At 39.8% G+C, this 96,942-nt stretch carries 101 protein-coding genes, 2 tRNA genes and 2 pseudogenes (1 of these 105 cut by a window edge); 63 read left to right on the plus strand and 42 right to left on the minus strand.

What is annotated here, in order from left to right; genetic code table 11:
- The 14 genes from NAF19_RS20715 to NAF19_RS20780 form a co-directional block, all read left to right on the plus strand.
- A protein-coding gene (locus tag NAF19_RS20715) for a heparinase II/III domain-containing protein (protein WP_252792249.1) crosses the window boundary here: on the plus strand, positions 1 to 1,235 show its 3' portion. It extends 355 nt beyond the left edge of the window; the window shows 1,235 of its 1,590 coding nt (coding positions 356–1,590); the start codon falls outside the window, past its left edge; the stop codon is at positions 1,233 to 1,235.
- A gap of 7 nt (positions 1,236 to 1,242) precedes the next feature.
- The gene (locus NAF19_RS20720; RefSeq protein WP_252792250.1) at positions 1,243 to 2,409 is read left to right on the plus strand and encodes a glycosyltransferase family 4 protein; all 1,167 of its coding nucleotides are present in this window, start codon (positions 1,243 to 1,245) and stop codon (positions 2,407 to 2,409) included.
- The gene (locus NAF19_RS20725; protein WP_252792251.1) at positions 2,409 to 3,344 is read left to right on the plus strand and encodes an NAD-dependent epimerase/dehydratase family protein; all 936 of its coding nucleotides are present in this window, start codon (positions 2,409 to 2,411) and stop codon (positions 3,342 to 3,344) included. Before NAF19_RS20720 ends, NAF19_RS20725 begins: the two co-directional genes overlap by 1 nt.
- Positions 3,345 to 3,348: 4 nt before the next feature.
- Positions 3,349 to 4,323 carry an MraY family glycosyltransferase gene (locus tag NAF19_RS20730; RefSeq protein WP_252792252.1) on the plus strand — a complete coding sequence of 325 codons (975 nt, stop codon included), beginning with the start codon at positions 3,349 to 3,351 and terminating at the stop codon, positions 4,321 to 4,323.
- A gap of 175 nt (positions 4,324 to 4,498) precedes the next feature.
- Positions 4,499 to 6,421: a polysaccharide biosynthesis protein gene (locus tag NAF19_RS20735; protein ID WP_252792253.1), complete on the plus strand. Its 1,923-nt coding sequence runs from the start codon at positions 4,499 to 4,501 to the stop codon at positions 6,419 to 6,421.
- Between the two features lie 193 nt (positions 6,422 to 6,614).
- Positions 6,615 to 6,968, plus strand: coding sequence for a YciI family protein (locus NAF19_RS20740; protein ID WP_252792254.1), 354 nt, complete (start codon positions 6,615 to 6,617; stop codon positions 6,966 to 6,968).
- A gap of 35 nt (positions 6,969 to 7,003) precedes the next feature.
- A complete protein-coding gene (locus tag NAF19_RS20745; RefSeq protein WP_252792255.1) occupies positions 7,004 to 8,230 on the plus strand; it encodes an RNA polymerase sigma factor in 1,227 nt (408 codons plus the stop codon).
- Positions 8,231 to 8,740: 510 nt separating this feature from the next.
- Positions 8,741 to 8,814 (plus strand) — tRNA-Pro (locus tag NAF19_RS20750).
- A gap of 288 nt (positions 8,815 to 9,102) precedes the next feature.
- Positions 9,103 to 10,341 (plus strand): site-specific integrase, encoded by a 1,239-nt coding sequence (locus NAF19_RS20755; RefSeq protein ID WP_252792256.1) that lies wholly within the window; start codon positions 9,103 to 9,105, stop codon positions 10,339 to 10,341.
- 152 nt (positions 10,342 to 10,493) lie between these two features.
- Entirely contained in the window at positions 10,494 to 10,868 is a 375-nt protein-coding gene (locus tag NAF19_RS20760; protein ID WP_252792257.1) for a plasmid mobilization protein, read from the plus strand.
- Positions 10,865 to 11,752, plus strand: coding sequence for a relaxase/mobilization nuclease domain-containing protein (locus NAF19_RS20765; protein ID WP_252792258.1), 888 nt, complete (start codon positions 10,865 to 10,867; stop codon positions 11,750 to 11,752). The genes NAF19_RS20760 and NAF19_RS20765 overlap by 4 nt, the downstream gene beginning before the upstream one ends.
- Positions 11,749 to 12,375: a hypothetical protein gene (locus tag NAF19_RS20770; protein ID WP_252792259.1), complete on the plus strand. Its 627-nt coding sequence runs from the start codon at positions 11,749 to 11,751 to the stop codon at positions 12,373 to 12,375. The genes NAF19_RS20765 and NAF19_RS20770 overlap by 4 nt, the downstream gene beginning before the upstream one ends.
- Positions 12,376 to 13,074: 699 nt before the next feature.
- Entirely contained in the window at positions 13,075 to 13,236 is a 162-nt protein-coding gene (locus NAF19_RS20775; RefSeq protein WP_252792260.1) for a DUF2805 domain-containing protein, read from the plus strand.
- Complete coding sequence (locus NAF19_RS20780; RefSeq protein ID WP_252792261.1) at positions 13,217 to 13,363, plus strand: DUF2805 domain-containing protein; 147 nt, start codon at positions 13,217 to 13,219, stop codon at positions 13,361 to 13,363. The genes NAF19_RS20775 and NAF19_RS20780 overlap by 20 nt, the downstream gene beginning before the upstream one ends.
- A gap of 130 nt (positions 13,364 to 13,493) precedes the next feature.
- Here the strand turns inward: NAF19_RS20780 and NAF19_RS20785 are convergent, their stop codons facing one another.
- The gene (locus NAF19_RS20785) at positions 13,494 to 14,717 is read right to left on the minus strand and encodes an IS4 family transposase (RefSeq protein ID WP_252792262.1); all 1,224 of its coding nucleotides are present in this window, start codon (positions 14,715 to 14,717) and stop codon (positions 13,494 to 13,496) included.
- 386 nt (positions 14,718 to 15,103) lie between these two features.
- Between NAF19_RS20785 and NAF19_RS20790 the strand changes: the two genes are divergently transcribed.
- The 5 genes from NAF19_RS20790 (at position 15,104) to NAF19_RS20810 (ending at position 17,453) form a co-directional block, all read left to right on the plus strand.
- Complete coding sequence (locus tag NAF19_RS20790; protein WP_252792263.1) at positions 15,104 to 15,280, plus strand: hypothetical protein; 177 nt, start codon at positions 15,104 to 15,106, stop codon at positions 15,278 to 15,280.
- Between the two features lie 154 nt (positions 15,281 to 15,434).
- Entirely contained in the window at positions 15,435 to 15,785 is a 351-nt protein-coding gene (locus NAF19_RS20795; RefSeq protein ID WP_252792264.1) for a DoxX family protein, read from the plus strand.
- Positions 15,785 to 16,126: a DoxX family protein gene (locus tag NAF19_RS20800; protein ID WP_256484408.1), complete on the plus strand. Its 342-nt coding sequence runs from the start codon at positions 15,785 to 15,787 to the stop codon at positions 16,124 to 16,126. Before NAF19_RS20795 ends, NAF19_RS20800 begins: the two co-directional genes overlap by 1 nt.
- Before the next feature lie 90 nt (positions 16,127 to 16,216).
- On the plus strand, positions 16,217 to 16,354 hold the full coding sequence (locus tag NAF19_RS20805) for a hypothetical protein (RefSeq protein WP_252792266.1): 138 nt from the start codon (positions 16,217 to 16,219) through the stop codon (positions 16,352 to 16,354).
- 562 nt (positions 16,355 to 16,916) lie between these two features.
- A complete protein-coding gene (locus NAF19_RS20810; RefSeq protein WP_252792267.1) occupies positions 16,917 to 17,453 on the plus strand; it encodes a hypothetical protein in 537 nt (178 codons plus the stop codon).
- Between the two features lie 68 nt (positions 17,454 to 17,521).
- On the opposite strand, the gene NAF19_RS20815 is transcribed toward NAF19_RS20810, so the two are convergent.
- From NAF19_RS20815 to NAF19_RS20825, 3 genes are read right to left on the minus strand one after another with little or no spacing between them, the layout of a single operon-like run.
- A complete protein-coding gene (locus NAF19_RS20815; protein ID WP_370362906.1) occupies positions 17,522 to 17,782 on the minus strand; it encodes a LytR/AlgR family response regulator transcription factor in 261 nt (86 codons plus the stop codon).
- Positions 17,783 to 17,785: 3 nt separating this feature from the next.
- Positions 17,786 to 18,247, minus strand: a complete 462-nt coding sequence (locus NAF19_RS20820; protein WP_252792268.1) for a LytR/AlgR family response regulator transcription factor — start codon at positions 18,245 to 18,247, stop codon at positions 17,786 to 17,788.
- Complete coding sequence (locus tag NAF19_RS20825; RefSeq protein ID WP_252792269.1) at positions 18,244 to 18,804, minus strand: sensor histidine kinase; 561 nt, start codon at positions 18,802 to 18,804, stop codon at positions 18,244 to 18,246. The genes NAF19_RS20820 and NAF19_RS20825 overlap by 4 nt, the downstream gene beginning before the upstream one ends.
- Before the next feature lie 863 nt (positions 18,805 to 19,667).
- Here NAF19_RS20825 and NAF19_RS20830 point away from each other — a divergent pair.
- The 3 genes from NAF19_RS20830 (at position 19,668) to NAF19_RS20835 (ending at position 23,189) form a co-directional block, all read left to right on the plus strand.
- Positions 19,668 to 21,452, plus strand: a complete 1,785-nt coding sequence (locus tag NAF19_RS20830) for a TolB family protein (protein WP_252792270.1) — start codon at positions 19,668 to 19,670, stop codon at positions 21,450 to 21,452.
- 771 nt (positions 21,453 to 22,223) lie between these two features.
- Positions 22,224 to 22,469, plus strand: a complete 246-nt coding sequence (locus NAF19_RS30935) for a hypothetical protein (RefSeq protein WP_502213791.1) — start codon at positions 22,224 to 22,226, stop codon at positions 22,467 to 22,469.
- Positions 22,470 to 22,490: 21 nt separating this feature from the next.
- On the plus strand, positions 22,491 to 23,189 hold the full coding sequence (locus NAF19_RS20835) for a sensor histidine kinase (RefSeq protein WP_252792271.1): 699 nt from the start codon (positions 22,491 to 22,493) through the stop codon (positions 23,187 to 23,189).
- Positions 23,190 to 23,382: 193 nt separating this feature from the next.
- On the opposite strand, the gene NAF19_RS20840 is transcribed toward NAF19_RS20835, so the two are convergent.
- A complete protein-coding gene (locus NAF19_RS20840) occupies positions 23,383 to 23,931 on the minus strand; it encodes a fasciclin domain-containing protein (protein ID WP_252792272.1) in 549 nt (182 codons plus the stop codon).
- 210 nt (positions 23,932 to 24,141) lie between these two features.
- Between NAF19_RS20840 and NAF19_RS20845 the strand changes: the two genes are divergently transcribed.
- Positions 24,142 to 24,888, plus strand: coding sequence for a bacteriorhodopsin (locus tag NAF19_RS20845; RefSeq protein ID WP_252792273.1), 747 nt, complete (start codon positions 24,142 to 24,144; stop codon positions 24,886 to 24,888).
- Between the two features lie 141 nt (positions 24,889 to 25,029).
- Positions 25,030 to 25,962 carry a Brp/Blh family beta-carotene 15,15'-dioxygenase gene (locus NAF19_RS20850; RefSeq protein WP_252792274.1) on the plus strand — a complete coding sequence of 311 codons (933 nt, stop codon included), beginning with the start codon at positions 25,030 to 25,032 and terminating at the stop codon, positions 25,960 to 25,962.
- A gap of 496 nt (positions 25,963 to 26,458) precedes the next feature.
- Here NAF19_RS20850 and NAF19_RS20855 read toward each other — a convergent pair whose 3' ends face one another.
- Positions 26,459 to 27,013 (minus strand): LysR substrate-binding domain-containing protein, encoded by a 555-nt coding sequence (locus NAF19_RS20855; RefSeq protein ID WP_370362901.1) that lies wholly within the window; start codon positions 27,011 to 27,013, stop codon positions 26,459 to 26,461.
- On the minus strand, positions 27,014 to 27,391 hold the full coding sequence (locus NAF19_RS20860; RefSeq protein WP_252792276.1) for a LysR family transcriptional regulator: 378 nt from the start codon (positions 27,389 to 27,391) through the stop codon (positions 27,014 to 27,016).
- Between the two features lie 135 nt (positions 27,392 to 27,526).
- On the opposite strand from NAF19_RS20860, the gene NAF19_RS30820 reads away from it, so the two are divergent.
- Complete coding sequence (locus NAF19_RS30820; RefSeq protein WP_370362907.1) at positions 27,527 to 27,910, plus strand: sodium-dependent bicarbonate transport family permease; 384 nt, start codon at positions 27,527 to 27,529, stop codon at positions 27,908 to 27,910.
- A 116-nt stretch (positions 27,911 to 28,026) separates the two neighbouring features.
- On the opposite strand, the gene NAF19_RS20865 is transcribed toward NAF19_RS30820, so the two are convergent.
- Positions 28,027 to 28,872 carry an IS3 family transposase gene (locus NAF19_RS20865; protein ID WP_252792277.1) on the minus strand — a complete coding sequence of 282 codons (846 nt, stop codon included), beginning with the start codon at positions 28,870 to 28,872 and terminating at the stop codon, positions 28,027 to 28,029.
- A complete protein-coding gene (locus NAF19_RS20870) occupies positions 28,869 to 29,150 on the minus strand; it encodes a transposase (protein ID WP_252792278.1) in 282 nt (93 codons plus the stop codon). The genes NAF19_RS20865 and NAF19_RS20870 overlap by 4 nt, the downstream gene beginning before the upstream one ends.
- Positions 29,151 to 29,302: 152 nt before the next feature.
- On the opposite strand from NAF19_RS20870, the gene istA reads away from it, so the two are divergent.
- The 3 genes from istA (at position 29,303) to NAF19_RS20885 (ending at position 32,256) form a co-directional block, all read left to right on the plus strand.
- Positions 29,303 to 30,667: an IS21 family transposase gene (gene istA / locus NAF19_RS20875; RefSeq protein WP_252792279.1), complete on the plus strand. Its 1,365-nt coding sequence runs from the start codon at positions 29,303 to 29,305 to the stop codon at positions 30,665 to 30,667.
- 14 nt (positions 30,668 to 30,681) lie between these two features.
- Entirely contained in the window at positions 30,682 to 31,413 is a 732-nt protein-coding gene (istB, locus tag NAF19_RS20880) for an IS21-like element helper ATPase IstB (protein ID WP_252792280.1), read from the plus strand.
- A gap of 258 nt (positions 31,414 to 31,671) precedes the next feature.
- Positions 31,672 to 32,256 (plus strand): DUF6671 family protein, encoded by a 585-nt coding sequence (locus tag NAF19_RS20885; RefSeq protein ID WP_252792281.1) that lies wholly within the window; start codon positions 31,672 to 31,674, stop codon positions 32,254 to 32,256.
- A 30-nt stretch (positions 32,257 to 32,286) separates the two neighbouring features.
- Here NAF19_RS20885 and acnA read toward each other — a convergent pair whose 3' ends face one another.
- From acnA to sufB, 15 genes are all read right to left on the minus strand, one after another.
- Complete coding sequence (gene acnA, locus NAF19_RS20890) at positions 32,287 to 35,061, minus strand: aconitate hydratase AcnA (protein ID WP_252792282.1); 2,775 nt, start codon at positions 35,059 to 35,061, stop codon at positions 32,287 to 32,289.
- Between the two features lie 214 nt (positions 35,062 to 35,275).
- On the minus strand, positions 35,276 to 35,707 hold the full coding sequence (locus NAF19_RS20895) for a SufE family protein (RefSeq protein WP_252792283.1): 432 nt from the start codon (positions 35,705 to 35,707) through the stop codon (positions 35,276 to 35,278).
- Entirely contained in the window at positions 35,707 to 36,960 is a 1,254-nt protein-coding gene (locus tag NAF19_RS20900; RefSeq protein WP_252792284.1) for an aminotransferase class V-fold PLP-dependent enzyme, read from the minus strand. Before NAF19_RS20900 ends, NAF19_RS20895 begins: the two co-directional genes overlap by 1 nt.
- Positions 36,961 to 36,978: 18 nt before the next feature.
- Positions 36,979 to 37,239, minus strand: a complete 261-nt coding sequence (locus NAF19_RS20905; RefSeq protein WP_252792285.1) for a hypothetical protein — start codon at positions 37,237 to 37,239, stop codon at positions 36,979 to 36,981.
- Positions 37,240 to 37,424: 185 nt separating this feature from the next.
- Positions 37,425 to 37,655, minus strand: coding sequence for a PSP1 C-terminal domain-containing protein (locus tag NAF19_RS30825; RefSeq protein ID WP_370362902.1), 231 nt, complete (start codon positions 37,653 to 37,655; stop codon positions 37,425 to 37,427).
- Complete coding sequence (locus tag NAF19_RS20910) at positions 37,645 to 38,892, minus strand: NAD(P)/FAD-dependent oxidoreductase (protein WP_252792286.1); 1,248 nt, start codon at positions 38,890 to 38,892, stop codon at positions 37,645 to 37,647. Before NAF19_RS20910 ends, NAF19_RS30825 begins: the two co-directional genes overlap by 11 nt.
- A gap of 128 nt (positions 38,893 to 39,020) precedes the next feature.
- The gene (locus NAF19_RS20915; protein WP_252792287.1) at positions 39,021 to 39,983 is read right to left on the minus strand and encodes a WD40 repeat domain-containing protein; all 963 of its coding nucleotides are present in this window, start codon (positions 39,981 to 39,983) and stop codon (positions 39,021 to 39,023) included.
- On the minus strand, positions 39,980 to 40,330 hold the full coding sequence (locus tag NAF19_RS20920) for a 4Fe-4S binding protein (protein WP_252792288.1): 351 nt from the start codon (positions 40,328 to 40,330) through the stop codon (positions 39,980 to 39,982). Before NAF19_RS20920 ends, NAF19_RS20915 begins: the two co-directional genes overlap by 4 nt.
- A gap of 12 nt (positions 40,331 to 40,342) precedes the next feature.
- Positions 40,343 to 40,807 carry an RrF2 family transcriptional regulator gene (locus tag NAF19_RS20925; protein WP_252792289.1) on the minus strand — a complete coding sequence of 155 codons (465 nt, stop codon included), beginning with the start codon at positions 40,805 to 40,807 and terminating at the stop codon, positions 40,343 to 40,345.
- A 135-nt stretch (positions 40,808 to 40,942) separates the two neighbouring features.
- Complete coding sequence (locus NAF19_RS20930) at positions 40,943 to 41,494, minus strand: BrxA/BrxB family bacilliredoxin (RefSeq protein WP_252792290.1); 552 nt, start codon at positions 41,492 to 41,494, stop codon at positions 40,943 to 40,945.
- A gap of 27 nt (positions 41,495 to 41,521) precedes the next feature.
- A complete protein-coding gene (locus NAF19_RS20935; RefSeq protein WP_252792291.1) occupies positions 41,522 to 41,809 on the minus strand; it encodes a DUF59 domain-containing protein in 288 nt (95 codons plus the stop codon).
- 96 nt (positions 41,810 to 41,905) lie between these two features.
- The gene (locus NAF19_RS20940) at positions 41,906 to 43,006 is read right to left on the minus strand and encodes an Mrp/NBP35 family ATP-binding protein (RefSeq protein ID WP_252792292.1); all 1,101 of its coding nucleotides are present in this window, start codon (positions 43,004 to 43,006) and stop codon (positions 41,906 to 41,908) included.
- Positions 43,007 to 43,014: 8 nt separating this feature from the next.
- A complete protein-coding gene (sufD, locus tag NAF19_RS20945) occupies positions 43,015 to 44,391 on the minus strand; it encodes a Fe-S cluster assembly protein SufD (RefSeq protein ID WP_252792293.1) in 1,377 nt (458 codons plus the stop codon).
- Positions 44,392 to 44,460: 69 nt separating this feature from the next.
- The gene (gene sufC / locus NAF19_RS20950) at positions 44,461 to 45,219 is read right to left on the minus strand and encodes a Fe-S cluster assembly ATPase SufC (RefSeq protein ID WP_252792294.1); all 759 of its coding nucleotides are present in this window, start codon (positions 45,217 to 45,219) and stop codon (positions 44,461 to 44,463) included.
- A 70-nt stretch (positions 45,220 to 45,289) separates the two neighbouring features.
- Positions 45,290 to 46,741 carry a Fe-S cluster assembly protein SufB gene (gene sufB, locus NAF19_RS20955; RefSeq protein WP_252792295.1) on the minus strand — a complete coding sequence of 484 codons (1,452 nt, stop codon included), beginning with the start codon at positions 46,739 to 46,741 and terminating at the stop codon, positions 45,290 to 45,292.
- A 107-nt stretch (positions 46,742 to 46,848) separates the two neighbouring features.
- Here sufB and NAF19_RS20960 point away from each other — a divergent pair, with 107 nt between their 5' ends.
- The gene (locus NAF19_RS20960) at positions 46,849 to 47,010 is read left to right on the plus strand and encodes a hypothetical protein (RefSeq protein ID WP_252792296.1); all 162 of its coding nucleotides are present in this window, start codon (positions 46,849 to 46,851) and stop codon (positions 47,008 to 47,010) included.
- Between the two features lie 80 nt (positions 47,011 to 47,090).
- Here NAF19_RS20960 and NAF19_RS20965 read toward each other — a convergent pair whose 3' ends face one another.
- The gene (locus NAF19_RS20965; RefSeq protein WP_252792297.1) at positions 47,091 to 47,969 is read right to left on the minus strand and encodes an AraC family transcriptional regulator; all 879 of its coding nucleotides are present in this window, start codon (positions 47,967 to 47,969) and stop codon (positions 47,091 to 47,093) included.
- A 229-nt stretch (positions 47,970 to 48,198) separates the two neighbouring features.
- Here NAF19_RS20965 and NAF19_RS20970 point away from each other — a divergent pair, with 229 nt between their 5' ends.
- The 11 genes from NAF19_RS20970 (at position 48,199) to NAF19_RS21020 (ending at position 57,470) form a co-directional block, all read left to right on the plus strand.
- On the plus strand, positions 48,199 to 48,669 hold the full coding sequence (locus tag NAF19_RS20970; protein WP_252792298.1) for a VOC family protein: 471 nt from the start codon (positions 48,199 to 48,201) through the stop codon (positions 48,667 to 48,669).
- Between the two features lie 48 nt (positions 48,670 to 48,717).
- Positions 48,718 to 49,131 (plus strand): DoxX family protein, encoded by a 414-nt coding sequence (locus tag NAF19_RS20975; RefSeq protein ID WP_252792299.1) that lies wholly within the window; start codon positions 48,718 to 48,720, stop codon positions 49,129 to 49,131.
- Positions 49,132 to 49,141: 10 nt separating this feature from the next.
- Positions 49,142 to 50,062 (plus strand): alpha/beta hydrolase, encoded by a 921-nt coding sequence (locus tag NAF19_RS20980; RefSeq protein ID WP_252792300.1) that lies wholly within the window; start codon positions 49,142 to 49,144, stop codon positions 50,060 to 50,062.
- 7 nt (positions 50,063 to 50,069) lie between these two features.
- On the plus strand, positions 50,070 to 51,368 hold the full coding sequence (locus NAF19_RS20985) for an MFS transporter (protein ID WP_252792301.1): 1,299 nt from the start codon (positions 50,070 to 50,072) through the stop codon (positions 51,366 to 51,368).
- Entirely contained in the window at positions 51,365 to 52,321 is a 957-nt protein-coding gene (locus NAF19_RS20990) for a VOC family protein (RefSeq protein ID WP_252792302.1), read from the plus strand. The genes NAF19_RS20985 and NAF19_RS20990 overlap by 4 nt, the downstream gene beginning before the upstream one ends.
- Positions 52,322 to 52,346: 25 nt before the next feature.
- Positions 52,347 to 53,066, plus strand: coding sequence for a PIG-L deacetylase family protein (locus NAF19_RS20995; RefSeq protein WP_252792303.1), 720 nt, complete (start codon positions 52,347 to 52,349; stop codon positions 53,064 to 53,066).
- A 16-nt stretch (positions 53,067 to 53,082) separates the two neighbouring features.
- Positions 53,083 to 53,712 (plus strand): 4-carboxy-4-hydroxy-2-oxoadipate aldolase/oxaloacetate decarboxylase, encoded by a 630-nt coding sequence (locus tag NAF19_RS21000; protein ID WP_252792304.1) that lies wholly within the window; start codon positions 53,083 to 53,085, stop codon positions 53,710 to 53,712.
- A gap of 8 nt (positions 53,713 to 53,720) precedes the next feature.
- Positions 53,721 to 54,485, plus strand: a complete 765-nt coding sequence (locus NAF19_RS21005) for an NAD(P)-dependent oxidoreductase (RefSeq protein ID WP_252792305.1) — start codon at positions 53,721 to 53,723, stop codon at positions 54,483 to 54,485.
- Positions 54,486 to 54,495: 10 nt separating this feature from the next.
- The gene (locus NAF19_RS21010) at positions 54,496 to 55,593 is read left to right on the plus strand and encodes a 4-oxalomesaconate tautomerase (RefSeq protein WP_252792306.1); all 1,098 of its coding nucleotides are present in this window, start codon (positions 54,496 to 54,498) and stop codon (positions 55,591 to 55,593) included.
- A 797-nt stretch (positions 55,594 to 56,390) separates the two neighbouring features.
- Positions 56,391 to 56,843 (plus strand): alpha/beta hydrolase family protein, encoded by a 453-nt coding sequence (locus NAF19_RS21015; RefSeq protein WP_252792307.1) that lies wholly within the window; start codon positions 56,391 to 56,393, stop codon positions 56,841 to 56,843.
- Complete coding sequence (locus NAF19_RS21020) at positions 56,844 to 57,470, plus strand: alpha/beta hydrolase family protein (RefSeq protein WP_252792308.1); 627 nt, start codon at positions 56,844 to 56,846, stop codon at positions 57,468 to 57,470.
- Between the two features lie 421 nt (positions 57,471 to 57,891).
- On the opposite strand, the gene NAF19_RS21025 is transcribed toward NAF19_RS21020, so the two are convergent.
- From NAF19_RS21025 to NAF19_RS21060, 8 genes are all read right to left on the minus strand, one after another.
- On the minus strand, positions 57,892 to 58,221 hold the full coding sequence (locus NAF19_RS21025) for a hypothetical protein (RefSeq protein ID WP_252792309.1): 330 nt from the start codon (positions 58,219 to 58,221) through the stop codon (positions 57,892 to 57,894).
- A gap of 19 nt (positions 58,222 to 58,240) precedes the next feature.
- Positions 58,241 to 58,570, minus strand: coding sequence for a hypothetical protein (locus NAF19_RS21030; RefSeq protein WP_252792310.1), 330 nt, complete (start codon positions 58,568 to 58,570; stop codon positions 58,241 to 58,243).
- Between the two features lie 167 nt (positions 58,571 to 58,737).
- A complete protein-coding gene (locus tag NAF19_RS21035; protein ID WP_252792311.1) occupies positions 58,738 to 61,011 on the minus strand; it encodes a GH92 family glycosyl hydrolase in 2,274 nt (757 codons plus the stop codon).
- A 400-nt stretch (positions 61,012 to 61,411) separates the two neighbouring features.
- The gene (locus NAF19_RS21040; protein WP_252792312.1) at positions 61,412 to 61,738 is read right to left on the minus strand and encodes a hypothetical protein; all 327 of its coding nucleotides are present in this window, start codon (positions 61,736 to 61,738) and stop codon (positions 61,412 to 61,414) included.
- Between the two features lie 283 nt (positions 61,739 to 62,021).
- Positions 62,022 to 62,342 (minus strand): DUF4346 domain-containing protein, encoded by a 321-nt coding sequence (locus NAF19_RS21045; protein ID WP_252792313.1) that lies wholly within the window; start codon positions 62,340 to 62,342, stop codon positions 62,022 to 62,024.
- A gap of 108 nt (positions 62,343 to 62,450) precedes the next feature.
- A complete protein-coding gene (locus NAF19_RS21050) occupies positions 62,451 to 62,741 on the minus strand; it encodes a hypothetical protein (RefSeq protein ID WP_252792314.1) in 291 nt (96 codons plus the stop codon).
- A gap of 74 nt (positions 62,742 to 62,815) precedes the next feature.
- A complete protein-coding gene (locus NAF19_RS21055; protein WP_252792315.1) occupies positions 62,816 to 63,145 on the minus strand; it encodes a beta-N-acetylhexosaminidase family protein in 330 nt (109 codons plus the stop codon).
- 503 nt (positions 63,146 to 63,648) lie between these two features.
- Complete coding sequence (locus NAF19_RS21060; RefSeq protein WP_252792316.1) at positions 63,649 to 64,452, minus strand: NIPSNAP family protein; 804 nt, start codon at positions 64,450 to 64,452, stop codon at positions 63,649 to 63,651.
- A 253-nt stretch (positions 64,453 to 64,705) separates the two neighbouring features.
- Here NAF19_RS21060 and NAF19_RS21065 point away from each other — a divergent pair, with 253 nt between their 5' ends.
- The 3 genes and pseudogenes from NAF19_RS21065 to NAF19_RS30830 all read left to right on the plus strand — a co-directional run bounded on the left by NAF19_RS21065 (position 64,706) and on the right by NAF19_RS30830 (position 67,255).
- The gene (locus tag NAF19_RS21065; RefSeq protein ID WP_305884794.1) at positions 64,706 to 64,885 is read left to right on the plus strand and encodes an SDR family NAD(P)-dependent oxidoreductase; all 180 of its coding nucleotides are present in this window, start codon (positions 64,706 to 64,708) and stop codon (positions 64,883 to 64,885) included.
- Positions 64,886 to 65,454: 569 nt separating this feature from the next.
- A complete protein-coding gene (locus NAF19_RS21070) occupies positions 65,455 to 66,048 on the plus strand; it encodes a DUF6088 family protein (RefSeq protein ID WP_252792317.1) in 594 nt (197 codons plus the stop codon).
- 298 nt (positions 66,049 to 66,346) lie between these two features.
- Positions 66,347 to 67,255, plus strand: a pseudogene (locus NAF19_RS30830) (IS1595 family transposase).
- 2 nt (positions 67,256 to 67,257) lie between these two features.
- Here NAF19_RS30830 and NAF19_RS21085 read toward each other — a convergent pair.
- A complete protein-coding gene (locus tag NAF19_RS21085; RefSeq protein WP_252792319.1) occupies positions 67,258 to 67,557 on the minus strand; it encodes a hypothetical protein in 300 nt (99 codons plus the stop codon).
- A 197-nt stretch (positions 67,558 to 67,754) separates the two neighbouring features.
- On the opposite strand from NAF19_RS21085, the gene NAF19_RS21090 reads away from it, so the two are divergent.
- The 8 genes from NAF19_RS21090 (at position 67,755) to NAF19_RS21125 (ending at position 76,863) form a co-directional block, all read left to right on the plus strand.
- Entirely contained in the window at positions 67,755 to 68,870 is a 1,116-nt protein-coding gene (locus tag NAF19_RS21090) for a sensor histidine kinase (protein WP_252792320.1), read from the plus strand.
- Positions 68,871 to 68,895: 25 nt separating this feature from the next.
- Entirely contained in the window at positions 68,896 to 72,462 is a 3,567-nt protein-coding gene (locus NAF19_RS21095) for a response regulator (RefSeq protein ID WP_252792321.1), read from the plus strand.
- A 9-nt stretch (positions 72,463 to 72,471) separates the two neighbouring features.
- Complete coding sequence (locus tag NAF19_RS21100) at positions 72,472 to 72,849, plus strand: response regulator (RefSeq protein WP_370362908.1); 378 nt, start codon at positions 72,472 to 72,474, stop codon at positions 72,847 to 72,849.
- Between the two features lie 4 nt (positions 72,850 to 72,853).
- Positions 72,854 to 73,672 carry a CheR family methyltransferase gene (locus tag NAF19_RS21105; protein WP_252792323.1) on the plus strand — a complete coding sequence of 273 codons (819 nt, stop codon included), beginning with the start codon at positions 72,854 to 72,856 and terminating at the stop codon, positions 73,670 to 73,672.
- The gene (locus tag NAF19_RS21110) at positions 73,654 to 74,250 is read left to right on the plus strand and encodes a chemotaxis protein CheB (RefSeq protein WP_252792324.1); all 597 of its coding nucleotides are present in this window, start codon (positions 73,654 to 73,656) and stop codon (positions 74,248 to 74,250) included. The genes NAF19_RS21105 and NAF19_RS21110 overlap by 19 nt, the downstream gene beginning before the upstream one ends.
- Positions 74,251 to 74,422: 172 nt before the next feature.
- On the plus strand, positions 74,423 to 74,884 hold the full coding sequence (locus NAF19_RS21115) for a hypothetical protein (protein ID WP_252792325.1): 462 nt from the start codon (positions 74,423 to 74,425) through the stop codon (positions 74,882 to 74,884).
- 112 nt (positions 74,885 to 74,996) lie between these two features.
- Positions 74,997 to 75,389, plus strand: a complete 393-nt coding sequence (locus NAF19_RS21120; protein ID WP_252792326.1) for a hypothetical protein — start codon at positions 74,997 to 74,999, stop codon at positions 75,387 to 75,389.
- A 412-nt stretch (positions 75,390 to 75,801) separates the two neighbouring features.
- The gene (locus tag NAF19_RS21125) at positions 75,802 to 76,863 is read left to right on the plus strand and encodes a type III polyketide synthase (protein ID WP_252792327.1); all 1,062 of its coding nucleotides are present in this window, start codon (positions 75,802 to 75,804) and stop codon (positions 76,861 to 76,863) included.
- A 489-nt stretch (positions 76,864 to 77,352) separates the two neighbouring features.
- On the opposite strand, the gene NAF19_RS21130 is transcribed toward NAF19_RS21125, so the two are convergent.
- Both NAF19_RS21130 and NAF19_RS21135 read right to left on the minus strand, forming a co-directional pair.
- Complete coding sequence (locus NAF19_RS21130; protein ID WP_252792328.1) at positions 77,353 to 77,826, minus strand: ankyrin repeat domain-containing protein; 474 nt, start codon at positions 77,824 to 77,826, stop codon at positions 77,353 to 77,355.
- Positions 77,823 to 79,970: pseudogene (locus NAF19_RS21135) on the minus strand (catalase). Before NAF19_RS21135 ends, NAF19_RS21130 begins: the two are co-directional and overlap by 4 nt.
- Before the next feature lie 564 nt (positions 79,971 to 80,534).
- Here NAF19_RS21135 and NAF19_RS21140 point away from each other — a divergent pair.
- The 3 genes from NAF19_RS21140 (at position 80,535) to NAF19_RS21150 (ending at position 82,188) form a co-directional block, all read left to right on the plus strand.
- Complete coding sequence (locus NAF19_RS21140) at positions 80,535 to 81,224, plus strand: VIT1/CCC1 transporter family protein (protein ID WP_252792329.1); 690 nt, start codon at positions 80,535 to 80,537, stop codon at positions 81,222 to 81,224.
- A 99-nt stretch (positions 81,225 to 81,323) separates the two neighbouring features.
- Positions 81,324 to 81,611, plus strand: a complete 288-nt coding sequence (locus NAF19_RS21145) for an L-dopachrome tautomerase-related protein (RefSeq protein ID WP_252792330.1) — start codon at positions 81,324 to 81,326, stop codon at positions 81,609 to 81,611.
- 193 nt (positions 81,612 to 81,804) lie between these two features.
- Positions 81,805 to 82,188, plus strand: a complete 384-nt coding sequence (locus NAF19_RS21150; protein ID WP_252792331.1) for a DoxX family protein — start codon at positions 81,805 to 81,807, stop codon at positions 82,186 to 82,188.
- A 56-nt stretch (positions 82,189 to 82,244) separates the two neighbouring features.
- Here NAF19_RS21150 and NAF19_RS21155 read toward each other — a convergent pair whose 3' ends face one another.
- From NAF19_RS21155 to NAF19_RS21165, 4 genes are all read right to left on the minus strand, one after another.
- Entirely contained in the window at positions 82,245 to 83,447 is a 1,203-nt protein-coding gene (locus NAF19_RS21155; protein ID WP_252792332.1) for an NAD(P)/FAD-dependent oxidoreductase, read from the minus strand.
- A gap of 486 nt (positions 83,448 to 83,933) precedes the next feature.
- Positions 83,934 to 85,505 carry a PAS domain-containing sensor histidine kinase gene (locus tag NAF19_RS21160; RefSeq protein WP_252792333.1) on the minus strand — a complete coding sequence of 524 codons (1,572 nt, stop codon included), beginning with the start codon at positions 85,503 to 85,505 and terminating at the stop codon, positions 83,934 to 83,936.
- 353 nt (positions 85,506 to 85,858) lie between these two features.
- The gene (locus tag NAF19_RS30835) at positions 85,859 to 86,038 is read right to left on the minus strand and encodes a helix-turn-helix domain-containing protein (RefSeq protein ID WP_370362904.1); all 180 of its coding nucleotides are present in this window, start codon (positions 86,036 to 86,038) and stop codon (positions 85,859 to 85,861) included.
- 211 nt (positions 86,039 to 86,249) lie between these two features.
- Entirely contained in the window at positions 86,250 to 86,849 is a 600-nt protein-coding gene (locus NAF19_RS21165; RefSeq protein WP_252792334.1) for a hypothetical protein, read from the minus strand.
- Between the two features lie 421 nt (positions 86,850 to 87,270).
- Here NAF19_RS21165 and NAF19_RS21170 point away from each other — a divergent pair, with 421 nt between their 5' ends.
- Together NAF19_RS21170 and NAF19_RS21175 are read left to right on the plus strand one after the other, a co-directional pair.
- Entirely contained in the window at positions 87,271 to 87,972 is a 702-nt protein-coding gene (locus NAF19_RS21170) for a DUF3800 domain-containing protein (RefSeq protein WP_252792335.1), read from the plus strand.
- Positions 87,972 to 88,466: a hypothetical protein gene (locus NAF19_RS21175; RefSeq protein WP_252792336.1), complete on the plus strand. Its 495-nt coding sequence runs from the start codon at positions 87,972 to 87,974 to the stop codon at positions 88,464 to 88,466. The genes NAF19_RS21170 and NAF19_RS21175 overlap by 1 nt, the downstream gene beginning before the upstream one ends.
- A gap of 689 nt (positions 88,467 to 89,155) precedes the next feature.
- Here NAF19_RS21175 and NAF19_RS21180 read toward each other — a convergent pair.
- A complete protein-coding gene (locus NAF19_RS21180; protein ID WP_252792337.1) occupies positions 89,156 to 90,088 on the minus strand; it encodes a LysR family transcriptional regulator in 933 nt (310 codons plus the stop codon).
- A 94-nt stretch (positions 90,089 to 90,182) separates the two neighbouring features.
- Between NAF19_RS21180 and NAF19_RS21185 the strand changes: the two genes are divergently transcribed.
- From NAF19_RS21185 to NAF19_RS21210, 7 genes are all read left to right on the plus strand, one after another.
- Positions 90,183 to 91,151 (plus strand): sodium-dependent bicarbonate transport family permease, encoded by a 969-nt coding sequence (locus NAF19_RS21185; protein WP_252792338.1) that lies wholly within the window; start codon positions 90,183 to 90,185, stop codon positions 91,149 to 91,151.
- Positions 91,152 to 91,265: 114 nt separating this feature from the next.
- The gene (locus NAF19_RS21190; protein WP_252792339.1) at positions 91,266 to 92,702 is read left to right on the plus strand and encodes an NADP-dependent isocitrate dehydrogenase; all 1,437 of its coding nucleotides are present in this window, start codon (positions 91,266 to 91,268) and stop codon (positions 92,700 to 92,702) included.
- A 15-nt stretch (positions 92,703 to 92,717) separates the two neighbouring features.
- Complete coding sequence (locus NAF19_RS21195; protein WP_252792340.1) at positions 92,718 to 92,960, plus strand: hypothetical protein; 243 nt, start codon at positions 92,718 to 92,720, stop codon at positions 92,958 to 92,960.
- A gap of 15 nt (positions 92,961 to 92,975) precedes the next feature.
- Positions 92,976 to 93,422 carry a DUF6671 family protein gene (locus NAF19_RS21200; RefSeq protein ID WP_252792341.1) on the plus strand — a complete coding sequence of 149 codons (447 nt, stop codon included), beginning with the start codon at positions 92,976 to 92,978 and terminating at the stop codon, positions 93,420 to 93,422.
- Between the two features lie 19 nt (positions 93,423 to 93,441).
- Entirely contained in the window at positions 93,442 to 93,810 is a 369-nt protein-coding gene (locus NAF19_RS30840) for a DUF6671 family protein (RefSeq protein WP_370362905.1), read from the plus strand.
- A gap of 3 nt (positions 93,811 to 93,813) precedes the next feature.
- Entirely contained in the window at positions 93,814 to 94,785 is a 972-nt protein-coding gene (locus NAF19_RS21205) for an L-threonylcarbamoyladenylate synthase (RefSeq protein ID WP_252792342.1), read from the plus strand.
- Positions 94,782 to 96,134, plus strand: coding sequence for a dihydroorotase (locus NAF19_RS21210; protein WP_252792343.1), 1,353 nt, complete (start codon positions 94,782 to 94,784; stop codon positions 96,132 to 96,134). Before NAF19_RS21205 ends, NAF19_RS21210 begins: the two co-directional genes overlap by 4 nt.
- Before the next feature lie 467 nt (positions 96,135 to 96,601).
- Here NAF19_RS21210 and NAF19_RS21215 read toward each other — a convergent pair.
- Positions 96,602 to 96,677: transfer RNA gene (locus NAF19_RS21215), tRNA-Pro, on the minus strand.
- Positions 96,678 to 96,942 lie beyond the last annotated feature (265 nt).

The raw sequence follows: 96,942 nt of genomic DNA on the forward strand, positions 1-96,942 counted from the left end.
TCGGTTCGTGGTTAAATATAGGTAAACTTAAACTGGAACCATACCCGGTTGCATTGCGCGCAATAAACACTATAAGGTTTTTAAGTACCGAAAAACTTTCTGATCCTTTAATTATCGAAGACCTGTATGGGCAACTTAATTATCTGAACGATAATTTGGAATTCCATTTATTAGGCAATCATTTGCTGGAAAACGCCTTTGCTTTATTTATGGGAAGCAGCGTGTTTAATAATAGCACCTGGGCTGAGACGTCAAAAAGAATTTTGTACGCCGAGCTAAATGAACAAATATTAAATGATGGCGGGCATTTTGAATTGAGCCCCATGTATCATCAAATTATTTTATTTAGAGTACTGGAACTTATTGATTGGTACAGCAAAGTTGAAGATTACGATTGTGATTTTTTGAAATTTGTTACATCGAAAGCTGCTGAAATGTTAAAATGGTTGGAACTTATCACCTTTTCAAACGGCGATATCCCTCATTTTAATGACAGCGCTGACGGTATAGCCTTTACCAGCGCCGAATTATTTGCATTTGCACGGCAATTAAACATTAAACCTAATGAAACGTTACAACTTAACGGTTCCGGGTACAGGAAGTATGTATCACCAAAATACGAATGCGTGGTTGATGCGGGAGATGTTGGGCCGTCTTATCAACCTGGGCATAGCCATTCAGACATGCTGTCATTTGTATTATATAGCAAGGGGATACCAATTATTGTAGATACAGGCACGTCAACTTATCAAATAGGGACTAAAAGAACTTATGAACGCTCTACAAATGCCCATAATACTGTTGAACTTTCTGGATGTAATCAATCGGAAGTTTGGGGTGGCTTCAGGGTGGGCAGGCGGGCCGAAATTGAAATAACTAAAGACACTGAAACAGCACTTACCGCAGGGCATAACGGTTATCGAAAAAAAAATGTGGCTAATCACGAAAGAAATTTTATTTTTGCCGGCGATGTTGTAAGCATCATTGATGTTATAACAGGTGCGGATGAGCTATCCCTAAAGGCTCTATTCCACTTTTATCCAAATTGTAAAGTTGAAATTCAAAATCCTAATAAGGTTTTTGTAAACAACATAGCAACTATTGAATTTACTGGTAAGAATAAACTCGAACTGCAGGAGTACGAACTGGCAAATGGCTATAACAAGTACTTGACCGCTACATGTTTAACAGTTGAGTTTAAAAAGCAATTGCAAACTGAAATAACGTTGTTATAAAATTTAAATGAAAAGAATTCTTTATTTGAGCTTTTATTTTGAACCCGATCTTTGTGCTGGCTCTTTCCGGAATTCGCCTTTAGCTAAAGAACTTGCTAAACAAGCTGATGGTAAGGTAATTATTGATATTATTACCACGCTGCCTAATCGATACAATACATTTGATGTAGGAGCTCCGGCATTTGAGGAACGGGACAATATTACCATCAATCGCGTATTAATCCCGAAACACAAAAGCGGTTTTGCCGATCAGATTAACTCGTTTAAAACGTATTTTTTTGAGGCAGAGAAAATAATAAAAGGTAAAAAATACGATATGGTATTTGCTTCATCGTCCAGGTTGTTTACCGCTTATCTGGGCTATAAAATTGCAAAAAAGCAAAAGATCCCATTGTATCTTGATATTCGGGATATTTTTACTGATACCATGAATGACGTCCTGAAAAACGCTATTCTAAAAACCGGAGTTTTGATGGTTTTAAAAAACATCGAAAAACGTGTGTTCAACTACGCAACTCATATTAATTTAATATCGGGCGGCTTTAGGTCGTATTTTGCCAAGTACAAAAAGCCTGCATATTCGTATTTTTCAAACGGAATCGATCCCGAATTTTTAGATTTAAGCCCAAGCCCCGAAAATAATACCGGCCAGTGCTTGATAACCTATGCCGGAAACATAGGCGAAGGACAGGGATTGCATAAAATTATACCCCAGGCTGCTAAAAGGCTCGGCGATAAGTACAAATTTTTAGTAATTGGTGATGGCGGCGTAAAGCAGAAATTATTAGAAGGATTAAAAGCTGAGAATGTAACCAACGTTGAATTAAAAGAACCTGTTTCGCGAAAAGAGCTGCTCGAAATCTATAAAAAGTCGGACTTTTTATTTTTACATCTGAACGATTATGATGCGTTTAAAAAAGTACTTCCATCAAAAATTTTTGAGCTGGGGGCGTACGATAAACCAATGATAGCTGGGGTAGCAGGTTTCGCTAACCAATTTATAAATGAGAATGTTCCTAATCATATTCTTTTTTTGCCGGGTGATGTGGATGACATGGTTAGCCAGCTAAAGAACTATACCTATACAACGGGCTTTCGCGAAGATTTTCTTCGTAAATTCAAACGGGAACAGATCAATACTGAAATGGCAAAATCTATTTTAGCCTACCTATAATGAGCAAGATATTAATTTCAGGTGCAAATGGCTTTGTAGGTCTCAATCTCAGTAACTATTTGGCGAAGGCCGGTAACGAGATTTACCCATTATCGCGAAATGCCGGTAAGCAAGAAAATAATGTTTTATGGAGTGATCTGGAGAGGATATCTGTATTAAAAATTGATGTTTTTATTCACCTTGCCGGCAAGGCTCATGACTTAAAAAATACTTCGGAGCCTGACGAGTATTTTAAGGTAAATACTGACTTGACTATAAAATTATTTAGCCAGTTTTTAAAAAGCACGGCGTCTGTTTTTATATATTTCAGCAGTGTTAAGGCGGCTGCCGATACGGTCGAAAATATTTTAAGCGAGGATGTCGTCCCGAATCCGAAGACGGTTTATGGCCAATCAAAATTCAAGGCCGAACAATATCTCTTGGCGCAAACACTTCCGCCCGAAAAAAAGTTATATATCTTAAGGCCGTGCATGATTCATGGCCCGGGCAATAAAGGAAATTTAAATTTACTATATAGGTTCGTTAGTAAGGGGATTCCCTACCCCTTTGCTGCATTTGAAAACAAGAGGTCTTTTTTATCAATTTCAAATCTTTGTTTTATAGTTGAAAAATTAGCCGGCGCCGTTAGCCCTGTGGGTGGTATTTACAACATTGCGGATGATGTGCCCTTATCTACTAACGAAGTAATTATAATAATTGCAGAAACCAATCACTTAAAATCCAAATTGTGGAAGATAAATCGCAAACTTATTGAGCAGATTGCTTTTGTTGGCGATAAATTGCGATTGCCAATAAACACAGAACGGCTAAAAAAGCTCACTGAAAATTATGTAGTAAGTAACAGCAAGATAAAAAAGGCACTGGCGATAAGTCATTTGCCCATTTCATCGGCCGACGGACTAAAAAGCACCATCAGCAGTTTCCAGAATCAATAATTTTATGATATATCCTATTCTAACTTTGGTATTTTTTCTGGCAATGTTGGCTTACTTCCGAATAGCTGATCATTATAATATTATAGATCATCCGAATGAAAGAAGCTCACACACTGAAGTAACAATAAGAGGGGGTGGGGTTATTTTTGTATTTGCTGCGTTGATTATCTTGGTTTTATATCCTGAATTTTGGCTGGCAATAACGGGGATTGTAATTATTGGGGCAATAAGTTTTCTGGATGACAGGCTTACTTTATCAAGCCGGTTGAGGTTATTGTTTCACTTGCTAGCAGTAACCTGTATGTTTTGTTATTTAAATATCTTTCAGTTCGAGCCGCTCTATATTATTCCGTTGCTTTACATTATAGTAATTGGTGTAGTTAATATGTACAACTTTATGGATGGTATTAACGGCATAACCGGCACATACAGTTTGGTTGTTTTGGGTGGACTGCTTTACGTTAATCAAAACCACATATTATTTATTAAAAACGAGATGATATGGATACCAATGCTGGCTTGCCTGGTGTTCCTTTTTTACAATTTTCGTAAAAAAGCCAAATGCTTTGCAGGCGATGTGGGAAGTGTAACAATTGCTTTTTGGATAATTTTATTGATACTCCGTTTAATTTTTGTAAGTGGTGATTGGGAGTATATTTTGTTCCTTGTTGTGTATGGCATCGACTCCGTACTAACAATTATTCACCGCATAATATTAAAACAGAATATTTTCAAGGCGCACAGGCTCCATTTTTATCAGTTAATGGTAAATGAATACCGAATGTCGCATTTATGGGTGGCGTTTGGTTATGCTATGTTACAAGCTACAATAATTTGTTTAATTATTTTTAACCACTCATTAACGTCGCCTGTGTTATTTTGTGTAGTGGTTGTTCCGTTATCTATTTTTTATATAATTTTAAAACTGTTACTACTTAAAAATAATCTTAATACATTAAAAATACGACAAAAAATATAAATTTATACTTTTTCATATTTAAGATTAAATGGTTATTTGTGTTTGCATCAGGAGGGCTGCAAGTAAAATTGTTTAGGCAGTTTTTTGACATATATAATGTGTGTTGTAGTAAAATAATTTATTTTTTTTATTAAAATATAATCTTACTTTTATCTTAGCAAATAATAATAGTCTTATGAAGAAATACTCACTATCTAATAAGGTTGTTCCGCGATGGGTCATAATCGTTCTGGATTTTTTTATTGTTGCGGCATCATTCTCGGTCGCGTATTTTATTGTGTACCGTTTCGAGTTTATAAATATATTAAGAGGATATTTCTTAATTTATACGAGTCTATATTGTTTAACGTCGCTGGCTGTGATGTTTATGATGCGGATACACACCGGGTTAATCCGCTACTCGAACACCCGTGATGTGTTACGTATATTCAGCGCAGTATTTTCATGTACATTAATATATTCTGTACTAATTAATATTTGGTTTTTACCGCAATGGCCTATTAGCCGTATAACCATAAATATGGTAATGCTGGTTAACTTTTCGTTATCAAGCACTTTGTTGATATTGTTACGTACTGCCGTTAAAAGTGCATATTTCTATATTAATAATTATTCAAATGCTACTAAAACGGTTGTACTTATTTATGGCTCAGATACCAGCGCAGTTTTAGTGAAGCAAGCTTTGGAGACCAGCGTAAAAACTAACTTTTCTGTTATCGGCTTTGTTGATGACGACCCTAATAAAATAAATAAAGAAATTCATCAGCTTAAAGTTTATGATATTGATAAGCTGGAAAACCTAATAAAAAAGCGTAAGGTAGACAGGCTCATTATTATGAACCATCACCTTGATGAACAAGCCAAGAAAAATGCGCTTGAAAAGTGCCTGGCGCTGGGCATACAGGTGCTTACAGTTCCACCGTCTGACCAATGGATATATGGCAAACTTAACCTTCAGCAGATTAAAGATTTGAAAATAGAGGATTTACTACAGCGTAAGCCTATCCAGATTGACACCACGAGGATTTCGGAAGATTTACAAGGGAAACGCGTGCTGGTAACAGGTGCTGCGGGTTCTATTGGATCGGAGATTGTTCAGCAAGTGCTTGGCTATAAACCAGCGATGATTATTTTGTGTGACCAGGCTGAATCGCCTCTTCACGAACTTCGCCTGCAGGTTGAGGAGAGTTTCCCTGATAGCGATATTAAAATATTTATCGGGGATGTGCGGAATTACTCCAGGATGCGCAAATTGTTTATCGACTACACACCTGAAATAGTATTCCACGCAGCTGCCTATAAACACGTGCCGATGATGGAAGAAAATCCTACCGAGGGCGTATTAACTAATGTTGTAGGCACTAAGTATCTTGCCGATCTGTCAGTTGCTTTCGGCGTTGACAAATTTGTAATGATTTCTACCGATAAGGCCGTAAACCCATCCAATATAATGGGTACGACAAAGCGGATTGCCGAAATATACATTCAATCGCTTAAAAATGATCCTGATAACAATGGAACTACGCGCTTTATCACCACAAGGTTTGGTAACGTGTTAGGATCTAATGGCTCAGTTATACCGAGATTTAAAGCGCAGATACAAAAAGGCGGACCACTGACTGTTACGCATCCGGAAATTACCCGTTATTTTATGACTATCCCTGAAGCCGTTCACCTGGTTTTGGAAGCAGGCACAATGGGTACCGGTGGCGAGATATTTATTTTTGACATGGGCGAACCTGTAAAGATTACCGATCTTGCGTTAAAAATGATTAAACTGGCCGGTTTGCAGCCCGACAGGGATATTAAAGTTGTTTTTACAGGTTTAAGGCCAGGAGAAAAACTTTATGAAGAGCTATTGAACGATGGTGAAAATACGATGCCAACCTATCACGAAAAAATAAAGATTTCGCGGGTTATTGAGTATTCATATGCCCAGGTTCATAATGATATTAACGAATTGCTTGCTTTAAATAAGCAAAACGACATATTGGGCGTGGTTAATAAAATGAAAGAAATTGTACCTGAATTTATTAGCAAAAACTCAGAATACGAAGTGCTTGATAATAAAGACGCCAGTTTAGTTCCTGAAATGTAACTTCGTTTCAGTTTATATCTATACTTCAAGTAGTGAAATATATCAAGGCCTGGCTTTCGCCGGGCTTTTGTATTTGGTGCCTTCGGCAGCGCCTTATACTTTCGAGAAAAACAGATGACAATAGTGTCCAATTTTTAAACTTTCGATTGTTACCAGGTAATTAATATATTTAATACTGTTATTAGTTAAGAAAATGGACGAGTTTATTTTAATTTTCAGGCACCAGGACGGTTCAAAAATTGCTTCGCCGGAGCAAATGCAAACGTGGATGAAACAAACCATGGACTGGATAGGTGGCATTGCATCACAAAACAAATATATTGGTGGTAACGGCTTACCTCTTGATAACGCGAGGGTTGTGCGCCACAACAAGATAGTGACCAATGGCCCGTTTGGGGAAATAAAAGAAACCCTGGGTGGGTATATCATAGTCAAAGCAGAGTCGATTGATGAAGCGGTTGAGTTTGCCAAAGACTGTCCAATTTTACAGGGAGAAGGAAATACCGTGGAGGTAAGGAAAATTGCAAAAGGCGATGGTACACATTGACACAATTGCCGAATTTGGGTGCGAAGCTTTCGTGTATGGAGCAACAAGAGTTAATACCACATTTATTTAGAACCGAGTACCGCAAAGTAGTTTCGGTGCTTTGTAAACGGTTCGGTTTCGCTGAGATTGAGGTAGCAGAAGATATTGCCAGCGAAACTTTTATAACGGCTGCGCAAACCTGGGGCATCAAAGGTATCCCGCCAAACCCCATTGCATGGCTTTATAATGTTGCAAAAAATAAGGCTAAAAATTATCTGCATCGGGAGTTGCTTTTCGACGGTAAGGTCGCCGCTGAAATAAGGAATAACTTAGCCGAAGATTATGAGTTAGAAATTGATTTGTCGCCGCAAAACATCAACGACAGTCAATTACAGATGATGTTTGTCATTTGCCATCCATCAATTGCGCCGGAGGCGCAGGTCGGCCTCTCGTTGCGTATATTGTGTGGTTTCGGTATTGATGAAATTGCCGAAGCCTTCCTGTCAAATAAGGAAACCATAAACAAACGGCTGTTTAGAGCCAAAGAAAAACTACGCGAAGGAAACATAAAAATCGAATTGCCAACTCTGGCTGAAATTGATGAACGCCTTGATGTGGTTTTAACAACAATCTACCTTTTGTTTAACGAGGGCTATTACTCAGTTAATAAAAGCCAAACCATACGGAAGGACTTATGCCTTGAAGCTATGCGTCTTTGCTATATGCTGATTGAAAATAAAAACACCAATAAGCCACATGTGAACGCCCTGATGGCGTTGATGTGCTTCCATACTTCGCGGTTTGAAGCGCGGATAGGCATAAACGGTGAACATATATTATACGAGGAGCAAGACATCAGCCTCTGGAACGCCGATTTAATAAGCAAAGGCGGGTATTTTTTAAATTGCGCAGCAATAGGGGATAGATTAACAAAGTACCACCTGGAGGCCACAATTGCATTTTGGAGCACACAGCAGGCCGATACTAACGAAAAATGGGAAAATGTGCTGCAACTTTATAATCGTTTGTTGCAAATAGAGTATTCGCCTGTAGCAGCGCTGAACCGAACATTCGCATTTTCAAAAGCAATTGGTAAAGATGAAGCCATTATTGTTGCCGAAAAATTAAACCTAATTGACAATCAATTTTATTTTACGTTGCTGGGTGAGCTTTATACCGGTATAAATAAAGTTAAAGCTAAACTGAATTTCGAAAAGGCATTGTTCATAGCAAAAAATCAGCCTGACAAGCAATCCATCCAAAAGAAGATAGACCATTTGTAGCGTAAATTGTCATAAATATGCTATTCTGCTCGCCGGAGCGAATAATTTGTATTTTATACATTTATTTTAATTACATATAATTCCTATATTTGTGTCCTGAATTTGATGAATTAAAAGGGGGTCTTATCACACCCTTATTTACTAAAAAATAATTTTGAAATGCTAGCATCGCGTTGTTTAAAACAATGCACGTTGGTGTTAATCATGTATTATCAATCGCAATTATGCCCCTAATGAAAAATTTTGTATACTGGACTATGGTTTTGCTAGGACTCATTTGCGCCATCTGCATAGCATTTCTTATAATTAACTGGTCGGTTACTACGAAAATTTAGCTCCTTTAATAAATTTTTATTCGACGAAAACTTAGCTTTTGATCGTAACATCCTGAATGTTAATGGCTATAAAAGCAAAATTTAATCGAGTATACAATGCGCATTAAAAAAGATGAAATTTTATTTAAAAAACATTTGCAACAATAAGTATAAAGCTTACCTTTGCGTTCCCTTTCGGGATGTAGCGTAGCCCGGTATCGCGCCACATTTGGGATGTGGAGGCCGCAGGTTCGAATCCTGCCATCCCGACACCAGCGATACCAAACTGAGTCAAAAACCCTCTAAATTTATTAATTTAGAGGGTTTTTTCATTTATTTTAAAAAATTTCATACCAAAGAACCCCAAAGAATACCAAAGTTCTTATGCCCTATTCTGCACCCTGTTTTTTATTCGTAGAATTGACCGATGCGTTTTACGGGCAGTTCCTATTGATTTGCCTGTAAGCTATTTGTAAGTGTTTAATCCGTTTTGAACAAGTCATCAATTTGTACTTGACGGGAAATTATATCAAATGAGTTTAAAAGGAAACAAATCGTATGAAAACAACAAATTCATTCAGCCACAACTTTTTTCTTAAAAAAGACAAGGCAAGTAAGGGAAACGCGCCGCTTTACGTGCGGGTTACTGTTAACAGGAAGTTTGTAGACATTTCTTTAAAGCGGCGGATAAAAATTACTTCGTGGAATCACGAGCTGCAAAAACTTGAAGGGAACGATCAGGAAGCAAAGGATATTCGCAAGAAAATCCGGCAGATGGGTAACGAGATCAATGCTGCTTACGATGTTTTGCGTTACGATAAAGAAATTTTAAGCGCAGATGCCATTAAAGCAAAAATTGAGGGCATAGATGAAGAGAAGACCACGCTTTTGTGGCTGATGAATTATCACAACACCGAGATCAAAAAATTGCTTGAACCCGGTACCATGAAAAACTATTTCAGTACTGAACGCTATATCAAAGAATTTTTGATGAATAAGAAAAGGCGTAAGGATATGTACCTATCTCAACTGGATTACAAATTTATTATTGACTTCGAGATTTACCTAAGACAGCGTGAACCCAATCCCGGCCAAAGGCCATGCGGTAATAATACTGTTATGAAGCATATCGAGCGGCTCCGAAAAATGATAAACATTGCCTTGAAAAATGACTGGATAGTTAAAGACCCCTTTCTCCGCTTTGAACGCCATATCATTAACAAAGACAGGCAGTGTTTGGAATTTGAGGAACTGGAAACCATCAAAAATTTGGAACTGGATAGAGATGGACACCAAATTGTGCGAGATACTTTTATTTTCAGTTGTTACACCGGGTTAGCTTTCGCAGATGTATTCCAATTAAGCGACGATCATTTAGTAACCGATATTGAGGGGGAAAAGTGGATAGAGATGGTCAGGCAGAAAACGGCTAATTTTTCAGGTAAGAAATTTTACGTTCTACTTTTGCCGGAAGCAATTGAATTAATAAAGAAGTACAAAGGCCATCCTATGGCCTCATATACCGGCACCGTATTTCCATTGTTTTCAAATCAGGCCACTAACCGTTATCTAAAAGTAATAAGCAAAAAAGCAAATCTGAATTTTGCTTTAACCTATCATATTGCCAGACACACATTCGCAACAACCGTTACTTTGGAAAACGGAGTGCCAATGGAAAGTGTATCTAAAATGCTTGGCCATTCCAGTATCCGCACAACACAGATATACTCAAAAGTGAAAAAGAAAAAGGTGAGTTCGGATATGAAAATTTTGAGGGAGCGGCTAAAACTGGCATAGTTCAAAAAACTACAAAATCCGATAAAGAGCATTGGTCCCTTATCGTGTCTTTAGTGGGGAGCCAGCTATGTTTTGGTGTTACCAAAACTTGCTGGCCCCATTCATGCTATCGCATTCATGGGGAGATTTTTAAGACAGGAAAGGAATTAAAGATGCTTGAAAAGCCAAAAATAAACAAAGGCGGCAGGCCGCCGAAAGAAGTAAAGCGGTTGCGAACACTTTCCGTTAAGTGTTCCTTTTTTGAGGGGATGCAGATTGAGAACAAAGCTAAACAGGTTGGTTTAAGCGTATCGGAATACTTGCGGGAAATGGGCTTGAAAGGAGCTGTAAAATTCAGGGTTAAAACTTTGAATCGAGAGGTATTACAGTTAACTGGAACACTCAACCACATAGCTGCCAACCTAAACCAGATCGCTAAAAAGCGAAATAGCTTTGATGAATTAAGCGTGCTTGAACGTGCAAGGCTCAACCAGCAAAGCACAAGTCTGCAACAATTAGTTACGGATATTAAGGCCTATTTACAATGATCGGTAAGATAAGCACAGGAAAAAGTTTCCGGGGATGTTTGAACTACCTGCATGAAGGTAGATTACAACAGAGTAAAGCTTTGCAGGAAATAGAACAGGAGAAAAAGCAGGCGCAGGTTATTTGCTATAATCAATGCTTCGGTAATAAAAAGGAATTGATACAGCAGTTCAATGAGGTGCAGTATTTAAACCCGAAGCTATCCAAGCCTGTATTACACGCCTCTTTAAGCTTTGCCCATTCAGACCAGTTAAGTAACCAAGATAAAATTGATATTGGTAAGCAGATGGCTAAAGACTTTGGATTTGAAAATAACCAATATGTGGTTATAGAGCATGGCGACCGGCAGCATCATCATTTACATATTGTGGCTAATAGGGTTGGTTATGATGCCAAAACGGTTTCCGATAGCAACAACTATAAACGGATGGCAAACTTTTGCCGAACTATGGAAAGGAAGCACCAATTGGAACAAGTGCTTAGCCCACGTAGGTTTCTGTCTAAAGAAGAAAGAATGTTGCCACGTCAGGACATCCGTAAAGAAGCTTTAAAAGAGGCTATTGCTAAATTCTTAAAGCAATCCACAACCATGAAAGAATTTCAGAATAAGATTACTGCAAAAGGCTATGAAGTCGAATTGGGCAGGGGTATCGCTTTTACAGATGCACAAGCAGTTAGGTTTAAAGGTAGCCAGGTTGGTTATCCTTTATTGAAAATTGAAAAGCAATTAGCACAAAACAGACAGATGCAACAAGAGGAACTACAAAAGCCAAGCCTGGCTCAACAACTTAGGGAAAGGATTTTAAGATCGCAAAGAGAAGAACAATTGAAAAGACAACAAGAGGATAAACAGGAAATTAAACAATCGGGAGGATTTAGATTATGATAAACGAAACAAATTTTAATTCGGTGATGGAGGATTTCACCAAAGAATTACAAGCAGTAAAAGATGTGGTTAAAGTATTACCTGCAAAGGTTGATGAACTAAACAAAAAAGTAGACGGCTTTAAAAGCAAGATTGAGAACATACAGGTAACAGCCCCTGCGCCGGAATTATTACCAATACACAACATTGTGGCTGATGGTTTTACTACTATAAAAAATGCAGTACAAAGGCAGCTTAATGACCTGTTTACCAAAAACCATATACTGGTATTGCCGGAGGACGGCGGTAAAAGTTTTTTAAAGATTATGGGCAAACGGTTTATGATTTTAACAGGCCTGGCTTTAACAGTTGGCTTTATCTGCTGGTTTGGTTTCCGCTATTGGTATATGAATAACGAGAACACCCGTTACCGTAAATCGTGGTATTGGAATTATATTAAACTGGATAAAAGTGAAAAACAAAATATGGTTAATGATTTGGACAGCTTTAAGGTATCCAGCATCAACAGCTACAGGACGGACAGCATAGAAAGGTATCAAAAAGGACAAGAAACGGAATTGCGCATTAAACAACTTGAAAGGGAAGCGGATAGTTTGAAAGCACTAAAAAATCGGCCTAAGTGATTAAAGACACCCCCATTCGGGCAAAACAGGTTCATCCATGAAGCCCGGCAGTCCGGGGTCATTCCTTCACCCGTTTTGCCTGACACACGGCAAGAGTGAAGCTGCGCAACACACTTGCGCTTCCCGCCAAAAATAAAAACATCTCCATTTCACCGCGACCGGCAAAGTTACTGACCGGCGGACTGAAATGTAAAGGCTATATAAACGAAGCATTTTTTGTTTTGTTTTTAGCGGTGCTTCGGCCTTGACATTGCATCCGCCTTGCCTTTTTGGTGCCTAAGCGTTGAAAATAGGATTGTGTGTGGAACGAACCTAAATCTTTATATGATTAGCATTTACGAGCCTTGAAACTTAAAATTAATAAATTAGCTTAGTTGAATATTTACAAATTGCCACAATGACACGACACGAAACAGAAGATAAACGAATTGTAATTACTCAGTTTTTTTGCTTTTTAATAGCACTACTTGTTTCTTATATATTTCCAGAAAGCAAGACCACTCCTAATTTTAAGGTGGCCGACGCGTTGGTAATGACTGGAACTGTATTACTTGCTATTAAATTAACAATTGCCGAATAATTCACCTTACAATATCTTTTACAGAAACTGGAAAACTTTCACCTGGAACTCTACGAAAAGAAAACCATCCACAGCAAAGCGGATCTCAAAATTCTGGCAGAGGAAATTACACCGGCGAAATGAGTGAAGGTATCGTTTCAAATAGCGTTGATATTGACCGAATTATTGAAATGGCATGGGAAGACCGTACCTCATTTGATGCGATTAAGCTGCAATTTGGCTTTACTGAACAACAAGTCATCAGGCTAATGCGCAGGGAAAATGAAATTGTCCAGTTTTAAATTATGGCGCGAACGGGTTCAGGGACGAATAGCTAAACATAAAAAACTGGTTGACCAGTCTTTTTTTAGATTCAAATGCAGCAGGCAAAAGCAAATAAGCTTCAATAAGATCAGTAAAAGAAAGTGATTGTAAACTCCTTTGTTTCGCAACTCAAGAATCACTGTTGTCCGGTAAAAATAAGAAATAGAACTAAAACGACGTTTCCAATTAATGCAGGGGGATTTGAAACGATTTTTAAAAACAAAGCCCCACAAAATCAGGTTTTAAAGAGCGAGAGTTGATATTCGCTGATTTCGCTGTTATAGCCAATAATTGCCTGTTCAGGGTTTACCAGAAATTTGATCAGATCAATGTAGGTTCCAAGATGTTGCCTGATAAGGCCTGCAACATTGGCGAACGACCATTTGCATTTCTTTAGCTTATCAGCTTTGTCTTTTACTACTTTGACCAGCAAATCTGCAATCAGGGTACACCAAAGCTGTATTTTGATGGCATTTTGATTGTCTCCAAGGAAATTACTGAGTTGAAAGTTTTGCTTGATCCGTCTGAAAGGCAGTTCGATCTGCCATCTTCTTTTGTAAATACCCGCTATTGTTAAGGCAGCAAAGTCTTGATTATTGGTAAGGAATTGGAATTCCTTACCTGTTTCTTTATCGAAGTAAGTTACCAGCCGGCCTTCCTGCAGAGGAACTTTATTTGCTTTATCAGGATTACCCAACAGTATTTTTTTATTACTTCTCACCCCATGGGCGGCCCTCTTTTCACTCACAGGCATTTCTTCCACACATTCCCATCTCGCTCTTTTATTTAACCGGGTTACCCAAGTAACCCCTTTTCTGGTCCATTCAGCCAAGGGTAGATAGCTGTTGTAGCCTTTATCCATAACCAGGATGGATCCTTTAGGCAAATCTAATTTAGGCATTACTATTTTGTCGTTAGTTGAGGCGCTGGTAATGTGAACAAAACAGGGAGCATTGTCCTTAGCCCTGATCAAAACGTGGGCTTTAACGCCGCCTTTCTTTTTCCCATTGGCTTTCGCATTACCACAAGCCTTAAAAACCTCAGAAAACAACGTTATTGTTGTTGAATCAAATAGTTTATTGGAAAGCTTACACTCAGATAGGCTGTCCGGTAAAACACCAAAATGGTAGCGGAACAGTTCGTGGTATAATTCTTCGAAGAAATCAGCGGAACGCCGTTCATTGGTATCTGCCAGTGTACTTCGGCGTGGCGTATGCACTATTCCCAGGTGATTCAATCGATGCGCGTTTACCTGGATACCGGTTATTAACTCCCGAAGCGAGGTACAATGATGAAAACAGCAAAAAAGCATGGTCACCAGATGGTCGTAAGCTTTAAATTTCTTACAATAATGATCGGAATTGTGCTTGCGCGTTAATTGGTCAATTTTAGTACGCGGGATAAATGAAATAAGCTGGTTAAATATCGGCTGTCCGGTAAAAAATGCACTTTTGGGCATAGTTTGCTTTTTGAGTGTGGTAATTCAAAAGTAAACTATGCTGGGGCTTCGGCTCCTGTTTTTTTTAACTTTACCGGACAACAGTGACTCAAGAATCTAAAGATTTAATTTAAATACGTAGTAATTATGAGAAACTTATCTATAACTTGTCGAACCAATAATAAATTTGAAATCCTTTTCTGCAAAGCAAAATGCAATTACAAAACAGACATAAAAAAGCCCTCATCTTTGCCTTACCGGTGGTTTGTGAACTTGATAATGATCTTAATTTTAATAAAAGGTTTTCGGGCAAAACAAAGCCCTTAATTCTTACATTCTGATTCTTTTGTTATTGGCTAGAAAGTAAATAACCATTATCCATTTTGTAAATTAATAAATAAAATCCAATGAGTAAATTTTCTAAAATTGAATTCGCGATACTTACAATGATAATAGCCATCATATTCGTTTCTGAGTATTACTACATAATTCTAAAAGACCACGATCGTGCCATATTTATTGGGCTTTGGCCGCCTACAATGGTAGGATTGCTGATCTATTTTAATACTAAAAAGAAAGACTAACATGAAAAATTTAGATCTGATTATTCTCACGATAATCGTTACGGTATTGTATGTTGGTTTTGCATGGACACTATTTTCTGCGCAAAAGAGACAACAACATTTAAAGGATAAATAGCCTATAATAATATCTATTTTACTTTTCAACAGCTTCTATATGAACACGCTTTCAAATTGTGCCCAAATTATCATCGCGCTTGCCATCGCCTATGTTTGGATCGTCCGTTATGATAATATTGTCAAAGAGTTTAAACAATATGGTATTTCAGACTTGTTAAGAAATTTTGTTGGTGCTGCTAAAATAGCGCTGTCAACGCTTTTGGTTACCGGTATATGGCATCAGGATTTGGTATTGGTACCTGCACTTTTGATGGCTGGACTAATGGCATGCGCCCAAATAGCCCATTTTAAGGTTAAAAATCGCTGGCTCAAGTTTGTCCCCTCATTACTTTTGTTAATTCTGTCTTTGTTTGTAGCCGGAACTCATTCTGGATTAATGAAATTTTAATGCTGCTAAATTCATTAATTGTTATTTCTGCTGTTGCTTTCCTTTTTTATGGATTCTCTTTCTTTCTTAACTCCGGTATGAAAGGAGAGTTTGAACGCTATGGTCTGGATAAATTCAGAAAACTCATCGGTTGCCTACAACTGTTCGGCGGGTTAGGATTATTGGTCGGATTGGTTTTGCAACCAATATTGGTTATTTCATCGGGTGGACTTTCCTTGTTAATGATGATCGGTTTCGCAGTGCGTTTAAAAATGAAAGACAGGTTTTTACTCTGCTTGCCGTCCTTTATGTTTATGATCTTAAATTTCTATATCTGTGTTCAGGCTATAAAACTTCCGTAACGGCTTTCGGAACTTTTATTTTAGTATAATAACACTTCATAAGTATCAATAAGGGGCGATATTATTTTACTTTTATCTGCCATTGTAAATATGGCCTTAAAGTGGGCCTTTCAACATTGCATGGTGATCGATCAAATAAAAAAGGTATTTATACCTATGGATGGTGTGGACCTGATTACCCGACGGGCAATCGATGGCTTTTGGATATGGCAGTTATTTGGGGGCTGAAAAATAAGTTTCGCTAAAAGTATCCAGTATCAACAGCTACAGGACGATCAGTGTAGAAAGGTATCAAAAAGGGCAGGAAACGGAATTGCGCATTAAATAACTTGAAGGGAAGCGGATAGTTTGAAAGCATAAAAAAAACAATCTAATTGATAAAAGCCACCCATTCACGCCCACGATGAATACCTTATTTCACCGCATCCGACAAAGTTACCGACCGGCGGGTAAAAGTTCAAGGCTATATAAACGAAGCACTGTTATTTGTTTTTTATCGGTGCTTCGGCCTTGACCTTTCATCCGCCTTGCGCTTTTGGTGCCGAAGCGTTAAAAATGGTGTGGTGTGGAATGAGCCTAAATCTTTATATGTAGCAGAAAAAAATATTAATTAGCTTGTCCATTTCTCTATCGCAGTTTTAAATGCGGATGGATCCAATAAAAAGACCTTTTATATCTTGAAAATATGTTGAGATATTAGTAAACGAAAGGATAAACGATCAAAATGACAAATCATTATTTTTAATTCCAAAATTAAAATATTAGTTTAGTTTACGAAATAAAAATAATTATGAGCCGCCACGAAGTAGAAGATAAACGAATCGTATATACTCAATTTTTCTGCTTTCTTATTGCATTTCTTATTACGATCATTTCTCCTAAAACTACACAAAATTTTAAAGCAGCGGATTCCTTAGTAATGACTGGGACCGTATTATTGGCCATTAAATTAGCGAGAGACGGCTGGGAGATCGCCGCTGCAGGTTTTACATTGCTAGCAATCGCCTGGGGGGGATACTTTATTCAACATGATATTAGTGGGGAATCTGGAAAAGGGATCTTGGCGTCCAGCTTTTATTTTTTTTTGCCATCAATGCTTATGATCTGTTTTTATCAACCATTCCCCTGGTGGTTGAAGTTGATTACTGTCTCATCTGTTATTGCCCCATTTATTATTTTAGTGATCGAAAGTTCAGGATCAGATGCTGGACAACTTCGTGTTTGGACAGGTATTAATTTTAAATTTCTGCATTTTACGACTTTATGCTGGGGCTCTTTCTTCGTTTATTCACTATTACGAAATAAATATAAATCTAAACGAAATTAAACGGGCTTTCTTTTTCTTATGTCTGTTTCATCTTTATAAAAATTATTTGAACTTAATAATCTAAAAAACTATTGCCACCTATTAATGAATTTGCTAAACTGCTTAAACTTATCTGAAAGAGGTAGCATCGTTTTATTAAGAAAAACAGTGTTTTTTGTAACTGAACTAATTTTTTCAAGCGAAACGATAAAGGAATTGTGTATACGCATAAACCTGCCTTTCGACAATTTATCTTCCATTGCTTTAAGCGTAATTAATGTTAGGATGCTTTTCTCTGATGTATTAAGGTGAATTTTAGCATAATCCTTAAGCCCTTCTATATAAATAATGTCCTAACAAGGAATTTTTACCTTTTGAGAGTTAACTTTTAGGTATATAACAACTTTATCATTTGGCTTAATACTCAAAGAATTTACATTTAACTCTGCCCATTTCAAAGCTTTATTTGCCGCCCTTAAAAATTCCTGATAACCAAATGGTTTCAATAGATAATCGACTGCATCAACCTTATAGCCTTCCAATGCGAACTGGTCAAATGCAGTTGTGAAAACAATAGCTGGTGCATTAATTGTGTTTCTTCCTTTTAAAATACGCGCAAGTTCAATTCCACTTAAATCTGGCATTTGTATATCCAGGAATATTACATCCACATTATTTTCATTAATATAGCGCAAGCTCTCTATTCCGTTCGAAAGGGAAGCACCTAAAATAAGAAAGGGGATTTGCTGAATAAACCGGCATAAAAGGTCAATTGCAGTCGGCTCATCATCAATAGCGATACAATTTAATATCATAATATTAAGGTTAACTTAGCTTCGTATAGCGTTTTATTGATAGGTCCTGTAATTAATGTATATTTTCCCGGATATAGCAACTCTAGTCGTTTGGTTGTGTTCAATAGGCCAATGCCATTGCTTTTATCTTCATTGGATCGTTTAACTTCGTAGTAAGGATTAGTAACCGTCAATACAATACTGTTAGCGCTTTGAAAAACTTTGATAGTTATCGTCCCTTCCGTGATATTGCTGACACCGTGCTTAAAAGCATTTTCGATCAAAGGTAAAAACAGCATTGGGGCTATCATATGCACGTTTATTTGAGTTGGTACATCGTAGTCGATCTTTGTTTTGGTACTTAATCTTAATCTCATTAACTCTATATAATCGCTTATAAAAGCCGTTTCCTTAGTTAAAGGCGTTAATCCGCCTTGTGTATCATACAGTACGTACCTCATCATTTTCGAAAGGTTGGTTATAGCCCTTCTTGCAACATCTCCGTCAGATAGCGTATAGGAATAAATATTATTTAAAGTGTTAAAGAAAAAATGCGGGTTAATTTGTGCCTTAAGCAAGGTGAGTGCTTATTTGATATTCTCCTGCTCTAATTGCTGTCTTAGGCTAACTTCCTCGTGCCATTTTTTTATAAAACTAATCGTTGTGCCAAATCCGATCAATAAAAGCATAACCGTAGGTATATATGTATCGTACGCCAATCCGAAATTATTTTGGCTAATTCGTGTTGGCCTGTTTTTTATTAGTCCGTAAATATTAAAAACGAGGTTAGCATAATTATTTAACAAAGTAGATAACACGATCAAGACACTTACAGAAACGATATACCAAAGTCGCTCTTTTTTTGATAATAATTTTGGTATCAAAAAATAGATGTTTAAGTAAAACACCCCCATAAGCATTCCCAATAATAGAATTTGTTTTAACCAAAACCTTATAGGAAGCGTAATACCCCACGTTAGTGGATGATAAAAAAGCACAACAAATGACAACAACAGCCAACCTATTATATGGCTTAGGAGATTAGCCTGTCTACGTAACATAGTAGTCATAATTAAACTCATTCATGGTTTAACTACAATATTACGGCTAACTGATATAAATATTAATTTTTGTCGGCAATAGGTTAAAATTCCCGATGATTACTTTACTTCTGTCGATAAATGGTTAAATCTTAAATAGTCAATTCTAAAACCTAAGATGGTCGATTATTTTGACTGAATTGTCTATTATATTTTTTTTATTCAAAATTGTGGGGTTCTTTGCAACATATTTGTAAATAGAGGATTTGGGGTTGTAAAACTTTAAATATTACTGCCGGGAAAAACTCAATAAAAACAACTGTACTGTTATTAAACCAATAAACTATGAGAAAAGCATTTTTTAAAGCCGTAATAATACCTTTTGTTGGAGTATTTGCTGCATGTCCCTCTTGAACTTTGCTCAGTCAGTTAAACAGGAAACTAAAAAAGTGATGCTGATGAACCGTATCGGCCCGTCGTCGTCTGAGTTATATGTTGCAAATTCAGATGGTACCGGCGAACACCCGCTTTTGAGCAAATCGGGCTTTGACTATGATGCTTCCTACGCAGCTAACGGGAAATGGATTTCGTTTACTTCTGAACGAAACGGTTTTGGCCAGGCTGACATCTACCGGGTGCATCCCGACGGAACCGGTTTGGAACGTTTGACAGACAGCCCCGCATTAGATGATCAGTCTGCCCTTTCACCTGATGCTTTGAAACTAGCATTCGTTTCTACCCGGATCGCCCATAAATCAAATATTTGGATATTAGATATTAAAACCCGCAAATTGAATAACCTAACAGGGAGGCCAACAATACAGGGCGACTCAACAAAACCGGACGGTTTTTTCCATCCTTCATGGTCCCCGGATGGTAAATGGATCGCTTTTTCATCTGACCGTAACACAGAATGGAGAGGGCACGGAAACGGAACGGGTTGGGAACACATACAGGAATTGAGCATATACATTGTTCATCCGGATGGTAGCGGGCTTCGTCGTATTTCACGACCGGGAATTTGTGACGGCGCGCCCAAATGGTCGCCCGATGGGAAAAGCGTTGTTTTTTACGAAATCCCGGTGGAAGATACCTGGAACGCAAGGAGGCCTAACCTCGCCAAAAAAGCAACGTCGCAAATAATATCCGTTGATTTATTGACGGGCAAAAGAACCGATATAACTTCAGGATCCGGCTTAAAATTGGAACCCCAATTTTTGAAAAATGGCAAAATAGGATATCTTGTGAAAGGTGGTGTAAAGCCAGCTTTGATGTACATTGGCGACACGGTGGTTGTGAAAGGAAACATCCATTCTCCAGCCTGGTCGCCAGGTGGTGAAAAGGTTGTGTTTGAAAAAGTAGATTTTAGCCCCCGGCCGCAAAATCAACCACTTTACAGCTGGGACAAGAATTATCAATATCAGTACACCGATGTGTTTCCAAATTTTTCGAAGAATGGTGAATTAGTTCTTACCGATAAGGCAACAGATTCAGGGATTTCTATAATGGACGCTGATGGATCGAACAAGAAAAGGATATTTACTCCTACCAACGGTGTCGCATTTATGCCCACCTGGTCGCCGGATGGTGAATGGATAGCTTTCGGTTACGGCGGTTTCTCACAATCGCGCAAAACGAGTGCGGCTAAAATAATGATGATAAAAAAAGACGGAACAGGATTAATTGCTTTAACAGACAGTACGCTAAATTCCGGATTTCCCAGTTTCTCTCCTGATGGAAAGAATATTGTCTACCGGGCTTGGGGAGCAAAAAATGATGGCCTCCGCATCTTAAATCTGGAAAACCATACTATAAAACTATTGACTTCGGATTACGATAACCTGCCCTTTTGGTCTCCTGATGGTAAGTTGATTTCTTTTACAAGAAAACATGGTGACAATAATTTCGATATTTATACCATTCGGCCCGACGGAACGGGTTTGCGTCAACTTACTACATCACCAGCAAATGATGCCCACGCGATGTGGACTGATGATAGTAAACACCTTATGTGGAGTAGCGGTATTTATGGTTTCAAAGATGAGGCAGCCCTTTATGATGGTACTTTTCAGCCTTATGGCGCTATTTTTATAATGAATGCCGATGGCACTGATAAAAAACAATTAACAGACAGTCCGTGGGAAGATTCAATGCCTTGTTTTGTACCTCGTGCCGACCGTCATTAAAAAATATATTTAATAAATAAATTTTTGATCAATACTAATGTTGCAGTCTGCCCCTACAAAAAAGCACTCCAATTTATGGAGTTCTATGATAATTTATTTGGCTTTGCTAAATGCTGTTCTACCCTTTGACAGAGTTTAATTAATGGATAGAAAAAGGAACTGATTTAAGTAGACTTTATTGATTTTTACCTCCAATATGAACAATGAAATTGCATCAAACTTTGCAGTTGAATGAATAATAATAGCGATCGATTCTGAATAAAAAGCTTTCCTGAAACACGTATTCTATATAAATTCATTTTCAGTTAAAAAACGGACAAGTCATTGACCATTGTTTACCTGACAGCTGGTTCATGTAAATTGTTTATCAAATTTACAGTATGCTCGTTAATGAATTGCGGCAAAATTTTAGTTCATTTTCTAGGGGCATAACATCAATCAACTTTTACTACTTTTAGCTATTAAATAACGATATAAATTCATTGCCAATATGTTAAGAAAGGATTCGGTTTGTGCTGTTTGTACGAAAAATCGAGGGCTGGTTCATCAATCTGTTTTAAGTCCCGGACAACAGTTCAAGCAGTTTTTTGCTAAACTTTTTGATACCACCGACTGGCCTCCGCGCTGGCATTGCGGTAACTGGACCGATTTTCACAGTTGGCTTTACATCTGTTCCGACCTTGTTATCTGGGCCTCCTATTTCGCTATCCCTGTTCTGTTATTCAGTATAATTCTAAAACGAAAAAAAAACATCCCTTTCCTTAGGATATTTTGGCTTTCATCGCGTTTACCTTACTGTGCGGCATAACTCATCTTATCGATGCAGTCATCTTTTATTGGCCGGCCTATCGCTTAAGTGCACTGATTAGGTTTTTTACCGCTATAGTATCTGTAGCTACTGTATATGCTCTATACAGGGCCATCCCTTTCATAATCGCCTGCGTACGGTTGATCAGTTGGAGCACGAGATTGAGGAGCGTAAACGCGCAGAACAGCAAACAGAGAAGCAGCGTGTAGCAGCTAGCTACCGAGGAACTCATGAACCGCAAAGATGAGTTTATGAGCATTGCAAGCCACGAACTCAAAACGCCCATTACCAGCGTTAAGGCTTCCCTGCAATTGATCGATAAAATGGTGGGAAAGCACCCTCAATTAGAATCCGTGGCGCCGTTTATAAGCAAGGCATCCAAACAGGTAAATAAACTTACAAATATCATCAACGACCTATTGGATGTAACTAAGATACAGGCCGGGAAGCTGCAATTAAATGAGTCATTTTTTAATTTATACCAGCTAATTGTGGATAGTGTAGAACAATGCCAACTTATTGATAACAGGCACAAAATATTGATTAAGGGGAATAATGAGCTTAAAATTTATGCAGACCGCGACCGTATTGAGCAGGTTTTTTGTAACCTCATCAATAATGCCATCAAATATTCACCAAAGGCTGAGGAGGTGCATGTGGGCTTTGAAATCCTGGATGACCAAATAACGGTATCTGTTACCGACTTCGGCATCGGCATCCCGGCTGAAAAAGTCGCTAATATTTTTGACCGCTTTTTCCGAGTGGAGCACACCTCGAAAAATTTTTCCGGCCTGGGATTGGGATTGTACATCTCATCAGAGATCATCAAGCAACATAACGGGGAAATAGGCGTAATTAGCGAAACCGACAAAGGGTCAACGTTTTGGTTTACAGTGAAATTAATAGTAAATAATATCGTAACAACTTAATTTATAAGATAGCAATTGGTTATCCGATGGATCTTTTTTTGCACCCGCTAAATTCTATAACAGCCAACATCAACCGATGGAAAAATACGCCTTTGGTTTGTAGATTTAGTAGCTCTCATTTTACTGAATAAAACAAAAAAAATAAAGCCATCGGTTATTGCAGATGGCTTTACCTTGAATCGGTCACTCAAACTTAGTTTGGCATTAACACCGAGTTTATTACGTGGATCACGCCATTACTCTGCATTACATCTGCAATAGTTACAACTGCCATACCGCCTTTTTCATCGGTCAGTACCACTTTTTTACCTTTTAAGGACGCTGTAATCGTACCACCCTGAACGGTTTTCAACTCAGCTTTGCCATTACCTTTTTTAATCATAGCTACTAATTCTGTTGCGGTTACCTTTCCTGCCACAACATGGTAAGTTAGAATTTTGGTTAAAGCAGCTTTGTTTTCTGGTTTTACCAGGGATCCAACAGTACCTGCAGGTAATTTGTTAAAAGCCTCGTTTGTTGGTGCAAATACAGTGAACGGGCCAGCTGAGGATAAAGTTTCCACAAGGCCAGCAGCTTTAACAGCAGCCACAAGCGTAGTGTGATCTTTGGAGTTAACCGCATTTTCGACAATGTTTTTGGTTGGGTACATTTCGGCGCCACCTACCATTTTGTTTTGAGCATAAGTCTTTGGTGCAATGGCTAAGGTCGCCAACACAAATACTGCAATCAGAATTTTTTTCACGATGATTTAAATTATTTTTTTTTACAAAGAAAGACAAAAAAGTATAATAATGTACTACTTTATTAATATTAGTATAGTATTGTACAATTTTATAATTCCATTACTTTTCATATTGATACATAAAAGAAATCTTTTTTAGTTTTGAAATAAATAGTGATGGACAATCCTCCTGCTATCATTAACTAATTTCACAACTTAAATTTATTTTATATGTATCACAACCTATTAGCGATCGTTCCGATCGCTGCAACTAATTACGTTGCCTTTACTTTTTTCGTCGGCTGCATGGCTATGCTTGCAGCATCCGTTTTTTTCTTTTTCGAAGTTTCCAACACCGATAAAAAGTGGCGGATATCGATCCTTGTTTCCGGACTCATTACCTTCATCGCGGCCGTGCACTATTACTACATGCGGGATTACTTCCTGGCAACCAACCAATCTCCTACTTTTTTCCGTTATGTAGACTGGTTGTTAACGGTTCCGTTAATGTGCGTTGAATTTTACTTAATTACCAAAAAGGCTGGTGCCAAAATTAGCCTGCTATGGAAGCTTATTGTAGCCTCTGTATTCATGCTGGTTACAGGTTACATTGGCGAAGCGATTTACGGTTCTGAAACCCAAAGCTGGGTTTGGGGTTTTGTTAGCAGTATTGGATATTTTTACATCGTTTACCTGATATGGTTTGGCGATGTGGCTAAGCTTGCTAATAATGCCGGGCCTGCCGTTGCAAAAGCAAATAAAACTTTGGCTTGGTTTGTATTGGTTGGCTGGGCTATTTATCCGTTAGGCTACATAGCAGGCACCGCCGGCGGTTTATTTGGAGCACACGTTTTACACGGCTTGTCTCTGGATATTGTTTATAACATTGGCGACGCCATTAACAAAATTGGATTCGGTTTAGTTATTTATACCCTTGTGCAAACCGACAAAGCAGCAAATACCGTAGCTATTGCTTAAGTGCGCTTTTTCAAAGGTTGTCTCAGAAAAAACAGGTATCTACTTAACATATTTGGTACCTATTTTGATTTGGGACAACTTTTGCAATTAAACTAATCCTGACATCATAATTTTGGTCAGCTTGCCATAATTACTTTTCAAATGTTAAAAAGATCACTATTGATAATAGGTTTGTTGATGCTCATTAATCAAACTTATTTTTATCCATTGTCGCTACAGGTTCAAACTTACATTTTTTTAGCTGGAGTAGTTATTTGCGGTATTCCACATGGCGCAGCCGATCTTTTGATCTCAGTAAAAGAAGCCAATGACCGAAAAGTCCCTTTCTCACACTTAAATTTCTTCTCTAAATATTTAGGAAGATTGCTAGCATTTTTGGCTTTACTACTTTTACTACCATTTGTTGGGCTGATAGTATTTATCATTATTGGCTCATTTCATTTCGGCGAAACGGATCTGAACAGACTTGATACCGATTCTATAAAAGGTAGTTTTCTTTCTTTTAGTTATGGCCTTGTTGTGATCAGTGTAATTGTTTTGGGCCATTTCCAGGAGGTTAAAACACTTTTACTATTGTTCCAATCCGGCCAGAATCACGCTCACCTCATCAATTGGGTCGATCGTTATAAAGTTGTAATGCTTTCAATTTCATTAATACTTTTCTTTTCTACTGTTTTTATCTATTTTTTGGGGAATACAGAGAACCCGGAATCAAGCGGAGAATTTTTGGTCGATTTTTCAGTGCTTGTGTTTATAACCTTTAATCTGCCTATGATCTTAGGGCTGACATTTTATTTTATTTTTTGGCACTCCATTTTGTCCATAAAAAACATCGTCGCTTATTTTAATAAGGATAATTACTTCCCTTTTATGGTTATCATCCGCCAGATTTGCTTTTATAGCTTTCTTGCCATTATTGGCATACTTTTATTCGGAATTACAGGATTTATGTTTTTAAATAGCAGTACGATGGTTATTTATATGATATTAGGACTCGCAGTACTCACCGCACCGCATATCAATATCATGCACATCATGTATAAAGGTATACGCATTCGGGGGGAGCAATTCTGAAAATTATTGAAGTAATAACCGATTTTTTTTATTCTCTAAACCGTGAAAAAACCAATAGCGCGAATCAGCTGCTATTGAAAAATTCTTTTAGAAATATTTAGTCATTCCTGAGATACGAACATAATGTGCTTAATTTTATAAATTAAACAAGTTAAAAACAACTGCTATTTTTTATAGAAGTCATATCGGAGTAACTTTCGGCTTGAATTACGAGAAATAGTAAATATGCGTGTGATTGATCAAATTATCTAACAGCACTGATTCAATCAATAATAAAACTCTAATATTATTTCTTGCTAAACTATTTCAAATTGGTTTAAAATTTTACTTTTCAGAATTTACTGAATTGGCTAGTGGATTAGCCACAATATAAAATGCCTAAGACTATTAAATGATATCACGTTGTTAATTTGTTTCGATTTAAATATACGCTACCTTTTGATTTTTTCAGCTTAACATTTGTGGGATACTTCTTACGTGTACCCTTAGAAGTATGCTAATGACTATGCACCAAATTTAACCACGAAAACGAATCGTTTATGATATTGTACTTATTTTCACGTAAATAGGCTAAATAGGCCAAGCTTATCGGCGATAGCTTTTTATTTTCCAGCCAAATGAGTCGCCATTGTGATCTGATTGGAAACCCTTCAGTGGGAAGTATTTTTATTTCCCCTGATTTAATTTCGTTACGAAGCCCGATCAGGGGCATGATGGAATATCCAAGTCCAGCAATAATCGCCTGTTTTACGGCCTCATTTGAAGTCAACTCAATTTTTTTGCTGACGATAATTTTACTTCGGTCAAAGAAACCTTCCATGATGGTACGGGTAGCAGAGCCCTGCTCACGGTAGATCATCGGCAGCTTGCTGAAAATATCCTGTGTATACTGCCCTTGTTCTAACACATGTTCACGGTTACCCACCAAGTAAAGTTTATTTTCCAGCAGGATTTCTTCTTCAACGCTAAGCTTCTCCGGGAGAACGGAGACTAATCCAAAGTCAACTTCATTATCTTCCATGGTTTTCAATACACTTGATTTATTGGTCACTTACATGGTCAGGTCAATCTCCGGGTATTTTTTTAAGAAGCCGGACAGAAAATAGGGCATCACATATTTGCCCGTAGAAACAACCGCTATTTTTAGCCTTCCGGATAAAATACCTTTATAAGCTTCTGTTTTATAATTGATCATTTCGACCTGTTGCAGTATCTCTTCGGCGATTTGTGCGATCTCGTTACCGAATTGCGTTACGTACAATTGCCTTCCCAATACTTCTGTTAAGGGTATTTCAAACTGATCCTGGAAATTTTTAAGCTGGATCGATACTGCAGGTTGCGTTAAAAACAACTGCTGTGCCGCTTTAGTGATGCTCTTTGTTTGTACCACCCTTGTAAAGACTTGTAACTGATGGAGGGTATAATTCATAAGAATAGTTTATGGTAAATATAAAAACTATAAATAAAAATTTATAATCTAGTTAAAATAGGTTTGCATCACCTTAATTATTTAATCTAAGACCATAAAATTACTTTTAGACAATCTCACCAACCCGGCCCTGTTATTTTTTGTGTTGGGTATCCTATCCGTAAGGATAAAAGCGACCTGGAGATCCCACCGGACGCTTCCAGATTCATTTCACTTTACCTGTTATTCTCCATTGGTTTCAAGGGTGGGCAGGAGCTTGAAAAAAGCCATGTCTCCCCTGAGGTATTGTACTCAATATTGCTGGGCGTTTCCACGGCAATCCTGATACCCCTGTATAGCTTTTTTATATTACGAAAGCGGTTGAATGTTGATGACTCGGGGGCCATAGCTGCCGCGTATGGATCGGTGAGCGCGGTTACTTTTGTAACAGCAGGTGTATTTTTAGAAAATCAGCATATTCCATATGGAGGGCACATTAATGTACTCCCCATTGTTAGGACAAAGATGTTAGGTTCTTAACTAAACTAATAATCCTTGTTGTTGTTGTTGTTTGAGGTGTGGGAATGTGGTAAACTCCCTTCAGAGTTTTCCATATTTCCACGCCTTTTCTTTTTTGCTTCTTTTTTCTTTTAACCCTATGCCGCCAAATGTAGATAACTTTCTGCCGGTGTGTGGTAATTTAATGAGTGATGCCTCCTTTCCTGATTATAGAAGTTGATGTACCATTTTATTCCTTTATATAGCGTCAGGCCATCTTCTGCGGGCTGCAAATACACGTGTTCGTATTTCAGGCTGTGCCAGAAACGTTCAATGTAAATGTTATCCAAAGCCCGTCCTTTGCCATCCATTGAGATTTGAATGGTATGCTCCTTGAGCACCTGCTGGAACTCATGGGAAGTAAACTGGCTACCCTGATCGGTATTACAGATCTCCGGCTTCCCATGCAACGCCAGCGTTTCTTTAAGCACCGAGGTGCACCATTCGGCATCCATCGTGTTAGATACGCTCCAGTGCAGGATATACCGGCTTTTGACATCTATAATAGCCATCATGAACATAAAACCCTTTTTCATCGGGATATACGTGATGTCTGTTTGCCACACCTGGTTTATCCGTTCTATTTTAAGCCCCCTAAGCAGGTATGGGTAAATCTTGTGCAATTTATTGCCAATGCTTAGCTTTTTGTTGGGATAGATAGCCATAAGGCCCATCAACCGCATCAGCCGGCGGACCCGCTTTACATTAACCGCATAACCTTCCGTCAGGTATAGATATGCACAAAGCGTGATCGCCCCACTATGAGGATGCTCTAAAAAATAAGCGTCTATAAGACGCATGAACTCCAGATTAAGCACACTTATGCCTTGTGGAACATAATAGAACCCCGAGCGATGAATACTCACCATCTCACACTGTTCCTGGATGCTGCACACACTGTCTTTAGTCACCATATTCCTGCGTTCTGCAATACTGAACCTCACTGTAACTTTTTTTTTAGCCACTCATTCTGCATCTGAAGCTTACCGATCTGTTCGTATAAAAGCGCCTCATTGGTCTCGCTTTGCTTCTCACCACTCTGTTTCTCTGAAAATAATTGAGAACTATGTTCCAAAAAATGCTTCTTCCAGGTTTGTATCTGCGTGGGATGGACTTCATATTGAACGGCCAGTTCTGCTACTGTATGCTGTTCTTTTATCGCTGCTATAGCTACTTTTGCTTTAAATTCTGCACTGAATTTCTTTCTGCTCACTTTTTTCATCGTCAAATAAATTTACGGTTTTTTATACCTTAATTCTTTGACCTAATTTTGGGGAGTATTATATTAAGTACCTTGGTAAGTTCAATCAAACCGGCTTAGGCTTTAGCGAACTGCTGGCCCTGGATAACCGTAAACTTGATGAGATCGCAGGGTTGGCTAAACCCCAGACGGAGGAAACCGATCCACGCAAACTTCACTTTAACAGCCTGATTGGGCTTCATACGCACGAGTTGGCCAAAGAGGGTGTCACCCGTTTACTACTTTGGGAAGAATATATTCAGGACTTTCCGGGAGGGTTTCAGTATTCCAGGTTCTGTGAACTCTTACAGGAACAGCAGAAGCTGAACAGTGCGGTAATGCACTTTGAACACCAGCCTGGCAAACTCCTGCAAGTAGATTTCGCCGGGGCACCGCTCCATTATGTTGACCAGTCTACCGGCGAATTGATCGCCTGCCCTGTGTTTATTGCCGTGCTTCCCTTTAGCGGCTATGGCTATGTAGAGGCCCTGCCTAACGCCAAGTTGCCCCAGGTAGTGAAAGCCCTCAACAATACCCTGGATTACCTTGGCGGGGTGCCATTAGGGGTTAAGTCGGACAACATGAGGCAGTGGGTATCCAAGACCTGCCGGTACGAACCCCTGTTTACCGAGATGCTTCAGCAATGGTCTAACCATAACCATATTGCATTATTCGCTGCCAGGGCCTATAAACCCAAAGATAAACCGGCTGTGGAAGGCCTGGTCAAGATCACCTACATGCGCATTTACGCCAAGTTAAGGAACGAAACGTTCCATAGCCTGGCAGAACTCAATAAGGCCATATGGGCCAAGCTGGACCTGCATCACCAGATCAACTTCCAGAAGAAGACCTTCAGCCGTCAGGAGTTATTCACCGTGCAGGAAAAAGTCTTGTTGCAGCCCCTGCCCGCAACTGCTTATTATATCCGTCACTATACCAAGGCCAAAGTTCAGAAAAGCTACCATGTCCTGATCGGTGAAGACTGGCACTACTACAGCGTGCCGTTCCGCTATATCGGCAAGGAAGTACGGCTCATCTATTGCCAGGACACGGTGGAGATCTATTATAATAACCAGCGCATCGCCCTGCATAAACGGGATTACAGAAACCATAAGTACACGACCACCTTAGAGCACATGCCTGCCAATCATCAGGCCTTTATGGCAACCAGAGGCTTCAGTTCGGCTTATTACCTGCAAAAGGCGACAGAGGTTGGCCCCAACACCCATGCCTTCTTTCAAAAGCTCATGGAAAGCAAACAGGTTATTGAACAGTCTTATACGGCCTGCCTGGGTCTGCTCCGGCTAATCAAGGCTTATGGTCCGGTCCGGATGGAGGCCGCTTGTAAAAGAGGGTTAACCGGCAACAGGTTCCACTATACCGCCATCAAGAACATTCTGGCAAACAATATGGACCTGCTGGAAGAAGAAGTTACCAAAGAATACCGAATCCCCCTTCATGTCAACTTAAGAGGCCCGGAGGCATACAATGAAAACTAAAAACCCATAATCAAATGAACACACAAAACACATTAGACCAGCTGAAATCGCTTAAACTAAGCGGTATGGCTAACCGGTATGAGGCGACACTATTGCTTCCCGTACATGAACTTCAGGACGTACACTCCCTTGTCGGGATGCTCACGCAGGCAGAGGTAGAATACCGTGACCACGCCCGAACGCAAAAGTATCTGAACTACAGTAAGCTCCGGTACCATGCTTTACCCGAGGATATTCTTTGCACGCCTGACCGGGGAATCACCCGGGAACAGGTGCTGCGGTTATCTGATGGAATGTTTATTGCAAAAGGAGAAAACGTCCTGATTACCGGCGCCACGGGCTGTGGTAAAAGCTTTCTGGCTTGTGCCCTGGGACGTAGTTCCTGCCTTCTCGGCTACCGAACCCTATACTACAGCATGAACAAGTTTCTGGAATCACTGGCCCAGGCCAGGCTGGACGGCACCTATCTCAAATGGATCAGGGCTATCTCCGGTAACAAGCTTTTGATATTGGATGACTTCGGGCTAAAGGCATTATCCAACGATTCCAGGATCGCTTTGCTTGATATTCTGGAAGACAGGTATGGAAATGGCTCTACAATCATCACATCACAGCTGCCGGTAGATAACTGGTATAACTTTATTGATGAGCCAACGCTTGCCGATGCGATAATGGACAGATTGGCAGCTTCCGCTCACAGAATTGCTTTAACAGGTAAATCTATGCGGAACAAGAAAAATTACTAAGTTTACTGAATATCATACTGCTTAGTGATGATGTAGCTTTGACTGCTCTTTTACACCTTAAATCGCTGGTCCCTTTTGCAGCGGAATGGTGGTATACTTTCCCCGGAATAATCATTTGCTGCCATCAAATCAACAATTGGTGCAAAATCGGGCATGATTTCCATTAATTCTACTATCGAAATTAATTGAGCTGAATGAGTGGATATGTTTAAAGGAAGAAAATTAGTTATCGCTACAAGGCACCAAAAAGAATCTGTTATGGCACCTGTTTTTGAAAATATGTTAGGTGTAAACTGCTTCGTCACTTCAGACCTGGATACCGATCAGTTGGGTACTTTCTCAGGTGAGGTTGAAAGGCTCGACGATCCTTTAACCACTGCGCGAAACAAATGCCTGATGGCTATGGAACAAACAGGCTGCGATCTGGCGGTAGCCAGCGAGGGTTCATTCGGCCCGCATCCTACGCTGTTTTTTTGTTATGCTGACGAAGAACTGGTGCTTTTTATGGACAAAAAGCGTAAGCTGGAAATTTACAGCACAGAAGTCAGTTTGAAAACAAATTTCAACGGGAAAGAAATCAGCAATGAACAGGAATTGATGGATTTTGCAGAAAGTGTCGGTTTTCCTTCCCATGCAATAATTCTCCGGGACAAAAAAAATAGCACAGCATGTTTGGTAAAGGGTATTACAGACCCGGATTTGCTTTTTACAACTTTTAGGCGGATGTTCAAAGATCATGGCCGTGCTTTTGCAGAGACCGATATGCGGGCGATGTACAATCCTACCCGCATGCAAGTGATATTGATGCTCATAATCAGCAGAGCCTACCACAAACGCATGTAAATTCTCAAATTGTTTGAATTGGAAAAGAGTTTAAGCCTTATCCAAAAATTGTCTTAACACATACTGCAGAATTCCTCCGTGACGATAATATTCTATCTCAATTTTGGAATCCATCCGGGCAATTGCCTGAAATTTAATTTCCTGCCCGTCTTCTTTTTTGGCAATTACCTCAATTGTTTTTAATGGTTTGATATCTTCTGCAATACCTGTTATGGTAAATGTTTCATCGCCCGTAAGCATTAATTTTTCGGCACTATCGCCTGCTTTATATTGCAATGGCAATACACCCATACCTACCAGGTTGCTGCGATGGATACGCTCATAGCTTTCTGCCAGTACAACTTTTACACCCAGCAAAAAAGTGCCTTTAGCAGCCCAATCACGTGAGGAACCACTCCCATATTCTTTACCCGCCAATATCGCTAAGGGGGTTTGCGATTGCTGATATTTTAAAGCGGCATCATACACATATATTTCTTCGCCGGTAGGCAAATATTTGGTAAAGCCACCTTCTTTTGTAGCCAGCTTGTTTTTTATGCGAACATTGGCAAAAGTACCACGAAGCATTACTTCATCATTTCCCCGGCGAGAGCCATAAGAATTGAAATCTTCTCTTTTTACACCTCTGCAGATAAGATATTCGCCTGCGGCTGAAAATTCATTAAACTGACCAGCGGGCGAAATATGATCAGTGGTAATACTATCACCTAAAACCAATAAAGCCCTTGCATCTTTTATATCCTTTAAAGGCGCTGCATCATCAGAAATGTTGTAGAAGAATGGAGCTTCCTTGATGTAAGTAGATTCATCATCCCAGATATATAATTTGTCGTCCGGTACTTCAAGGTTTCGCCATATATCATTGCCTTCAAATATTTCATCATAATTTTTTTCAAAATCTTTAGGCGAAAGTACCTCGTTCATCAGTTCATTAATTTCATCATCTGTAGGCCATATATCTTTTAAATAAACAGGTTGCTGGTTAGGATCAAAACTTATCGGTTCATTCAGCATATCAATATCAACCCTGCCTGCAATGGCGTAGGCTACTACCAGCATCGGCGACATTAAAAAATTCATTCTTATCTGCGGATGGATCCTGGCTTCAAAATTACGGTTGCCTGAGAGTACGGAAGCTACAACCAGATCATGTTCTTCTACTGCCTTAGCAACATAAGTAGGTAAAGGCCCGGAATTGCCAATACAGGAAGTACAACCGTAGCCTACTATATGAAATTGCATTGCTTCCAAGTCGTCCATCAAATCTGCTTTTTCAAGATAATCTGTTACCACCTTTGAACCTGGTGCCAAGGATGTTTTAACCCAGGGTTTGGTTTTCAATCCACGCTCTCTTGCCTTCCTGGCAACCAAACCTGCACCCACCATTACAAATGGATTAGAGGTATTGGTACAGGAGGTAATGGCGGCAATAGCAACCGCACCATCAGAAAGCCTAAAACTTTCCCCGCCAATGGTTACCCACACATTTTTCATTCCATTTACGATTGTTTCTTCAATTTCCGGTTCCGGCCCCAATGTAGATATTGCTTGTTGTATTGGCTGACTGCCTCCTTCTGCCATCCAACTGCTCAATTGTTTTACTTCTTTGTATTTACGGCCATAAGTTCGGTCTAACAGCTCTATAAATTTTGATTTAAAGTTCTTTAATAAAATTTTATCCTGCGGTCTTTTTGGCCCTGCCACTGTAGGTTCCATTGCCGAAAGGTCCAACTCTACAATGTCGGTATAGTTAATCTCTTCGTTACCGGTTCTCCATAGCATATTGGTTCTGCAATAATCTTCAACTAATTTTACCTGTTCTTCAGAGCGGTTGCTTTTACGCATATACTCCAAAGTTTTATCATCAATGGGAAAATAGGTGATGGTACAACCAAATTCCGGCGACATATTGCCAATGGTGGCACGGTCAGGTACTGAAAGGTTATCGAGGCCTGAACCAAAGACTTCTACAAATTTACCCACAACTCCATATTTTCTAAGTAAATCAGCAATAGTTAATACCAAGTCTGTAGCTGTAGAGCCCAATGGAAGTTTCCCGGTAAGTTTTAGTCCGATCACTTCAGGCATAATAAAATAGATAGGCTGTCCAAGAATGGCAGCTTCCGCTTCAATGCCGCCAACACCCCATGCCACTACACCAATTCCATTTACCATGGGCGTATGGCTATCCGTACCCACCAACGTATCCGGAAAAACCTCTCCATTGCGTTCAATTACACCTTTAGAGAGATACTCTAAATTTACCTGGTGACAAATGCCCATTCCTGGGGGAACAACACTAAAATTATTAAATGATTTTTGTGCCCATTTAAGAAATTGATAACGTTCTTTATTGTGCTTATATTCTTCCTCCATATTACGGCTGTAGGCATATTCTGTTCCAAAATAATCTACCTGTACAGAGTGATCAATAATAAGATCAACAGGTATCAATGGATTTATTTCATCAGGATTTTTTCCTTTCCTTGCTATTTCTGCACGCAACGATGCAATGTCCACCACTGCAGGAACGCCGGTAAAATCCTGCATTAATACACGGGCAGGTTTAAAAGGAATATCCTTGTCGGAGGCAATGGGCTTCCAGTTTAGAATGGTTTCTATACTTTCACGGGTGATGGCAAAATCATCAAAATTCCGCAGGACGTTTTCTAATAAAATACGGATGGAAAAAGGCAGTTTACTAATGCCATGCCCTTGTTTTTCAAGTTCTGCAAGGCTATAATATGTGTAGGTTCCGTTTTTTGTGTTTAATAATTTTTTTATTTGATAAGGGTCTTTATTCATGATTGCACTGTTTTATTTTTTGTTACATGATACGAAAGTTTAAAGAATTGCTTTTTCTATTCTATGCCAGGTTTCCTTCTTATATAAAACAGATTTAATTTCTGATTGTTTGTGAATGATTTTATATTCTTCCTGAAACGAAAATCCTTCACAAACACCCCCTATTTTCTTTCTGCGAATGCGATAAAATTATATAGCCTTAGCGTGGGGCATTTCAACCTTTTGCTTTGTACACCACCGCATCAAGTTTCATTTGTTTGATCATGCTTTCCAATCCTCCCGCACGTTTCATCGAAAGCATACTTTTAAATCCTATCTCTTCAATAAAATTAAGCGGCGCTTTAATAATTTCATCAGGCGTATGTCCCGAAAGCACATAAATCATCATTGCGACAAGTCCTTTCGCATAATCCGCATTGGCATCTGCCTGAAAAATAATTTTCCCTTCTTTCAATTCACTGTATAGCCACACATGCGCCTGACATCCTTTTATCATACGGTTATCTGTTTTCAGTGAATCATCTAATGTTTTCAGGTTTTTACCCAAATCAATCAGGTAACCGAATTTGTCAAACAGGTCTTCAAACTCCGAAAATTCTTCCACGAGTTCCTGCTCTGTGCTTTCTATAGTTTTTATCTTTGTCATTATTTGCGTATCCGTTGAATTGATTTCATCATTGCATTTACGAAAACATCAATTTCCTCCTTTGTATTATAAAATGAAAAACTTGCACGCACAGTTCCCGGAATTTGATAGTGTGCCACCAGCGGCTGGGTGCAATGATGCCCTGTTCGCACGGCTATTCCCTGCGCATCCAGGAGCATGCCTATGTCGAGCGGGTGAATGCCATCCACCACAAACGAAATTACACTTGCTTTTTCTTTTGCCGTGCCAATAATTCGCAAATCTTCAATCGCAGAAAGTTTTTCTGTAGCGTATGTAAGCAGTTCATGTTCATAAGCAGCAATGTTTTCAAGACCGAAGGCATTGATGTAATCAAGTGCCACTGCAAGACCAATTCCGCCTTCAATATTGGGGGTGCCCGCCTCAAATCGAAGCGGAGATCCTTCGTACTCTGTTTTATCGAATGAAACTGTTTTAATGGTTCCGCCTCCCACTTGATAGTTCGGTAGTTTTTTCAGCCACGCTTCTTTTCCGTAAAGGATTCCTACTCCTGTTGGCGCATACATTTTATGACCGCTGAAGCAATAAAAATCTGCATCTAAATCTTGCATATCCACTTTCAGGTGGGGGATTGATTGGGCACCATCCACCAGCACTGGAATGTTTTTAGCGTGGGCGATAGAAACAATGTCTTTTACGGGGTTTACCGTGCCGAGTGTATTTGACACATGTACAATGGCAACCAATTTTGTTTTTTCAGAAAGTAGTTTTTTATATTCATCTATCAGCAATTCTCCACTGTCGGTTATCGGGATAACTTTCAGTACCGCATTTTTTTCTTCGCATAACTGTTGCCACGGAAGAATATTACTGTGATGCTCCATCTCACTCACTATAATCTCGTCTCCGGCATTCACAAACTTTTTCCCAAACGCAGTGGCTACAAAATTGATGCTCTCGGTAGTTCCACGTGTAAAAATTATTTCGTGCTCGTGTTTTGCGCCAATGTGTTTTTGAATAGTAACACGGGCATTTTCGTATTCAACAGTGACATCCTGGCTCAAGCGGTGAACCCCGCGATGGATATTGGCATTCTGCCCGGTGTAATATTTTACGATGGCATCAATAACTTGGTTCGGCTTTTGTGTAGTAGCCCCGTTATCAAAATAAATTAGCGGCTTACCATTCATAGTCCGCAAAAGGATTGGAAAGTCTTTTCGGATTTTCTGCACATCGAAAAGTGCTTTTTTTTCTATATGTTTTTTTTGTGTCATTAGTTCAATTTCTTATTTTCATTTTCTTTTTTTATCGAATCTTGTTATATTATATTGACCAACTACATTTACGTAATCCGGCACTTTTAAACAATTATATTCCTTAACTATGGCTGCCTCCTCCATCAAATCTTTCAGAGCCATGCCTTCTTGAATTAGTTTTTGTATTTCTTTAACCCTTTCAATTTTTACGGGTATTAAGTTGCTATCATTTGTATAACTAAACCACATTATTCTTTTTTCTGTATCTGTTTTTTGAAGTCTTGCAGTACCTTTCATGGTTTTTATGCTATTAATATCCTGATCCTTTAATGAAGCCTTATAGTTTTGGGAATCTTTCGTCAAACAGCATTTAAATTCTGTCCATCGCCTATCTTTTTTTTGGGTGGATAAGGTAGGGCTTTGTTTAAAATCGGTTAACCATGTAGAATAACAGAATTCTCTTCCACAAGGGCCAATTCCACCTAAACGACTGGCTTCCTCCAACACACTAATCTGACGCTTACTATTTTTACACCAAACGTTTTAGCAAGTAACAAAATGAGTTCCCTAAAATCTATTCGGCCTTCAGCCGTATAATAGAATGTCGCTTTGGTTTGATCCCCTTGATTAGGGGTCATCTGGGCATAAATAGCATGTGGAAACTGCACGGTAGTGTTCATGTTGTGAATTATTGAATGGTCATCATCTGTCATTTTCTTTTAGTATTAATCTTAATGAAGAGTCTTTTGTGATATAAATCCAGACCCAATTAATGAAAATTATTAATTTATTTCGAACACTTAGTATCAGCATCAGGTGTAAAAACATCCAAATAAACCAAGCAAAATACCCCTTAAATTTAATGAAGGGTAAATCAACCACGGCTTTATTTTTACCTATCGTAGCCATAACACCCAGATTGGTATATTCATATTGTCGCAAAGGTTTATTTTGCAATAAAGACTTAAAATTTTTCGCCAGATTTTTAGCTTGATTTATGGCCACATTAGCAACCTGAGGATGCCCCTTTAAGTAAGCAGGGGTTTCCATATATGCAATGTCGCCTATTGCATATATATTTGAATACCCTTGTGCTAAATTATATCTATCAACTTTAATTCGATTGTTTACAATTTGTTTTTCATCAATGCCGCTGATTATATTTCCGGTAACTCCGGCCGTCCAAATTACATGCTTACTTTTTATGCATTCACCATTATTCAGCGTTACAATTTTACCATCGTAACTTTTTACAATTACATTTGTCTTGACATCCACTCCTAATATTTTTAAATAATTTTCAGAAGCTTTTTTTGCCATATCACTCATGTTACTAAGTGTATACAAGCCTCCTTCCAATAAAATAACTTTCAGATTTTTAAAATCAATTAATGGAAAATCTTTTGGAAGGATATTTTTTTTAATTTCAGCAAATGCGCCGGCTAATTCAACACCCGTCGGCCCTGCACCAACAATAACAATATTCAACAAATATTCTTTTTCACTTTCATCAACAGATAGTAAGTCTTCGAAAGACTGTAGGATTTTGTTTCTTATTTTAATAGCATCATAAGTTGTTTTAAGTCCATAAGCGTATTTTTCTAAATCCATGTTGCCAAAAAAATTCGTTTTACAACCCGTTGCTACCACCAAATAATCGTAATTAAAACTTCCTATTGTTGTGCTAATACTATTTGTTCTTGGTTCAACACTCAACACTTTAGTCATTCTGATTTGAGTGTTTTTTCTATTTTGAAAAATTTTACGAAGTGGAAACGAAATACTACTTGGCTCTAATTGTGAAGTAGCAACTTGATAGAATAACGGTTGAAACTGATGATAGTTGAGTTTGTCAATGAGCAATACCTCAAATAAATCTTGGTCAAGATGTTCAATAAATTGAATACCCGCAAAACCACCGCCTACAATTACTATTTTTTTTCTGTTCATTACCATTTTTTTTTGTTCATTGTGACTCCGGCCTACTTTTTTTTAACTCTCCACCTGCACAAGAGAAAAACAATTTTGCGCCAGTAAGGTTGTTTTCATTACCCACTTACCCATTGTATCGCAGTAAATCAGGTTAAATCCCGCCATTCTTGATTTGTATTTTTGGCGATTTCCCATAGCATGATAGTTTTGTCATCACCGGTTGAAATCAGGTAATTATTAAAATCACTCCATAAAAGTTTATTTACCGAATGAGTATGACCTTCATGTTTAGACTTATCTATCCGTAACAGCAACTCAAAGTTTTCTCCATCCCATATTTTAATTGTTTTATCTCTGCTTCCTGTAGCAAAGAACTTTTTATCAGGACTAAAAACGATGCTGTAAATGGCATAGTTATGGGCAGGAATATGATGGATTAAAGCATAATCGTTTTCAATATCCCATGCATTTAAATATGCATCTCTCGAACCAGATAAAAGGTATTTTCCGTTTGGATGATAGCGCACTGTATTTACCGAAAAATCATCAACATGCCCCTTAAGAATTTTCTTTTCAGCAAAGGTTTCAAAATCAAAAATCCGAATAGATCCATCACCACATCCAATGGCTGCCTCTTTCAAAACAATGTTGAAATCTATACTGCGTATCTTTTTATCACAAAGTTTCAATGCGGTGATTAGTGAGAAATCATTGATTGACCAAACTGAAAGTGTACCGTCGCCAACTAATGCCCAAAAGCATTCTTTTTCCGGAAGATATTGGATATCATAAATGGATTGACGATGAAGCTGTAAAAGCCTTATTTCTTCATTCTTGTTTAGGTCAATAACATGGATGCCCCCTAATGACTGGCCAACAAGCAATAAGTTTCTATCTGGAATATATTTCAATGCCATGGCTTTGGCAGGTAATTTGGCAACAACTTTGTTTTGCCCTTGATCCTTAATATTCCATTCTACTACCAAGTTATCACTACTCCCAGAGTAAAAATGGTGATCATGCGCAGGTTCTAGTGTAAAAATAGCCCCTCCATGCCCAATAAATTGGCGTGCTTTTTCTATTTGTATTTTTGTCAGTACGGTACTCATACGAGATGCATAAACTCTTTTTTGTTTAGTAGCTCTTCTTTTGTCTCTCTATGGTCTGGATCATCCACACAGCAATCTACAGGACAAACTGCGGCACATTGGGGTTCATCATGGAAACCAACACACTCGGTACACTTATCGGGTACTATATAATATACCTCATCTGATAATGCAGCCTGTGTTTCTTCCGTATTAAGGGTATCCCCATCACCTAAATCAATGATACCAATTAATTCAGTACCGTCCGAAAATCTCCAGGCTGTTGCCGGATCATAAATTGCATTATTCGGACATTCAGGCTCGCATGCTCCGCAGTTAATACACTCTTCTGTTATTATTATAGCCATAGTAAAAAAAGTCTAAACTAAATTCCCAACAATAATATTCCGCAAAACAACAGTAACATCATTTTCATTTTTCACCATGTCTTCAAGAGTTACCTTATCCAACAACTTATCAAGCGAAGCCTGCATCATTGACCAGAGCGACCGGATGGAGCAATCAACTGAATTGGTGCATAACGTCAATATTCCTGAATGGCTCTCACAGAATTTTTTATCGAAAAAACTTCCACCCAAAGCTTTCAATGTATCATTTACCGTGATAGCAGCAGCAGGCTTTGCCAGTATATATCCACCCACATGCCCTCTTGTGCTGTTAATCAATCCCTTCATGCGAAGTACTCGGGTTAATTTAGCAACATAGTTTGTAGATAACCCTTCTGCTTCACTGATCTGACGAATACTTAGTCCTTTCTCATCCTTGCAGCGGGTTATCCTTAGCATTATTCTTAAACCATACTCGACTTGGGCTGTTATTTTCATAATTGTATTTTTTATTTAGTTTCTGTATAATTTACTATTTCAGGCAAAGTTCACAAAGAAAAACTTAGCCTATTTGGAGCCATTGCGATTATTTTCTTATAAACAATAAACACAAACTAAATAGACAGACACTATTTATTCTTTATTCTTAGAACGGTCAGTATAACAACCGTATTTACCTTGTGTAACATTTTCAAAATCTTTTGCAGGAATTGATGGTCCTGTATTATTGCACTCTTTGTTAAAAATAGTTGCCAATTCACAGGCAATGCCATCCGCTTTATGTCCTTCAATGTCAGATCGTTGAAAAATGGCCACCGGCTCGCCATTTCTAAAAAGGGCAATGTGGGGCGAGGAAGGCATATAATTTGAAAGATATTTATTCCTGTACCTATCAATCGCATTTTTTTCCATTCCGCCAAAGAGCGTGTAAAGCTCATCCGGAATAATACCATTTTGCAATGCCACCATTACCGCCGGCCTTGCGCTTCCGGCAGAACAACCGCATATAGAGTTTATTACAACAAGTACCGTTTTATCATCACGTCTGTCTAAGGCTTTATCCACATCTTGTGGCGTTAATAATTCTTTGCAGCCTACGGATGTTAGTTCATCTCTCATGGGCTGAACACTAACAGCATCATAAGTTAGTTGCTGTGTAATTTTTGTCACATTAGATACTTCCATTTTTTTGGGTTTTAGTCATTATGTAATTTAAAGCATTCCAAGTTCAAATTTGGCCTCCTCATTCATCATGTCTCTCGACCAGGGCGGTTCCCAGGTTACTTCTACTTTAGAACTGTTCACTCCCTGGATATTCCTGATCTTCGCTTCCACTTCTGGCGGAAGCGTTCCCGCTACCGGACAGGAAGGCGAGGTTAGTGTCATTTTGGTGTGCACATTGGCTTCATCATCAATCTTTATTTCATATATCAATCCTAAATCATAGATATTGGTAGGTATTTCCGGGTCATAACAGGTTTTCAGAACATCTATAACCATTGTTTCTAATGCTATTTTATCTACTATTTCCATATTGTATTTTTATCAATGTAATTATTTTTTGTTTTCCATGCTTTATTTGCCATCGTATGACCTTTACACTTCAACTTTTTCTTTCGATGAGGCCGCACTCAAATTTTTTACACATTCAATTACATTTTGGGCTAAGTCTTTAAACATTTTGCCTTCTATAGTATTTTCATTTAATGCAGCCGGTATTCCAACATCCCCCGCCTCTCGTATTCTTGTTATTAAAGGGATTTGACCTAATAGGGGAACATTCATTTGTTCCGCTAATTTTTTTGCGCCATCTTGTCCAAAAATGTAATCTTTTTTATCAGGATTACCCTCTGGTGTATAATATGCCATATTTTCAATCAAGCCAAGTACAGCTACATTAACCGTATGCATCTGGAACATGCTAATACCCTTTCTTGCATCAGCCAAAGCTACTTCTTGTGGCGTACTGACGATAATAGCTCCTGTAAGAGGGATTTTATCTACCAGGGTCAGGTGAATATCGCCTGTGCCTGGTGGAAGATCCACAAGCAAATAATCTAAACTACCCCAATCTGCATCCTGAAATAATTGAATAAGGGCTTTAGAGACCATAGGTCCTCGCCAGGGAACTGCCTGTGATGCTTCAGCAAAAAAACCAATAGATAAAATTCCCACTCCATGAGATTGGATCGGTTCCATCATATTGCGACCAGATGTATTATCAAAAGTTGGCTTTCTATTCACCAAATTAAACATAAGTGGCATCGATGGCCCATAAATATCTGCGTCCAACAACCCTACCTTTGCGCCTGAAAGGCTTAATGCCACTGCAAGATTAGCAGCAACGGTAGATTTTCCTACACCACCCTTGCCAGAGGCTATAGCAATAATATGTTTGACACCCGGTAATAATGAGCGGAGCTCCGGATTTCTATGCTTAACACCGGGAAGTGCTTGTATATCTATATTTACCTGAATGTGCTCACCTAACGATTGTCTGATAGTATTAATACAGCTATTTTTCACTTGCATTTTACTATGCATGGTGGGGCTACTTATTTTAACGCTAAAGGTGATCGTCTCGCCTTCAATATGAATATCACCCACTAATCCTAACTCAACAATACTTCTCTTGAGGTCTGGCTCAATAACGGTAGCCAGTATTTTTAGAATATCCTCTTTCGTTATTTCGGTCATGTTATTTATCAGTTTAATAGTTCATTAGTAGTTTCCGACAATTGCTTGAATTTATCAAGAAGCATCTGTTCTACCTTTTCCCTTACGGGTTCAATTTTAATTAATTCAGTTATCTCCGTTAAAAAAGCTTGTTTTAAAACTGATATGGCTTCTTTTTTAGAAAGGCCTCTGGAGCGCATATAATATAATGCATCTTCATTCAGTTGTCCAATAGTGGCGCCATGACTGCATTTAACATCATCTGCAAAAATTTCCAACTGAGGCTTGCTATTCATCGAGGCGCCTTTTGATAATACAAGGCTATGATTTTTCTGAAAAGCATTTGTCTGTTGAGCATCTGGCCTTACCATAATCTTACCATTAAATACTCCCTTAGCATTATCCGTAAGGATTCCTTTATACAACTCGTTGCTGTTACAATTAGGATACGCATGATCTACAAAGGTTTGATTATCTATATGCTGCTTATCCATACCGACATAAATACCATAAAAATTGGTATTTGTGCTGCTATCCTTTAAAATAGAGCTTAGGTTGTTCCTTACTAATTTTGCCCCCAGGTCAACTACATAAGAGCTGTAGGTGCTATCCCGCATTTGCTCCACTTCTGTGTTATTGATAAAAAAGGCACTCTCTCCTTCATTTTGAATTTTAAAGTGGTTAACTATTGCGTTCCTTTTTAGAACCACCTGGGTAACCGTATTGGTGAGATAAGTTTGTTGGGGATTATTTAGATGATGATAGGTTTCAATAACCGTAAGCTCACTATTTTCCCCAACTACAATTATTTTTTGTGGGCTAATAACTGTAGTTTCATCCTTTGTAAAAGCTATGTTCAGTATATGAACTGGACGATCCAAAACAACTCCATTGGGCACATCAATAAAAATTCCATCTTGAGCGAAGGCGGTATTTAATACAATGAAGGGATTCCTTTCTTTGGTTGCCCATTTAGACAAATATTCAGAAACTGTTGTTTTTGTCAACTCATCTTCTTGCAAACCAGAGGAAATATCCTGCACTTTTATTTTTTTTGATAATTCATCCTTTGATGAAAAGTCTTTATTGTATTTACCATTCACAAAAACCAGCAAGTATGCATCCAACCCTTCAAAAAGAAAAGGTTTAATATCCGCTGCTGTTATATCAACAAGTTTGGGCTGCCGGTATTGCTGCTCAAGTACTTCAGCAACACTGGTATACTTCCAATCCTCATTTTTCCTATTAGGAAAATCTACGTCATCGCTCAATCGTTGAATAGCCGATTTTTGTATAGCATGCCCTACATAATCCTTCTGTCCGTTTAACGTGTTTTCATACAAACGAAACAGTTCAATAAACTTTGTCCTGCTATCGTTTTTATCTATTGTATTTGGAATTGTCATACTTATATTCTTTACTTTTAAGCTGTTGCTTGCTCTTCTGTTTCATTAGCACATTGACACATTTTTTAATTAAATGATCGCTAATGCTTCTTCTTTGATCCAATCGTATCCTTTTTCTTCCAGCTTCAATGCTAAATTTTTGTCACCTGATTTAACGATTTGTCCATTGTATAGCACATGAACAAAATCGGGGATAATGTAATCAAGTAATCGTTGGTAGTGGGTAATTACTATAAAAGCGTTATCTTTTCTACGTAACTGATTAACACCATTGGCAACTATTTTCAATGCGTCGATATCAAGCCCCGAATCAGTTTCATCCAATACTGCAAGCTTTGGTTCCAATACTGCCATTTGTAAAATTTCATTGCGTTTCTTTTCTCCGCCAGAAAATCCTTGGTTTAGGGAACGGCTCAAAAAATCATCCTCCATCTCAACCATTTTTGCCATCTTTTTGATAAAAGCTATCATCTCCTTTGCGCTCAGTTCTTTCTTCTGTTGATGCTTGCGAACAGCGTTAATGGTATGTTTAAGAAAATTGGCAGTGCTTACACCGGGTATTTCTATCGGATATTGAAATGCCTGAAATATACCTTCCCTGGCACGTTCATCTACTGATAATCCGAGGAGGTCTTTGCCCATATAGGTAACGCTACCCTCTGTAACCTCATAGCCTTCACGTCCTGCCAAAACGTGTGCCAAGGTACTTTTACCACCTCCGTTTGGCCCCATAATGGCATGCACTTCACCCGCATTTATTTGAAGGTTAATACCATTTAATATTTTTTTTCCTTCAATTTCTGCGTGTAAATTTTTTATTGTTAACATGAGTTTTTTTTATTAATTTATCGATCATTAAATATTTATTTTTGAAAAAACTATTAGCTGCAATCTGCATTTACCCAACGCTACCTTCTAAACTTACCGCAAGCAATTTTTGTGCTTCTACTGCAAATTCCATTGGCAATTCTTTAAATACATCCTTGCAATAGCCATTAACAATAAGATTAATGGCATCTTCTTGTTTCAATCCTCTTTGCATACAGTAATATAACTGGTCTTCCCCCACTTTAGAAGTTGTGGCTTCGTGTTCAATTTGAGCTGTCTCATTATCTATTTCGAGATAGGGGAAGGTATTTGCACCACATTTGTCTCCCATTAATAAAGAATCACATTGTGAAAAATTCTTGGCATTTTCGGCGTTTTTTCCTACTTTAACCAACCCTCTATACGAGTTATTGCTCCTGCCTGCAGAGATGCCTTTGGAAATAATAGTGCTGCTGGTGTTTTTACCAATATGCCACATCTTAGTTCCTGTATCGGCTTGTTGTAAATTGTTAGTAACTGCAACAGAATAAAACTCACCCGTTGAGTAGTCGCCTTTTAAAATGCAACTCGGATACTTCCAGGTAATGGCAGAACCTGTTTCAACTTGTGTCCAACTGATTTTCGATCTTACTCCTGCACACAATCCTCTTTTGGTAACGAAGTTATAGATGCCGCCTTTTCCGTCCTTATCGCCAGGATACCAGTTTTGAATGGTGGAATATTTGATTTGAGCATCGTCAAGCGCTATGAGTTCAACCACTGCTGCATGCAATTGGTTTTCATCTCTCATAGGGGCAGTGCATCCTTCCAGATAGCTAACATAACTGCCTGCTTCGGCTACAATCAATGTTCTTTCAAACTGCCCGGAGCCCTCGGCATTGATACGGAAATAAGTAGATAGCTCCATCGGGCACCTAACGCCTTTTGGAATAAAACAAAACGAACCGTCAGTGAACACGGCAGAATTAAGTGCTGCATAAAAATTATCAGTGGAAGGAACCACCATTCCCATATATTTTTTTACTAATTCGGGATGTTCTTTTACTGCATCGCCAAACGAGCAAAAGATGATGCCTAATTTGGATAGCGCTTCTTTAAAAGTGGTGATAACAGATACACTGTCAATTACTATATCAACGGCAACGCCTGTCAGGCGCTTTTGTTCTCCTATTGAAATACCTAATTTCTCAAAAGTTTTCAATAGCTCAGGATCTGCTTCATCCAGGCTGTTGAGTATATTTTTCTTTTTTGGGGCAGCATAATAAATAATATCCTGGTAATTTATTGGTGGATATTTTACATTAGGCCATTTAGGTTCAGTCATTTTTTCCCAATGCCTAAAGGCTTTTAAACGCCAATCAAGCAGCCATTGAGGTTCATCCTTTTTAGAAGATATTAATCGAATGATATCTTCATTTAAGCCTTTTGGAATGAGCTCAGTATCAATATTACTAGTAAAGCCATATTTATAATCACACTTGGTATAATCTTCAAGTGTTGTTGTGGATGCCTCCTTGCTCATATTCTTTAGAATTTTATGGTGGTTTATTCAAACTTTCTGGCACAAAGATAGTTAATTTATACAAAATAGTATAAATCAACTTATACAAAATAGTATAATAACCTAAAGTGACTAAAAGTCTGATGTATTACTTCGCAATTCTTCAGTTATTGGGCGATGAATGGAAGGTTCAGCCATCCATCCAATATTTTTTAGAAAACAAAGACGAATCTGATAAAATACCTGATTTAGTGTTTTTAGATTTAAACATGCCTTACATTGATCCGTAGGTAATGTAAAACGCTGTAGAAACGCCTCGAAAGAAGTCTGACAAGCACAAACACTTGCACAAGTAGAGTTTTGTTGTTTTTTACAAGTTATTGATTCCGTTTCTGTATTCAAGAGGCGTTACCTTCTTGTACTTTTTAAATAATTTCGAAAAATAGTTAGGGTATTCAAATTTTAATAAATAAGCGATCTCCGCAACGGTTAAAGAAGTATGTTTCAAATATTTTTCTGCTTCTCCTACAGCATGTTCATGTACCAATTGTATAGCAGGCTTACGCGTAATACTTTTACAGATACGGTTTAAATGAATTGGGGTTATGTTTAAGTCGTTAGCAAACGCTGTTATTGTCCTGTCATTTTCTGCCGTTTTGATCAGGTGCTGGAATTTTTTAAAATGCAAAAGGTATGCACTGTCCTTTATCCTGGTTCCCGCCCCAACTTCAAACATTCTATAAAATATAACAAACAATTGGCAAAGCAAGGCTTTTACCATAAACTGCTTCTCCTGCCTTTCAGAAAAAAGTTCGTTGTCTATTTGTAAAATAAGATCCTGAATTTGTTTAAACTTTTGTTTCCCTCCGAAGTCGACCATAAATACCGGCTTATTTATAGAAGCTAGGATATGCGTTTGTCCGGGGAAAGCTGCTTCTACAAATGTGTCTGATACTGTTAAAATCCTGCCTTTAATATCTGGGCTATAACTAAGCCCATGCAGCGCCATTGGTGGGATCAAGATAACAAATTGCCCGGTTAACTCCTTTTCATAATTATTGCCCTGAAAAATAGCCTTCCCCGATTCAACACAAAAGATCTGAAACAATCGGTTATGGATATGCGGACGTATTACCCAACCAAACGTTTGACTACGCGTTTTTATCAGCTCCGAAAAAATATAATCTGCTCCATGGTTAGCGTTGAGTTCGCCATAAAGTCCGTTAAAATGAAGTATACTTTTTGACATATAGAAAATGTATGTTTTGTATCTCAAAACTTAGGTTTTTTATTCATTGTCTTTTATCACAATATATAATTTTACTGGATAAATTTAAAGACGCTAATTATAACTTTTTATTGTTTGCTGTTTACAGTGCAGTTCTCCATATTATTCCGTTGAATTAAGACTTTAAATATTCATAAGAAAACTAAAAATGTATTATTTATATCATTATTTATTGGGAACGAGAAAGCGGATGTTATCAATTTTAACAATTGTACTTATTTATTTGTTAAGCGGTGTTGCAAAGGCGCAAGAAAATCCATTGGAATTAAAAATCCACCATGCCACTATTTCAGTAAGAAATGCCGACTCCCTTTCCTTCTGGTATGTGAACACACTTGGATTTAAAGTATTAAAAACCTTAGCCAACGATGAACGCCGTTTGGTAATGGTTGGCATCCCTGGTTTCAGGATCGACCTGCTGCAAATGAAGAATTCTTTCAGGCCTGCTTTTCAAAGCGTGTCAGCCCCAAAGCATACGCTTACGCAGGGCATCAGGCATTTGGTGTTTGAACCGGGCAATTTTGACCAGACTTATGATTATCTCGTTAGCAAGGGCGTTGTTTTTTTCGGGCAAAAGCCTGAAGGTAAACCTGGCACAAACCAAACTATTTACTTTAAGGATCCCGAAGGAAATATCCTCGAATTAATAAAAGAACATTAAAATTGAATAAACCGCCTTCAGTTTACTCAATTAACAAATCAAAATAGGATGAAAAACATTTTAAAACTCAGTTTTTTGCCCATCAACAACGATGTTGCCTTGCTGTTTATCAGAATATGGTTTTGCACCAGCATTTTTGTAAAACACGGTATCGAAAAATTTACGAGGTTCCCACAAATGGTTACCCACTTTCCGGATCCTATTCACGTTGGGCCAACCATTGGTTTATCATTTGCTTTAGTAGCCGACGCGATATGCACCCTGTTTATCATATTTGGATTAGGTACCAGAGTGGCGGCCTTATTTATGATGATTAACCTGTTGATCGTATTTATTCTCCTTCACCAATTTTCCTTTATAAAGGAACACGCCGAACTGGTCTATACCTATTTAGGGTTGTCTGTATTTATCATAATCGCGGGGCCTGGAAAATTTAGCCTCGACAACAAACTATTAAACTGAAATTTATAGCATGTCGAAAAGAATATTTTTTGTAACGATTGCCCAGTTGCTGTTGATCAATTTTTTGATAGCGCAAATCCCTCCTGCGAATACGGATTATATGAAAAGAAAATACTTGGATTTAGCATACGCCAGTGTTTCGCCTGCTGAAAAACTTGATATTTATTTGCCGGATGAAGGTAATGGCCCGTTTCCGGTCATCGTTTCCATACACGGCGGAGCCTTTATGTTTGGCGATAAAGGAGATGTACAGGTAACCCCGATGTTAACTGGAATAAAACGTGGGTATGCGGTAGTTTCTATAAATTATCGGATGAGCGGCGAGGCCATATTCCCAAAAGATATAAACGACGTAAAGGCAGCCATTCGCTGGATAAAAGTAAACGCTACTCAATACCATTTGAACCCGAGGAAAATTGCAGCCTGGGGTGGTTCAGCAGGTGGTAATTTGGCTGCTCTGGCAGGTACCTCCGGCAGGATAAAGGAGTTAGAAGACCTAAGTTTGGGAAACCCGGACCAAACAAGTACCGTTCAGGCGGTAGTTGACTGGTTTGGCCCGATCAATTTCCTGCAGATGGATGAACAATTTAAGCTGAGTGGAAAAGGAAACCCCGACCACAGTGAAGCCAATTCACCGGAATCTAAAATACTTGGGAAGCAAATTACACTGGTTCCTGAATTAGTGCGAGCAGCTAACCCGGCAACTTATATCACGCGCGGCAATCCGCCGTTTTTTATTGAACATGGAAAAGAGGACCAACTGGTTCCAACCCAACAATCTATAAATTTCGCAGCGGATTTAACGCGGGTTCTCGACGATAAAAAAGTTACGCTTACACTTCTTGATGGTACCCGGCACGGCGGCCCGCAATTTGAGATGCCGGAAAACCTGGAGAAAGTCTTTGCATTTTTAGATAAGTACCTAAAATAATCCGCTAATGGCCGCTAATTTCCAATTTATAAGCAATTCAAAGCCAACGTTGTTACAGTTGACCACTGTGTCGATTTGCTTTTTAATGAATATGCTCGACGGTACCAATGTGATGATCATATCTTATACCGCTCCTGCAATCGCAAAGGAATGGACCATTAATCCGCAGTTAATGGGCTTTGTTTTTAGTGCCGGCTTGTTAGGAATGGCAATCGGTGCCATGTTTCTGGCTCCTTATGCGGACAAGATAGGTCGCTATGCCATGGTACTCATTAGTGTTGTGCTGATGGGTGCCACTATTTTTTCAACCGCCTATGTACAAAATGCGGTTCAGCTAATATTGCTTCGTATTTTGAGTGGTTTTGGAATAGGGGCTATGCTGGCAAGCACTGCCACGCTTACTTCGGAATACGCCCCGCCTAAATTAAAAACGTTATGGGTTAGTCTGGTGATGGGAGGGTATCCAATTGGCGCTGTGTTATCCGGTTTGGTAGTCGCTTCGTTTTTACCTGCTTATGGCTGGAGGCTTGTTTTCGAATTAGCAGGCGTCGCCACGCTTATAACAATACCGCTCATCATTTTCTTTTTGGGCGAGTCATTAGATTTTCTTTTTAAAACCCAGCCCCTTAATGCGCTAAAACGGATCAATCTGTTGATGAAGAAAATGCGGATGCCGCTTTTAGCTGAATTACCGGTTTTAACCGCCGACGACAAACAAAAAAATACAGTTTCCTCATTAATGGTACCTCAACTTAAATGGGCAACACTAAAGTTATGGTTGGGTATTTTTATGTGCTTTGCTACACTTTATTTTCTGACAAGCTGGATACCCAAGCTGGCGGCTATTACAGGCATGTCTGTATCGCTGGCAATTTATGCAGGCACTATATTTAATTTAGGTGCGTTTGCCGGAATTGTTACACAGGGATTTTTATCAGCTAAATTCGGCCTCCTGAAAACTATAACCTCATTTTTGTTTTTCACGGCGTTGTTAATGATTTCATTTAGTTTTTTTTCCCGCCCGGCTGGTATTTTAATTATGATCGGTTTAATAGGATTTGGCATACAGGGCGGCTTTGTTGGCCTGTATAGTCTCGCGGCCGATTTATATCCTACAAAAATAAGGGCAACTGGTGTAGGCTGGGCTATCGGTTTAGGCCGTGCAGGCGCCATTATCGGGCCGATTGCCGGTGGGACATTGATAACAGCCGGCATGCATATGTCGGCTACGTTTACTGTATTTTCTGTACCGTTGCTTGTCGGTGCAGCGGCAACATGGTTTAATTCAACAACTGAAAAAGGATGAACGAGGTAATATGGGATATTGCACATTTGGCACATGTTGAACTTTACACGCCCAAACTAGAGGAAAGCACAAAGTTCTTTACGGATATTATGGGAATGTCCGTAAGCGGCAGTGAAAATGATTCCATCTATCTGCGTGCTTATGATGATTATGAGTATCATACTTTGAAACTTACTGCAAATAAATATCCGGGTATCGGGCATTTCGCATGGCGCGCAAGAAGCCCTGAAGCTTTGGCCAGAAGGGTTGAGGCGATACAGGCGTCTGGTTTAGGAATTGGATGGACGGAGGGTGACCTTGGTCACGGGCCGGCGTACCGTTTTAAAACGCCAGACGGTCATTTCGTAGAAATTTACTTCGAAACAGTTAAATATAAAGCCGGAGAAAATGACCGCTCGGCTCTCAAAAATACAGCAAGCAAATTTCCCGGCCGCGGTATGAATGTAAGGCGAATTGACCATTTAAATCTTTTGGCTAAAGATATCCCGGCTTTTCTCGATTTTCAATTAAATACTTTAGGGGGCCGCTTAACAGAAATTATACAATTTGATGAAGGGCCCAAGGCATTGTGGTTTTCGGTAAATTCCAAAAGCTATGAGCTTGCGGTAACTGAAGATCATTCGGGCGCTCGAGGGCGGCTGCACCACCTCACCTTTGCTGCAAACAGCAGGGAAGAAGTACTGCTGGCAGCGGACATAGCGATTGAAAATGGCATTTTTATAGAAACGGGTCCACATAAACACGCGATTCAGCAAACGTTCTTTCTTTATTTATATGAGCCCGGGGGAAACCGGATAGAAATTGCCAATGCTACGGCCAGGCTGATTTTAGACCCCGATTATAAAACCGTTGTATGGACAAAAGAGGAAAGGGCAAGAGGGCAGGCCTGGGGCCTGCAAACTGTGAAAAGCTTCCATTTAAGAGGTACGCCATTTATTGAAGATTTAGAATAAGAAAAGGTGTTAACATTATATTTTTATGAGTAAGAAATTATTAGTAGTTGGCGCGCACTCTGCCGATTTTGTCTGGCGGTCCGCCGGTACCGTTGCAAAGTTTGTTGAGCAGGGTGGCGAAGCCAGGGTTTTGGCCCTGTCTTATGGTGAAAGAGGTGAATCCGGCGAACTTTGGAAAGAAGACCCGGACCGGAGCGAAGAAGATGTAAAAAAAATAAGGCACGAACAGGCATTGAAGGCCGCAGAAATTTTGGGGGCCACATTTGAGAGTTTCGACTGGGGCGATTATCCGATGATACTGACCGATGAACGTATTGCGCAGCTTACCTCCCTTGTACGGGATTTTGAACCCGATGTGATATTAACCCATACAGAAAAAGACCCTTTTAATCCGGACCATCCTTTAGCTTATGTTGCAGTTCAGCGCGCCAGGTTGTTAGCGGCAGGCGCGGGCGTTGCCAGCGCGTTTAAGAATATTATACCGCCGGCCTGGTATTCGTTTGAACCGCACCAGCCGGAGTTGTCATCATTTATGCCGGACACCTTTGTTGATATTTCATCGGTAATGGATAAAAAAATTGCTGCTATGGATTGTATGGGCGCCCAAAATTATTTGAAATCCTATTACACAGAATTGGCATCCCGCAGGGGTAACCATGCACGGAGAATATCAGGAAAGCAAGGGGTAAAGTTTGCAGAGGCGCACCAAAGTATGGTACCAAGGGTATTGGATAACATTTCATAAAAAAGAAAACCAGATCATGACCGTAACAAAGGAGATAATTTCGGCTATAGGTAAATTCTCGTCTGCAACTTTGCATGAAGCAATGGGAAAATTCGGCGACCTTCCTTATGGCATCAAGCCGATCAGCCACAAAATGAAAGTTTGCGGAACTGCATACACCGTAAAAACAATTCCATGCGACAATACGATCCTGCACCGAGCCTATGCCTATGCCAAACCGGGTGATGTTTTGGTGGTCGACTGTTCCGGTTATTATGAAGCCGGGTATTGGGGAGATTTGATGAGCCTCGGGGCAAAAACTAAGGGTTTGGCGGGTTTAGTAATAGATGGTTGTGTTAGGGATGCCGACGATATTGAAGCGATGGGTTTCCCAGTTTTCAGCAGGGGCCTTTGTATAAAAGGAACCGGGAAGCATGGTGATGGGACTTTAAACGAACCCATTATACTTGGAAGCTGCTTTGTAAACCCAGGTGATATTATCGTAGGAGACCGTGACGGCGTTGTAGTAGTTCCACATGAACAAGCACAGGATGTAATTGAAAAGGCCACAGCAAGAGAAATGAAAGAAGCTAATGTGCGCAAGGAACTGCTGGAAGGCAAAACTTCACTGCAGATTTATGGCTGGGATAAAAAATTCGGATTTTAATATTGGACATGAATATAGCAGTTTTGGGTTTAGGCGAGGCAGGCAGTCATTTTGCGAATGGCCTAGCAAAACTTGGTTTTAACGTATTTGGCTGGGACCCAATTCCTAAACGGGTATTGCACAAGTCTGTTAATTTTGCAAAAAGCAACCTGGAAGCAGCCCAAAATGCCGACATCATTTTCAGCGTTAACCTTACTTCGGTTTCTGAAGAAGTAGCCACAGAGGTGCTGCCATGTTTAAACGAGAAAAAAATATATGCAGAATTAAATACCTCTTCTCCTGGCAAGAAGCAGATTATTTACGAAAACCTAAGAACTACAGGTATACAATTTGCCGATGTAGCAATTATGGCCCCTGTACCACCCAAAGGAATTTTTACCCCAATGCTGACCTCCGGACCTGGCGCTATTCCATTAGCTGATATTATGCAGCCATTTGGTCTCTCAATTATACCTGTTGATGGTAATGTCGGACAGGCAGCGCTTTTAAAACTATTGCGATCTATAGTTTACAAGGGAATAGCAGCAGTGATTTGCGAAGCAATGGATGCAGGAATGCTGTTCGGTCAGGAAAAATATATCCGGGAACAGATCTGTTCTATAATCGGCGGGCAGGATGAACTGATTGACCGTTTTGTAGAAGGTAGCCGGACCCACGCTATCCGGCGGATACATGAAATGGATGCCGTGGTAGAAATGTTAATGAATAAAGGAATAAACCCGGTAATGAGCGAAGCAACTAAAGAAAACCTTCAAAAATTAGCCGGGAGCTAAATTTACAAATATGCAAACTGCTATACCTTATATGCAACTCAGGGGCGGTAGCTCCAAAGGGCTGTTTTTTGAAGCACGGGACCTCCCGGACGATCAAGCATTACGTAACAGGGTTTTAATAGCCGCTATGGAAGGTGTCGGGTGTGGCGACCCAAGGCAAATTGACGGCCTGGGAGGCGGGTATTCTTTGACGAGCAAGGTCGCTGTTATTAGTCCCTCGAAATTAAAGGACGCTGACCTTGAATACCTTTTTTTGCAGGTTGAAATTGGTAAGGGCAAAGTTTCGACGGTGCAAACCTGCGGTAATATTCTGGCAGGTGTAGTTCCTTTTGCTATAGAGTCCGGTATGATACCTGCTCAGGACGGCCTTACCACCGCCCGTGTAAATATGCTGAATACAGGGGGTATTTGCGAAATATTGGTGGAGACACCAAATTTTAAGGTTGAGTATGCCGGCAATGCAAAGGTTGACGGTGTACCCGGCACCGCTGCGCCGGTAATCTGCAATTATTTAGAGATCGAAGGTTCTACTTGTGGGTCATTATATCCAACAGGGAACATAATAGACGAAATAAACGGGATAAAATTAACCTGCATAGACAATGGGATGCCGGTAGTCCTTCTGGTTGCCAGTGACTTTGGGATAACTGGGTACGAATCCAATTCTGATTTAGACAGGAACGAAAGCTTAAAAGAACAACTCGAAGACATCAGGTTAAAAATTGGCCCAATTATGAACCTTGGAGACGTTAAATCAAAAACAATACCCAAAATGTGCCTTATATCCGCCCCGCAATCGAATGGGTTAATAAATACGCGGATGTTTATACCGCATGTTTGCCATGAAGCCATTGGGGTACTTGCGGCAATCTCGGTTGCAACTGCCTGTGTTTCTCAGGGTAATGTTGTTCACCGTGTTATAACAGCTCCCGATTCAGATATTAAAAAGTTATCTATCGAGCACCCGTCAGGCGAACTAACTGTAACGTTAGACTATGACTGTAATGCTGATGGTAAAATAACCATCAAACGTTCCGGGGTGATGCGGACGGTCAGGCTACTGAGTAAAGGAGAAGTTTTTATTCCTGATTTGGCTTTTTTATCGTAAAGTTTAGACTTACTGACCGACAACTTTCGAAGGCTGAGCATAGTTATTTTATCGAACTTTGATTATCTTAAACTACTGACGTTAAACTATATAATCCATTTTATTGTATTAATCATCCATGCTCCCTTTTATTCGAAATCCTAAGTTCAACCAATCTCGAACACTTAATATCGGGTTAATTTGATACAAAATATTGGAGTTTACAAGCTTGCTTTAATCAATAAAACCGTGCGTGTTCAAGCTTTGCTTGAAGGTTATTTATGCCTAAAAATGAACTGGTGGTAATTTGCTATCTCGCTGAAGTTATCGGCGCAATTTTCCTTATTCTTGGATAAAGCTCAGGGCTTAACATCGCAGCTGTTGCAATCATTGTTTTATTCGCCTTCCTCATTTCAGGAGCATGGCTCCTTATGATCGGCATCTACGAAGACCGGGCTAAGTGAATAACAATCCTCCACGCTTCCGCACGCCTGCCGCCTGGGCTTAAATTAACGAAAACAAAAAAACTCAAATCTTCCGACTGGATGCTTTTGACCTTAAGAAGTAGCCCCAACAGGACTAAAGTCGAACCGCTTGGCAGAAAGCATCAGGCTTTTATCTTCTATTATTTAGATGATTCAAGCCCAGTCAGGGGACTTTCCAAAAATAGAAAGTTAATTCGGCCTATAGTCGGTGTTTTCACCGCACTATTCAAACATTAAAAAAGGCCTCAAATCTTGCGGGTGGGACTCGGTTTAATTGAATATATTTCTTAAGTTCACGATAATTTATTACCAAAAAAATCTCCTTAAAAATACATGAAGAAGTTGTTCCTGTTACTTTTTATATCCCATAGGTTATTCGCGCAAGGCAATCATACTGACGGGGCAGTCAAGCATGAGTATGTTATAAATAATTTTAAAACCGAAAGTGGTATTGTATTACCACAGGCGCAAATTATTTATGGCACTTACGGTCATCTGAATGCCAAGCATGATAACGTGGTGTTACTGCCCTCGCATTATATGGCCGACTATCACGGTTATGAGTGGCTGATAGGGCCGGGCAAGGCGTTGGATACCAGCAAACTTTTCCTGGTCGCAAGCGAGCTTTTTGGGAACGGGCGATCTTCTTCGCCCAGTAATACGCCCGAACCTTACCATGGCCCGCGTTTCCCGGTAATGACCATACGCGATAATGTGGAAGCGGTGCACCGCCTTTTAACCGAAGAATTAAAAATAACCCATTTACGCGCGCTCATCGGTTTTTAGATGGGGGCACAGCAGGCATTCCAATGGGCAGTGAGTTACCCGCAGTTTTGCGATCATATTGTCGCCACCTCGGGTACTGCTAAGACTTATGGGCATGGCATGGTGCGCTTGGAGGGGCAGATAGCAGCTTTAACAGCCGATGACGCATTCCAGAATGGCGATTATAAAACGGAACCTCAAAAAGGGATAGAGGCCTTTGCAGTGGTATGGACAGGATGGCTCTATTCGCAGGAATGGTGGAGAAAAGAACTGTGGCGCGATCCGGCAAAGCCAAACCTGACCCTCGAACAGGTGCTGAATGATTACAGGAAAAACTTTATCCCCGGTGCCGATGCGAACGACCTGATCTTACAAATGCGCACCTGGGAGCACCATGACGTGGGCGCGACACCGGGTTTTAACGGCGACGTGACCAAAGCGCTAGCCTCTATTAAAACGCCTATCTTGTACATGCCCTCGGCAACTGACCTTTATTTCCCGGTAGGTGATGCGCAATTTGAGGCCGCTTACATACCCGGTGTTGTGTTGTTGCCAATTCCCTCTCTATGGGGGCATACCGCCGGTGCAGGCAGCAGCCCTGCGGATGAGAAATTTTTAAATGATCGCATTAGCAAATTTCTGAAATGAAATAAATCTGGCAATTAACTTCAAGATAAAAGGTCCAAATCTTTCGACTTGAGATTTTTTATTTTCTGGTAGCCCATAGGGGAAGCATTTCGAACTTTTTCATAAGGGATTTAAGGCGATTAGCTCATCCATAAGAATTGATAAACGGAATGTAAATATCTATTAGTGAGATGGTTTGTCGTCATCGCAAATTATTGACCTATTCAACCTTTGAATTTTCTACTTTTTTTGCTTAACATAATGTTAAAAAACGCCCTTCGTAAAATTGTATCTTAAAATTTATCGGCGAAGAGTTTAAGTCAGTTTGATGGTTATACAATTTGTGGATCAATTTTTTTTCAGTCAGGAAAAAGAAAATGCATTACTTTCGGGTCAAAAACCAGCAACAGCGCCGAATTGGCGGCATTAACACCCTCAGCTTTCAATGCGTACCAAGTACAATAAAAGGGCTTTGTGCCTTTTCAGGTATGTGGGCAAATGAAAGGTTGTTTTCAGTTTGCCAGAACTTTAAAAGATCCCTCTGGGTCACATTGTAGTTAATATCCTTGCTATCTAACCTTATTTTAACCCTGTATGAGGTAATGGCTGTTGTGGGATACTCAAACAGGCTAACACGGGTATCAAAACCAACATCGCCGACCTCGTTTTCACCGACCTTGAAAGTTATAGGATATACGAGTTCTGATGCAGCAACAGTAAGACGATTCTGACTATTACTGTTCAAAAAAGTTATGCTGGGTTGATCCATCATCGCCGAGGTAAAAATAGTCTTAGCTGCAAAACATCAAGCGAGAAATCCCATAAGCATATAAGGAAGTTGTCTTTGAGTCTTCATTTGCCCCGTATGGACAGAGGTAACTTTGGATATCAACAGACGGCTGTTTAAAATGGAATATAATTGGTAATGGTATTGCTTTTTTAATGCCGGTCAATGTGACTTCTAATTCGTTAATGCCGGGAGCTATTTTAAAGATCTTCACTTGGCGCACAAATTTCGCATCCGTCCCTTCTATTTCTACTTTTAATTTTCCAACCTGGTACGACTGAGCACTAACAAATCCTGGCATTAAAATGATAATAAATAATAATATTTTCTTCATGGATAGAGTTATAGTTTATACGATCAATAATTCTTTTTTTATTTCCGCACTACGCGCTGTTTATCACTAATTATCACTAAAAGGTTGTAATTGTTTTGACTCGCTGAAATATATAAACTTTACTAATATCACCCTATAAAAGATTCTTCGCTTTTGAACTTAATTAATTATTTAAATTGCATGGAAGGAGGAAACGATCCGCTTCCCCAAGCAGATGGCTTGTTGCTCATTTCCAACTCAAGTATTCCGCCACTTTCAATTTCCGAATGTTCTAGCCAGTCACGGGCAAGGGTTACACCGTTTATCTTTGCCCCTTTAATATATCGATTTATTTTAGATAAATTCTTAGCTTTAATCTTAAAATCTTTACCACTTGATAAATGTAGTATGCTTTCAGCCAATAGAGGTGTATGAATTAGATAATAAGACTGGCCTGCGTTTGGATAAATGCCCAACATATGAAATGCCAGCCACGAGGACATCGCACCGGAGTCATCATTACCCGGAATACCGTTTCTCAAATCGCTATAGTTATCTTGGATAATATTTAAAATCCGTTCAGAACTGAGTTCAGGCTTACCTATCCAGTGATATAGCATAGGTGTTAAAAAAGCCGGTTCATTTCCGACGTTATAAAAATGTTTAAAAAAGAAAGTATCTAATCTTGTTTGAAAAGGCTGTTTCCCGCCACTGAGTTTAATTAAACCGGCCACATCGTGCGGGATTGACAGTGAATACTCCCAAGGATTGGACTCATAGATAAAGCCTGACCACCAATCTTCGCACTGGCCTGAGTTTATGTAGGTTGGGGTGACAGCGATATTACGGTAAGGCGGCACTGTGCATTTTATGGAATCAACCCAATGGCCCTCCTCATTTTTGGGCATAATAAATCCCGTCGCTCCATGATCAGTGTAATAACGCCACAAATTTTTCCAGTTACCAGCCTGTTTCGAAAACCTGTCAAATTCTGCCGTCTTACCCATACCTTTTGCGACGACTGCAATACAGTAATCATCAAAAGCATATTCTACTGTTCTCGTGCCAGCTCGTGGATAGGCAGAAGAAACATAACCCAGGTTTTTATAATCGTACAGTCCACCACGACCTTGTTGTTCTTCATTGCCTCCCGGGGGAACGTCCGCATCTTTAAGCATTGCTTTCAGTGCCAATTCATAGTCAATTCCTTTTAAACCTTTTACATAAGCATCTGCAATCAGAACTTCTGCATTTGAACCGCATTGAGTGCGACCGTTTGAATTGCCGCTGCGTGCATCTGGCATATAGCCCTCATGCTGGTAAATATTCAATAAAGAATTTACAATATTTACCTCCCTATTAGGATCAACCAACGTTAACAATGGGTGAGAAGATCGATAAGTGTCCCAAATGGCATAAAAATCGTCATAATAAGGTAGTGTTGATTTCCAGGAAGGATTTTCACCAGTTCGGTCGACAGGCATTAGCATGCTATGGTACAAGCTTGTATAAAACATTCGCTTGTAGCTTCTTGAGGTCTGTTTGTCAATTTCGATCCTGCTTAACAGTTGCTCCCATTTCATTTGAGTTTGCTTTAACACCGTTTTAAATTTCCATCCCGGTATTTCGTTCGCTATATTTTCGTCTGCCTTATCGGTACTAATAAATGATATACCGATTTTCATCTGAAGTTTACGTGACCTCAATGACTTAAAAGACAATAGTACGCCAGTTTTTTCTCCAGAATCAAACTGAGCTTTTTGGTTGGGGTATAATTTATTTGCCTTCCACGTTTTAAAACCAAAGAATGGCTGGTCAAATATTGCATGGAAATACACTGTATAAACCCCTCCGGCATTCCAGCCCCCTCTAATCCTGTTGTAGCCGCAAACTTCCCGATCTGACAATACTTTTATTTCTGAACCCACAAAGAACTGGGCCTCATGTGCATCTGTGCTAAATCCTTCGTTAAAAAATTCACCTGCATCTAGTTTTACAGCATTGGCACCAATTTTATTATAGGTAAACCTATAGATAGCCACTTTATCTGAGGTAGTTATTTCAGTTAGGATATTACCTTTTTTCAGCAGTACGGAATAGTACCCAAGGGCAGCCACTTCGCTTTGTCCAGTAGAAGTTTGTTTGATCCTATTCAACGCACCGTTAAATGGCATTACCGAAATATTCCCATACTTCGCACCGCCACCAGTACCGCTAACATGCACTTGACTAAAACCGAATATTGGGAGGGATAAGTCAGCATTATAACCATTATTTGCATTTTTTGCATTGTCCGGACCGGGCTTGATCATCCCAAAAGGGCAAGATGGGCCAACGATCACGTTTCCTTGTCCTTCCGTTCCAATAAGCGGATCTACAAATTGATAGTATTTGGTTTGAGCATATACAGCACTTGTAAGTAGGATTAATATACAGGCTGTAGCAAAGGTTTTTTGGGTCAAAATTATTATGGGCCTAATGTTAGGCTTTTAGTTAAAACATTTTTAAAAGTCATATCTGTATGGTACTCCCCAATGTTAGGACAGGGAATGCGTAAAAGTTAGCTATTTGTTTTTAATAAAATACAATTTGTTGTTGTTTGTTTGTCGTGTGGGAATGTGGGAAACTGAAGGAGTTTTCCACATTCCCACACGTTTTCTTCTGTCGAGTAAGCCCAGGAATTTCACCTGAGCTTCTCATAAAACCGTGCTTAAACATCTCCATTTACACGGCTTTTCTTATTTACAAGCAATTCCGGGTGTGAAGCCATGAGACCAGTGAGCGAACAGCTCCGGCTTTGATTTCACTTGGCATCGCAGCCAGTGTAGTGATTTCAGTTTCCGGCCTCGATACGTTTTGAATCTACTTCTTACCCATTTCAGCAATGTGATATTCAGGTGATGAAACAGTGGATGAGTTTAACCAAAGATCCAACCTGTTAAATATATCGGCTAAGTTGTGCTTGATGAGATTTGTCGCTTCTAACAGGCGATCATTGGGTTTATCTAAAAATAAAGAAACCTCAATATTTTGGGTCACGCTGTCCAAAATAAAATCTCGGCATTTCTTCAATTCTTCACGGTTATGGTGAATCAATACCATTTTATGCAGCCCCCTGCGCAATGATTCAAGTTCAACGTGTACCGCTGAGGCATACAACCACAACGGAAAATCGATGCTTTTCTCCAACTTTAAAGTACTGTGGTAACTTTCTACCTTCTTTTCTATTTCTTCACCGAAAACAATTGCCTGATAAGCTTCCTTTGGACCTTATCTCAGTGATATAGTCTTCCAAATAGTTGTATGAAAGACCCTGTATATTAGTTAATTTGGTTTGCATTTTACTACGGATTGTGTAGTGTTATTCAAATATAGTATTAAACATGGAATTTGCAATTGTTATTTTTAATTCGCGAACAGCTACGAAATGCGTAGCGTTATGCAAACGGATAGGCACGTCGGTAATTAAGAATTAAGGCAATTTGGATTTATTTCCGGTCTCAATGATTGTTCCTTTCGGAACAAAATACAAACCGGCAACTTTTACTGATTTCATATCTGCCGGAGTAACCTCGCCGGTTTTGGGGTCACAGGCAACTGTATTGTCATAGTCGGCCAGGGAAGTTTTAAAATACACGGTTCCTTTTTCATTTTTTCGCCGGTCACTAAATCCAAGGTTTTTAAAATGATTAGCGAAGCAGGCGTCAATTTCCGGCTGAACAAATAAAATAGGCGTTGGATAAATGACCTGAAATTCATTTTTTTTATCCTTCCTATTGCGTAAATCATTCAAATTGAAAGGTATCGGGAGCTATAAATAATATTTTCATAGTACAACGAAAAAAAATGCTTCGGAAAACTGACATCTTCATTTATTCTTTCAAAGAAAATAGCACAGGGCCTATACCTGGTGCATGGCGGGAAGCTCCTGGCAAATGATTTTGGCAAACATTTTAAATCCTTCGTTATCATCCGTCCCCAGTAGAAAGTCGAAAGCCGATGCATATTGAGTCCCTTCTCTATCATCAACAAACGAAAGCGCCATTTTTAAGAAAGCTTTATAAACTTTGATTGGAGTAAAAGGCCCTTTTTGATATTCAAATTTTGCTTCGCCGGTAGTTTTATTAAAGGTAAACGCAGACGCATCATTAAAAGCAATTTTAGTTCCGTAAACCTTAAAGAAATCAACCATTTTAGCGATCACCTGCTCACTGACCGACCTGTATTCAGGAACTCCTTTTTTGCCTTTAGTCCCTGCTATTGTTCTTATAATCCCAAGCCAGTTATTAGGTCATTTTCATTTTTACCAAAAGTTGCATTGCAATCATCACTAACCAAACTAACCTGTTCAGCACTACCGGCCTTGATAAGGATGTTTTGCGGAAGAATGAAATCGCCTGGCCTGGTGATAACGCTAACAGGCTCCGGAATGATTGCCGGGTTATTCGAGACTTTTTGAGCAACAGAAAAAAGACTGATAAAACAACAACTTAACAGTAAGGATAATTTTTTCATAAGGGTTTCTAAAGGGTTTATAGAAGGAATATCAGTCTGCAAATTATACTTTTTAAATAATATTAAAAAGTATTGAGGCATAAAATCATGATATATAATTTTATAAATGAAGATAAACCAAAACTTTAAACCCAATTTTTTGTAAAAAACTGTCCTTTATAGATGTTTTCCGTTTTATTAAGTATTCCTGGTTGTGCTGTCAATGTAAGTTTAAAAATATCACCCGTCTAAGCCATAAGGAATTTTTCCAGCAATATTACCGCGTTTAAGGGGTCCAGTTACGGCACAGTATGTCGTTGACTTGAGTTGGAGAGCGCCTCAGCCAACCAAAGCCTGGACTTCGGTTAAAAAGTGGTGAATTCAGCTACAGCCCCATGCAGAGTGTGTTTGGAATTCCCTCGGCTTTGGCATAAACATCTTTTATTTTAATACAATCGCTCTATAGGCAACTTTTTCTTTAGACAATCAATCTGCGGGAGATGCAAGCCATCGGGATTAACAGGGGGTTATCATGTTTAATGAAGTGATCGTGGAATGCAAGCCGTCAACTGGCAAACATAAATTGAACGATTAAAACCTACTTTCTAAAAATCCGAATATTCGGTTGGTCTCAAAAACGTAATATCAGCTTTTGATATGGTGTGCTGATATTCAGGTAACGAAGAAAGTTGTTTCCAATCTGCGCCATCTCCAAACTGTTTCCAATGTTCATCTCGGTCGGCTTTATTATTAAAAGTCGTCATGTACATTAAATTGGGCATTCGGCCGCCTGCTATTACTTCTCCGTAAAAAACAGGGTTAAAATTAAGCTTTGTGAAAATATCTACTTCCTTACCGGCGTTAAACATTTTTACTTTTTGGCGATATAAATAATCTGTAGCGCTTTCGTAGCTACGCAGTTCATAAACTCTTCCAGTAAGTGGGGATGTAAGCAATGGTGTTGAAAATTGGGGTCTGTCTGTAAATGCCTTTAATAAAATAGTTTCTATGCGCTCGTATGGGGCCTCATTATAAGCTGCATTTAGGTAAGTTGCACCATCACTTTTAAGTTGGCCATCATTAAATAATTGTTCATCTATTTTTGAGAAAGCTTCAATTGAAGCAGACGGTATGAAAACATATATCCGCTTATCTGAGGTTGTATCATTATCTAATGCTTTAAAAACACCGACTTTACTTATACCAATTCTATGTAAAGCCGGTAAGTAAGCTGTTTTTAAATATTGTTCAGTTTTATTGATCTGATCCTGGGTTTTTAAATGATATACTTTGATCTCATAATAGTACCTTGTTTTTTTAAACCGGGTTTCCGCTTTTATATTCAGAAAACAAAATGATAGTGTCGCTAATACAGCTAAAGTGATTAGAGTAGTTTTATTGGTTCGCATCTTTATAATGTGTTAAGGTTACAAATTAAAACAATTTACCTAAGTAAATCGAGTCTAAAAGAGATGGAACTTTTAAAAATTACAGTTAAAAATGCTGTGCTTTTTTATTTAGCTTCACATACAACACTTTTGATATAGAACGATTTGCTTGATCAAAACCGGTCAACGGTAACTTTCAATCTGTTTTTAATCGATTATAAATCGGTATATTTCCAGCTCAAAACAATATTAAAAATATAAACGATAAAAAATTATGGCAGGAAAATTAATCGGCAAAGTGGCTATTATTACCGGTGCAAGTGCCGGTATTGGTAAAGCAAGTGCATTGGCTTTAGCTACAGAAGGTGCTACCATCATCCTTACCGCCCGACGAGCCGAAAGACTTGAGCAATTGAACTATTGCTTTTTTTCTGAAAAAAAGACTGTTATTTAGGTTTTAGCTTATTCAAATTTTAGACCCATTAGAAAAAAAATATCAACAAACCGTTCAAGCATAAAGGGATATCCATTAAGTTTTATAAGGACATATTTATTTAAGAGACCGTAAGTACTTGGCCAACTTGGATCATATTAAAAATTAAGTACCTTGGTAAGTTAAATCAAAACGGCTTAAGCTTTAGCGAACTGCTGGCCCTGGACGACCGTAAAGTCGATGAGATCGTAGGGCTGGCCAAACCCCAGGCGGAGGAAACTGATCCGCGCAAACTTCACTTTAACAGCTTGATCGGACTTCATACGCATGAGCTGGCCAAAGAAGGGCAAACGATAATTGGCGCTATTATTATTTTATAATTGGGAGGGATTACAACCTGGATGACGGTGCATTAGCGGAAAACAACATTGTGCAGACCTGTCTTAATAATTTCACCAAATACCAACCCATCTATGAATTAATCCGGGATAAATCATTTGGTTAAACAGAAGCCATTGTGTTACTTTTTTAAAATTATTTGTAACAAAATTCATATTAATTCCGTTACCTTTACTTAAAAATAAGTAACAATGATTTCTGCACACGGACAAATAGAACAAGTCATTAGGCGTCGCCGGAAAGGAGATTTGATATTTCCGACCGATTTCCGCGGCTTAGGTACAGAGGGTGCTATAAAAATGTCTTTAACCAGGCTAAATAAGGAAGGTGTCATTGAGCGGTTGGGGCATGGCATCTACCTGATGCCAAAAACTGACCCTGTTTTTGGTAAAATAGCGCCTGCGCCGGAAGATATAGCATATGCTATTGCTAAAAAGGAGAAGATACAGATTAAACCGGCTGGCGCGTATGCACTGCATAAGTTGGGCTTAACCACGCAGGTGCCAACGAAATTAGTTTATTTAACCAGCGGGACAGCCAAAGAAATTAAGATAGGAAAAACGCTGATCAAGTTTAAAGCTACCACACCGAAAAAGCTGGCAATGAAAGGCCAATACAGCAGCTTAATTGTGCAAGTCCTCGAAGAATTGGGCACGAAGAATATTGACAGCAAAACAGAAATGAGAATAAAAGAATTGCTATTAAAAGAAGACCCAAAGGTGTTAAAAGAAGATCTACAGCTTGCACCTGCTAAAATAAATGACTACTTAATCAAATTGATATAAGCTATGATAGGTTGGTTAAAATTAACGGACGCATAAAGGAAAACAAGTATTGACCAAGCAGCACTTGCCAGTGGTATAGGAACAAAAGCCATTGAAAAAGACTGGTGGGTAACACTAACAACGCCTGCCAAAGGTTTGTCGGCCTTTTGATAAGTGTGTTATTTATCCGAGTTCTTAATGCTTTGTCCTCTTGGATAATTAAATTTATAAGATTATGTATTTAGTTCGCAAAGTATTTTAGCAATTAATATATTGATAATCAATGATTTAATTAGTATATTTAAGCTAAATCAGTTATATGTTTAGCGGAATAAGTATTAACGAATTTAGGGAAAAGTTTAAAACAGAGCAGGATTGTCTCAAGTATATTTTAGACAAGAAGTTAGCTGGCGGCTACTCTTGTTTAAAATGTCAGGGCAATCAATATGGTAAAGGCAGGAAATGGAATTATCTGCGTTGTAAGAAATGCGGTTATGATGCATCGGCAACAGCCGGGACTTTATTTCATAAGTGTAAATTAGGCCTGCTGAAGGCATTTGAGATGGCTTTCCGTGTTTCGGTTCGGAAAAAAGGGATGTCAAGCTGTGAACTGTCTAAAGAATTTGGGTGTCAGCAGCGGAGCGCCTGGCTTTGGAAGGCGAAAATACAGGAAGCGATGAAAAGCAGTGGTAAGCACCCTTTATCGGGCGCTGTAGAGGTAGATGAGTTCTTGCTAGGCGGATTTTCTGAGGGTGAGCGCGGCAGAACCCACGGCAGCAAGGATCTAGTTGTGTTAGCTATTGAGAAGGTGAAGGATAAGAAGGGTAAAATAACGATTGGAAGGGCCTAATGTCGGGTAATAGATGATGCATCAGCTGATAGTCTCAAAAAAATATTTGATGAGCATATCGCGCCACAGGCATCAATAAAAACAGACGGGTGGCGAGGATACTGGCCGCTGGGAAAGGATTGGAGCATAACAAAAGAAAAAAGTGATAAAGGGGCGGGCTTTCCCCAATTACATATTCATATTATGAATATCAAGAGCTGGCTAAGAGGCGTGCATCACAAATGTGAAACACATCGCTTACAACAATATTTGGACGAATACCATTTCCGTTTTAACAGACGAGGTTTTATGAACTCGATTTTTGATAAACTTATTAGCAAAATGACCGAGGCGAAACCCGTAAATTACAAAATGATCAAATGTGAACTAAATACATAATTCTATAAATTTAATTTCCTGCCAATTACCCGTGCCCCAACTAAGGGTAGATAATCTCTATCCTCAGTATTGTAGATTTCCATAATATCGAAATGGTCATCATAAACGCTATCTTGGTTAATCTCAAAAAAATAGCGGAGTATATGGTCAATATCTGTAATGTCTTTTGTCCTTGATGGTTTGTCCCCATAAGCCACAAGCTTTAGCAATACTAACCCCTCCAGACTACAAATTTTCAGGCTTCCGGCCTTACCAAGATCAATTTCTTCGGCAAATGGGTATGCTTCTTTAAAGCCTGGCATGTTGATGGTGAATAATTTCGGATCATATAATTTGATCTCTCTTTTATCATCCTCAATATCACCGAAGGGTAACAGATCAAGTTCTATGCACCATCTGCAAGCGTAATCAATTTATAAACTGGCCGACTTGAAAAATATAAAACTTAAACCCAATTGATTAGCCTACCTTAGCCCTTGCTTTTTTCCATGAATAAGACATGATCCTGATCGTTGACGACAAACCCGAGAATTTAATCGCCTTAAGCAAAACACTTGATAACCGGGGCTTCCAAACAGATACAGCGCTTTCCGGCGAAGAAGCTTTAAGGAAGGTATTGAAGAATATCTATGAACTTATTATTCTGGATGTGCAGATGCCGGGAATGGATGGCTTTGAGGTAGCCGAAGCGATTAGTGGCTATAGCAAAACCGCAGATATACCGATCATTTTTTTATCTGCTGTCAATGTAAGCAAGAAGTTTATCATCAAGGGTTATGCCTCGGGCGGCCGGGATTACCTGGTCAAACCCTTTGATACGGATATCCTGGTCTTAAAGATCCGGACTTTTATCTTACTAAATCAGGTCCAGCAATCATTGCAGACAGAGATCGAGCGGAGCAAGCTGGCAGAGAGCAAGAAGGACGAATTTATCAGTATTGCCAGCCATGAGTTGAAAACGCCGCTAACCTCCGTTAAAGGCTATCTGCAACTGGCGGAAATCTCCCTGAAAAAACAGCGGATCGATCAAGCACAAATGTTCCTGGAACGCTCATCTAAACAGGTGGATAAATTAAATAACCTGGTGGCTGACCTGCTCGACACCACCAAGATCGAATCGGGTAAATTAAACTTCAATTACCAGTATTTTGAGGTAGCACCCTTCCTTGAAAACGCTATTGATAATATCTACCAGTCTTATCCCAACAAAAAAATACAAACTTGTGGGCCGGATTTATCGGGTCTTCGCATATACGGTGATGAGAACCGTTTAGAGCAGGTGCTCCTTAATTACCTGAGCAACGCGATAAAATATGCCCCCCAAAGTGATGAGGTAACGGTGGAAGTTCTGCTGTTACCGGAAAAGCAATTACAAATCAGCGTGACTGATCACGGGATTGGTATTTCCGCTGACAGGAAGCTGCATCTTTTTGAGAAATTTTACCGCGTGGAAGAAACTTCCAACCGTTTCCAAGGCCTCGGTATAGGACTTTTTATCTGTGCAGAGATCATTAAACGCCATCAGGGTACCTATGGCGTGGAAAGCGAAACCGACAAAGGTTCCACCTTTTATTTCTGTATCCCTTTAACGCCGATAATTGCCGAACTGAATTAACCATCAACCTGATAGCCATCGCCCCATGAGAACAACTTTGAGCCGTAACCTACAAATTGGCTTTGGCTTTTCCCTGCTTTTGCTGATCATCAGCTCCATAGCTTCCTATGTCAGTATCCAGAATCTGCTGGAAAGCTCCCACCTGGCAGATCATAGCAGCCAGGTGGTATCCAATCTGGAAAATATCATATCTACTATGAAAGACGCGGAGACCGGCCAGCGTGGATATTTGATTACAGGTCAGGAGGTGTTTTTAGAACCCTACACTGGCTCGCGTGGCAGTGCCATGAACATGGTGGATAAAGTCCAGAATATGACGCGCGATAATGCCAGGCAGCAAGTTAACCTCGACCGGATTAAGGAAAATATTCTTAAAAGACTAGATATCTTACAGCGGTTAATAGATAAAAAGAAGGCCGGAAAGGTCATTACTATTGACGATATGCAGCCCGGAAAACTGGTTATGGATGACTTACGAAAAGCGGTTAACCGGGCAGAAACCGAGGAGGAAGGCTTACTGACTGTAAGGACCGCAACGTTAAATAAATTCAGCACATTTACTCCGCTGACCATTGTGTTCGCCGCGATATTGGCAATTGCCGTTTCCATATTTTCCTATTTTAAAGTGACTGGTGATGTGACGGCAAGAGCCCGTTTACAGCAAGAACTTGAAGATAAGGACGCAGAGACCACAAGGCGTATTGAGATCATTCAGCATATCACCGATCAGATCTCCGACGGCGACTACCGCGTGCGGGTGGACGTCCATGAGAAAGATGGTCTCGGCAGCATTGCCCAGGCACTGAATAAAATGGCTGAATCACTGGAGGAATCTTTTAACCGCTTATCGGATAATGAATGGATGCAAACCGGCACTGCCCGTTTAAACGACCAGATGATCGGCGAAAAAGAGCTGTCAGTGTTATCGGGGGATATCCTAGGCTTTGTGGTAGCCTTTACCGCAAGCCAGGTAGGCGCACTTTATGTGCTGGATAATAATGCCCTGTGGCTGCAAAGTGGTTTTGCCTTACACGGTGCACAGGAAAAGATCGCTATGGGAGAAGGTCTGGTCGGGCAGTCTGCATTAACCAACCAGGAAATATGGCTGAAGGGGATTAATGACAATGACATTACGGTCAGTCACGCAACCGGCAATATTCGGCCGCAGCACATCCTGGTCGTGCCGGTGCGCTACGAAAACCAGGTTAAAGGTATTATTGAACTTGCATCCATCCACCCTTACCCGGAGAGCATGCTGGCGTTCCTGAAAAATGTTTCGGAAAATATTGGCATCACTTTGAACAGCGCCCAAAACCACAAACGCCTGCAGGAACTACTGGAAGAAACTCAGGCACAGTCTGAAGAGTTGCAGGCACAGCACAATGACTTGGAGAACCTGAATACGGAACTGGAAGCGCATACCCAAAAACTGCAAACCTCGGATGAAGAGCTCCGGGTACAGCAGGAAGAACTACAGCAGACGAACCTGGAACTCGAAGAAAGAAACCGGATAATCAATAAGCGTAATCAGGAAATTCAGCATACAGCCGAAAAGCTGGAGCAAAGCACCCGGTATAAATCCGAGTTTATGGCTAATATGTCGCATGAACTGCGCACACCCTTAAACTCGATCCTGTTGCTTTCGCGTTATTTATTTGAAAACAGCGATCAGAACCTCAACCCTGAACAAGTAGAATCTGCCGGAGTCATCCTGAGTTCTGGTAACGGATTGCTTGACCTGATCGATGAATTGCTCGACCTGTCCAAAATAGAGGCAGGCAAAATGGAACTCGAATACCAGCAAATATCTATTGACAAGTTACTGAATAACCTGCGAACCCTTTTTGCGCCGGTAGCTAAAAAGAAGAAACTGGATTTACAAATCGAAAATCAGCTTACCGGGATCATGCAAGTAGAGACTGACCTGATGCGGCTGGAACAGATACTGAAAAACCTGCTTTCCAATGCGCTAAAATTTACCAGTGAAGGCCGGGTAAAATTGGAAATCCGCCAACCGGCAGATGCCGCCGATGTGCTGGAGTTTGCGGTTTCGGATACTGGGATCGGTATAGCCAAAGAAAAACTTGGCCTGGTATTCGATGCCTTCCAGCAGGCAGACGGCTCCACCAAGCGGAAGTTTGGCGGAACGGGTCTCGGACTCTCGATCAGCCGGGAACTGGCCCGCTTGCTGGGTGGAGAAATAACCCTGACCAGTGAACCGGGTGAGGGCAGTGAATTTGTGCTTACGCTGCCACTTGACAGCAAGGCCCGCCTGCCGACAATACAGGCACCATCACGGCAACAGGAAAATGAACCTGCAGAACCAGCTTCACAAAACAAAGTACCAGGCAAATATGTAGTTCCACATATTCCAGAGGACATCGCAGACGACCGGCATAACCTGCAAAGCGGCGATAAAATAACGTTGATTATTGAAGATGATACGGCATTTGCCAAAGCCTTGCTGGGCTTTACGCGCAAAAGGGGATATAAAGGCATTGTGGCCGTTCGTGGTGATCATGGCATCACGCTGGCACAGCAATATCAGCCGGTGGCTATTTTACTGGATATCCAGTTACCTGTTAAGGATGGCTGGGAAGTTATGGAAGAACTGAAAGGTAATAGTGCCACCAGGCACATTCCTGTGCATATCATGTCCTCAGTGGAAGCCAGACGGGAAAGCCGGATGAAGGGCGCGGTCGATTTTATCAACAAGCCGATTGCCATGGAACATATGAAGCAGATGTTCCAGAAACTGGAAGAGGTATGGAACAAAAATTCAAAAAAGGTGCTGATCGTTGAAGAAAATGCCCGTCATGCTCAGGCACTGGCCTATTTCCTGGAAACTTTCAATGTGTCTTCAGTGGTAGCCCAAAGTATTGACGAGAGTGTGGATGCCTTGAAAAAGAAGGAAGTGGATTGCGTAATCATGGACATGGGCATCCCTGATAAAAATGCCTACGCAACGCTGGACACGATTAAACAGAACCCCGGCCTGGAAGACCTGCCAATTATTGTTTTTACCGGCAAGCATTTATCAACAGGGGAGGAAAGCCGTATCCGCCGATACGCCGATACTATCGTGGTAAAAACCGCCCACTCTTACCAACGCATCCTCGATGAAGTCACGCTATTCCTGCACCTTATTGAAGATCAAAAGCAAAACAACGGTAACGGCAGGCGGATGAAATTCGGGCTAACTAATGATGTACTAAAGAATAAAACGGTATTGATCGCGGACGATGATGTACGCAACATCTTTTCCATGACCAAATCACTGGAAAAGCACGGCATGCGGGTGATTTCCGCTACTGACGGCAAGGAAGCACTGGAACAACTGGAACTGCACCCTGAAATTGCTATTGTGCTGATGGATATGATGATGCCAGAAATGGATGGTTATGAAAGCACTGCGCGGATACGGCGACATCCCCGATTTAAGGATTTGCCGATTATTGCCGAAACGGCTAAGGCGATGCTTGGTGACCGGGAGAAATGTATTGCAGCCGGGGCCTCTGATTATATTTCTAAACCGGTTGATATTGATCAGCTGACTTCCCTGTTACAGGTATGGTTATTTAACAAAAAATAATTGGCGAAAGTGGTGGAAAATAAAACAGTACCCATTCTGATCATAGACGACGACAGCCGGAACATTTTTGCGCTGAGCCTGGTCTTGCGAACCAAAGGTTACGCTTGCCTTTCAGCTACGGAAGTAAAAACCGGTATAAACTTGTTACGAGAGAATCCGGACATCGGCATTGTGCTTCTGGATATGATGATGCCTGATCGGGACGGCTATGCGACGGTAGCCGACATCCGGAAAGTTCAGGGCAGGTCGGCCTTGCCCATTGTTGCCGTTACGGCGCAGGCCATGCGCGGTGACCGGGAAAAATGTCTTGCGGCGGGAGCCAATGCTTATGTTTCCAAGCCGATAAATGTGGAGATGCTGCTGGACCTATTAAAACAATATTTATAACGTCATGGAAGCAGCGGTTAGTGACCAGCAGATCAACTTATTGTTAACCGACCTGTTGTATGTTTACGGCTATGATTTTACAGCGTATGCCAAAGCGTCCCTAAAGCGCCGGATCAACCGCCTATATACACTGGACCACTTTCCGAGTTTTGCGGAATTCCGTTACAGGATCCGTTCTGATGAAAATTACTTTAACCGTTTTATTGAACAGCTGACCGTAAACGTGACCGAAATGTTCCGGGACCCGCTTTTTTACCAGGCCCTTAAAACACAGATATTTCCGGTACTGGCTACCTATCCCTTTATACGCATCTGGCATGCGGGCTGTTCTACGGGTGAGGAGGTGTATTCCACAGCCATTTTGCTGAAAGAGGCTAACTTATTACACAAATCGATCTTATACGCCACTGACATCAACGCCGAAGTGGTAAAAAAAGCCGCAGCCGGTATTTTTCCAATCCACCAAATGCAGCAGAATTCGGAAAATTATCAACTGGCGGGTGGAAGAGAAGAGTTCAGCCAATATTATATAGCCGGCTACGATCATGTACTGTTTAATGAAATCCTGAAAAAGCGTATGGTTTTTTCTACGCACAACCTGGTTTCTGAAAGTTCCTTTAACCAGTTCCAGCTTATCCTTTGCCGCAATGTATTGATTTATTTTGAAAAGGATTTACAGGGCAGGGTTTTTGCTTTGTTTGATGAAAGCCTGGATAAACTGGGTTACCTGGCGCTTGGCAGCAAGGAAACGCTCAAGATGTCGCCGATGGTTTCCCGGTTCAGGCAGGTGGACACCGAAAAGATATGGCGGAAAATGCAATAAGCAAGCAATGTGTGGTGATTGGTGGCTCTGCAGGGGGTCTGCCTGGCATTATTTATATTTTAGAACAATTATGTCCGGATTTCCCGACTCCTATCGTGATTGTACTGCACCGTAGAAATGACCGTGATTCTACCCTAACAGCATTACTTAGCCATAAGACAACCTTACTAGTAAAGGAAGCGGAAGATAAGGACGTCATTACGCCGGGAATAGTTTATCTCGCACCGGCTGATTATCATCTACTCATCGAAAAAAATTATTCTTTTTCCTTAGATCATTCTGAAAAAGTGCAATTTTCCAGGCCCAGCATTGATGTTACAATGCAAACTGCGGCAGAGGCCTACGGTTCCGGTTTAATAACGATCCTTTTATCAGGCGCAAATGCCGATGGTACTGCTGGTTTAGAAGCTACTCGTCACAACGGGGGGATTAGCATAGTACAGGATCCCGCAGAAGCATTTGCTCCCTTTATGCCGCAAAGCGCCATTGACCAGCTAGTGACGGACCATACGATGAATATGGCAGGCATTGTCACCTTGTTATATCGTCTCTTGGTTGGTCCGGTTACTCATCAATAAGTCCACTACTATTCGCCAATTTTTTGAAGTAGTATGGCTTCTATTGCCTTAACCTGCTGACGGCAAAAGCCATTGATGGAGAGGGTGCGACCGACATTAAAATACTTTTTGTTCTTTGTAAAGCGTTAACCTTGTAAGCATCAATGTAAGCTAAGCCTTTATAGCCACAAACTTGTTTAACAAAACAGATTACCCCCATAATGTATTTAAGGAATTATATTTTAAGCGCTGTGGGATAGAAACCAAGTACGACACGATTAAAAATCAGTTACAACTGGAAGCTTTCAGCGGGCAAAAGGTTACTACCATTATGCAGGATTTTTATATCACCTTCTTCCTGTCAAACCTACAGGAGATTATAGGAAAGCCATGTGAAAGCCAGCTAATTAGGATCAGCCAAGATAGAAAACACCAGTATAAAATCAATCGAAATATTGCCTTTGGAATGATGAAAAACAGGATTGTAGACTTGTTTATCGTCTCCAATCCTGAAAAGATATTACAACATTTGGAAGTTTTATTTATACAGCATATTGAACCCGTTAGGCCCGGCCGGAAATATGCTCATCAGCGGATAACAGTCAAAGCAAGAAGTAAATATCAGGCACTAACTAATTATAAACGAGCAATATGAGCTTAACTTAATGGCATTGAGAGCGATCCCCCTTAATTTGAAAATTGCCCGGCGGCGGGCTACGCCCGCCCGGAAGAACACCCCCTGTTTTCTTATGGTTTGATGATCTTTGGTGAAAACAGAGGGTGCTTTTAAGATACTAAAAGGCAGTCAGGGAAGTGAGTTTTTCTTTGGTTATGCTTTTTCCAAAACCGAATCATTTAACCAAACCCAGTTTATTTACCTGCTATCAGGTATATTATTGGTGTCAATAATGTATTTGATTAGCCGGTTTATGAATGTATCCATCTCAAAAGGAAATACATTATTAGCAATATTGCTGGTTTTGAATATCTATTGCTTTGCGATAGGCATTAATATCTCACTATTACAAACAACTAAATTCTGGATAATTAAAGAACATCTTTCGCTATTGCAGATATTGCAAAACTTAAAACTGGAAGGTGAAATAGAACTTTACTGGATTATTATTCTCTTAATAGCCTCAAAAACAAACTGCATTTAAAAAGATTGAAAAATAATTCAACTATCGCACAATTAAACCGTGGAGCGGATACTTAAATATTTAGGAAGCGGCAATTGTCTACCTACAAAACCAGGAAAGGATATTTCCTTTATTGATATTTAAACGCGCATGAGAACTTTGCTTTCATGTGCTTTTTTTATCCAAAGTAGCTCTCTTCGTTGTAAGGAGCCGATGCCCGTTCAAACGAAAGACGCCTAAACGGGCGGGGATTTTAATATTAATGAAATGCCGTAAGGATCATAATTTGCAAACACATCCCGCATGTTATGTGCGAAACTTAGCCAATTAATTTTTCATATACAGCTCAAATAAAAAATATTGAGTCACACCCAACAATGACAAAAAATAGAAACTGGCACGTAAATGGATATGTAAATATAAATAAACATATATGCCATTTATTGCAGCAGTTTCAAAAATAGATCTTCCTTACAAAACCGACCAGCAAGAAGTCAAAAAACAGGCCAGGGATATGTTTTTGGTTAATTTCCCGGAAGTAGACCGCCTGATTTTTGCTTTTGATAATACAGAAATCAAATACCGGAATTTATGCAAACCGCTCTCATATTACGCCAGTGCAAATACTTTTGAGGAACGTAATAATGAATATATCAGTACCGCTTTAACATTTTCTGTACAGGCTATTGAAGATTGCGTACAAAAAGCAAAGATCAGTAAAGAAGATATTACCGACATCCTGTTTGTTTCGACAACCGGGCTTGCCACACCGAGCATGGATGCCCTGATTATTAATAAACTAAGATTAAGCCCTAATATTAACCGGATACCGATTTGGGGCCTGGGTTGCGGCGGAGGTGTTTCAGGAATGGCTAAAGCCAATACTTTAGCTATCGCCAACCCTGATGCTGTGGTATTGCTGGTCGCTGTAGAGCTTTGTTCATTGACACTTATAAAAAGTGATTATAGTAAAAGTAATTTTATAGGTTCAAGTTTGTTTTCCGACGGGATAGCTGCCTGCATTATTAAAGGCGATAATCATGGAACTAAAAATGAAATAACCTATCAGGCATCCAGCAGTAAGCTGTATTATGACTCGCTGGAAGTAATGGGCTGGGATTTCCAGGATACCGGTTTCAAAGTTTTGTTCTCCAAAGATATCCCAACTTTTATTAATGAACATATAAAAGAAGATGTCATCGGATTTTTAGCTAAACAAAACCTGGAATTAAAGGATATTAAAAATTTCATTTTCCATCCGGGGGGTAAAAAGGTATTAGATGCTTATAAAGATGCGCTACAGGTTGAAGGCGATTTCCTGGAAAAAACACGGGAGGTCATGAATGAAAATGGTAATATGTCCAGCGTGACTGTTTTATATGTACTGGAGAAATTTATGACCATCGGGTATGAAGATGGATATGGATTGATGCTGGCTATGGGGCCGGGCTTTAGCAGTGAAATGGTATTACTTAAAATGAAAAAGGACTCCTGATATATTTTATCCGTTTTTTACTTGCCATAATTGTTTAAATGCGCTAATGATATATTTTCGGCTCCATTGTAAAAATATACCCGATAATATAAATGCTTTGTCTATAGAAGGATAGGATAAATAGCTTCAATAGTTCAAATAAAAAATAGCTAAGAAAATTATTGTAAGTATAACCTGTTAGTTCTAAACGGACCAAACAAATCATGTCCTGTTAAAACGATATGGGTATTATATAGTTATGGAGCATGAAAGCAAAATAAAAGCAATTAAGACCTTGGCATGGATATTGGGCATCCTGATTTTTTTATGCGCTGCTTTTCTGCCGGTTGGTATTTTTTTAAAAAGGACCTGGCCAATCCTCATAGTAAAATAGCAAAGCCTTTGCTGACCAGTACATTAAAAAAGATGATGAGTGATGCCAGTGACTGACAATTCCTGATGTGGTAGTCCTGACTAAAATATATTGCCAATGTTTTATCGATAAAATCGTTATAACGATAATAGCTTGATCGCCTCATTATTACCTTGGATTATCGCGAGATCGTTGGCCGAAAGCCCATCTTTTTCCAAGATATTTTTATCTGCGCCCTCATTAAGTAACAGTTCCAATAGTACATTCCGGCCAAACATTGCAGCAAACATCAAAGCAGTTCCGCCATTACCATGTTGCTTATTCAGATCTGCGCCATGTTCAATTAATAATTTGGCTATATCCTGATATCCTTTGAATGATACCCCCATCAAAGCAGTATTACCACCGCTATCTGCCGCGTTTACATCAGCCCCGGATTCCAGCAATAATTTTGCAGCCGCAAACTGGTTATTATAGCAAGCGATGATTAACGGTGAATATCCTTTTTCATCACGCTTGTCTACATCAGCCTTTTGGGTGATCAGTTCCTGCAACACTTCCAGATTGCCTTTTCGCGCTGCAGGAATGATCAGTTCATTTATATCGATCATGCGGGCACTTTATCGTTTTTCTCCCGTTCCCAAAAACGGTGCTGGGCAATTGCGTGGATAAATTCTTTTGCTATTGAACCATTTCCGGTTATAACTCCAGTGGTGGCCGGCCCTTTTCCTTTTTTAAGTTTGCTGCCGACATAGGTTTCATTCAATAAATCCAGGCCGTCTCCATCTGCTGCAATAGCCTTGCAATGGCGATAGGCTTCGTTGATAAAATGAATGGCGTCTGCATTGTCCAGCAACCCTTTTGCACCTGCCGGAATGTAAACCGCGTCAAATAAAACGGAGGCAGCAGTCAGAAAACTCATATATACCTTTACCGCAATGCCTTTCGCATTCTTAATGGCGCCTCCATGTGGCGCGATGATCTTTGTTTGCGCGCCTTCTGCTTCTAATTCCGCTTTAACGGTGCTTAAAGAATGACCATCAACGCCATCCGTCGCCAATATGGCGATCTTTCGGGTTTTGATGGTATCTTTTGATGTATTTGCCATGCTTAAAGCCGGGGATTTATCTATATTTTGTTTTTGTGGTTTATCCTGGTAATCCGCAGGGTTAGCATCAGCTCCATAGCTATGATTGAGCGGTTCCTTTGGTTCAGGTACAGCCATGCCTAATCCTTCGGCTACTTCGGCAGCTAATTTGCTACTTACCTTGGTTAATAAGCCCACCATGCGCTCCCGTATAACTGGTGTTTGCAATTTGCCCAACTCAAAACGGAGCGCATCCCGCATATGGTTTTGTTCCGGTTCAGATTGGCTGTTGTAGAATAGAGTTGCCTGGCTGAAAAAATCCATAAAGCTCTTGCTGCGCGCGCGCACTTTACGGGCATCTATCCGCTCTTCATAAGAGCTGAACCCACCTTCAGCCACTTTCGCCTGCATCGGACTTCCACCTCCGGTAGAATTGGGGTGATAGCTGGATTTACCAACATTGATTTGCTGACGCATATGCCCGTCGCGCTGGTTATTATGCACAGTATTGATCGAACGATTGATTGGTATCTCATGAAAATTCGGGCTGCCTAACCGGGATAACTGCGTATCGGTGTAAGAAAACAACCGGCCCTGCAAAAGCGGATCATTTGTAAAATCTATACCTGGCACCAAATGCCCTGGGTGAAATGCTACCTGCTCTGTTTCAGCAAAGAAATTATCCGGGTTGCGGTTTAGGGTCATCTTACCAATTTTAATTACGGGTACTAATTCTTCAGGAATCAGTTTAGTCGGATCGAGCAGGTCAAATGGAAATTGGTGTTCATCTTCTTCGGCTACTATCTGTACACCAAATTCCCATTCTGGAAACGCCCCGCTGTCAATGGCCTCATATAAGTCCTGGCGGTGAAAGTCAGAATTCTTACCTGATATTTTTTGAGCCTCATCCCAGGCTACAGAGTGCATGCCCAGCAACGGCTTCCAGTGAAATTTAACAAAGCAGGATTTGCCTTCTGCGTTAATGAACCTGAACGTATGTATGCCAAAGCCTTCCATCATACGCAAACTGCGAGGGATAGCCCGGTCAGACATGGCCCACATGATCATGTGCATAGATTCAGGGGTCAGTGAAATAAAATCCCAAAAGGTATCATGGGCCGATCCCGCTTGTGGTATCTCATTATGCGGCTCGGGTTTAACCGCATGCACCAGATCAGGAAATTTGATCGCGTCCTGAATGAAAAATATTGGCATATTATTGCCGACTAGGTCATAATTGCCTTCTTCAGTATAAAACTTAACAGCAAATCCCCTCACGTCTCTGGCAAGATCGGTTGAACCACGGAATCCTGCAACGGTTGAAAACCGTGTAAACACCGGGGTTTTAACCGAGGGGTCCTGTAAAAAACCTGCTTTGGTATATTTCGCCATTGACTCATAAACCTGGAAATAACCATGTGCAGCTGAACCGCGGGCATGTACGATACGTTCCGGGATTCGTTAATGATCGAAATGGGTGATCTTTTCACGAAGAATAAAATCCTCCAGCAACGTGGCGCCACGCTCGCCTGACTTTAAGGAATTATTATCATCATTGATTTTAAGACCCTGATCAGTAGTCATAAATTCGCCGCTACTATCTACTGTATCAGGCGCCAGGTTTTCAATTTTCCTATTGTCCGCTGCTGAAATGTTTTTCTTAGCCATAATATTAATTGGTTGGAGGAATGTCTAATAACAACTGCACACTAGCGCTATTGTTTTCCCTTATTTTGATTATAAGGGAGCATGTATAACTAACGATATGATTTTTAAACATAGCGGTTTGCCATAGTATTGATTTCAGGGTGTCAAAGTGTAGATGATAATATAAAAAATATTAATGTCCAATTGACTACTTAAAATAAAAAAAGCAAGACATTTTTGACTTGCTTTATCCCTTGTAGCCTCAGTTGAATCGAAATATAGTTAAGTCAGTCTTAATTCACTTAAAAAGTTCGGTTGTTAGGCCAAATGGTTCGAAATAAGTCTGGGGACTAATTATTCTCGTGGGACGTTGAGCTCAATATTCAACGTAACAATTAATTTGCTAACTTCTTTAAAAAAAAGTTTGTAGTAATACCTATGTCCTTTATGCTTTAAAAACAATCTTGACCTATTTTTGTAATCTTTTTAGCGTCGACGAATCCCATTAGCCCAACAACACCCTGGGATCTGGTTATATTTGTTCTCACTACAAGTGCTTACCCTCAAACCAACGTCTTAAAAAAAATGGAACTCGAAAAACATTATACAACTAGAAGCGGGTGGCTGCGAGCTGCTGTTTTGGGCGCAAACGATGGTATACTTTCAACTACAAGTATAGCTATTGGCGTTGCTGCCGCCAGTCATACGAGAAGCCCAATTATTCTAGCAGCGTTAGCGGGCTTGGTTGCTGGTGCACTATCAATGGCAGCAGGTGAGTATGTTTCCGTTAGTTCACAGTCTGATATCGAGGCCGCAGACTTAGAAAGGGAAAAGAAGGAGCTTGAAACGATACCTGATATCGAACTAAAAGAACTTGCCAAAATATATAAAAAACGGGGTCTGGACAGTAAATTGTCGATGCAGGTAGCTGTACAGCTTTCAAAGCACAATGCTTTGGAGGCTCATGCCAAAGACGAATTAGGAATTAACGAATTCTCTCAGCCGAAGCCATTGCAAGCAGCGTTAGCCTCTGCTACATCTTTTATATCGGGTGGACTTTTACCTTTTTTGGTTTCGTTGTTTGCTCCGGTAAATATTATGGTTATTTTGCTATATTCTTTTGCAATTATATTTCTTGCTTTATCAGGCGGAATTGCGGCAAAAGCAGGGGGCTCAGGTATGGTAAAAGGCATAATCAGGATTTGCTTTTGGGGAACCATAGCCATGGGCATTACAGCTCTTGTTGGTTATTTATTCGGAGTAAAGACAGCGTAAGATAAGCCGTTAAAAGCACACCGTGCAAGAGCAAAATATTGATAATTTAATAAAATCATCACCGGCGATATTGTTGTTATCAATAGTATTTATTGAATAGTGAAGCTTGGCGGTCATGGACTGAAGATACAGGGGCGGCCGGTTGATTTCCAGTCTGACGGAATCGCTCACAGTCCTGACCGAATTTATTTATATTATAAAAGAATAGGAGATAAAAGACTTTTCCGCATCAAAATCAGGATGCTCAATAATTCCGCTTTTACAGGTCAGCAGCTGGCCGGCGCGGTTGAGGATCTCGGGAATATTGCTAATACCGGCGGCATGATCTTCGACAGCAAGGGTAATTTATACTTTGGCAACCCGAATACTTATATATGGTACAGGTAACGCCCGACCTGAAGCCACTACCTGAATCAAAGGCATGCTGTTGATCTGGCCGGATACTTCTTCCATTTCTAACGACGGGCACATCTACATTACAACGTCGCAAATCAAAAAACAACCGCATTACAACAATTGGGTAAACAACCGGATCAGTCCTTATGTTGTAAATAAAGTAAAATTACCTTAAACAGAACTTATGAAAGAAGACAATATTAAAACAGCGGCACGTGTGCTCCTTGGAGCCAGCCTTGTATTTGCCGGCATCAGCCATCTCACATTTGCCAGGAAAGACTTTCAGTCGCAGGTCCCCAATTGGGTCCCCCTGAAAAAAGATGATACGGTAGTATATTCCGGCATCGCCGAAATAGCCTTAGGAAGCGTATTGGTGCTTAGTCCGAAGCGTACAGAAAAAGTTTCAGGAAACATTGCAGCAGCTTTTTTCATTGCGGTTTTTCCGGGGAATATAGCCCAATACACACACGACCGCAGCTCCTTTGGTCTCAATACACCGAAGAAAAGATTTACGCGCCTGCTATTTCAGCCGCTGTTGATATTTTGGGCATTGAAGAGCACTCATTAACAGGAGATGAACCGGGAATAAAATAGGAATTTGCAGTAACTAGGGCATAAAAGTAACTATCTGTTAAACTCAAACAGTTTAGCATTTTCATCCTTTTTCCCTAATATCAGGTCCTGCAATATTTTGGCAGCTATTACACTAAAGGTAATCCCGTTACCGCCAAATCCTAAAGCAAAATAAGTATTTGGCCTTTCGGGAATGGTGCCGATATAAGGTAGCCCGTCCTTAGTGGTGGCAAAAGCGCCCGCCCAGCTAAAATCGGTTTTAAGAGGAATATGCGTCATCTTTTTCATAAAGGCTTGCTGCAATAGCTTTGTTTTTTTGGCAATGAGGGATGGTTTAATATGCGGATGGTGATAAGGATCATCCCTGCCACCTATCAGGATGCAGTTTTCGCTCACCACCCTAAAATACATATAAGGCGTTGCTGTTTCCCATATTAGGCTGTTGTGATGCCAGAAATATTTATTAGGCAAAGGCTCTGATACCAAAGCGTATGTTGAATGTATATCTGCTATTTTTTTAGGCACGTATTTTAAACTCTCATACCCGGCAGCTATCACCAGTTTTTTAGCCTTCACCTTTAAATAATCATTCATGTGCAGAGTTACACCCTGCCTGGTATTTTCAATGTGCTTAACCGGCGTATTATTAAAAACTTGGTTCCCTTTTTTACAAAAATCGTTTAATAAAGCGTGGGTAAGCAGGTAGGCATCCACCTCGCCGCCATCCTTGCTGAATACCGCTCCTGGTGCTTCAAACCCGAAAATCTTTTTAATATCGGTCTTTTCTAGCCAGTCTATTTCAAAGCCATGTTTTTTGCGTAGCTCATATTCCTGTTTTAGTTTATCGGTATGTGTATTAAAGCTGGCATATTGCAGGCTCGGTACCAAATGGAAATCAAAAGCAGGTTTCAGCGTTTTACACAAATGCTCAATATCATAAATAGCCTTGCGGCAAAGTTGGTAACTTTTAACCGCGTTGATTTCGCCCACATAATTGATTAGTTCGGTTAATGGGGTATCAATTTCATATTGCAAAAAAGCGGTGCTTGCTGCTGTGCTGCCCATACCAACATGCCGCCTGTCGAACACAGCCACGCTTAAACCGACATCACGCAAATGCCAGGCAGTTAAGGCTGCGCTGATACCCGCTCCCATTATGGCTACATCAATTGACAGGTCTTTATCCAGCGAAGGATATTGGGCAACTATGCCGTCCTTCATCAGCCAATAGGGGTGTTGTTCGTATAGATTCATTAAGGTATTTTAATTGCTTAACTATTACCTTTAGGTATTATTATTTGTTTCATTTTAAAACAAAAACCATAACATAATACTTTTAAAAAGCATGAACCTCTTGTACACAATTTTTGGCGATGAGAAGGAAATGTCATGCAGGAGATAGTTGTATTTATATTGCTTTCGCACTTATCCGTATCCCGGAACAATGTTCCGATTTGAACATGGATTTACCATCATCACCCGCTTGGCATTTGAAACATCGGGCAGGTATGGATTTACCCCTGTATTCAATCAGGTTTACGCCAGGACTAAAGTCATAAATTACTTTGTGGCCTGTCACTTTCAAATATATTTGGCAATACCGAGCCATATTCTATTGGTTTGAATCTCAGGACCGCGCCAAGTGTCTTGCCCTGATATAGCTTGTCACTAGGTCTTGTCCGCTTTTTGGTTGTCAAAAAAAAAAATCCAATATCAAAAATGAAGATTTTCCGTTTGCTTTCAATCTTTATTATTGGGTATAGTAAACCAAAAAGTACTTCCGAGTTCAAACGTGCTATCAACGCCAATCCTCCCGCCATGCTTGTTGATTATTTCTGCACTGATATATAAACCTAATCCGAGGCCTGAAACTTGCATAAGTGATGAGTCAACCCGATAGTATCGGTCAAATAAATTTGTAATATTTTCAGGGCTTATCCCAATTCCAAAATCACGAACTGATACTTTGCACGCATTAGATTCTTGAACAATATTTATTTCGATTTTATTCGATTTTGGTGAATACTTTATTGCGTTATTTAAAAAATTTACGATAACCTGATCTATTCGTCTATAGTCAGCAATAACAAAACAATCTCTATCACCATTTAAAGTAAATTCATGTGTTTTTTCCATGCGTATGAATTCACAAGAATCATAAACAAGGTCAAAAAGATCGAATTTAGTTTTATTAAATACTAATTGCCCTTCTTGTATTTTAGTAACATTCATCAACTCCTCCATTAAGGTGAGCAGTTTGTTAAGGTTTTTGTTTGCCTGATTTACAAATACAGGAATTTTGCCCGTTACATTTTCAGTATTAATAAGTCTCTCCAATATCTGCAAAGAGGCTTTAAGAGAGGTTAAAGGCGTATTTAACTCATGACTTGCGACACTTAAAAATTCATCCTTACGCTGTTGTACTTGGTATTCTTCCGTGACATCCTGTAAAGTTCCGCTCAAACGATAAGCAATTCCGTCGGAGCCAAACAACGCCTTGCCTTTAGCTTTAACTATTCTTTTAACGTTGTTTAATTGATTAATTATTGAATAGGTTACATTATAATTACCATCCGAAGTATTGTCTAATGCACGTTCAATGGCCATAACAACCTTATCTCTGTCCTTTTCCATTATCAGGTCCAGCACAGTCTGCAAGTCAGTGCTTTCTTCAACTGGCAATCCAAACCACGATTTGAACCTTGCGTTACAAGTAAACTTGTTCGTTAGCGTATTTAGGTTCCATGTACTTAAGTCGGTAGCTTCTATGGCAAATTCTAACTCTTTTTTCGTTTCTTTTAGAATATTAAAGGCCTGAATTTTAGCTGTGGACTCATAACATACTACTATTACTCCGACAGGTTTTCCGGCTTCATCATTAACCCTGCTATAACTAAAAGTCCAGTATACATCCTCAATGTGATTATTTCTGTAAATAGGAATAAGCTGGTCTTCACTCCAGGTTGCTTGTCCACTTATCATTACCTGATCTATTAAGGGCTTGATTACGGGCCATATTTCTGGCCAGCAATCCTTACCAGGTTGACCTAAAGCACTTGGATGCTTTCCGTTTTCGCCTAAACTGGGTCGGTACGCATCATTGTAAAATTGAATGAGATTTGGCCCCCACCATAAAAACATAGGGAATCCAGAATTAAGAATCATGCTAAGCGCGGTAAATAAGCTTTGGGGCCAGTTTTTTTCAGCGCCTATTTCAGTTGACGTCCAATCAAATGATCGAATTAGCTGACCCATTTCGCCCCCTCCATCCAAATAATGATTGTGCGATTTTGGTAAAAGGTTTAAACTCATGGGCATTGGAATTTAAATATTCAGGACAATTAAATGTAAATAACTTGTTATAATATTAATAATAATATTTTAACAAGTATAATTATTCTAAAAGTTTGATGAAAGGTGGGTATTCCGAAGGGCTTAAAACTTACAATTCATAGTCAACGACTTAAGACGGGCAATGTGTTATGGAATTAACTATTTGCTATTCTGGTTCGAAGTGGTCAAAGGCACCGGAATGTCCACTTAGCGATTTGTCTGTCCTTATACATACCACGTTGTACCCAACTATTTCGCAGCAATTCTCGCAAGAATATTAAAGAAAGAAAGCAATATAATATCACCTGATTCGACTTTTGTCGATTGGAATGTTAAAGAATGCTGGACAGAAAAAAATCACCAACATTTACTTTTAAAACATTTGCAATCTTAAGTAAAGAAATTATAGTGGTATTACCCTCGCCGCGTTCAATACGACCAAGTTGCCGATAATCAATTTCCGCCTCGTGTGCGACCGTTTCCATGCTCAACCCCCTCGAATTGCGAATCATTCGAATATTATTTCCGACCGTTTTTAAATAAGTTAAGGGCAGGGGTGTGTTTATGGCGGAATTTTTTGGAACGCCCCGAAGCACCGTGCCTAAATTTGCCTGAATAATTAGGTATTAAATAGGTGTTTTTTTTAATTGAATGAAACGGCTACTTTTAAGGTGAATAGGAAGCACTATACATGAAATGCACAGAAATCAAATTATCCGCCCACTAAAATAGTGTAAGCTGAACCATACTGATTTTAACTTTGGTAATTTCCCTTAACGTAGCCAGTATGATAGATTGTTTGTAATTACTGGTATCCGTATTACCAATTTTATCCGTCATCATATCTTTTAATTCATTAAGGCCACAGGTCAAAGCATCCTCACGGCTTTTAAATTGTTTGCCATAAACGGAAAGATGGTAGCCGCCTCCGGCTGTTCCAAAACTATAATCAATGGCAAAAGTCCAAATGTTATTAGCACCAGCGCCTAAATAAATCGTGCTATGTTCACTGTGTTGCCAGGGGTTACCAAATATTAAACTTTCTTTATTAAGGAACTCCGGCCCGTTAAACCAGCCATATTGATCAAAAGCAATTTCAGTAAATCCAAATTCCAGTTGTTTGCGGTAAGCTTGTACATTCATGGTTATTACACGGATAGCATCACCAAATAGGTTAAACCAGTCAAGTTTACTTAAATCATGTTCCTTTATTGCAGTAAGCATTTCCTTTAAAATGTCGGCTTCATATTTTACCAAGTGATTAGTTTTCAGATAATCAATAATTTGATTTTTCGAGAACGGGTTTATTGTAAGACTTTCCATAACCATAAAAATTAGTTTTTTAAATGCTGGTATGAAAAGCGTTTTGCTAATCTGTCAAGGGCTCCGATCCTTTATCGGGGTTTATGCACCCTTGACGGATTGAAAAGCAAAACGCTATACCTTTGCTTTTTAAAAAACTAATTTTACTGGTGGACAGGGCTTCATCCGATAATAGAATTAGATAAATTGATTTATATTCCTTGCATAAGTATTTCGCATTACGGATTAGAGCGGCATCCTCCGCAGGAGATATAGCGGAAAGCCGGACCGCTATTTCGGTAATGCCCAAATTAGCTACTATTTAAAGAGAACCTCAAATCCAGTTTTAGATCATCTCACGTTCATCAGAATCTTCATACACAATAATATTTCCTAAGCAAATGTCAATTCACTGAGTTATCTTTAGCCTTTTAGATATTTAATGACATACGACCTTTTTTTAGATGAAAGCTGCCACTTGGAACATGATGATGTTTCAGTAATGACGCTTGGATATGTTAAAGTCCCACATCTTAGATCCAATGAGCTACGAATGCTTTTGAGAAGGATCAAAGAAAAGCATAATATGAAGAAGGAATTAAAGTGGAGTAAGTTTTCAAAAGCGAAAATTGACTTATACAAGGAATTGGTTGATTACTTTTTTGATACGCCAATTGAGTTTAATTGTGTTCTTGTTAAATATAAAGAAAGGCTTGACCATAGTGATTTTAACATGGGGCCACATGATAATTATTACTATAGAATCATTTTCTATTTATTGCACCCTATACCAACTGAAGGCAACTATAGAGTATTTATTGATTTCAAAGACACAAGGGGTAAAGAAAAATTAGAAAAAATTCATGAACTACTAAATGAAAAATGCCAAGGGCAATCTCCATTTTCTCATTTCCAACATTTACGTTCACATGAAAATGAATTTTTCCAACTAACGGATTTTTTTATAGGTGCCATCGCCTATAAATCGAGGCTAAAAAATGAAATTGATCTTCCATTAAATGAATCCAAACAAGATTTTATTTCCTATTTAGAATTGAAATCCGGGTTTAGCTTGGACGAGGGTACAGCACCTTGGGAAACTAAATTTAAGATATCCGATCACCAGCCCAAAATTCGCCAATAATGGAGTTGTTTGATCTTGACGAGTTAATTTTCAATTTGGGGATTGATCCAACACCTAAACAATTAGATGAATTATATACTGCATTTGAGAGGGATTTTGTAAATCAACCATTTACTTTTAAAGGATTAAGTGTTAGAATTATTCTTCGAAACTCTGAGATAGAAGGATTTGAAGCTTATCCTGAAACTTTTGTCCACTTAGTGACAAGGAAAGGTCAAAGAAATGTTAGAGTTTTTGACAGGCATCGTGCAAATAGAATTCATTGGATTAGTTGCATTCTTGAAAATTTCAATGAAGAGGAAATCACTTATTTTGAATATCCAGAATTAGATAGGTCAATCCGTGAATACTATTGGTATAAGGATGGAGATTTCATAGTTATAATGGAACAAATTACTCCAGAGTATAGGATAGTAACAAGTTTCCATGTAGATGATGCAAGGAATAGAAGATACTATGAAGAAAGGGAAGCTTGGTATAGAAATAATGTATAAAAAAAGCCGCAATTACGGTAATGCGGCCAACCAGGTCCTTTTCCCTTGGGAAATGACAATGCAAATATACTAAACCTTTTAATATTAAACAATCAAATAATTAATATATATATAATTGTTTCAGGAATATAACCTCGCCAAAACTGATCCAATTAACAGTGTTAATCTCACTTTTAGCTATTTTACACAAAGGTAGTCAATTGATTTAAGCCCCATTCTACGCAACACCTCCTGTTTGCCAAATTGATACTTTGCTTCAATAGGTAAATACTTGAAGTAGTTCTTTTCATCTATATCAGTCGATACCGCTTCTATAAATTTGCAGCGGAATCGGTTGTCAATGTGGATAAACCACAATAAAATGCCCCCACCAGACCTATTGAAAAAGTACCCTTTTGCCGCGTGATGATGACCACTTTGGACACACCGGAGCCATTGACCACTTCGTTCCGAAAAGACAAACTGTTAATTCTGCAACACTTTGACCATATCAACTCCTTGATTACAAATTTCAAATTTTCAAAGTAATTACACAAATGGGTGCTCTACATCCCACGGAATCGCCTGGTCAAGCCTGCCGGAATATCCAATCAGGCTATTAATTAGTTTCAATATAAATAGACGATAGTTCTATCTTTTTTGGCTTAGATAATTAATGCATATCTCTGACAGGCGCAGTAAGCTATATATTATTGGCTATGTACAGTATTTATCCAGGAAAAGCTATCCTCAATGATCTTGTATTTATTTTCTCGCAAATATTCTAAATAGGCCAGGCTAATTGGTGAGAGCTTTTTATTTTCCAGCCAGATTAATCGCCATTGCGATCTGATAGGAAAGTTCTCCGTAGTGAGTATTTGCACTTCCCCTGACTTAATTTCGTTACGAAGCCCGATCAATGGCATGATGGAGTAGCCCAGCCCGGCAATTACCGCTTGTTTTACCGCCTCATTTGAGGTTAGTTCGATTTTTTTGCTGACGATTATTTTACTCCGTTCAAAGAAACCCTCCATAATGGTGCGGGTAGCAGAACCTTGTTCACGGTAGATCATCGGCAGCTTACTGAAAACATCCTTTTTGTATTCTTTTTGTGCTGCAACATGCTCGTGGTTCCCAACCAGGTAGAGTTTATTTTCCAACAGAATTTCCTCCTCAACATTTAGTTTCTCCGGCAAGACTGATACCAAACCGAAATCAACCTCGTTGTCTTCCATACTTCTCAGCACGCTTGATTTATTGGTCACTTCCATCGTCAGATCGATCTCAGGGTACTTTTTTAAAAAGCCTGATAGAAAATAAGGCATCACGTACTTTCCCGTAGAAACAACAGCTATTTTTAGCCTTCCGGATAAAATACCTTTATAAGCTTCTGTTTTGTAATTGATCATTTCCACCTGTTGCAGTATCTCTTCTGCGATTTGCGCGATCTCGTTACCGAATTGTGTCACATACAATTGTCTTCCCAATACTTCTGTTAATGGAATTTCAAACTGGTCCTGGAAGTTTTTAAGCTGGATCGATACCGCGGGTTGCGTTAAAAACAATTCTTGAGCGGCTTTGGTGATACTCTTGGTTTGTACCACCCTAGTAAAGACCTGTAACTGATGAAGGGTATAATTCATAAGAATAGTTTATGGTAAATATAAAAACTATAAATAAAAATTTATAATTAAGTTGAAATAGGTTTGCGCAATCAATCGCCCTAACTGTTAATCTATGACTATAAAACTACTTTTAGACAATCTGACCAACCCGGCCCTGTTATTTTTTGTATTAGGCATCCTGGCGGTAAGGATAAAAAGCGATCTGGAGATCCCGCCAGATGCTTCCAAATTCATTTCGTTATACCTCTTATTCTCCATTGGTTTCAAAGGTGGGCAGGAACTGGAAAATAGCCATGTCTCTCAGGAGGTGTTGTATTCGATATTACTTGGCGTTTCCACGGCAGTGATGATACCTCTGTATAGCTTTTTTATATTACGAAAAAGGTTGAATGTGGAGGATTCCGGAGCTATCGCTGCTGCCTATGGCTCGGTGAGTGCGGTTACCTTTGTAACTGCCGGGGTATTTTTAGAAAATCAGCATATTCCATATGGAGGGCACATGGTAGCTATTATGGCCATGATGGAAGCCCCAGCTATTGTGGTTGGTGTTTTATTGATCCGTTTCTTTGGTAAGCAAAAAGAACAGCATGCTACCAATATGAGGCAGGTCATCTTTCATTCGTTTACAAACGGTAGCGTGTTGTTAATACTTGGAAGTTTAGTAATAGGATATTTAGCTACTGAAAAGCAAGCACTCGATATTAAGCCATTTACCACAGACATCTATAAAGGCTTTTTAGCTATATTTTTACTGGATATGGGGATTATTTCCGGCAGAAAGTTAAATGATCTTTTTAAAGCCGGTTGGTTCACAGCGCTATTTGCAGTTGTTGCCCCATTGCTGAATGGCTGCCTGATAGCTATTATCAGCGGTTGGGTAACCAACGATGTGGGGAACAGGTTTATGTTGTCTGTCCTTGCAGCAAGTGCGTCCTATATCGCGGTTCCTGCTGCCATGAAAATCGCCGTTCCGAAAGCTAATCCCGGGCTGTTCCTGCCCATGGCACTGGCGCTCACATTTCCTTTCAATATTACTATAGGGATGCCGGTTTATATGGAAATTATCCAGCATTTCAAATAAGCTTTTCAAAAGCAGGTTTTACATAAAAAAATCTTATGTATAATATAAAAAGTATAAATAAAAATTTATCAGTTATCGGATTTAGGTTTGCATCATCAAAAAACAAAAAATTAAATGACAAAGATCACAGTAGCTAAGGGCGATGGTATAGGCCCGGAAATTATGGATGCCACGTTAAAGATTATTTTAGCGGCGGGCGCTCAAATTGAAATTGATGAAATTGAAGTTGGTGAAAAGGTATACCTCGCCGGCAACACTTCAGGGATCGCCAAAGAATCCTGGGACAGCATCAGGAATAATAAGGTGTTTTTGAAAGCGCCGATCACCACCCCACAAGGCGGCGGCTATAAGAGCCTCAACGTCACGACCCGTAAGATGCTGGGTCTGTATGCTAATGTGCGTCCTTGCACCAGTTTATATCCCTTCGTGGAAACCAAACACCCAAAACTTGACCTTGTTATCATCCGAGAGAATGAAGAAGACTTGTATGCAGGCATAGAACACCAGCAAACCGACGAAGTTGTTCAATGCCTTAAACTGGTAAGTCGGCCCGGGTGCGAAAAGATCATCCGTTATGCTTTTGAATATGCGAAAAGCTATAGCCGCAAAAAGGTAACTTGTTTTACTAAAGACAATATCATGAAGCAAACCGACGGTTTATTTCATGAGGTTTTTGATGAAATAGGGGCAGAATATCCCGAAATAGAAAAAGAACACTGGATCATTGACATTGGTGCCGCTAAAATGGCCGATACCCCTGAAATATTTGATGTGATAGTTACCCTTAACCTATATGGTGACGTGCTTTCAGATGTTGCCGCTCAAATAGCCGGTTCTGTGGGCCTCGCCGGGTCAGCTAACATCGGTGAAACGTATGCAATGTTCGAAGCCATACATGGTTCCGCACCAAGACGGGCAGGGCAGAACGTGGCAAACCCGTCAGGCCTATTACAGGGTGCTATACAAATGCTAAACCACATTGGTCAAAACGCCATTGCAGAGAAAGTACAGAACGCATGGCTCAAAACGCTGGAAGAAGGTATCCATACTTATGATATTTTTAAAGAAGGAACGAGTAAACAAAAAGTAAGTACCAGCAGCTTTGCTGATGCAGTTATCGAACGATTAGGTCAAACGCCCACCACACTTAAAGCCGCGGAGTATGATAATCACCGGCCTTTAGTACTACCAAAATACAAACGGAAAGAAGCTGCACATAAAGAACTGCAGGGGGCAGATCTTTTTGTTCACTGGAGCGGAAGCGATCCTGATGAATTGGCAAAAGAGTTCGCTGACGTAAAAACAGAAAACCTAAAGCTGGCTATGATCACCAACCGAGGTATTAAAGTTTGGCCGGAAGGATTTAAGGAAACTTTTTGTACTGATCATTGGCGCTGCCGTTTTTACTCCCATACCGGACACTTGCCTTCCAAACAGGAGCTGATAACTCTTCAGGAGAAAGCCTTAAGAAAGCACATTGATGTGATCAAAACAGAAAACCTTTACAAATTCAACGGCAAAGCCGCATATTCATTAGGTCAGGGACAATAAATATCAATAACAGTCATGAACATAACGTTAATTCAGGGAAGCTACGCACCCGCAGAAGCTTTAGAACTGGTGAGCAAAATGATCACTGAGAAAATCAAATTCCAGGGAAGCAAGATCACTAAATCCTGCAACGAGGAAGATATTAAAATGCGCGAATGCAGGATCAAAGCACTGCAAAATGAGTTTGCTACTATCAAATCAGCAATCGGTACCAAAGCGGGCATGGTTTCCATTAATTCCACTATCGAAATTAATTGAGCTGATTGAAAGGATATGTTTAAGGGACGAAAATTAGCTATAGCCACGCGCCACCAAAAGGAATGCGTTATAGCGCCTTTGCTGGAACAAGCTTTAGGGGTAAGCTGTTTCGTCCCTTTTGACCTGGATACCGACCAGTTGGGTACTTTTTCAGGCGAGGTTGAAAGGCTTGAAGGCCCTTTAAACACTGCAAAGCGCAAATGCCTGATGGCTATGGAGCAAACCGGCTGCGATCTTGCTGTTGCCAGCGAGGGTTCATTCGGTCCGCATCCGACGCTGTTTTTTGGCTATGCTGATGAAGAACTGATACTTTTTATGGACAAAACGCATAAGCTGGAAATTTACAGTACAGAAATAAATTTTAAGACAAATTTTAATGGAAAGCAAATTGGCAATGAGCAGGAACTGATGGATTTTGCAGACAGGGTTAATTTTCCTTCGCATGGGCTGCCTGCGGGATAAACAAAACAGCACGGCGTATATGGTCAAAGGGATAACAGATCCCGATCTGCTTTTTCAAGAGTTTAGGCAGTTGATGATAAATCGTGGATGTGCTTTCGCGGAAACGGATATGCGGGCCATGTATAATCCAACCCGTATGGAGGTGATACGACAGGTCACACACAAATTGGTCGACAAGATCAATGCCTTATGCCCGGGGTGTATCATGCCAGGCTTTGGAGTGACTGACGCCAAAAATGGATTACCCTGTAAGCTGTGCGGATTACCTACACGTTCAACATTGAGCCATATTTATACCTGTACACATTGCGCCTTTACCAATGAGTTTTTTTACCCCTATGGAATTAAAGCAGAAGATCCGATGTATTGTGACAATTGCAATCCCTAAAATATGGCAGCAATCATTACCCAAATCAATGAAGTGGCTTCATTATTAAAAGACGAGGCCGTAGTCGGCATACCAACCGAAACCGTTTATGGCTTGGCTGGAAATATCTACAGCGCAAAGGCGGTTAAACAGATATTCAGCATCAAGCAAAGGCCGTTCTATAATCCGCTGATCGTGCATATCCCCTCGATTAACTCTTTAAATAAAATTGCCACTGAGATACCCGAAAAAGCCTTCCAGCTTGCCGAAGCATTTTGGCCGGGGCCTTTAACACTGGTACTTAAAAAGCTACCTTCAGTGCCGGATATTGTGACCGGAGGAAAAGATACGGTAGCAATACGTGTACCGAATCATCCGCTTGCCTTATCCCTGCTAGCCGGGTTGGACTTTCCGCTTGCAGCACCGAGCGCCAACCCATTTGGCACCATTAGTCCAACAACAGCGGCTCATGTAGCATCTTATTTTAAAGGAAACGATTTAAAAGTCTTAGATGGGGGGCTTTGCGAAAAAGGAGTGGAATCTACGATAATCGGTTTTAAAAAAGAGCAACCGGTTATTTATCGGCTGGGTGCAATTACTATTGAGGAAATTGAGGAAATTTTAGGTAATGTAGAAGTGAACCGTTCACATTCCGGCTCTGCACCTGAGGCACCTGGCATGTTGTTAAGCCATTACGCACCCAAAGCGTCGGCGTTGTTGACAGATGATCTTGAAAAGACAGTAAGCCTGCATTCGGGCAAAAAAATTGGGATACTGGTGTTCAGCAAAGTAAGTTTAGCGAATGAACAGCGATACGACTGCGAAATATTATCGGTCAAAGCTGATTTGGAAGAAGCCTCTTTTAAATTTTACGCAGCGTTACACCGACTTGACAAACAGGAGTTGGATTTGATCATTATGGAGAAGTTTCCTGATATGGGACTTGGCAAAACAATTAACGACCGTATGCAAAGGGCATCAACACGTCGAACATGAAAACGATTATCAGAAATGCACATATCGTAAATGAAGGCTGTATGCAAATAGCAGACCTGTTGATGGTTTGTGACCGCATCGAAAAAATTGCCCCTTTCATTAGCTTGCCTCAACCTCAAAAATATATGGAGATTAACGCGGAAGGAAAATGTCTTTTTCCCGGCGTAATTGATAGTCATGTGCATTTTCGTGAACCGGGCCTGACGCATAAAGGTGATCTAAGCTCTGAATCTAAAGCTGCTGTTGCAGGTGGGGTCACATCCTTTATGGATATGCCAAACACTTATCCAAATACGCTTACGCAAAACCTATTGGAGGAGAAATATAGTCTTGCTCAACAAAAATCATTGGCTAACTATTCTTTTTTTATGGGGGTTAATAAGACCAATCTCGAAGAAGCTTTGAAAACTGATCCGGAAACAGTTTGCGGGATTACCGATGATGGGTTGTATTTCAACGATCAGGAGGGCATACTTGCCAGTCATCCTGAATTTTTGGAGCACCTGTTTAACAGAACTCAAACACTGGTTGCATTACACTCGGAGAATGACGGGATCATCCGAGCAAATTATTTGAAATACTATGAGCAATATGGAGAGGATATCCCCGTCAATTTGCATCCATTAATTAGAAGTGAAGAGGCGTGCCTATCGGCTACTCAAAATTTAATCAACTTGGCAAAACGGCATCAAAACAGACTACATATCCTGCACATATCCACCCAAGCAGAGGCAGAGTTGTTTGACGCTTTGCATCCGCCTCGCGAAAAAAGGATTACTGGTGAAGTTTGCGGACATCATCTTTGGTTTTCGGATAAGGATTATGATCACCTGGGAAACAAGATCAAATGGAATCCCGCGATTAAGAACGAGAACGATAAAAATGGCTTATTGACAGCTTTGTTGGAGAGCCGCATTGATTCTGTTGCTTCCGATCATGCCCCCCATGCCGCAAAAGAAAAAACAGGCAGTTATAAAAAAGCGCTGCCGGGCGGCCCAATGGTACAACATACTTTATATCTGATGATGGAACTTTATCACAAAGGATTGTTGACGCTTGAAAAGATAGCTGAAAAAATGAGCCATAACGTTGCCGACATTTATCGGATCAGGGAGCGGGGCTATATACGTGAGGGTTATCATGCCGATTTGGTACTGATTGACCTTTACCGGCCATGGCAGGTTACCCCCAACAACTTATTTTATAAATGTGGCTGGTCGCCGTTAAGCGGTGAACGTTTTACCAGCACTATCATGCAGACTTTTGTAAACGGGAATTTGGTATTTGATAGGGGAAAAATTGCAAACTCCGCTAAAGGAAAACGACTACTATTCGAAAAGATAGGGTAAAAACACTTCATAAAATCATAAACTGAAATAACGATAATTTATGACAAGTAATCAATCATTTAACCTTTTAGAAGGGAGATATAAGGTAGACGTCGCCATGCCTTTGATCCTTAGTTGCTTTAATGAACAATTATTATTTTTTAACAGGGAGCTATTAAGATGTAAAATATACGGAGGAGACACGCGGGAGGTCGAAACGGAAATTGAAAATTTGGAAACGAAACGAAATCTAATATTAGATTATCTCAAATCGAATAAAGTAGACGATAGAAATTCCTTTTTAGTAAAAGGTACAATCGAAATTAGGTTTAAACTTTGAGTTTTTGTATTCAAAATAACTAAAGGAAACTTATCTGTATTGTTTTTTAACTGATGAAAACACGTTAAAACTTAGTCAAAGTGTTGCACCCATGTTGTACATAAGAAAAAAGCCTTATGAATTAAATTCATAAGGCTTTGATAATCAAGTCGGTATGAGAAGATTCGAACTTCCGACCTCCAGCACCCCATGCTGGCGCGATACCTGGCTACGCTACATCCCGAGAATGGGGGGCTTATGTCAATTATCGTTCTTTCCTTTGCGCAAAGCGAGTATTACCACTTTATTGCTTGGTTAAACTTAAATTACTAATTCCCTGTTTTGAACTTGGTCGTACACTGGATATTCCGCTGATATTGACCACCTGATTCTGGGATAGGTTGACACCCGATTCCGCTGCAAATTGACCACCCCATTCCGGGCAAATTGACCAGGGTATTCCGGGCCAAACTGACCACCCTTCGAACGGGCAGCTTGTGCTGTAGAAGC

Source organism: Mucilaginibacter flavidus (genome assembly GCF_024055575.1).
In the GTDB taxonomy this organism is placed as follows: Bacteria; Bacteroidota; Bacteroidia; order Sphingobacteriales; family Sphingobacteriaceae; genus Mucilaginibacter; species Mucilaginibacter flavidus.

Bases quoted from the DNA above. Each gene is read 5' to 3' on its own strand.
- NAF19_RS21055 (WP_252792315.1), bottom strand. From the start codon at position 63,145: ATGCCTCAATACTTTTTAATATTATTTAAAAAGTATAATTTGCAGACT.
- NAF19_RS20760 (WP_252792257.1), top strand. From the start codon at position 10,494: ATGCTTGAAAAGCCAAAAATAAACAAAGGCGGCAGGCCGCCGAAAGAA.
- NAF19_RS20885 (WP_252792281.1), top strand. From the start codon at position 31,672: ATGGCACCTGTTTTTGAAAATATGTTAGGTGTAAACTGCTTCGTCACT.
- NAF19_RS20975 (WP_252792299.1), top strand. From the start codon at position 48,718: ATGAAAAACATTTTAAAACTCAGTTTTTTGCCCATCAACAACGATGTT.
- NAF19_RS20910 (WP_252792286.1), bottom strand. From the start codon at position 38,892: ATGAACAGAAAAAAAATAGTAATTGTAGGCGGTGGTTTTGCGGGTATT.
- NAF19_RS20915 (WP_252792287.1), bottom strand. From the start codon at position 39,983: ATGAGTACCGTACTGACAAAAATACAAATAGAAAAAGCACGCCAATTT.
- NAF19_RS20835 (WP_252792271.1), top strand. From the start codon at position 22,491: ATGAACCGCAAAGATGAGTTTATGAGCATTGCAAGCCACGAACTCAAA.
- NAF19_RS20970 (WP_252792298.1), top strand. From the start codon at position 48,199: ATGTTATCAATTTTAACAATTGTACTTATTTATTTGTTAAGCGGTGTT.
- NAF19_RS21095 (WP_252792321.1), top strand. From the start codon at position 68,896: ATGAGAACAACTTTGAGCCGTAACCTACAAATTGGCTTTGGCTTTTCC.
- NAF19_RS20790 (WP_252792263.1), top strand. From the start codon at position 15,104: ATGAGTAAATTTTCTAAAATTGAATTCGCGATACTTACAATGATAATA.
- NAF19_RS21175 (WP_252792336.1), top strand. From the start codon at position 87,972: ATGGAGTTGTTTGATCTTGACGAGTTAATTTTCAATTTGGGGATTGAT.
- NAF19_RS20775 (WP_252792260.1), top strand. From the start codon at position 13,075: ATGAGTGAAGGTATCGTTTCAAATAGCGTTGATATTGACCGAATTATT.
- NAF19_RS20965 (WP_252792297.1), bottom strand. From the start codon at position 47,969: ATGTCAAAAAGTATACTTCATTTTAACGGACTTTATGGCGAACTCAAC.
- NAF19_RS20995 (WP_252792303.1), top strand. From the start codon at position 52,347: ATGAGTAAGAAATTATTAGTAGTTGGCGCGCACTCTGCCGATTTTGTC.
- NAF19_RS21150 (WP_252792331.1), top strand. From the start codon at position 81,805: ATGAAAGAAGACAATATTAAAACAGCGGCACGTGTGCTCCTTGGAGCC.
- NAF19_RS20810 (WP_252792267.1), top strand. From the start codon at position 16,917: ATGAGCCGCCACGAAGTAGAAGATAAACGAATCGTATATACTCAATTT.
- NAF19_RS21010 (WP_252792306.1), top strand. From the start codon at position 54,496: ATGCAAACTGCTATACCTTATATGCAACTCAGGGGCGGTAGCTCCAAA.
- NAF19_RS21210 (WP_252792343.1), top strand. From the start codon at position 94,782: ATGAAAACGATTATCAGAAATGCACATATCGTAAATGAAGGCTGTATG.
- NAF19_RS20980 (WP_252792300.1), top strand. From the start codon at position 49,142: ATGTCGAAAAGAATATTTTTTGTAACGATTGCCCAGTTGCTGTTGATC.
- NAF19_RS30840 (WP_370362905.1), top strand. From the start codon at position 93,442: ATGGTCAAAGGGATAACAGATCCCGATCTGCTTTTTCAAGAGTTTAGG.
- NAF19_RS20820 (WP_252792268.1), bottom strand. From the start codon at position 18,247: ATGATATTAAATTGTATCGCTATTGATGATGAGCCGACTGCAATTGAC.
- NAF19_RS20990 (WP_252792302.1), top strand. From the start codon at position 51,365: ATGAACGAGGTAATATGGGATATTGCACATTTGGCACATGTTGAACTT.
- NAF19_RS20830 (WP_252792270.1), top strand. From the start codon at position 19,668: ATGTCCCTCTTGAACTTTGCTCAGTCAGTTAAACAGGAAACTAAAAAA.
- NAF19_RS21090 (WP_252792320.1), top strand. From the start codon at position 67,755: ATGATCCTGATCGTTGACGACAAACCCGAGAATTTAATCGCCTTAAGC.
- NAF19_RS21160 (WP_252792333.1), bottom strand. From the start codon at position 85,505: ATGAGTTTAAACCTTTTACCAAAATCGCACAATCATTATTTGGATGGA.
- NAF19_RS20765 (WP_252792258.1), top strand. From the start codon at position 10,865: ATGATCGGTAAGATAAGCACAGGAAAAAGTTTCCGGGGATGTTTGAAC.
- sufB (WP_252792295.1), bottom strand. From the start codon at position 46,741: ATGAGCAAGGAGGCATCCACAACAACACTTGAAGATTATACCAAGTGT.
- NAF19_RS20905 (WP_252792285.1), bottom strand. From the start codon at position 37,239: ATGAAAGGTACTGCAAGACTTCAAAAAACAGATACAGAAAAAAGAATA.
- NAF19_RS20930 (WP_252792290.1), bottom strand. From the start codon at position 41,494: ATGGAAGTATCTAATGTGACAAAAATTACACAGCAACTAACTTATGAT.
- NAF19_RS21110 (WP_252792324.1), top strand. From the start codon at position 73,654: ATGGCGGAAAATGCAATAAGCAAGCAATGTGTGGTGATTGGTGGCTCT.
- NAF19_RS21015 (WP_252792307.1), top strand. From the start codon at position 56,391: ATGAAGAAGTTGTTCCTGTTACTTTTTATATCCCATAGGTTATTCGCG.
- NAF19_RS20870 (WP_252792278.1), bottom strand. From the start codon at position 29,150: ATGAAAAAAGTGAGCAGAAAGAAATTCAGTGCAGAATTTAAAGCAAAA.
- NAF19_RS20920 (WP_252792288.1), bottom strand. From the start codon at position 40,330: ATGGCTATAATAATAACAGAAGAGTGTATTAACTGCGGAGCATGCGAG.
- NAF19_RS21205 (WP_252792342.1), top strand. From the start codon at position 93,814: ATGGCAGCAATCATTACCCAAATCAATGAAGTGGCTTCATTATTAAAA.
- NAF19_RS20985 (WP_252792301.1), top strand. From the start codon at position 50,070: ATGGCCGCTAATTTCCAATTTATAAGCAATTCAAAGCCAACGTTGTTA.
- NAF19_RS20805 (WP_252792266.1), top strand. From the start codon at position 16,217: ATGGCCTTAAAGTGGGCCTTTCAACATTGCATGGTGATCGATCAAATA.
- NAF19_RS20755 (WP_252792256.1), top strand. From the start codon at position 9,103: ATGAAAACAACAAATTCATTCAGCCACAACTTTTTTCTTAAAAAAGAC.
- NAF19_RS21185 (WP_252792338.1), top strand. From the start codon at position 90,183: ATGACTATAAAACTACTTTTAGACAATCTGACCAACCCGGCCCTGTTA.
- NAF19_RS21005 (WP_252792305.1), top strand. From the start codon at position 53,721: ATGAATATAGCAGTTTTGGGTTTAGGCGAGGCAGGCAGTCATTTTGCG.
- NAF19_RS21105 (WP_252792323.1), top strand. From the start codon at position 72,854: ATGGAAGCAGCGGTTAGTGACCAGCAGATCAACTTATTGTTAACCGAC.
- NAF19_RS21060 (WP_252792316.1), bottom strand. From the start codon at position 64,452: ATGCGAACCAATAAAACTACTCTAATCACTTTAGCTGTATTAGCGACA.
- sufD (WP_252792293.1), bottom strand. From the start codon at position 44,391: ATGACAATTCCAAATACAATAGATAAAAACGATAGCAGGACAAAGTTT.
- NAF19_RS20940 (WP_252792292.1), bottom strand. From the start codon at position 43,006: ATGACCGAAATAACGAAAGAGGATATTCTAAAAATACTGGCTACCGTT.
- NAF19_RS20860 (WP_252792276.1), bottom strand. From the start codon at position 27,391: ATGAATTATACCCTCCATCAGTTACAAGTCTTTACAAGGGTGGTACAA.
- NAF19_RS21195 (WP_252792340.1), top strand. From the start codon at position 92,718: ATGAACATAACGTTAATTCAGGGAAGCTACGCACCCGCAGAAGCTTTA.
- sufC (WP_252792294.1), bottom strand. From the start codon at position 45,219: ATGTTAACAATAAAAAATTTACACGCAGAAATTGAAGGAAAAAAAATA.
- NAF19_RS21070 (WP_252792317.1), top strand. From the start codon at position 65,455: ATGATTTCTGCACACGGACAAATAGAACAAGTCATTAGGCGTCGCCGG.
- NAF19_RS21140 (WP_252792329.1), top strand. From the start codon at position 80,535: ATGGAACTCGAAAAACATTATACAACTAGAAGCGGGTGGCTGCGAGCT.
- NAF19_RS20850 (WP_252792274.1), top strand. From the start codon at position 25,030: ATGTTAAAAAGATCACTATTGATAATAGGTTTGTTGATGCTCATTAAT.
- NAF19_RS21065 (WP_305884794.1), top strand. From the start codon at position 64,706: ATGGCAGGAAAATTAATCGGCAAAGTGGCTATTATTACCGGTGCAAGT.
- NAF19_RS21085 (WP_252792319.1), bottom strand. From the start codon at position 67,557: ATGCCAGGCTTTAAAGAAGCATACCCATTTGCCGAAGAAATTGATCTT.
- NAF19_RS20845 (WP_252792273.1), top strand. From the start codon at position 24,142: ATGTATCACAACCTATTAGCGATCGTTCCGATCGCTGCAACTAATTAC.
- NAF19_RS21165 (WP_252792334.1), bottom strand. From the start codon at position 86,849: ATGGAAAGTCTTACAATAAACCCGTTCTCGAAAAATCAAATTATTGAT.
- NAF19_RS21050 (WP_252792314.1), bottom strand. From the start codon at position 62,741: ATGGTTGATTTCTTTAAGGTTTACGGAACTAAAATTGCTTTTAATGAT.
- NAF19_RS21125 (WP_252792327.1), top strand. From the start codon at position 75,802: ATGCCATTTATTGCAGCAGTTTCAAAAATAGATCTTCCTTACAAAACC.
- acnA (WP_252792282.1), bottom strand. From the start codon at position 35,061: ATGAATAAAGACCCTTATCAAATAAAAAAATTATTAAACACAAAAAAC.
- NAF19_RS20935 (WP_252792291.1), bottom strand. From the start codon at position 41,809: ATGGTTATAGATGTTCTGAAAACCTGTTATGACCCGGAAATACCTACC.
- NAF19_RS20730 (WP_252792252.1), top strand. From the start codon at position 3,349: ATGATATATCCTATTCTAACTTTGGTATTTTTTCTGGCAATGTTGGCT.
- NAF19_RS30825 (WP_370362902.1), bottom strand. From the start codon at position 37,655: ATGACAGATGATGACCATTCAATAATTCACAACATGAACACTACCGTG.
- NAF19_RS21020 (WP_252792308.1), top strand. From the start codon at position 56,844: ATGGGGGCACAGCAGGCATTCCAATGGGCAGTGAGTTACCCGCAGTTT.
- NAF19_RS21190 (WP_252792339.1), top strand. From the start codon at position 91,266: ATGACAAAGATCACAGTAGCTAAGGGCGATGGTATAGGCCCGGAAATT.
- NAF19_RS21200 (WP_252792341.1), top strand. From the start codon at position 92,976: ATGTTTAAGGGACGAAAATTAGCTATAGCCACGCGCCACCAAAAGGAA.
- NAF19_RS20800 (WP_256484408.1), top strand. From the start codon at position 15,785: ATGCTGCTAAATTCATTAATTGTTATTTCTGCTGTTGCTTTCCTTTTT.
- NAF19_RS20895 (WP_252792283.1), bottom strand. From the start codon at position 35,707: ATGACAAAGATAAAAACTATAGAAAGCACAGAGCAGGAACTCGTGGAA.
- NAF19_RS20720 (WP_252792250.1), top strand. From the start codon at position 1,243: ATGAAAAGAATTCTTTATTTGAGCTTTTATTTTGAACCCGATCTTTGT.
- NAF19_RS21000 (WP_252792304.1), top strand. From the start codon at position 53,083: ATGACCGTAACAAAGGAGATAATTTCGGCTATAGGTAAATTCTCGTCT.
- NAF19_RS20795 (WP_252792264.1), top strand. From the start codon at position 15,435: ATGAACACGCTTTCAAATTGTGCCCAAATTATCATCGCGCTTGCCATC.
- NAF19_RS20900 (WP_252792284.1), bottom strand. From the start codon at position 36,960: ATGACACAAAAAAAACATATAGAAAAAAAAGCACTTTTCGATGTGCAG.
- NAF19_RS30835 (WP_370362904.1), bottom strand. From the start codon at position 86,038: ATGATTCGCAATTCGAGGGGGTTGAGCATGGAAACGGTCGCACACGAG.
- NAF19_RS21025 (WP_252792309.1), bottom strand. From the start codon at position 58,221: ATGATGGATCAACCCAGCATAACTTTTTTGAACAGTAATAGTCAGAAT.
- NAF19_RS20725 (WP_252792251.1), top strand. From the start codon at position 2,409: ATGAGCAAGATATTAATTTCAGGTGCAAATGGCTTTGTAGGTCTCAAT.
- NAF19_RS20785 (WP_252792262.1), bottom strand. From the start codon at position 14,717: ATGCCCAAAAGTGCATTTTTTACCGGACAGCCGATATTTAACCAGCTT.
- NAF19_RS20925 (WP_252792289.1), bottom strand. From the start codon at position 40,807: ATGAAAATAACAGCCCAAGTCGAGTATGGTTTAAGAATAATGCTAAGG.
- NAF19_RS20780 (WP_252792261.1), top strand. From the start codon at position 13,217: ATGAAATTGTCCAGTTTTAAATTATGGCGCGAACGGGTTCAGGGACGA.
- NAF19_RS20735 (WP_252792253.1), top strand. From the start codon at position 4,499: ATGAAGAAATACTCACTATCTAATAAGGTTGTTCCGCGATGGGTCATA.
- NAF19_RS21130 (WP_252792328.1), bottom strand. From the start codon at position 77,826: ATGATCGATATAAATGAACTGATCATTCCTGCAGCGCGAAAAGGCAAT.
- NAF19_RS20745 (WP_252792255.1), top strand. From the start codon at position 7,004: ATGGAGCAACAAGAGTTAATACCACATTTATTTAGAACCGAGTACCGC.
- istB (WP_252792280.1), top strand. From the start codon at position 30,682: ATGAACACACAAAACACATTAGACCAGCTGAAATCGCTTAAACTAAGC.
- NAF19_RS21030 (WP_252792310.1), bottom strand. From the start codon at position 58,570: ATGAAGAAAATATTATTATTTATTATCATTTTAATGCCAGGATTTGTT.
- NAF19_RS21170 (WP_252792335.1), top strand. From the start codon at position 87,271: ATGACATACGACCTTTTTTTAGATGAAAGCTGCCACTTGGAACATGAT.
- NAF19_RS20770 (WP_252792259.1), top strand. From the start codon at position 11,749: ATGATAAACGAAACAAATTTTAATTCGGTGATGGAGGATTTCACCAAA.
- NAF19_RS21180 (WP_252792337.1), bottom strand. From the start codon at position 90,088: ATGAATTATACCCTTCATCAGTTACAGGTCTTTACTAGGGTGGTACAA.
- NAF19_RS21155 (WP_252792332.1), bottom strand. From the start codon at position 83,447: ATGAATCTATACGAACAACACCCCTATTGGCTGATGAAGGACGGCATA.
- NAF19_RS20740 (WP_252792254.1), top strand. From the start codon at position 6,615: ATGGACGAGTTTATTTTAATTTTCAGGCACCAGGACGGTTCAAAAATT.